At 64.5% G+C, this 111,953-nt stretch carries 107 protein-coding genes, 1 other RNA gene and 1 pseudogene (1 of these 109 running past the window's edge); 67 read left to right on the forward strand and 42 right to left on the reverse strand.

Features of this window, described 5'->3' with window-relative positions:
* Window positions 1–176 carry the 5' portion of an NAD(P)/FAD-dependent oxidoreductase gene (locus ACZ2IA_RS02340; RefSeq protein WP_470290956.1) on the reverse strand. The gene continues 790 nt to the left of window position 1, outside the view, so only the first 176 of its 966 coding nucleotides appear in the window; it begins with the start codon at window positions 174–176; its stop codon lies off the left edge, out of view.
* Window positions 177–302: 126 nt separating this feature from the next.
* Between ACZ2IA_RS02340 and ACZ2IA_RS02345 the strand changes: the two genes are divergently transcribed.
* The 6 genes from ACZ2IA_RS02345 to msrB all read left to right on the forward strand — a co-directional run bounded on the left by ACZ2IA_RS02345 (window position 303) and on the right by msrB (window position 5,261).
* Window positions 303–1,412, forward strand: coding sequence for an AI-2E family transporter (locus ACZ2IA_RS02345; RefSeq protein WP_470290957.1), 1,110 nt, complete (start codon window positions 303–305; stop codon window positions 1,410–1,412).
* Window positions 1,413–1,518: 106 nt separating this feature from the next.
* Window positions 1,519–1,725 carry an osmotically-inducible lipoprotein OsmB gene (locus ACZ2IA_RS02350; RefSeq protein WP_470290958.1) on the forward strand — a complete coding sequence of 69 codons (207 nt, stop codon included), beginning with the start codon at window positions 1,519–1,521 and terminating at the stop codon, window positions 1,723–1,725.
* A gap of 132 nt (window positions 1,726–1,857) precedes the next feature.
* Window positions 1,858–3,207, forward strand: a complete 1,350-nt coding sequence (locus ACZ2IA_RS02355) for a deoxyguanosinetriphosphate triphosphohydrolase (RefSeq protein ID WP_470291164.1) — start codon at window positions 1,858–1,860, stop codon at window positions 3,205–3,207.
* Between the two features lie 50 nt (window positions 3,208–3,257).
* Window positions 3,258–4,148 (forward strand): AEC family transporter, encoded by an 891-nt coding sequence (locus ACZ2IA_RS02360; RefSeq protein ID WP_470290959.1) that lies wholly within the window; start codon window positions 3,258–3,260, stop codon window positions 4,146–4,148.
* 46 nt (window positions 4,149–4,194) lie between these two features.
* Entirely contained in the window at window positions 4,195–4,857 is a 663-nt protein-coding gene (locus ACZ2IA_RS02365) for a histidine phosphatase family protein (RefSeq protein ID WP_470290960.1), read from the forward strand.
* Window positions 4,858–4,862: 5 nt separating this feature from the next.
* Window positions 4,863–5,261: a peptide-methionine (R)-S-oxide reductase MsrB gene (gene msrB, locus ACZ2IA_RS02370; protein WP_470290961.1), complete on the forward strand. Its 399-nt coding sequence runs from the start codon at window positions 4,863–4,865 to the stop codon at window positions 5,259–5,261.
* A 174-nt stretch (window positions 5,262–5,435) separates the two neighbouring features.
* Here msrB and ACZ2IA_RS02375 read toward each other — a convergent pair whose 3' ends face one another.
* The 4 genes from ACZ2IA_RS02375 to ACZ2IA_RS02390 all read right to left on the reverse strand — a co-directional run bounded on the left by ACZ2IA_RS02375 (window position 5,436) and on the right by ACZ2IA_RS02390 (window position 9,806).
* On the reverse strand, window positions 5,436–5,759 hold the full coding sequence (locus ACZ2IA_RS02375) for a cupin domain-containing protein (RefSeq protein WP_470290962.1): 324 nt from the start codon (window positions 5,757–5,759) through the stop codon (window positions 5,436–5,438).
* Window positions 5,760–5,957: 198 nt separating this feature from the next.
* A complete protein-coding gene (locus tag ACZ2IA_RS02380) occupies window positions 5,958–7,283 on the reverse strand; it encodes a tetratricopeptide repeat protein (RefSeq protein ID WP_470290963.1) in 1,326 nt (441 codons plus the stop codon).
* Window positions 7,280–8,983: a FecR family protein gene (locus ACZ2IA_RS02385; protein ID WP_470290964.1), complete on the reverse strand. Its 1,704-nt coding sequence runs from the start codon at window positions 8,981–8,983 to the stop codon at window positions 7,280–7,282. Before ACZ2IA_RS02385 ends, ACZ2IA_RS02380 begins: the two co-directional genes overlap by 4 nt.
* Window positions 8,967–9,806 carry a DUF6502 family protein gene (locus ACZ2IA_RS02390; RefSeq protein WP_470290965.1) on the reverse strand — a complete coding sequence of 280 codons (840 nt, stop codon included), beginning with the start codon at window positions 9,804–9,806 and terminating at the stop codon, window positions 8,967–8,969. The genes ACZ2IA_RS02385 and ACZ2IA_RS02390 overlap by 17 nt, the downstream gene beginning before the upstream one ends.
* A 138-nt stretch (window positions 9,807–9,944) precedes the next feature.
* Here ACZ2IA_RS02390 and ACZ2IA_RS02395 point away from each other — a divergent pair, with 138 nt between their 5' ends.
* Both ACZ2IA_RS02395 and ACZ2IA_RS02400 read left to right on the forward strand, forming a co-directional pair.
* Window positions 9,945–10,850, forward strand: coding sequence for a VirK/YbjX family protein (locus tag ACZ2IA_RS02395; RefSeq protein WP_470290966.1), 906 nt, complete (start codon window positions 9,945–9,947; stop codon window positions 10,848–10,850).
* A 299-nt stretch (window positions 10,851–11,149) separates the two neighbouring features.
* On the forward strand, window positions 11,150–11,740 hold the full coding sequence (locus ACZ2IA_RS02400) for a hypothetical protein (protein WP_470290967.1): 591 nt from the start codon (window positions 11,150–11,152) through the stop codon (window positions 11,738–11,740).
* 195 nt (window positions 11,741–11,935) lie between these two features.
* Here the strand turns inward: ACZ2IA_RS02400 and ACZ2IA_RS02405 are convergent, their stop codons facing one another.
* From ACZ2IA_RS02405 to antA, 4 genes are all read right to left on the reverse strand, one after another.
* Window positions 11,936–12,946, reverse strand: a complete 1,011-nt coding sequence (locus tag ACZ2IA_RS02405; protein WP_470290968.1) for an AraC family transcriptional regulator — start codon at window positions 12,944–12,946, stop codon at window positions 11,936–11,938.
* Between the two features lie 156 nt (window positions 12,947–13,102).
* Window positions 13,103–14,128 (reverse strand): anthranilate 1,2-dioxygenase electron transfer component AntC, encoded by a 1,026-nt coding sequence (gene antC / locus ACZ2IA_RS02410; protein WP_470290969.1) that lies wholly within the window; start codon window positions 14,126–14,128, stop codon window positions 13,103–13,105.
* Between the two features lie 16 nt (window positions 14,129–14,144).
* On the reverse strand, window positions 14,145–14,633 hold the full coding sequence (antB, locus tag ACZ2IA_RS02415; protein WP_470290970.1) for an anthranilate 1,2-dioxygenase small subunit: 489 nt from the start codon (window positions 14,631–14,633) through the stop codon (window positions 14,145–14,147).
* A 3-nt stretch (window positions 14,634–14,636) separates the two neighbouring features.
* A complete protein-coding gene (antA, locus tag ACZ2IA_RS02420) occupies window positions 14,637–16,025 on the reverse strand; it encodes an anthranilate 1,2-dioxygenase large subunit (protein WP_470290971.1) in 1,389 nt (462 codons plus the stop codon).
* A gap of 476 nt (window positions 16,026–16,501) precedes the next feature.
* Between antA and ACZ2IA_RS02425 the strand changes: the two genes are divergently transcribed.
* From ACZ2IA_RS02425 to ACZ2IA_RS02440, 4 genes are all read left to right on the forward strand, one after another.
* Window positions 16,502–17,608, forward strand: a complete 1,107-nt coding sequence (locus ACZ2IA_RS02425; protein WP_470290972.1) for a muconate/chloromuconate family cycloisomerase — start codon at window positions 16,502–16,504, stop codon at window positions 17,606–17,608.
* 140 nt (window positions 17,609–17,748) lie between these two features.
* Window positions 17,749–18,039, forward strand: a complete 291-nt coding sequence (catC, locus tag ACZ2IA_RS02430) for a muconolactone Delta-isomerase (RefSeq protein ID WP_470290973.1) — start codon at window positions 17,749–17,751, stop codon at window positions 18,037–18,039.
* A 96-nt stretch (window positions 18,040–18,135) separates the two neighbouring features.
* The gene (gene catA / locus ACZ2IA_RS02435) at window positions 18,136–19,056 is read left to right on the forward strand and encodes a catechol 1,2-dioxygenase (RefSeq protein WP_470290974.1); all 921 of its coding nucleotides are present in this window, start codon (window positions 18,136–18,138) and stop codon (window positions 19,054–19,056) included.
* A gap of 255 nt (window positions 19,057–19,311) precedes the next feature.
* Window positions 19,312–20,421 carry a methyl-accepting chemotaxis protein gene (locus tag ACZ2IA_RS02440; protein WP_470290975.1) on the forward strand — a complete coding sequence of 370 codons (1,110 nt, stop codon included), beginning with the start codon at window positions 19,312–19,314 and terminating at the stop codon, window positions 20,419–20,421.
* A 145-nt stretch (window positions 20,422–20,566) separates the two neighbouring features.
* Here ACZ2IA_RS02440 and ACZ2IA_RS02445 read toward each other — a convergent pair whose 3' ends face one another.
* Window positions 20,567–21,040 (reverse strand): Lrp/AsnC family transcriptional regulator, encoded by a 474-nt coding sequence (locus ACZ2IA_RS02445; protein WP_470290976.1) that lies wholly within the window; start codon window positions 21,038–21,040, stop codon window positions 20,567–20,569.
* Window positions 21,041–21,179: 139 nt separating this feature from the next.
* On the opposite strand from ACZ2IA_RS02445, the gene kynB reads away from it, so the two are divergent.
* Genes kynB through ACZ2IA_RS02460 form a run of 3 tightly spaced genes read left to right on the forward strand, consistent with a single transcriptional unit; the run spans window position 21,180 to window position 24,528 of the window.
* Window positions 21,180–21,809 (forward strand): arylformamidase, encoded by a 630-nt coding sequence (kynB, locus tag ACZ2IA_RS02450; RefSeq protein ID WP_470290977.1) that lies wholly within the window; start codon window positions 21,180–21,182, stop codon window positions 21,807–21,809.
* 25 nt (window positions 21,810–21,834) lie between these two features.
* Window positions 21,835–23,085, forward strand: a complete 1,251-nt coding sequence (gene kynU, locus ACZ2IA_RS02455; protein WP_470290978.1) for a kynureninase — start codon at window positions 21,835–21,837, stop codon at window positions 23,083–23,085.
* A 48-nt stretch (window positions 23,086–23,133) separates the two neighbouring features.
* Window positions 23,134–24,528, forward strand: a complete 1,395-nt coding sequence (locus tag ACZ2IA_RS02460; RefSeq protein WP_470290979.1) for an amino acid permease — start codon at window positions 23,134–23,136, stop codon at window positions 24,526–24,528.
* Window positions 24,529–24,845: 317 nt separating this feature from the next.
* Here the strand turns inward: ACZ2IA_RS02460 and ACZ2IA_RS02465 are convergent, their stop codons facing one another.
* Window positions 24,846–25,754, reverse strand: a complete 909-nt coding sequence (locus tag ACZ2IA_RS02465; RefSeq protein WP_470290980.1) for a LysR family transcriptional regulator — start codon at window positions 25,752–25,754, stop codon at window positions 24,846–24,848.
* Between the two features lie 126 nt (window positions 25,755–25,880).
* Here ACZ2IA_RS02465 and ACZ2IA_RS02470 point away from each other — a divergent pair, with 126 nt between their 5' ends.
* The 9 genes from ACZ2IA_RS02470 (at window position 25,881) to ACZ2IA_RS02510 (ending at window position 35,040) form a co-directional block, all read left to right on the forward strand.
* On the forward strand, window positions 25,881–26,780 hold the full coding sequence (locus tag ACZ2IA_RS02470; protein WP_470290981.1) for a pirin family protein: 900 nt from the start codon (window positions 25,881–25,883) through the stop codon (window positions 26,778–26,780).
* Between the two features lie 96 nt (window positions 26,781–26,876).
* Complete coding sequence (locus ACZ2IA_RS02475; RefSeq protein ID WP_470290982.1) at window positions 26,877–27,566, forward strand: isochorismatase family protein; 690 nt, start codon at window positions 26,877–26,879, stop codon at window positions 27,564–27,566.
* A gap of 191 nt (window positions 27,567–27,757) precedes the next feature.
* Window positions 27,758–28,681, forward strand: coding sequence for a VTT domain-containing protein (locus ACZ2IA_RS02480; RefSeq protein ID WP_470290983.1), 924 nt, complete (start codon window positions 27,758–27,760; stop codon window positions 28,679–28,681).
* A gap of 412 nt (window positions 28,682–29,093) precedes the next feature.
* A complete protein-coding gene (locus tag ACZ2IA_RS02485) occupies window positions 29,094–29,990 on the forward strand; it encodes an alpha/beta hydrolase (protein WP_470290984.1) in 897 nt (298 codons plus the stop codon).
* Window positions 29,991–30,308: 318 nt separating this feature from the next.
* Window positions 30,309–31,037: a dienelactone hydrolase family protein gene (locus tag ACZ2IA_RS02490; protein ID WP_470290985.1), complete on the forward strand. Its 729-nt coding sequence runs from the start codon at window positions 30,309–30,311 to the stop codon at window positions 31,035–31,037.
* Window positions 31,038–31,114: 77 nt separating this feature from the next.
* Window positions 31,115–32,098 (forward strand): CapA family protein, encoded by a 984-nt coding sequence (locus ACZ2IA_RS02495; protein WP_470290986.1) that lies wholly within the window; start codon window positions 31,115–31,117, stop codon window positions 32,096–32,098.
* A gap of 142 nt (window positions 32,099–32,240) precedes the next feature.
* Complete coding sequence (locus ACZ2IA_RS02500; RefSeq protein WP_470290987.1) at window positions 32,241–33,269, forward strand: LLM class flavin-dependent oxidoreductase; 1,029 nt, start codon at window positions 32,241–32,243, stop codon at window positions 33,267–33,269.
* Between the two features lie 368 nt (window positions 33,270–33,637).
* Window positions 33,638–33,763 (forward strand): hypothetical protein, encoded by a 126-nt coding sequence (locus ACZ2IA_RS02505; protein ID WP_470290988.1) that lies wholly within the window; start codon window positions 33,638–33,640, stop codon window positions 33,761–33,763.
* 89 nt (window positions 33,764–33,852) lie between these two features.
* Window positions 33,853–35,040: an MFS transporter gene (locus ACZ2IA_RS02510; protein WP_470290989.1), complete on the forward strand. Its 1,188-nt coding sequence runs from the start codon at window positions 33,853–33,855 to the stop codon at window positions 35,038–35,040.
* 11 nt (window positions 35,041–35,051) lie between these two features.
* Here ACZ2IA_RS02510 and ACZ2IA_RS02515 read toward each other — a convergent pair whose 3' ends face one another.
* The 6 genes from ACZ2IA_RS02515 to ACZ2IA_RS02540 all read right to left on the reverse strand — a co-directional run bounded on the left by ACZ2IA_RS02515 (window position 35,052) and on the right by ACZ2IA_RS02540 (window position 40,215).
* A complete protein-coding gene (locus tag ACZ2IA_RS02515; RefSeq protein WP_470290990.1) occupies window positions 35,052–35,789 on the reverse strand; it encodes an alpha/beta fold hydrolase in 738 nt (245 codons plus the stop codon).
* A 110-nt stretch (window positions 35,790–35,899) separates the two neighbouring features.
* Window positions 35,900–36,283, reverse strand: a complete 384-nt coding sequence (locus ACZ2IA_RS02520) for an Imm50 family immunity protein (protein WP_470290991.1) — start codon at window positions 36,281–36,283, stop codon at window positions 35,900–35,902.
* A 506-nt stretch (window positions 36,284–36,789) separates the two neighbouring features.
* Window positions 36,790–37,590, reverse strand: coding sequence for a DinB family protein (locus ACZ2IA_RS02525; RefSeq protein ID WP_470290992.1), 801 nt, complete (start codon window positions 37,588–37,590; stop codon window positions 36,790–36,792).
* 123 nt (window positions 37,591–37,713) lie between these two features.
* A complete protein-coding gene (locus ACZ2IA_RS02530; protein WP_470290993.1) occupies window positions 37,714–38,733 on the reverse strand; it encodes an oxidoreductase in 1,020 nt (339 codons plus the stop codon).
* Window positions 38,734–38,930: 197 nt separating this feature from the next.
* Window positions 38,931–39,905 carry a glucokinase gene (locus tag ACZ2IA_RS02535; protein WP_470290994.1) on the reverse strand — a complete coding sequence of 325 codons (975 nt, stop codon included), beginning with the start codon at window positions 39,903–39,905 and terminating at the stop codon, window positions 38,931–38,933.
* Window positions 39,906–40,071: 166 nt separating this feature from the next.
* On the reverse strand, window positions 40,072–40,215 hold the full coding sequence (locus ACZ2IA_RS02540; RefSeq protein ID WP_470290995.1) for a hypothetical protein: 144 nt from the start codon (window positions 40,213–40,215) through the stop codon (window positions 40,072–40,074).
* Window positions 40,216–40,478: 263 nt separating this feature from the next.
* Here ACZ2IA_RS02540 and ACZ2IA_RS02545 point away from each other — a divergent pair, with 263 nt between their 5' ends.
* From ACZ2IA_RS02545 to ACZ2IA_RS02565, 5 genes are all read left to right on the forward strand, one after another.
* Window positions 40,479–42,107, forward strand: coding sequence for an NADP-dependent glyceraldehyde-3-phosphate dehydrogenase (locus tag ACZ2IA_RS02545; RefSeq protein WP_470290996.1), 1,629 nt, complete (start codon window positions 40,479–40,481; stop codon window positions 42,105–42,107).
* A gap of 203 nt (window positions 42,108–42,310) precedes the next feature.
* Window positions 42,311–43,057 carry a 2,3-diphosphoglycerate-dependent phosphoglycerate mutase gene (gene gpmA, locus ACZ2IA_RS02550; RefSeq protein WP_470290997.1) on the forward strand — a complete coding sequence of 249 codons (747 nt, stop codon included), beginning with the start codon at window positions 42,311–42,313 and terminating at the stop codon, window positions 43,055–43,057.
* An 83-nt stretch (window positions 43,058–43,140) separates the two neighbouring features.
* A complete protein-coding gene (gene fucP, locus ACZ2IA_RS02555) occupies window positions 43,141–44,451 on the forward strand; it encodes an L-fucose:H+ symporter permease (RefSeq protein WP_470290998.1) in 1,311 nt (436 codons plus the stop codon).
* 183 nt (window positions 44,452–44,634) lie between these two features.
* A complete protein-coding gene (locus tag ACZ2IA_RS02560; protein WP_470290999.1) occupies window positions 44,635–45,105 on the forward strand; it encodes a YbhB/YbcL family Raf kinase inhibitor-like protein in 471 nt (156 codons plus the stop codon).
* Window positions 45,106–45,283: 178 nt separating this feature from the next.
* Window positions 45,284–45,937, forward strand: a complete 654-nt coding sequence (locus tag ACZ2IA_RS02565; protein ID WP_470291000.1) for a peroxiredoxin — start codon at window positions 45,284–45,286, stop codon at window positions 45,935–45,937.
* Between the two features lie 64 nt (window positions 45,938–46,001).
* Here ACZ2IA_RS02565 and pobA read toward each other — a convergent pair whose 3' ends face one another.
* Window positions 46,002–47,171, reverse strand: a complete 1,170-nt coding sequence (gene pobA / locus ACZ2IA_RS02570; RefSeq protein ID WP_470291001.1) for a 4-hydroxybenzoate 3-monooxygenase — start codon at window positions 47,169–47,171, stop codon at window positions 46,002–46,004.
* A gap of 212 nt (window positions 47,172–47,383) precedes the next feature.
* Here pobA and ACZ2IA_RS02575 point away from each other — a divergent pair, with 212 nt between their 5' ends.
* Window positions 47,384–48,292 carry a helix-turn-helix domain-containing protein gene (locus tag ACZ2IA_RS02575; RefSeq protein ID WP_470291002.1) on the forward strand — a complete coding sequence of 303 codons (909 nt, stop codon included), beginning with the start codon at window positions 47,384–47,386 and terminating at the stop codon, window positions 48,290–48,292.
* Window positions 48,293–48,377: 85 nt separating this feature from the next.
* Here ACZ2IA_RS02575 and cysS read toward each other — a convergent pair whose 3' ends face one another.
* The 10 genes from cysS to ACZ2IA_RS02625 form a co-directional block, all read right to left on the reverse strand.
* Window positions 48,378–49,754, reverse strand: a complete 1,377-nt coding sequence (gene cysS, locus ACZ2IA_RS02580) for a cysteine--tRNA ligase (protein ID WP_470291003.1) — start codon at window positions 49,752–49,754, stop codon at window positions 48,378–48,380.
* Window positions 49,755–49,988: 234 nt separating this feature from the next.
* On the reverse strand, window positions 49,989–50,375 hold the full coding sequence (gene pcaC, locus ACZ2IA_RS02585; RefSeq protein ID WP_470291004.1) for a 4-carboxymuconolactone decarboxylase: 387 nt from the start codon (window positions 50,373–50,375) through the stop codon (window positions 49,989–49,991).
* Between the two features lie 69 nt (window positions 50,376–50,444).
* Window positions 50,445–51,785: an MFS transporter gene (locus ACZ2IA_RS02590; RefSeq protein WP_470291005.1), complete on the reverse strand. Its 1,341-nt coding sequence runs from the start codon at window positions 51,783–51,785 to the stop codon at window positions 50,445–50,447.
* Window positions 51,786–51,966: 181 nt separating this feature from the next.
* Window positions 51,967–52,749: a 3-oxoadipate enol-lactonase gene (gene pcaD / locus ACZ2IA_RS02595; protein WP_470291006.1), complete on the reverse strand. Its 783-nt coding sequence runs from the start codon at window positions 52,747–52,749 to the stop codon at window positions 51,967–51,969.
* Between the two features lie 3 nt (window positions 52,750–52,752).
* Window positions 52,753–54,090: a 3-carboxy-cis,cis-muconate cycloisomerase gene (locus ACZ2IA_RS02600; RefSeq protein WP_470291007.1), complete on the reverse strand. Its 1,338-nt coding sequence runs from the start codon at window positions 54,088–54,090 to the stop codon at window positions 52,753–52,755.
* A 77-nt stretch (window positions 54,091–54,167) separates the two neighbouring features.
* On the reverse strand, window positions 54,168–54,728 hold the full coding sequence (gene pcaG / locus ACZ2IA_RS02605; protein WP_470291008.1) for a protocatechuate 3,4-dioxygenase subunit alpha: 561 nt from the start codon (window positions 54,726–54,728) through the stop codon (window positions 54,168–54,170).
* Complete coding sequence (pcaH, locus tag ACZ2IA_RS02610) at window positions 54,725–55,438, reverse strand: protocatechuate 3,4-dioxygenase subunit beta (RefSeq protein WP_470291009.1); 714 nt, start codon at window positions 55,436–55,438, stop codon at window positions 54,725–54,727. The genes pcaG and pcaH overlap by 4 nt, the downstream gene beginning before the upstream one ends.
* A gap of 36 nt (window positions 55,439–55,474) precedes the next feature.
* Window positions 55,475–56,686: a 3-oxoadipyl-CoA thiolase gene (gene pcaF, locus ACZ2IA_RS02615; protein ID WP_470291010.1), complete on the reverse strand. Its 1,212-nt coding sequence runs from the start codon at window positions 56,684–56,686 to the stop codon at window positions 55,475–55,477.
* A 48-nt stretch (window positions 56,687–56,734) separates the two neighbouring features.
* The gene (locus tag ACZ2IA_RS02620; protein WP_470291011.1) at window positions 56,735–57,376 is read right to left on the reverse strand and encodes a 3-oxoacid CoA-transferase subunit B; all 642 of its coding nucleotides are present in this window, start codon (window positions 57,374–57,376) and stop codon (window positions 56,735–56,737) included.
* An 11-nt stretch (window positions 57,377–57,387) separates the two neighbouring features.
* Window positions 57,388–58,074 (reverse strand): 3-oxoacid CoA-transferase subunit A, encoded by a 687-nt coding sequence (locus tag ACZ2IA_RS02625; RefSeq protein ID WP_470291012.1) that lies wholly within the window; start codon window positions 58,072–58,074, stop codon window positions 57,388–57,390.
* A gap of 205 nt (window positions 58,075–58,279) precedes the next feature.
* On the opposite strand from ACZ2IA_RS02625, the gene ACZ2IA_RS02630 reads away from it, so the two are divergent.
* Entirely contained in the window at window positions 58,280–59,113 is an 834-nt protein-coding gene (locus tag ACZ2IA_RS02630) for an IclR family transcriptional regulator domain-containing protein (RefSeq protein ID WP_470291013.1), read from the forward strand.
* Window positions 59,114–59,287: 174 nt separating this feature from the next.
* Here ACZ2IA_RS02630 and ACZ2IA_RS02635 read toward each other — a convergent pair whose 3' ends face one another.
* Complete coding sequence (locus ACZ2IA_RS02635) at window positions 59,288–60,619, reverse strand: MATE family efflux transporter (RefSeq protein WP_470291014.1); 1,332 nt, start codon at window positions 60,617–60,619, stop codon at window positions 59,288–59,290.
* 209 nt (window positions 60,620–60,828) lie between these two features.
* Between ACZ2IA_RS02635 and gcvA the strand changes: the two genes are divergently transcribed.
* Complete coding sequence (gene gcvA / locus ACZ2IA_RS02640) at window positions 60,829–61,725, forward strand: transcriptional regulator GcvA (protein ID WP_470291015.1); 897 nt, start codon at window positions 60,829–60,831, stop codon at window positions 61,723–61,725.
* An 88-nt stretch (window positions 61,726–61,813) separates the two neighbouring features.
* Here gcvA and ACZ2IA_RS02645 read toward each other — a convergent pair.
* Window positions 61,814–61,890, reverse strand: a non-coding RNA gene (locus ACZ2IA_RS02645) — sX9 sRNA.
* Window positions 61,891–61,963: 73 nt separating this feature from the next.
* Between ACZ2IA_RS02645 and ACZ2IA_RS02650 the strand changes: the two genes are divergently transcribed.
* On the forward strand, window positions 61,964–63,058 hold the full coding sequence (locus ACZ2IA_RS02650) for an AAA family ATPase (RefSeq protein ID WP_470291016.1): 1,095 nt from the start codon (window positions 61,964–61,966) through the stop codon (window positions 63,056–63,058).
* A 73-nt stretch (window positions 63,059–63,131) separates the two neighbouring features.
* Here the strand turns inward: ACZ2IA_RS02650 and ACZ2IA_RS02655 are convergent, their stop codons facing one another.
* On the reverse strand, window positions 63,132–63,626 hold the full coding sequence (locus ACZ2IA_RS02655) for an Lrp/AsnC family transcriptional regulator (protein WP_470291017.1): 495 nt from the start codon (window positions 63,624–63,626) through the stop codon (window positions 63,132–63,134).
* Between the two features lie 122 nt (window positions 63,627–63,748).
* Between ACZ2IA_RS02655 and ACZ2IA_RS02660 the strand changes: the two genes are divergently transcribed.
* Window positions 63,749–64,366 carry a LysE family translocator gene (locus ACZ2IA_RS02660; RefSeq protein WP_470291018.1) on the forward strand — a complete coding sequence of 206 codons (618 nt, stop codon included), beginning with the start codon at window positions 63,749–63,751 and terminating at the stop codon, window positions 64,364–64,366.
* 99 nt (window positions 64,367–64,465) lie between these two features.
* On the opposite strand, the gene ACZ2IA_RS02665 is transcribed toward ACZ2IA_RS02660, so the two are convergent.
* Window positions 64,466–65,548 carry a CmpA/NrtA family ABC transporter substrate-binding protein gene (locus tag ACZ2IA_RS02665; protein WP_470291165.1) on the reverse strand — a complete coding sequence of 361 codons (1,083 nt, stop codon included), beginning with the start codon at window positions 65,546–65,548 and terminating at the stop codon, window positions 64,466–64,468.
* 227 nt (window positions 65,549–65,775) lie between these two features.
* Entirely contained in the window at window positions 65,776–66,672 is an 897-nt protein-coding gene (locus ACZ2IA_RS02670; protein ID WP_470291019.1) for a MurR/RpiR family transcriptional regulator, read from the reverse strand.
* A gap of 211 nt (window positions 66,673–66,883) precedes the next feature.
* On the opposite strand from ACZ2IA_RS02670, the gene ACZ2IA_RS02675 reads away from it, so the two are divergent.
* The 4 genes from ACZ2IA_RS02675 to ACZ2IA_RS02690 are packed head-to-tail and all read left to right on the forward strand — an operon-like array spanning window position 66,884 to window position 71,510.
* Window positions 66,884–68,251, forward strand: a complete 1,368-nt coding sequence (locus ACZ2IA_RS02675) for a glutamine synthetase family protein (protein WP_470291020.1) — start codon at window positions 66,884–66,886, stop codon at window positions 68,249–68,251.
* Window positions 68,252–68,254: 3 nt separating this feature from the next.
* Window positions 68,255–69,640 (forward strand): aldehyde dehydrogenase family protein, encoded by a 1,386-nt coding sequence (locus ACZ2IA_RS02680; RefSeq protein WP_470291021.1) that lies wholly within the window; start codon window positions 68,255–68,257, stop codon window positions 69,638–69,640.
* 3 nt (window positions 69,641–69,643) lie between these two features.
* Complete coding sequence (locus ACZ2IA_RS02685) at window positions 69,644–70,810, forward strand: iron-containing alcohol dehydrogenase (RefSeq protein WP_470291022.1); 1,167 nt, start codon at window positions 69,644–69,646, stop codon at window positions 70,808–70,810.
* A complete protein-coding gene (locus ACZ2IA_RS02690) occupies window positions 70,803–71,510 on the forward strand; it encodes a gamma-glutamyl-gamma-aminobutyrate hydrolase family protein (RefSeq protein WP_470291023.1) in 708 nt (235 codons plus the stop codon). The genes ACZ2IA_RS02685 and ACZ2IA_RS02690 overlap by 8 nt, the downstream gene beginning before the upstream one ends.
* A gap of 353 nt (window positions 71,511–71,863) precedes the next feature.
* Here ACZ2IA_RS02690 and ACZ2IA_RS02695 read toward each other — a convergent pair whose 3' ends face one another.
* On the reverse strand, window positions 71,864–73,828 hold the full coding sequence (locus ACZ2IA_RS02695) for an SUV3 domain-containing protein (RefSeq protein WP_470291024.1): 1,965 nt from the start codon (window positions 73,826–73,828) through the stop codon (window positions 71,864–71,866).
* 270 nt (window positions 73,829–74,098) lie between these two features.
* Here ACZ2IA_RS02695 and ACZ2IA_RS02700 point away from each other — a divergent pair, with 270 nt between their 5' ends.
* From ACZ2IA_RS02700 to ACZ2IA_RS02750, 11 genes and pseudogenes are all read left to right on the forward strand, one after another.
* Window positions 74,099–75,394: an MFS transporter gene (locus ACZ2IA_RS02700; RefSeq protein WP_470291025.1), complete on the forward strand. Its 1,296-nt coding sequence runs from the start codon at window positions 74,099–74,101 to the stop codon at window positions 75,392–75,394.
* A gap of 47 nt (window positions 75,395–75,441) precedes the next feature.
* A complete protein-coding gene (locus ACZ2IA_RS02705) occupies window positions 75,442–76,170 on the forward strand; it encodes a maleate cis-trans isomerase family protein (RefSeq protein WP_470291026.1) in 729 nt (242 codons plus the stop codon).
* Window positions 76,171–76,180: 10 nt separating this feature from the next.
* Window positions 76,181–77,596, forward strand: a complete 1,416-nt coding sequence (hydA, locus tag ACZ2IA_RS02710) for a dihydropyrimidinase (RefSeq protein WP_470291027.1) — start codon at window positions 76,181–76,183, stop codon at window positions 77,594–77,596.
* Between the two features lie 16 nt (window positions 77,597–77,612).
* Window positions 77,613–78,359 (forward strand): aspartate/glutamate racemase family protein, encoded by a 747-nt coding sequence (locus ACZ2IA_RS02715; RefSeq protein WP_470291028.1) that lies wholly within the window; start codon window positions 77,613–77,615, stop codon window positions 78,357–78,359.
* A 65-nt stretch (window positions 78,360–78,424) separates the two neighbouring features.
* Complete coding sequence (locus ACZ2IA_RS02720) at window positions 78,425–79,303, forward strand: fumarylacetoacetate hydrolase family protein (protein WP_470291029.1); 879 nt, start codon at window positions 78,425–78,427, stop codon at window positions 79,301–79,303.
* A gap of 27 nt (window positions 79,304–79,330) precedes the next feature.
* Window positions 79,331–80,005 (forward strand): GntR family transcriptional regulator, encoded by a 675-nt coding sequence (locus ACZ2IA_RS02725; protein ID WP_470291030.1) that lies wholly within the window; start codon window positions 79,331–79,333, stop codon window positions 80,003–80,005.
* Window positions 80,006–80,499: 494 nt separating this feature from the next.
* A pseudogene (locus ACZ2IA_RS02730) lies at window positions 80,500–81,283 on the forward strand (MetQ/NlpA family ABC transporter substrate-binding protein).
* A 50-nt stretch (window positions 81,284–81,333) separates the two neighbouring features.
* Window positions 81,334–82,359: an isopenicillin N synthase family dioxygenase gene (locus ACZ2IA_RS02735; RefSeq protein WP_470291031.1), complete on the forward strand. Its 1,026-nt coding sequence runs from the start codon at window positions 81,334–81,336 to the stop codon at window positions 82,357–82,359.
* A 45-nt stretch (window positions 82,360–82,404) separates the two neighbouring features.
* On the forward strand, window positions 82,405–83,190 hold the full coding sequence (locus ACZ2IA_RS02740) for a MetQ/NlpA family ABC transporter substrate-binding protein (RefSeq protein ID WP_470291032.1): 786 nt from the start codon (window positions 82,405–82,407) through the stop codon (window positions 83,188–83,190).
* A gap of 62 nt (window positions 83,191–83,252) precedes the next feature.
* A complete protein-coding gene (locus ACZ2IA_RS02745; protein WP_470291033.1) occupies window positions 83,253–84,632 on the forward strand; it encodes a pyridoxal-phosphate dependent enzyme in 1,380 nt (459 codons plus the stop codon).
* A gap of 157 nt (window positions 84,633–84,789) precedes the next feature.
* A complete protein-coding gene (locus tag ACZ2IA_RS02750) occupies window positions 84,790–85,944 on the forward strand; it encodes a trans-sulfuration enzyme family protein (RefSeq protein WP_470291034.1) in 1,155 nt (384 codons plus the stop codon).
* 129 nt (window positions 85,945–86,073) lie between these two features.
* On the opposite strand, the gene ACZ2IA_RS02755 is transcribed toward ACZ2IA_RS02750, so the two are convergent.
* Window positions 86,074–86,466, reverse strand: coding sequence for a hypothetical protein (locus ACZ2IA_RS02755; RefSeq protein ID WP_470291035.1), 393 nt, complete (start codon window positions 86,464–86,466; stop codon window positions 86,074–86,076).
* Window positions 86,467–86,579: 113 nt separating this feature from the next.
* On the opposite strand from ACZ2IA_RS02755, the gene ACZ2IA_RS02760 reads away from it, so the two are divergent.
* The 5 genes from ACZ2IA_RS02760 (at window position 86,580) to ACZ2IA_RS02780 (ending at window position 92,325) form a co-directional block, all read left to right on the forward strand.
* The gene (locus ACZ2IA_RS02760; RefSeq protein WP_470291036.1) at window positions 86,580–88,832 is read left to right on the forward strand and encodes an FdhF/YdeP family oxidoreductase; all 2,253 of its coding nucleotides are present in this window, start codon (window positions 86,580–86,582) and stop codon (window positions 88,830–88,832) included.
* A gap of 39 nt (window positions 88,833–88,871) precedes the next feature.
* A complete protein-coding gene (locus ACZ2IA_RS02765; RefSeq protein ID WP_470291037.1) occupies window positions 88,872–89,108 on the forward strand; it encodes a helix-turn-helix domain-containing protein in 237 nt (78 codons plus the stop codon).
* Between the two features lie 297 nt (window positions 89,109–89,405).
* The gene (locus tag ACZ2IA_RS02770; RefSeq protein ID WP_470291038.1) at window positions 89,406–89,975 is read left to right on the forward strand and encodes a GbsR/MarR family transcriptional regulator; all 570 of its coding nucleotides are present in this window, start codon (window positions 89,406–89,408) and stop codon (window positions 89,973–89,975) included.
* Window positions 89,975–91,318, forward strand: a complete 1,344-nt coding sequence (locus ACZ2IA_RS02775) for a cytochrome ubiquinol oxidase subunit I (protein ID WP_470291039.1) — start codon at window positions 89,975–89,977, stop codon at window positions 91,316–91,318. Before ACZ2IA_RS02770 ends, ACZ2IA_RS02775 begins: the two co-directional genes overlap by 1 nt.
* On the forward strand, window positions 91,315–92,325 hold the full coding sequence (locus tag ACZ2IA_RS02780) for a cytochrome d ubiquinol oxidase subunit II (RefSeq protein ID WP_470291040.1): 1,011 nt from the start codon (window positions 91,315–91,317) through the stop codon (window positions 92,323–92,325). Before ACZ2IA_RS02775 ends, ACZ2IA_RS02780 begins: the two co-directional genes overlap by 4 nt.
* A gap of 110 nt (window positions 92,326–92,435) precedes the next feature.
* On the opposite strand, the gene ACZ2IA_RS02785 is transcribed toward ACZ2IA_RS02780, so the two are convergent.
* From ACZ2IA_RS02785 to ACZ2IA_RS02810, 6 genes are all read right to left on the reverse strand, one after another.
* Window positions 92,436–92,699, reverse strand: a complete 264-nt coding sequence (locus ACZ2IA_RS02785; RefSeq protein WP_470291041.1) for a hypothetical protein — start codon at window positions 92,697–92,699, stop codon at window positions 92,436–92,438.
* Between the two features lie 253 nt (window positions 92,700–92,952).
* Entirely contained in the window at window positions 92,953–95,427 is a 2,475-nt protein-coding gene (locus ACZ2IA_RS02790) for a DUF3141 domain-containing protein (protein ID WP_470291042.1), read from the reverse strand.
* Between the two features lie 218 nt (window positions 95,428–95,645).
* The gene (locus ACZ2IA_RS02795; RefSeq protein WP_470291043.1) at window positions 95,646–96,182 is read right to left on the reverse strand and encodes a C40 family peptidase; all 537 of its coding nucleotides are present in this window, start codon (window positions 96,180–96,182) and stop codon (window positions 95,646–95,648) included.
* A 62-nt stretch (window positions 96,183–96,244) separates the two neighbouring features.
* Window positions 96,245–96,694 carry a DUF411 domain-containing protein gene (locus ACZ2IA_RS02800; protein ID WP_470291044.1) on the reverse strand — a complete coding sequence of 150 codons (450 nt, stop codon included), beginning with the start codon at window positions 96,692–96,694 and terminating at the stop codon, window positions 96,245–96,247.
* 40 nt (window positions 96,695–96,734) lie between these two features.
* Window positions 96,735–97,160: a hypothetical protein gene (locus ACZ2IA_RS02805; RefSeq protein WP_470291045.1), complete on the reverse strand. Its 426-nt coding sequence runs from the start codon at window positions 97,158–97,160 to the stop codon at window positions 96,735–96,737.
* A gap of 269 nt (window positions 97,161–97,429) precedes the next feature.
* Window positions 97,430–98,707 carry an MFS transporter gene (locus ACZ2IA_RS02810; RefSeq protein WP_470291046.1) on the reverse strand — a complete coding sequence of 426 codons (1,278 nt, stop codon included), beginning with the start codon at window positions 98,705–98,707 and terminating at the stop codon, window positions 97,430–97,432.
* A 101-nt stretch (window positions 98,708–98,808) separates the two neighbouring features.
* Here ACZ2IA_RS02810 and ACZ2IA_RS02815 point away from each other — a divergent pair, with 101 nt between their 5' ends.
* The 8 genes from ACZ2IA_RS02815 (at window position 98,809) to ACZ2IA_RS02850 (ending at window position 104,364) form a co-directional block, all read left to right on the forward strand.
* Window positions 98,809–99,690, forward strand: coding sequence for a LysR family transcriptional regulator (locus ACZ2IA_RS02815; protein ID WP_470291047.1), 882 nt, complete (start codon window positions 98,809–98,811; stop codon window positions 99,688–99,690).
* Between the two features lie 253 nt (window positions 99,691–99,943).
* Window positions 99,944–100,342, forward strand: coding sequence for a mercury resistance transcriptional regulator MerR (gene merR / locus ACZ2IA_RS02820; protein WP_470291048.1), 399 nt, complete (start codon window positions 99,944–99,946; stop codon window positions 100,340–100,342).
* Window positions 100,343–100,558: 216 nt separating this feature from the next.
* Window positions 100,559–101,122 (forward strand): sigma-70 family RNA polymerase sigma factor, encoded by a 564-nt coding sequence (locus tag ACZ2IA_RS02825; protein WP_470291049.1) that lies wholly within the window; start codon window positions 100,559–100,561, stop codon window positions 101,120–101,122.
* Window position 101,123: 1 nt separating this feature from the next.
* The gene (locus ACZ2IA_RS02830; RefSeq protein WP_470291050.1) at window positions 101,124–101,774 is read left to right on the forward strand and encodes an NrsF family protein; all 651 of its coding nucleotides are present in this window, start codon (window positions 101,124–101,126) and stop codon (window positions 101,772–101,774) included.
* Between the two features lie 119 nt (window positions 101,775–101,893).
* Window positions 101,894–102,205 (forward strand): BufA1 family periplasmic bufferin-type metallophore, encoded by a 312-nt coding sequence (bufA1, locus tag ACZ2IA_RS02835; protein WP_470291051.1) that lies wholly within the window; start codon window positions 101,894–101,896, stop codon window positions 102,203–102,205.
* A 17-nt stretch (window positions 102,206–102,222) separates the two neighbouring features.
* Window positions 102,223–103,113 (forward strand): MNIO family bufferin maturase, encoded by an 891-nt coding sequence (gene bufB / locus ACZ2IA_RS02840; RefSeq protein WP_470291052.1) that lies wholly within the window; start codon window positions 102,223–102,225, stop codon window positions 103,111–103,113.
* Window positions 103,097–103,885 (forward strand): HvfC/BufC family peptide modification chaperone, encoded by a 789-nt coding sequence (locus ACZ2IA_RS02845; protein WP_470291053.1) that lies wholly within the window; start codon window positions 103,097–103,099, stop codon window positions 103,883–103,885. The genes bufB and ACZ2IA_RS02845 overlap by 17 nt, the downstream gene beginning before the upstream one ends.
* Window positions 103,886–103,896: 11 nt before the next feature.
* Window positions 103,897–104,364: a DoxX family protein gene (locus ACZ2IA_RS02850; RefSeq protein ID WP_470291054.1), complete on the forward strand. Its 468-nt coding sequence runs from the start codon at window positions 103,897–103,899 to the stop codon at window positions 104,362–104,364.
* Between the two features lie 187 nt (window positions 104,365–104,551).
* Here ACZ2IA_RS02850 and ACZ2IA_RS02855 read toward each other — a convergent pair whose 3' ends face one another.
* Complete coding sequence (locus ACZ2IA_RS02855; protein WP_470291055.1) at window positions 104,552–105,502, reverse strand: cupin domain-containing protein; 951 nt, start codon at window positions 105,500–105,502, stop codon at window positions 104,552–104,554.
* Window positions 105,503–105,604: 102 nt separating this feature from the next.
* Here ACZ2IA_RS02855 and ACZ2IA_RS02860 point away from each other — a divergent pair, with 102 nt between their 5' ends.
* From ACZ2IA_RS02860 to ACZ2IA_RS02880, 5 genes are read left to right on the forward strand one after another with little or no spacing between them, the layout of a single operon-like run.
* A complete protein-coding gene (locus ACZ2IA_RS02860; RefSeq protein WP_470291056.1) occupies window positions 105,605–106,531 on the forward strand; it encodes an SDR family oxidoreductase in 927 nt (308 codons plus the stop codon).
* A 29-nt stretch (window positions 106,532–106,560) separates the two neighbouring features.
* Window positions 106,561–107,724 carry a monodechloroaminopyrrolnitrin synthase PrnB family protein gene (locus tag ACZ2IA_RS02865; RefSeq protein WP_470291057.1) on the forward strand — a complete coding sequence of 388 codons (1,164 nt, stop codon included), beginning with the start codon at window positions 106,561–106,563 and terminating at the stop codon, window positions 107,722–107,724.
* Window positions 107,721–109,040, forward strand: a complete 1,320-nt coding sequence (locus tag ACZ2IA_RS02870) for an FAD-dependent monooxygenase (RefSeq protein WP_470291058.1) — start codon at window positions 107,721–107,723, stop codon at window positions 109,038–109,040. Before ACZ2IA_RS02865 ends, ACZ2IA_RS02870 begins: the two co-directional genes overlap by 4 nt.
* Window positions 109,030–110,508, forward strand: a complete 1,479-nt coding sequence (locus tag ACZ2IA_RS02875; protein WP_470291059.1) for a 4-hydroxyphenylacetate 3-hydroxylase family protein — start codon at window positions 109,030–109,032, stop codon at window positions 110,506–110,508. The genes ACZ2IA_RS02870 and ACZ2IA_RS02875 overlap by 11 nt, the downstream gene beginning before the upstream one ends.
* Window positions 110,509–110,537: 29 nt before the next feature.
* On the forward strand, window positions 110,538–111,947 hold the full coding sequence (locus tag ACZ2IA_RS02880) for an MFS transporter (RefSeq protein ID WP_470291060.1): 1,410 nt from the start codon (window positions 110,538–110,540) through the stop codon (window positions 111,945–111,947).
* Window positions 111,948–111,953 lie beyond the last annotated feature (6 nt).

Consider the following 111,953-nt stretch of genomic DNA (forward strand, 5'->3'; position numbering starts at 1 on the left):
TCTACGGTGAAATATTGCGCACCGTGATCGAACGTCGCCGTGTCGGTACGACGCGTTGCCAGCCGGCCGCCGAAGCCGCGACTGCGCTCGAACACGCGCACCGCCTGCCCGGCCGCCGCCAGTTGTCGGGCCACCGTCAATCCGGCGAGGCCCGCACCGATCACTGCCGTTACCATGGACACACTCCTTTACCTAACTGCTGCTGTTGTAGACGAAAATGGCGCGCAATGGTGCCCGGATATCCGAAAATTATTCCGCTCGGGCTAGAATGCAGCATCTCTATGACGACTTCCGGAGCTGGGATGCAAGCACCCAAGTGGCCCCAACAACTGTTTTCGATGGAAAGCCTGGTACGCGCGGTACTGGTGCTGCTGCTGGCGTTCGCCTGCTTCAAGGTCCTGCAGCCCTTTCTCGGCGCGATGCTGTGGGCGGGCATCATCGCCATTTCGGCCTGGCCGGCCTATAGCTGGCTGCGCGGCAAGCTGGGCAACCGCCCCAAGCTGGCCGCCACGCTGGTGATCCTGTTATTGGCGGTAGCGTTTGTTGTGCCGCTGACCTTCATGGTGATGTCGATAGCAGATTTCGTGCCATCGAAAAGCGTGATCAGCGGCGGCCTCGCCAGTTTCAAGATCCCCAATCCGCCCAACTGGTTAAACGGCATCCCCTTGGTCGGCGATCAGGTGATCCAGTTGTGGCAAACCGCGCAGACCGACCTGCCGAGCCTACTGGAGCGCTTCAAGCCGATGCTCGACAGCGTCGGCAGCTGGCTGCTCGCCCAAGGGGCGCAGATGGGCAAGGGCCTGGTCGAAATCGTACTGGCGATGGTGATCGCCGGCTTGTTTCTGGTGGCTGGCGACACGCTGTGGGACGGCTTCGGCCGACTGGTGGTCAAGCTCGGCGGCCAAGTGCACGACGACCTGCCGGAACTGGTGGCGCGCACCGTCCGCGGCGTCACCACCGGCGTAGTCGGCACCGCGCTCGCGCAAGCGCTGTTGACGGTGATCGGCGTGGCGATCACCGGTGTGTCGGGAGTGATGCTGATCGGTTTCCTATGCTTTCTGGTGGCGATCGCCCAGCTGCCGACGCTGGTGGTGTGGGCGCCGGTGGTGGCCTGGCTGGCGTTCAAGGGCGAGACCGGCATGGCGATCTTCCTCGGTCTATGGGGCTTGTTGCTGGTCAACTCGATCGACAACTTCCTCAAACCCTATCTGATCAGCCACGGCGCCCGGATGCCGCTGTCGCTGATTTTCCTCGGCGTGATCGGCGGCCTACTCAGCATGGGGCTGATCGGCCTGTTCGTCGGCCCGACCCTGCTCGCAGTCGCCTACCGATTGATCGGCCGTTGGCTGAATGCCCCGGCTGCGGCCGCCTGCCCGCAGGAGGAAGAGGCCGTCGCACCGGAACAGAAATAAACGTGCATAACCTTTCTTAACACTTTATTCCGGGCCATTTAGCGGCTCTGACGGACCCCCTGCGGTAAGATTCTCGCTACCAGAACTCGAAACGCAGGAGCCCCCCATGAGGCAAGCACTGAAAACCGTCGCGCTGGCAGCCGTCATGACCGCGATGATCGCCGGCTGTTCCAATATGAACCGCCAGCAGCGCAACACCGCGATCGGTGCCGGTGCCGGTGCCATTCTCGGCTCGGTCCTGACCAACGGTGATGCACTCGGTACCATCGGCGGTGCAGCCGTCGGCGGCGTGGTAGGTCACCAGGTCCGCTAAGCGGCCCAAGCATCACTCCCACAGGGGGCTGACAGTGTGTCAGCCCCCTGTTCGTTTCAGGCTCAGTCAAGCTGGTATGATTGGGACATCTCCGACCCGACGACCCGCCCGATGAGCCCGACTCCTTCCGTGATGAACTGGCCCGCGCTGCTGTCCAGCAAGCGCTTCAAGACTGTCGCCGGCGAGGTTCGGCCGACCCGCACTCCCGCCACCAGCGAGGGCGCGCCCGGCCTGCGCAGCGACTTCCACATCGACCACGACCGCGTGGTTTTCTCCAGCGCGTTTCGTCGCCTCGGCCGCAAGACCCAGGTGCACCCGCTGGCCCAGCACGACCACACCCACAACCGCCTGACGCACAGCGTCGAGGTGGCCAGCGTCGGCCGCAGCCTGGGCAATCGGGTCGGGGTAATGCTGGAGCACAGCGGCTTCCTGCCGGCCGGCTACACCCCGTTCGACATCGGCGCGGTGGTGCAGGTGGCCTGCCTCGCCCACGACATCGGCAACCCGCCGTTCGGCCATACCGGCGAGGACGCGCTGCGCGACTGGTTCCGCGACCCGGCGCACGCGCCGCTGTTGACCGGCCTATCCGCGCACGAAGCGCGCGACGTCACCACCTATGAGGGCAACGCGCACGGCCTGCGCATGGTCGCCTCGCTGGAGATGTACGCCGGCGAAGGCGGCATGCGGCTGACCGCGGCGGCGATCGGCGCGCTGATCAAGTACCCGTGGACATCGGACGCACAGCCGGCGTACGAGCGCGACAAGTTCAACATCTACCAGACCGAACGCCCCTATTTCGAGGCGGTCGCCGCCGAGCTCGGGCTGCTGCGCCGCGCCGACAACCAGTGGTGCCGCCACCCGCTGTCCTACCTGATGGAAGCCGCCGACGATATCTGCTACGCTATTCTCGATCTGGAGGACGCGGTCGAGATCGGCATCCTCGACGTGCGCGAGTTCGAAAGCCTGTTCTCGTCGCTGGGCGAGGTTGAACGCGCCTGGTCCAGCCACAGCGTCAGCCAGAAGTGCGCCACGATCCGCGGCGTGGCGATCGGCCGCAGCGTCAGCGAAGTGGCCGAGAAGTTCATGCTGCACCAGCCGGCGCTGTTGGCCGGCGCATTCCAGGGCAAGGACCTGATCGACGTGTGCGAGCCGCGGCTGCGCGATACGCTGCTCGAGGCCAAACGGATGGCCAGCCAGCGCATCTACAACCACCGCAGCAAGCTGATCACCGAGATCGCCTCGTTCCCTTGTCTCGGCACCCTGCTCGACATCCTGGTGCCGGCGGTGCACATGCGCGTCACCGCGCCGGAAGAGCTGACCTCGCGGCAGAAGCTGGCGCTGGGCCTGTTGGCCAATACGCCGATAGTCGCCGGCGACACACTCTACAGCGCCTATATGAAGGTGCTGGACCTAGCCGGCAGCATGACCGACAACGCGGCGGCCAATCTGGCGCGCGAGCTGTCCGGCATCGGTATCCTGTAACCCTCTGACTCCTCGCCGGGCGTAGCTGCCGCTACGCCCGGCCATCCACCATGTTCGAACGCATCCTCTTTATCATCCTGCCGGTACTGCTGATCGTGCTGGCCGGCTGGCTGTACGGCCGCCGCCACCGCCCCGACATGAGCGCCGCCAACCGGCTCAATGTGGACGTGTGCGTGCCGCTCTTGCTGTTTTCGGTGCTGGCCGCCAAGGACTTTCATCTCATCGAGCACTGGAAGATGCTACCGGCCGCGCTCGGCATCGTGCTGCTGTCCGGCCTCTTGGCCTGGCCGGCGGCGCGGCTGCTCGGCTACTCGCCGCGCACCCTGTTGCCACCGTCGATGTTCAACAACTGCGGCAATATGGGCCTGCCCTTGGCGCTGCTGGCGTTCGGTCACGGCGGTTTCAACGGCTTCGTCGTGCTGTTCGTGGTGTCCAACCTGCTGCACTTCACCCTCGGCGCGGTGATCTTCGGCCAACGTGCCAGCCTGAGCGAGCTCGCCCGCAACCCGATCGTGCTGGCGACGCTGGCCGGCTTCGCCTGCGGCCTGCTCGGCCTGCACCTGCCCGAGTGGCTGTTGTTGCCGGTGAAGATGCTCGGCGACGTGTCGATCCCGCTGATGCTGTTTGCGCTGGGGGTGAGGATGGTCGATGTGCACTGGGGCGGCTGGGGGCGCAGCCTGCTTGCCGGCGCGGTCTGCCCGTTGACCGGCCTGATCGCCGCCGCGGTGCTGACGCCGCTATTGAGGCTCGACAGCGCGCAGATGGCCCTGGTGTTCCTGTTCGGCGCGCTGCCGCCGGCGGTGCTCAACTTCCTGATGGCCGAACGCTATGTACAGGAGCCGGACAAGATGGCGTCGATCGTGCTGGTCGGCAATCTGGCCAGCCTGCTGTTCGTGCCGCTCGGGCTGTGGTTGGGTCTGAGCCGCGCGCTCCTGAACTGACAGCAGACTGCCTATACTGGGATTCCTTGCTTGTGAAACGGACTCCATGACTACAGCCACCCGCCTTTGTCTGATTCGCCATGGCGAAACCGACTGGAACCGCGAACACCGCCTGCAAGGCCAGCTCGATATTCCACTCAACGCCTTTGGCCAACGCCAGGCAAGGCAGGCCGCGGTCCGGCTCGCCGAGTTGGCCGAACACGCGCCGTTTGCCGCGCTCTACAGCAGCGACCTGGCAAGGGCCCGCGACACGGCCAGCACCGCGGCCAGCCGGCTACACCTGGAGGTGGTGCCGACCGCCGCGCTGCGTGAACGGCACTTCGGTCAAATGCAAGGCCTGACGCCCGACGAGGCCAGCGTACGGGTGCCACACCTTCAATTGGCCGTACGCCATCGCGAGCTCGACAACGCGCTCGATGGCGGCGAAACCCTGCTCGCGCTCGCCAGCCGGTTGCGCCACTTTCTGGGCCACATGCTCGAACGCCATACCGGCCAGAGCGTACTCGCCGTCACCCACGGCGGCGCACTCGACGTGATCTACCGCCTGGCAGCCGGCCGCCCTCTCGATGGCGCCCGCGACTTTGCCCTCCCGAACGCCGCGCTCAACTGGATCGCCCACGATGGGCACGGCTGGAAACTGGAGAGTTGGGCCGACACAGGGCACCTCGCCCCCTCCCTCGACGAAGCATTCGACCAACACGCAGGATAAAGGCCATGAGCGACACCCTTCGCAAGACCGACGCCGACTGGCAGGAACAGCTGACCCCGGAACAATACCGGGTCACCCGCCTGGCCGGCACTGAGCGGCCGTTCAGCGGCGAACACTACTACCGCACCGAACAGGGCCAGTACCACTGCATCTGCTGCGACGCGCTGCTGTTCGAGTCCGGCACCAAATTCGACGCCGGCTGCGGCTGGCCGAGCTTCTGGGAAGAAGCGGTGCCCGGCAGCATCGTGCGAATTACCGACACCAGCCACGGCATGATCCGCACCGAGGTGCGCTGTGCCCACTGCGACGCCCACCTCGGCCACGTCTTTCCGGACGGGCCGGAGCCGACCGGTGAGCGCTACTGCATCAATTCGGTGGCGTTGAGCTTCACGCCAAAAAGCTGATGGTGCACGTCTACTAAGTTATTGAAAACATTGCTCATACAGATGAAGCGCACACCAAAATAGGGCGCGATCCTTCATGGATACACCCCATCCTTTTACCTTCATCTCCTGCGATAAAACGTGGCCTACCCTAGGTACCGTGGACAGGCACTGAGGCGGTATCGGCGGTAAAATTCATTCGTAATATACTGCCAACCAAACCGTCGCCACCTCCGGGTCGGTCCACTCGACCCGGTGCCGGCAATGCGGTGGAATGTCGACGAAATCGCCCGGCAGCAAATCGCGAGGGGAAGCCTCGTCTTCGAATACCAATTTGGCCTCTCCGGCCAGCAGCACCAACCATTCGCCTTGCTCCTGCTCGTACCAGAAGCCGGACGGGCTGGCTTGGCCGGTGGAGACAATGCGCTCGATCTTGAGACCGGGACGGTCCAGCAGCGTGTGCAACTGCTCGTATTCGGTGCGGGTGTCCAGATGGGTGAACAAGTTGTGAAGGTTCATGGCGCACTCCCTCGTGGTGCCATCCTCTGTTGTAGTTCAGAGTACAGAATCAGGCATGAAGCAAAAGAATCGGCATGGAGACCGAAGGGCGGCATGAAGCGGCGCAAAGCGCTGGACGGACGAAAAAAAGCTTTTCAATTAGCGAAGCCGGGCTGGCCCGCCCACAGAAACCGATACCGTAGCTGTTAAGAGACTGGATCAACCGCCAAATGCATAACTCAGCGTCAGGCTGGTATCGGCACGATGATAGTCATAGAGAGAAATGTTGGCCCGCTGATGCGAAAGCGAAACCTGCCCGCGCACACTTAGCCCTTTGCTGACCGCCCAGGACACGCCACCGTTCCAACTGTCGAGTGTGTCGTGGCGATCGACCAGAAAAGCAGGGTTGGTACGGGTGTAACGGCTGTCGAGATGATCCAGCCAGGTGAACCATTCGATGGTGTTGGTAATCGGCCCGGTGGCGTAGAGACGGGCACCGATAACATTGCAGTCACCGTCGGCCCGTCTCACCGTCGCGGCATCATGCCCGGCCTGCAACATCCAACCGAACGTTTTTTGCCCAAGCGACACCGAGTTGCTGACCGATAGCGCGCGCTCGATGAAGCCATCTGGTGCCTGAGCGCCGCCGCTATAACGGTAGCGGGTGACGTCCAGAGCGAGCGTGGGCCAAAGCGGGGCCCCAGGCAAGAGGCGCCAGCTCAAGTTGCCGCCAATGCCATGCCTGATGCTTTCCTTGTGCTGCCAGAGCCGGCTGTCATGCGCACCGAGTGACCAGGCTCCCCAGCCGTTGGAATGGTCGAGCCTGGCGGCCAGTGTTTGTTCTTCGGAGGAGACCAGATGCAGATGATCATATTGCCTTCTGGTATCGGTCCCCGCCACCTGCATCGTCAGCGTCGGGGAGAGGGCCACGGCCACCTCGGCGTTGACGACTTCGCCCCAGTAACTATCACCACTCTGGCGCGAGTTGGGGCTCAAGGTGACAATGGCGCCATCCAGAGCGGGTACGGCAATGCTGCTATCAGACGTTGCCAGAGTGGCATTGCTGTCATGGCCACGGCTGCCTTCCACGGTCATTCGCCAATGAAAACGCTGAGCAAACGATCCGTCAGAGGCTGAACTCAGGGCGCCACGCGCGGCCAGGCTGGCCGCCAGCGCCGCTTCGCGATCCCCTAGCGACAGCCAACTCTGCGCCAGCGCATGCCAGCTGGCCTTGTCGTCTGGCGCCAGGGTGACGGCCCTCTCGAGCGGCATCAAGGCATCGGCAGGTCGGCCCGAAGCGAGCAGTGACTCACCGAGAACGCGATCGAAGCGAACATCGGCAGCGCAGTTGACTTCCTCAGCCTGGAGCTTATCGGCCACCGCGGCCACATTGCCCGCACGCCAGTCGTCGGCAACCGACTCGACCAGTGCCTTGCAATCAAACGCCTGCGCCCACTCACAATGAAGCGCAGCGAGCGGGGCCAGCAGTAACGCTGCCCCGGCTCTCTTGCGCAGCCTGTGATCCCGGTACCGCCACCAACTCATGGACGAGCAACCACGGCAGCACCTGCGACTGTCTGTCCGCTCGTCGTATGCAGTCCGAAGCTGGTAATGATGCCCTTGCCGGACTTGCCAATGATCACCCCGGCAGCCTGACCTGCTCCTGCTCCTGAGCCGCAGCCATCTCCTGTGCATTGCGTGTTCAGCGGCAAATTGCCCGCGCGGAAGTCACGCAACGTGGCCTGGCCGCTGAATTGCGCATTCCAGGTGCGCGACTGGCTGTCGGTTGCATTGAGCTGGTATGAGGTGATCCGGATCTGCGGGCCGAACTGCACACCAATGCTCAGCGCATTCACTTGCCCACCTATGCCGCCGGACTCATCGGTCAACATGGTTCCACCGACCAGTCGGCCGAATGTGGCCGTGCCGCTCAAGCTTTGCAGCACGCTCCGTGGCGTCAGCCCACTCTGGGCAAAAGCGAAATGATGATAGTCGATCGGACGAATCGTCCCTGTAACCGGGTCGACATCGTTGGCGTTACCGTACAGGCCCCACACCACGTTCACTCCATCGACCGTTGCATACTCCACGTCGTAAAGAAAGGCATCGTCCCCCGCCAGGAAATTGAAGCCGTTACGGCTGTCTGCGGCGGCAAAAGGCACACCCCAATCGGGGTCCACCAAAATGACCGAGCCGTTGCGGCGATTGCTGGCCACCCCACCGATGCGGGTGGCGTTGTTGTCGAGGTCGTGGCTAGCCCCCACATATGCAGATCCCTCGGGAGCCTCCGGCGTCAAATCGAAATTCTGCGTAATGACCTGCAGTGGTTTGAGGTAGACCGGAGCCGCCGGCTCCGCCTCGTCGATCCTGCTTTTCGCACTCTGCGCCTGGTTGTACGAGTCGTACGCTGAGGACAGCGTGGCCGGCTGAGCCAGCTTGGCTGGCAGCCTCTCCAGCCTGCGCGGCGGGGCATCTTTTGTTGCGACAAAGCCGGCTTGGCTCGGCAAAAGCTCCAGCGAACTGCCGGCACTGCGCAGCACGGTCTTGCCGGCAAGCACGCGGTTATAGGTGCCGGCCGGCACGCCAGGCACCGCGTTCGGCACGTGGAACACCTCGTGCATAGTGCCGCGTACACCGATCTCGGCCAGCGGGGTATGCAGCGCATAGAGTTCCTTGTGCACATGGCCGATCTCGCCGGTCACGGCACGCACACTGCCCCAGGCGAGCGAGGCTGAGAACCTCTCACTGCCGTCCATCTGGGCCGGCATGGTGAACGTATCGAGGCTCAGTCGGCTTTGCGCCCTCACCTCGAGCTGTCCGCTATCGGCCATATTGAGTTGCACCAGGCTGGCGACCTGGGTATCGATGCTATCCCCTTCGCACACCGGGCTACCTTGTGCCAGTTCCCGCTTATGGCCATCGCTACGTTCGGCAACCGCATTACCGTGGACGAACAGCACATGTCCGGCCAAGGGCACTCTCAGCGGCATGCCGGTACCGCCGATCCCTCCGTTGCCGTTGGAGGCCAGCATCGTGGGCTTGGCGCTGCCGGCAGGAGCGCCAGTGCCACCGACCCCCCCCTGGCCAGGCTCCTGTGACACCTGGTGGCTAACCGGATCGATGACACACATCGGCGCCGCTTGCGTAACCGATCCTGCCATGGCCAGCAGCAACACGAACACGCCTCGAGGCAGGCCCCCGACAACACGCATGGCGAGGCCCTTTGCCTTATTGGTCGGGGTCATCGGATGCCGCCTCATGGTAGAAATACACGCCAAAATTGAAGCGTTCGGTGGAGGCTCCATCCTCACTGTTGGAGTCGATCATGGCGCGGGCCTGCCGGTTGACCTCCAACAATGCATCCATTGCGCGCCGTTCGGCCAAGGCACGCAGTTTGGCGACCTGTTCGGGTTTTAAGCCGTCGTAGAACACGCAGCGTTCCATGAAGGGCGAAGGGGACTCACGCAGGTTGGCCGAAATCGCCGCTACATGGTCATGCACGTTGCGGCCGAAGAATTCCAGCTTATCGGCCAGATTCTCGGCCGGCACCACCGCATGGGGCGCCAGATGCACACGGTCTTCCTCATCCAGCCTCACCACCCCGGAACGCAGCCACTCATCCAACAAAGAACGTGGGCGGATGTCTTTGCTCACCGACTCGACTAACGATTCGAACGAATGCTCGCCGCCCTCTCGCGAGAAACGGGGCAAGACCAGCGGCTCATTCTGCTCGTCCAGATAGCGCGCATCCCCAGTCCACAGCCCCAGCACCTGCGCCGCCAACGGCACTTCCAACGCCAGCCTTTCTTGATCGACACCGTCGCGCAGCCGCTTGACGTCTTTGCGGTGCACACAGGTGAGCAGGCTCAGGCGGCTGTCGGTCTGCTCCTTGCCCTGCAGCTTGAAATGCCGGTCGGCCACGCGGACATAGGTGGCCTTGAGCAATTCGATCAGGGATGGAAAGCCCACCCCATGGTCGAGCAGAAGTCGCACCAAGGGCTGGAGCACGTGTTCGACCGTGGCGATGAAGCGCCGGTCGGTCGTTTGAGGCGAAGAAGAATCGGGCATGCGAGTCAGTAAGGGCCTTGCGCTTCGGTAGTTTCGGCAGATTTTAGCATGAATGGTTGACGTGGGATATTTTCCCACATAAGAATGAATACTGTTAGTGGGATTTTTTTCCCACACATTTATTCGAAAGATGACGACATGCTGAGCACACTCTTGGAAGCAACCCACTGCTACGCCGAGCCGGACCGCGGCAAGAGCCTGCTGCACCGGGCCAAGTTTCTGCTGCGTGCATTGGCGCAATGGCCCTATTCCCATCGCTGGTTTCGCTATCTCAGCGAACAGTCGGAACTGGCAGCGGTCCTGCCGCGACAGCCGCAATGGCTGCACAAGCTGCAGCGTCCCTACCTGTGTCTGGGGCTGAGCACCGAGGCCAAACTGCAGCTATTGCGCCAGCACTACGAGCTGTTCCTGACCAGCCTGCCGGGCAATCTGCGTGCTCGCCTACTGGCTGAGCGTTCGCTAGTCGTGGCATTAGTCGAGGGCAAAAGCGGTGCCAACTACCGCATAGAACTGTCGTTGACGCACACGATGGACAAGGAGGGTGAGCTGATGCTCACGCTGGTGCCCGATGCCATGCAGGAACGTCTGGTCACGCTGGCCTTTTCCTTCGGCGTTGACGCCCATGGTTCCAGCCAGATTCTGCTGGGTTGTTTGCAAGGCCCGAGCACCGGCGGCGGGCTCGAACGCTTTCGTGAAGTCACCAAGGATCTGCACGGCCTCATGCCCAAGGTGCTCATGGTCAAGACCCTATGCATGCTGGCCAGGCTGATGGGGATTCAGCGTGTGCTGGCGGTCAGCAATAACGGTCATGTTCACAACAGCCGCCTACACCGCTACCAACGGATTAACTCCGATTACGATGCACTATGGCACTCACTCGGCGGCACACCATTCAGTCAACACTTTTATCTGGTAAACACTACACTGCCAGAGCGCCAATTATCTGAAGTAGCCTCCAACAAACGTGCTCAATATCAGCGACGCCAGGTCCTTGAATTGAACATTCAGAGACAGTTCGCTGCATATTGGCACGACAGCCAATAAATCACCTATTAAACGTTGAAGAATAACAAACGCCTTGGTCGATGGATCTCGGCATGTCGTTAGCATGTGTTAATCGTCGCTTGTTTGTACGTTGATTCATCTTACTAAAGACGTAACTTTCAGCCATTAGCTGCACTTGGCTCTTATTTCTTTCAGCATGCCGTCGTTATGGCTAGAGCGACCCCATATCAGCAGTTAACAGATAATCAATAAACACTCTTCTTACCATTAAACCCACAGGAAAACCGATCTTTGAGATGCCTGTGCCGCCTGCAGTGCGAGATCTCATTGATCAAGCCTTGAACGTCACCCTAGAGGAAGCATATGCGCATCGGAAAATCGGCCCGGTAGGCAAGTGCCACGACTACGCAATTGTTGGCGCACGGGTGTTGAGCCTGCTGCTGAACCACCCCTACACCGCCGTTGCAGGTGGCGAAATCATCGATTGCGGTGATGGCATGTTTGCCATGATTTGCCCCAGCAGGACATTACGCCGCAAGGCGCGGCACTTGTCGGAAATGTCCCAATTCCATTGCTGGATTCAAGCCACCTATACGACAGCTGACAAACAACGTATTGAAATCGTAGACTTTACAGTGAGACACGATGGGGAGTTTGCCAAAGCCCTGAATATTGGATTTACACGACATATTACTGAAAACTATCTGTGGGATTGGAGTGACGTAATCAACAGCCGGACCCCTGCCGCCCTTCGCGATCACCCCTCTATGCGCGGATTGAAAAAGGGGGTGATGTGGGTGGACCGTGCTTGCACGCGTCTGCTGCACGACCTCGAACGTGAAAGCGACGCGTACTTCAGTAATTTGACATCCCGCGTACTGAACCGGGTGGCGGACAATCTTGAGCTATTGCGCTCAACAGAGGGATGAAATAAATGACTTTTTGGTGTTCGCTGACTTTAGAGGAATACCAAGGGGGGTGCAATAGGCTTGCCGGATGAAAAGAAAATCAGGCATTCACTGGTGGAATTGAATACCAGATGAAAACCCTTGTCGCCTTGATTGATAGTTGACAGCAAAAATACTGAGCCTTTGAAAGCACGACTCCTGAGATTGAGAGCCGTGCTAACGTCGCGCCACGCGGCTCAAGGTCTGTGAGGGCATTTCGTCGAACAGCTTCTTGTAGTCCGAGGAGAAGCGCCCGAGATGGGTGAACCCCCAGCTCATGGCAATGGCGGAGATATTGCGCTCGGAATGATCGGCCAACAGGTCTCGCCGTACTGCCTCCAAGCGGTATTTCTTCAGATAGGCCATCGGTGACAGGCCGCAATAGCGCTTGAAGGCCTCGAACAGCTTGAAGCGGCTGACGCCGGCTTCCCTTTCGATGTCCTCCAGGCAGAGATCCTCCCGGGCGTTGTCATGGATGTACTGCTTGGCACGCAGCAGATAATGCGGATACACCGGGCTGAGCACGTTGGCGAGCTCTGCCGAGTAGTTGTGCGGCTGGGACAACAGCAAGCCCTTGAGCAGCACATGCTCCAGATCGCTCGCCATGAACGGGCTGCCGAACACCTGTCCGGTGCGCTCCAGTTCTCCCAGCAAGAACTTGACCATGCGCCACCAGGCCGCCCGATCGCCGGTGACCGCGTCAATCTCGGGCTGAAAGGACAGCGGGACATCCATCGGCCGTTGCAGCAAGCCCTCCAGTACCTGGCGCAGCGCCGGCCGGGGAATGGCGACGATGATCTTGCGGCAGTTTCCCGCGATGGTGAGTGCCTGGGTTTCGTGGGGAGAGACGATCACCCCCCGGTCCTGGTCGGACAGGAACAGCTGCCCGCGCGCCGACAGCTCTTGCTGCCCCACGACCGGCAGACTGATGCTGTAGCAGTTGAGCGGCGCATCGTCGTGAACGCTGACCGTCACGTCGGTGCCGTACTCGACGTAGCCGAGCGTGGTCGCCATCGAGCGCAGCACGCTGCCCGAGTGATGAAACTGCAGGCGCTGCGGCGAGCGTACTTCGAGCCAGTGCGGTCCGCAGATGGAGGCCATCCAGGCGCGCGCCCCGTCCAGGTCGTGAAGCAGCGCATGGATGTCACGCCCCTCGTTGTCCGCTTGTGTTTGCATCGTTCCACTCATGGCCATCTCCACCCTATGGTCAGCATAGGGAAACCCGGCGGGAAATCACAGACTGCCCGACTCCCGCACCGACATGGCCAATCGGGCCGTGGTGAAACCGCTCCATTGCCCCAACGAGCTGTCGGACCGTAGCCTCGGCGGGACCACGGCCAAAGCCTATCGGTTGCTGTCGCTGAATTTCTCGTAGAACAGGCGGGAGCCGTCGATATGCTGTTCGGCCAACCACTGCTTGACGGCCTCGACCATCGGCGGCGGCCCGCACAGATACATATCGAACGGGTTCGCTTCGAGAAAGCGGCGGTCCAGATGCTCGGGGATCAGCCCGGTCTTGCCCTGCCATTCCGGCGATGGATTCATCACCACGATATCGGCGCTGAAATCCGTGATGCGCTCGGTGTAGGCCGCCAGGCGTTCCAGTTCGCACAGGTCGCGCGCATTGCTCACCCCGTAGTACAGCCGCACCGGCTGACCGCAACCGCCCTGTTCGGCCAACTCGTCGAGCATGCCGAGGAAGGCCGACAGCCCGGTGCCGCCCGCGACCATTATCAATGGACGCTCGACCTGACGCAGGTAGAACGCGCCGAGCGGCGCTTCGAATGCGATGGTCTGCCCCGGCTGGCAACGCTCGCGAATGTAGTTGCTCATCATGCCGTCGGGCAGCAGCCGGATCAGAAACTGCAGCTGGTTTTGCTCGTTGGGGCGGTTGGCGAACGAGTACGACCGCCACGCCGGGGTGTCCGGCACCTGCAGCCGGGCGTATTGGCCGGGCAGGAAATCCAACCGGCGCGAGTGGGCGCTGGCATCCAGATGCAGGATCGCGGTGGTTTCGGACACCTGCTGCACCCCGGTGACGTTGGCCGAAACCAGGCTGGTGCCGCCGGCGTGGCACAGGCTGGAGTCGAAGTCGAAGTAGAACGAGGCATCCGACTGCACGCGCGTCTGACAGGACAGCATCTTGCGCTGCAACAGATCTTCGGCCGACAGGGTTTCCTCATCGACATAATCCTGGCTGTAGCTGCCCGATTCGCAGCGTCCCTGACAGGTGCCGCACACCCCCTCGCGGCAATCGAGCGGGATGTTCACCCCGCTGCGCAACGCCGCATCGAGCAGCAGCTCGTTCGGCCGGACATCGAAGAACAGCGTCTTGCCATCGGCAAAACTGAAGGCGACTTTGTGGCTCATGGAACGGGCCTCCCGCTTACAGATGGTAGAAATCCAGCACCGAATTGATGGTGTCGTTGAGCAACAGCACGTGCTTCCTGGTGATCTTCCAGCTGTCGCCGTCACAGCGCAGCCGATAGGTGACCCGGCCGAAGAAATGCTCGGATACGCCATGGCGGGTGTAGTGGGTCACCCAGTTGGCCTTGACCTCCAGCTGGCCGCCCGGCTGTTCGGCGATGCGCACATTGCTGATCTGGTGCAAGGTGCGCGGTAGCGGTGTCGAGGCGGCCGACTTGCCGGTGCGCAGGCGGAACACCCGGTCTTCCAGTCCTGAGCGGTTGGTGTAATAGATCAGCGACATGCCGCGCTTGGGGTCGGTGGTGTACTCGTGTTCGGACTCCCACTGCGGGACATGGAACTCGCTCTCTTCATCGAACAGGGCGAGGTAGGCGTCCCAATCCTGGGCATCGCACAGCTCGGCCTTGCGATAGAGAAACTGCTCGACGGAATGTTGTGTGTGGCTCATGGCTTAACCCTCTTTCGCGCTGTTGGCTTTGTGTAGCAGGCCCTTGAGCAGGAAGTCGCGCCAGGCGCCATGCTGGTTGACGTACAGGCCCTCGTGGGTCAGTTCGGTGCCGGTCAGCACCGGCTGGATGCCCAAGAGCTCGCTGTTCGGCGTCTCGCCCTCCACCCACTTGTGGTTACCGCGCGAGATGTCGTTCCAGCGCTCCAGCCGCGCCTGGAAGCCGCGCTGCGCTTCGCGGAATTCGACCAGGTCGTCCGGGGTGCCCATGCCGGACACGTTGAAGAAGTCCTCGAACTGGCGGATGCGGTTTTCGCGGTCCTGGTCCGACTCGCCCTTCACGCCGATGCACTGGCTGGTGATCTCGGTCTTGTTCCAGGCCACCGGACGCACGATGCGCAACTGCGAGCTGATCTGGTCCATGAAGAACAGGCTGGGGTAGATATTGAGGTTGCGCAGGCGGTGCATCATCCACTCGGCCTTCGCTTGGCCGTGAGCTTCGACCAGGCGCGGCATCACGCTGGCGTAGCCGGGACGCACGCCCGGGTTGGGCATGTCACTGAACAGCACGCTGTGGCCGTTCTGGAACGAGAACCAGCCGTCGTCGGTTTCCGCATCACCGGCGCCGAGCTTGCTGTAGTCGAGCGTGCCGCTGCCGGCCTCGCCCTTCTGCGCATTGGATTCCTGGCGGTGCTGCACGGTGGCGACATAGTTGTAGTGCACGGTGCTGACGTGGTAGCCGTCCAGACCGTTCTCGTTCTGCAGCTTCCAGTTGCCTTCGTAGCTGTAGGTCGACTTGCCGGGTAGCACTTCCAGCTCGCCGGTCGGCGACTGGGCCACCATCATGTCGAAGAAAATGCGCGCATCACCCAAATAATCTTCCAGCGAGTCGCGGCCATTGACATCTAGGCTGATGAACACGAAGCCCTTATAGCTGGCGATGCGCGCCTTTTCCAGGCCGCGGGTGGCCTTGTCGAAGTCTTCGCAGTACTCGCCCGGCGCCTTGACCTTCACCAGGCGGCCGTCGTTCTTGTAGCACCAGGCATGGAACGGACAGGTGAAGGTGGACTGGTTACCCTTGCTCATCCGCGTCAGCGTGGCGCCACGGTGCTGACAGGCATTGATCAGCGCGTTCAGTTCACCGTTGCCGTCGCGGGTGATGATCATCGGCTGACGGCCGGCGCGAAGCGTGATGAAGTCGTGCGGGTTGGCGATCTCGCTTTCGTGACAGGCGTAGATCCAGTTCTTCTCGAAGATGAACTCCATCTCCAGTTCGAACAGCTCCGGCTCGGTGAACATATCGCGGGCGATCCGGTAGACGCCTTCCGCCGGACGGAAGTCCAGGCAGCCGCTGACGAAGTCTTGCCATTCAGAAATAGTTTTTGTCGTGCTCACGATGGTTTCTCCTCCTGCCTTGTGACGGCTTCGCGATGGATCGAATGGTCCAAGGCGATTGAATACTGGAAGCGAAACGCGAGCTATCCGACTACTTGCCAATCGTTATCCGTTTTTTTGGCTTAACTTTCCTCGGTAGTTCTTCCGTTCGGCCAACCTTGCGCCTACCTCTTCCCAACTAGCTTCGCCGCGGTCGAACCGCTTGCCACGCCCGCGCTCTGCCGACGTGACGCCCGCCTCGTTCGTCCTGCCGCAGCGCAAGCTTTCTTAAAGGCTGGCCCGCCCGCTCGCTTCGCCCCCTCCACCGGAAAAAGCGGATAGCAAATCCCAAGTAGCCGGATAGCCCGCAGACGGCCACAGGTATTCAATCGGTTTCGTCAACCACGGCAATGTCGCCGGCGGGTCAGGTTCGAGCCTAGTGTTCGCCGATGCCCCGGTCGTCATTGCGACAACCCCAGCAAGGATGCTGCACCGTCATGATCAGATCCATCGAAACCATCCTGGCCGATGTCCCCACCATCCGCCCGCACAAACTGTCTGTCGCCACCATGAATACCCAGACCCTGGTGCTGGTACGGGTGCTGTGCGAAGACGGCATCGAGGGCTGGGGCGAAGCCACTACCATCGGCGGTCTCAACTACGGCGAAGAGAGCCCGGAGAGCATCAAGGTCAACATCGACACCCACATCGCGCCGCTGCTGATCGGCATGGATGCGCACAATGTGGCGGCGGCGATGGCCAAGCTGCGCAAGACCATCCAGGGCAACCGCTTCGCCAAGTGCGCACTGGAAACCGCTCTGCTCGACGCGCAGGCGCGCCGCCTGAACATTCCGCTATCCGAGCTGTTGGGCGGACGGCTGCGCGACGCGCTGCCGGTGGCGTGGACGCTGGCCAGCGGCGACACCGCCCGCGACATCGCCGAGGCCGAGAAGATGCTGGAGCTGCGCCGTCACCGCATCTTCAAGCTGAAAATTGGCCTGCGCCCGGTGGCCGAGGACGTGGCGCACGTACTGGCGATCAAGAAGGCGCTCGGCGACGCGGTGAGCGTACGGGTGGATGTGAACCAGGCCTGGAGCGAGCTCGAAGCAGTCAACGGCATCGCGGCGCTCGAGGCCGGCGGCATCGACCTGATCGAGCAGCCGGTGCGCACCGAGAACAAGGCCGGCCTCGCCCGCCTGGCCGCCCGCTTTGCCGTGCCGATGATGGCCGACGAGGTGCTGCACGGTCCGCTCGACGCCTTCGAACTGGCCCGCGACGCCGGCGCCGACGTGTTCGCGGTGAAGATCGCCCAGTCCGGCGGACTGGTGCCGGCCATGCAGGTCGCCGCCATCGCCCAGCTGGCCGGCATCGGCCTCTACGGCGGCACGATGCTGGAAGGCGCGGTCGGCACGGCCGCGTCCGCCCATGCGTTCTCCACCTTCGGCGACTTGAGCTTCGGCACCGAGCTGTTCGGCCCGCTGCTGTTGACCGAGGAAATCCTGGCCGAACCGCTCGTCTACCACGACTTCATGCTGCAAGTGCCTACCGACCCCGGCCTGGGTGTCCAGATCGACCGCGACAAGCTGGCCGCCCTGCGCCGCTAAGCGCCGTTAACAAACCCCTCCCGGCGTTGTTGCGCTGCCTTGCCGTACTCCTCGTACTGTCTGCGGCAGCGCGCCTAGCCGGGACCGCTTCGCTGGGTTTTGTTAGCGGCTCTACCCCCAACCCGTAAAGGAGTCCCACCATGTTGTTCCACGTCAGAATGGATGTGCAGCTGCCGCCATCGATGCCGGCCGACCAGGCCGCCGAACTGAAAGCCACCGAGAAAGCCCAGTCCCAAGCGCTGCAAGCGCAGGGCAAGTGGCGACACCTGTGGCGCATCGGCGGCCAGTATTCGAACGTCAGCATCTTCGACGTCGACAGCGTGGACGAGCTGCACATGCTCGTCTCCACCCTGCCCTTGTTCCCGTACATGAAAATCGAGGTGCTGCCCCTGTGCCGCCACCCGTCTTCGATCCGGGACGACGACCGCTGATTTTCTGCTTCACCCACCCCGCAGTAATCGCGCAAACCGCTGCCACAAGACAGCGCGGCGCATCCATAGCGACAAGCACAGAGAAGGAATAGAGACATGACCCACGCTGAAATCGACGCCCTGGTAAAGAGCTTCCTCGTCGACACCGCCACCGGCGAAGCGAACCCGCGCGTGCAACAGGTGGTGGTGCGCCTGGTCGGCGACCTGTTCAAGGCCATCGAAGACCTGGACTTGCAGCCGAGCGAAATCTGGAAGGGCCTGGAGTATCTCGCCGAAGCCGGCGCCAGCCACGAGTTGGGCCTGCTCGCCCCGGGCATTGGTCTGGAACGCTTCATCGACATCCGTGCCGACGAGGCGGAAGCCAAGGCAGGACTCAGCGGCGGCACCCCGCGCACCATCGAGGGCCCGCTCTATGTGGCCGGTGCGCCGGAGAGCGCAGGCTTCGCCCGCCTCGACGACGGTAGCGAGAGCGACGAGGCCGAGGTGCTGTTCATGCAGGGCACCGTCTACGACGTCGACGGCCAGCCGCTGCCGGGAGCCCGCGTCGAGGTGTGGCACGCCAACCTCTTGGGCAACTACTCATTCTTCGACAAGAGCCAGCCGGCGTTCAACCTGCGTCGCACCATCGTCACCGATAGCCACGGCCGCTACCAATTCCGCAGCATCGTGCCGATGGGCTACGGCTGTCCGCCGGAGGGCACCACCCAGCGCCTGCTGACCCTGCTCGGCCGTCACGGCCGCCGCCCGGCGCACATCCACTTCTTCGTGTCGGCCGCAGGCCACCGCAAGCTGACCACCCAGATCAACATCGACGGCGACGAATACCTGTGGGACGACTTCGCCTTCGCCAGCCGCGAAGGACTGGTACCGGCGGTCAAGCGCATCAGCGCACCGGCCGAACTGACCAAGCAGGGCGTGGACCAGCCGTTCGCCTCGATCGACTTCGATTTCCGCCTGTATGGAGACAACGTAGAGGCGCCCGCCGCTGAAGTCGAGCGTGCCCGCGCCAGCGCGTAATTCGTGAAACTAGGGTTGGCCGAAGGCGACGAGTGCTTTCGGCCAACCTTTTGTCCGCCCGGCGGGCCCCTACGGTCATCTGTCAGCCGGGCGCCAAAAAACGTTGCGCTGCATTAGGCAGCGCTTTGCCGTATCGAAAGCTTGAGCACTCGCTTGCATCACTTGCGAGCGGTTCCACTCTCATTCCAAGACCCCCATCCCCCTTTTCGAGGGCACTTTCCCGGCCCTGTTCACACCCACAATCAAGAAAAGAACATGAAACAACGACTCTTATGGTTCGGTGTTGTCTTCAATGTGTGCCTGCTGGCCCTGACCTTGCTGACGGGCATTGTGCTGACCGGTGATGCGATGCTGCGTTGGCTGCTGATTGCTGCAGCATTGATGACCGTGTGTCTCACCTCGCTCTGTTTAACTCGCGAGCGCGCCGTGCTCGGCCTGTCGCGACACGACTATCGACTGTGTCGGCAACGGCTTCGCGACGGCAACGCGGCAGGCGCCGCGGCGATGCTGAAATCGGCGGCCTTGGGCAGCGCGCTAGCGTTCGCCGACCAGTTGCAGACGGCGCAGCAAGCCGAATGGCAGGCGGCGCAGCTTATACCGTCCGCCAAGCCGGTCTCCGATCCGGAAACGTCACTACCCGCCATCAGGCAAGGGCTTGATCGGCAGCAAGCGGCGGCCCAAGCCATCGGCGACAAGTTTGTGCAATTTCATGCTCTGATCGAACAGACCAACCACGATATGGCGCGGTCGCGCCTGGTGGCCCAAGCCGCGATGGCGCTGGTCAATGCCAGCTCGGCGGCGGTGTCGGAGGTCATCCAGCTGATCGATGCGCTCGCCACCTATACCCAAGACAGCGCGGCGGTATTTGACGAGCTCTCCGCACAAACCCAGCGGATCGGCAAGATCGTGGTGTCCATCCAGGACATCGCCAGCCAGACCAATCTGCTGGCGCTCAATGCCGCGATCGAAGCGGCCCGGGCCGGCGAGATGGGACGCGGCTTTGCGGTGGTCGCCGACGAGGTGCGCCAGCTGGCCGAACGTGCCAGTGTCTCCAGCAAGGAGATCGGCCTGATTGCCGAGGGGCCGAATGACACCGCGCACCACGCCGGCGCGGGCGTGGAGAAGGCCCGCGTCAACACCGAGGCAGGGCTGGCGCGCTCTCAGGAAGCGCAGACGGCAATGCAACAGATGCAGGAGACGGCCAGGCTGAGGGTGCAACTGGTGACCGGCATCGCCGAGGCGCTGCAGCAGCTGACCCATATCGGCGAGTCGCTGCGCACCGACGTGGCCGGTTTCAATCGTTATCTGCTCGACACGGCCCAGTTACTGGAGTCGGCGAAAGAATCGGAGCGTCAGACGTCCTGACCGTTAGCAGGCTTCCCTAAGCCCTGTCATCAACAGGCCAACGCCGTGCACCGACCGGCTTGGCCTGTTGCTCTTTCCGCAGCCCAGGCGCGAAGCCACCATCAAGGTTGGCCGAACGGGCGCCCTTCGGGGCGCCAACCCCGCTTCAGCGATCCTTCTCGATCGGCAACAGCCCGATCCGGTCCTTGATCTTCTTCATCACGATGTACGAGCAGATATCGCGCATGCCCTGGATCTTGTTCAGCTTCTCCACGATGAAGGCAGAGAACGTCGTCAGATTGTGGGTGCGCACGTGGAGGATGTAGTTGGTGGGGCCGCTGACCACATACGCAGCCGTCACCTCGTCGAACTGATCGATCTGCGCCTGAAAGCGCTCGTGCCAGTCCTCGCGCGAGCGATCCAGCGTGACATGCACCACCGCCTCCAGCTCGAACCCTAATTGCAAGGCGTCCAGCTCGGCCCGATAGCCCCTGATCAGCCCGTTCTCCTCCAGCGTGCGCACCCGCCGCAGGCAGGCGGAAGGCGACAGGGCCACCTTGTCGGCCAGGTCCTGATTGCTCAGGCGGCCGTTGTGTTGCAGCGCGGCAAGAATGCGCCAATCGATCGCGTCGACCTGCATCGCAGAATCCAATCAAAACCAAAGAGAAAAGTAAATATTCTGCGAAAAGTCAGCCATCGACAAGCCGAACTTGCAATTTTGGCGAGTGGGCCCGGTGCTAGGATAGTTTCAGTTTCCCGAGCGACCAGGAGCCTCGCCGATGCTGTACGACATCACCCCTCCACTGTGTCCCGACATGCCGGTCTGGCCCGGCGACACGCCCTTCGGCGCTGTCCGTACCTGGAGCCTGTCCGATGCCTGCCCGGTCAATGTGTCGCGCCTGAGCCTGTCGACCCACACCGGCGCACATGCCGATGCGCCGCTGCACTACCGGCCCGACGGCCTGGCCATCGGCGAGGTCGATCTCGCACCCTATCTCGGCCCCTGCCGCGTGGTGCATTGCCTGGACGCCGGTCCGGTGGTGACCCGCCAGTTACTGCAAGCGCACCTCCACGGGGCTCTGCTGCCGCCGCGCCTCCTGATCCGCACCTATCTGCGATTCCCGGTCCAGCGCTGGGACGACGACTTCACCGCGATTGCGCCCGAAGCGATCGACTGGCTCGGCGAACAGGGCGTGCGGCTGATCGGCGTCGACACGGCCTCGCTCGATCCGGTGAAGAGCAAGACCCTGGATGCCCACCATGCGGTGGCGCGGTATGGGATCGCCATTCTGGAAAACCTGCTGCTCGACGACGTGCCGGAAGGCGATTACGAGCTGATCGCCCTGCCGCTGAAGCTGATGGGGCTCGACGCCAGCCCGGTCCGGGCTGTGTTGCGAACCCTGTCCTAACCCTCTCACCCGAAGGAGAAATACCGTGCTCACAAGAGAAGACTGTCTACAAGCCGACTTGCGGGACCCGCTCGCCCCGCTAAAGCAGCAGTTCGAGCTGCCGGAGGGCGTCATCTACCTGGATGGCAACTCGCTGGGCGTCCTGCCCAAGACCGCCCGTGCCCGCAGCGCCGAAGTGATCGAACAGGAATGGGGAATCGGCCTGATCCGCAGCTGGAACACCGCCAACTGGTTCGAGTTGCCCGCGCGCCTGGGCAACAAGCTGGGCCGGCTGCTGGGCGCCCACGAGGACGAAGTGGTCATCACCGACACCACTTCGCTCAACCTGTTCAAGGCGCTGGCGGCGGCATTGCGGATCCAGCAGCAAGCCCGCCCGCAGCGCCGCGTGATCGTGTCCGAGCGCGACAACTTCCCGACCGATCTCTACATGATCCAGGGCATGATCGATTTCCTGCAGCAAGGCTACGAGCTGCGGCTGATCGACGAAGAGACCCCGCTCGAGCAGGCCCTCGACGAGGACGTCGCCGTGCTGCTGCTCTCACACGTCAATTACCGCACCGGCGCCATGTACGACATGGCCGCGACCACGGCTCTGGCCCACCAGTATGGCGTGCTGACGATCTGGGACCTGGCGCATGCCGCCGGCGCCGTGCCGGTCGACCTCAACGGTGCCGACGCCGACTTCGCCGTGGGTTGCACCTACAAGTACCTGAACGGTGGTCCGGGCTCACCGGCGTTCATCTGGGTATCGCGGCGTCATCAGGACCGGTTCTGGCAACCGCTGTCGGGCTGGTGGGGGCATCAGCGCCCGTTCGACATGGCCACCGACTACCAGCCGGCCACCGGCATCCGCCGCTATCTGTGCGGCACCCAGCCGATCCTGTCGATGTCACTGATCGAATGCGGCCTGGACGTGGCGCTCGAGGCCGATATGGCGGCGGTGCGCGCCAAATCGCTGGCGCTGACCGACCTGTTCATCGCGCTGGTCGAGCAGCGCTGCAAGGAGCACCCGTTAACGCTGGTGACGCCGCGCGACCATGCCCAGCGCGGCAGCCACGCCAGCTTCCGCCACCCGGAGGGCTTTGCGGTGATGCAGGCGCTGATCGCGCGCGGCGTGATCGGCGATTACCGCGAGCCTGAAGTGCTGCGCTTCGGCATCACGCCGCTCTACCTCGGCTACGCCGATGTCTGGGACGCGGTGGAGATCCTCAAAGACATTCTGGACAGCCGCAGCTGGGATCGCCCCGAGTTCAAGCAACGCACCTCGGTGACCTGAACGGACCACCCAGAACCATAAAAAAATACCTAGACAAAGGAGAAATAGATGAGCCATTCGAGAGGATTCGAAGAAATCGCCCAGCGCGAGCAGGGTCTGCACCGCCGCCTTACCTCCGGCCAGATGAGCATGATCGCCATCGGCGGTGCGATCGGCACCGGCCTGTTCCTGGGCAGCAGCTTCGCCATCGGTTTTGCCGGGCCGAGCGTGCTGATCAGTTATGCGATCGGCGGGCTGATCACCCTGCTGCTGATGGGCTGTCTCGCCGAAATGACGGTGGCGCACTCCACCTCGGGGTCGTTCGGCGCCTATGCCGAGTATTACCTCAGCCCGCTGGCGGGCTTCCTGGTCCGCTACGCCTACTGGTCGTGCATCGTGCTGGCCGTCGGCACCGAGGTGACGGCGGTGGCGGTCTACATGAAGTTCTGGTTCCCCACTGTGCCGTCCTGGCTGTGGATCGCCTCGTTCTCGGCCGTGCTGGTCGCGGTCAACGCCGCGAGCGTGAAGGCGTTCGGCACCGTCGAGTACTGGTTCTCGACGATCAAGGTGTTGGCCATCGTGGCGTTCATCATGCTGGGCGCCTACGTGGTCTTCGGTTCAGGCTCGCCGCAGTACGGTGTCCAGCACTACTGGGCGCACCAGGGCTTCTTCCCGCACGGGATCACGGGCATGTGGATGGCGGTGATTGTCTCCATCTTCAGCTACCTGAGCGTCGAGATGATCGCGGTGGCGGCCGGCGAGGCGGACGATCCTGAAAAAGCAGTGAAGCAGGCGTTTCGCGCCACGATGCTGCGGCTGGCGATTTTCTACCTGGTGACGCTGGCACTGATCCTGGCGATCGTGCCGTGGAGCCAGGCCGGGCAAAGCGGCAGCCCGTTCGTGAAGGTGATGGAGGTGCTGGGCATTCCGGGTGCGGCGGGGGTGATCAACTTCATCGTGCTGGTCGCGGCGCTGTCGGCGATGAACAGCCAGCTCTACATCACGACCCGCATGCTGTTCAGCCTGTCTCGCGCGGGCCATGCCCCGGCTAGCATGGGGCGCCTGACCCGCAGCGGCATTCCGCTGAACGCGCTGTTGATGTCGACGGGCGGCATCGCACTGGCCACCGTGCTGAATATCCTCTACCCGGAGCAGTCGTTCACCCTGATGATGGCTATCTCGATGTTCGGCGCCATCTTCACCTGGATGATGATCTTCGTCACCCACTACTTCTTCCGCCGCTTCCATGATCGGCAGGGGGGAGCGACGCTGTCGTTCCGCATGAAATACTTCCCGGTGACGACGCTGGCCGGTGCCCTGCTGATGCTGGCGATCCTCGTGACTACCGCGTTCACGGACGCGTTCAGAATGACGCTGGTGTTCGGCCTGCCGTTCCTCGTGGTGTTGACCGTGGTATACGGTCTGTTCTTCCGGAAGAGCCTGAGCGTCCAGCGCGCGGTGTAGTAGTACTAAGACCGGGCAAGGCACGGAGCGACGGGGCGACCCGTCGCTTTTTCTTTCCCGGTCTTATCGGGCTTATTGAGCAAATCAGACGAGGAACCGTTTGGCCTGTCTCCAGCCCCCTCCTCTGAACCTCTACACGGCCCAGTGATTCACTAACTGCGAGCAACATGAAGATTTTTTCACCTACTTTGGCTCAGCATCGGTTCACGGCTTAAAAACAAGTATGAAAAACCCTTGTTTTATATTGCTTAACCCACCGCACACCGAACTTGGGATAGACCAACAGGGGAATCTGTTCACTTAACAACTCTCCCGATCTAGTCCTCGTTAAGCTGCCCAAAGCGCTGCGCCAAAAAGTCGATTAACCGTCGGACCGAAGGCAGAAGTCCCCTTCTGGACGGAAACACCGCATGAATGACGCCGCCTTTCGGTGCCCATCCCGGAACCAGCTTGACCAAAGCTCCTCGATCGACCTCTTCCTTGATCATCATGGTCGGTAGTTGCACGATACCGGCCCCCGCTAGGGCGGCCTGTCGCAACGTAATCATGTCGTCCGTGACCAAGCGCGGGGAGTGATGAATGGCGGCTTTGGCCCCCTCAGGGCCATCCAGGTACCAAACATGCTCTTGCTGTACCGGCCCCAGATCCAGGCTCGGCAAGCCGTTCAGGTCCGCGGGGACGGTGACAGGCCCATACTTGCTCAGCAAGGAAGGGCTGGCCACGACACACCACGTGCGATCGGCCAGGACTTTCATGACCAGGTCGCTGTCCTTTAATGGCGGAACACGCACCCGGATCGCCACATCGACCCCCTCCCCGATCACGTCCACGCGCCGGTTCGTCGCTTCCAGATGCACGGTGACCAATGGGTTTTCCGCCATGAACTCGGCGACCATTTCCCCCACCCGGGCGTGCAGCAGCGCGACGGGGCAGGTCATCCGAACAATCCCTCGTGGCTCAGAGCGTGTCAGCTCGATGGCTTGCTGGGCCGCTTCGGCCTCGACGAGCATCGCCTTGCAATGCGCGTAGTAACTCTGCCCCACCTCGGTCACTGAAAAGCGGCGGGTAGAGCGCTGGATCAGTCGGACCCCGAGTCGTTCCTCCAACAATGCCACTCGACGGCTCAGCTTGGACTTGGGGATGCCCAAGGCGCGTCCGGCGGGGGCAAAGCCCTGGTGATCGACGACCTGGGCGAAGAAGTAGAGATCATTGAAGTCGGTCAGCATGTCGTCCTCATCGTTCCATCAGTGCAACGCTGAGAGTGAATTTTACCGTCTACTGCAGAAATTTGCCCTGAACTAAGCTTCTGCCATCCCAACCAGGCCAGATCGGCCTCGAACCAGGAGCAGGTGATGAAGAAAATTCTCGGCATCTATAGCAGCCCCAAAGGGCATTGGGTCGGCGACGGCTTCCCGGCGCGGACGCTGTTCTCGTACGACTCGCTCGGCCGCCACCTGAGCCCGTTCCTGATGCTGGATTACGCCGGCCCGGCTTCGTTCAAACCGGCGACGCGCCGTCGTGGCGTTGGCCAGCATCCACACCGCGGCTTCGAGACGGTGACCATCGTGTACCAAGGCGAGCTGGAGCACCGCGACTCGACCGGCAGTGGCGGGCGCATCGGCCCCGGCGACGTGCAGTGGATGACCGCCGCCTCCGGCATCCTGCACGAGGAGTTTCACTCCGAAGCGTTCACCCGTACAGGCGGAACCTTGGAAATGGTGCAGCTGTGGGTCAACCTGCCGGCCAAGGACAAGATGGCTGCACCGGGCTACCAGACCCTGCTGGACGGCGACATTCCGTCCGTTCCGTTGCCGGACGAGGCCGGGCGTGTCCGCGTCATCGCCGGCAATTACCAAGGTCACTCCGGTCCGGCGCGCACCTTCACGCCGATGGACGTGTGGGATCTGCATCTGCAGCAAGGTCGAAGCACCGAGCTGACCGTTCCGGCCGGCCGAACGCTGGCGCTGATCGTGCTGCGCGGCGCCGTGCTGGTCAATGGCGATCAGATTGCCCGCGAAGCGCAGCTGGTGATGCTGGAGCGTGCCGGGACGGACGTTTCGCTGGAGGCGAACAGTGACGCCACCTTGCTGGTGCTGAGCGGCGAGCCGATCGAGGAGCCGGTGGTGGGGTACGGCCCCTTCGTGATGACCTCCGAGGCCGAGATCCGCCAGGCGATTGAGGACTTCAACAGCGGTCGGTTTGGCCAGATGCCGGGATTGTCCCCGCAACCGGCTACAGACATGACCTCTTGAATGTTGGGCCCCCACGAACCGTGTGGGCCGGATTGGGCAATTCGCCCTCCCCGTCGGCCAGCTGCCGATATCACTCCAACTAAGAGGAGATCCGAAATGAGCACGTTGAATAATGTAGCGAACTTCAATGGCCAAAAGCCGACGATCGATCCGAACGACGCCGCGATGCTGTTGATCGACCATCAGAGTGGCTTGTTTCAGGTCGTCAAAGACATCGACTTGCCGCAGTTGCGGGCGAATGTGATTGCCTTGGCCAAGGCCGCCAACCTGCTGAAGATGCCGGTGATCACCACCGCCTCGGTGCCGCAGGGGCCGAACGGCCCGCTGATTCCGGAAATCCATCAATCGGCCCCGCACGCCCACTACGTGGCGCGCAAGGGCGAGATCAATGCCTGGGATAGCCCGGACTTCGTCGCCGCGGTCGAGGCGACCGGCAAGAAGACGCTGGTCATCGCCGGCACCATCACCAGCGTCTGCCTGGCGTTCCCGTCGATCAGCGCGGCTTTCGCCGGCTATAAGGTATTCGCGGTCGTCGATGCTTCCGGCACCGTCTCGAAGATGGCCTCGGATCTGACAATTGCCCGACTGACCCAAGCCGGGGTGGTGCCCATCGACACGATGGGCACACTCTCTGAGCTGCAAGGTTCATGGAACCGGCCGGATGCGCAGCAATGGGCCGAGGTCTACGCCGAGGCGATGCCACACTATCGGCTGTTGATCGAGAGTTATATCAAGGCTCAGGAAGTGGTGACGAACCACGAAGAACTGGATTCGCTGCGCAAGTGAGGCGGTAGTGTAGTAAGGGACTGGGGGTTGGCCGAATCCGATCGTGGGCGAATCCCCGGCCACTTAACTATCGTGAGTTTTACTGGTGTCTGTACGGTTCTAGGGCCCACTCTTCGTGCCGCTACGTTTGCCATGCCAGCCACCAGCCGGATAGCGCAGAGACATAAGGTCAAGGGATAAGGCACACGCCCATGGAAATAACCTGGTTCAGCGAGGCGATCCAGCGAGACGCCATCTGGGCAGTATTCTTGAATGTGCTACTGCAACAGCTGGGCCTCCCGCTGCCCGCCGTTCCAACCCTGATGATCGCGGGCAGCCTTGCCTTGTCCTTCGGGCATGCCGGCAAAGTTCTCGCCGTGGCGGTACTGGCCTCCGTGATCGCCGACTGGCTCTGGTACATGGCAGGCAGGATGTTCGGCTACCGAGTGCTCGGAGGCCTATGCCGGCTGTCGATCAATCCGGGCTCATGCGTATCCCAAACTGAAGTCCGCTTCACGCGATGGGGCGTTTGGTCGCTGGTCATCGCCAAATTTGTCCCAGGGTTTTCCATCGTGGCACCCCCTATTGCTGGCTCGCTTCGCATGCCGTTGCGAAGCTTCCTCGTCGCAGTCAGCTTCGGTGCCACGTTCTGGGCGGGGGCCGCCATCCTGACTGGCTGGCTGCTGCGTGCAGAGTTGCAAACCGTCATTGCCGCGTTAGGTCGTAACGGGGCTGCCGTGGGCATCGTTGCCTTGCTCGCCCTTGCTGTTTGGCTGGGTTGGAAGCTGTGGCAAAAACATCGGTTTGAGCAGCAGGCCGCCATCCCGCACATCTCTCCTGCCGAATTGATCCTCGCTCTGCGTTCGGATCATCCTCCGCTGCTGCTCGATCTTCGCAGTACCAGCATGATTGCCGAAACTGGCGCGGTCGAAGGCGCAACGGTGACTCAGCTTGAGGGGCTGTTGAACGCGGTGGATCAATGGCCGAAGAACGGGCAAATCGTGACGCTGTGTGCGTGCCCTGGGGATGCCACGGCCGTGCGTGCCGCCCATAACCTCACCCAATTAGGCTACACGTCAGTTCGTCCACTTAAGGGGGGATATGAAGCGTGGGGCAAGGCACATAAGCCAATGTGAGTATTCACTAACTCGGCCATTTCCAGCACTTCTACTGCGGCCAATTTACGGCCCAACTCCAAACGCCGATTTTGACCGTTATCAGCCATTTTCTTTGCTAGGGTAAAGCCAAGGTGATTGATGCGGCGTGCTTGGTAGGGTTGCGAACTTCGCGACCCGTGTTGAAAGCACAAGCTGACCATGACCTATGTTTAGGCACCATGAATCGATCCGACTTCGGTAGGCATTTCTGACCGGCAGCCTCTGGTCGATTTCAGCCGCTTACGACTGTCTGAAATCGATGACCAGGGTCTCACGTAGTTCCGCAAGCCTGGGGCCGGAACCACGTTCGCACACCCGGTATTCCGCCCTGCTCTGTCGTGATGCCGCGTTCCCACTTCATGGGAAGTGGTGGCCCATTTCGAAGATCTCCATGAAGTGCATCCGACTGTTGTTCGCGACCCTCTTTGGCCTGACATTGCTGGCAATCGTCGGCCGTCACGGCCTTTTCCTTCTCATTGAGCGGCACGCGTTCACTACCACACCAGCAGGAACGCTCACACCGGAGATGCTCGGGGTGCCGTCACAACAGATCGCCTTTCCCAGCGGCGATCGGATACTCCGTGGGTCCTACGTACAGGCGTCGGGCCGTGTTGCCGCGGCCGTTCTGATTTTTCATGGCGACGAGGAGAACCTCGCAGATTGGGCAACCGTCCAGAAGCACCTCTACGAGAACGGCGTTTCCTCCTTCGTGTTTGACTATAGCGGCTACGGGTCGAGTACCGGTGCACCCACCGTGCAAAACCTTCGTCAGGATGGGCTCAGCGCCCACCAGCGTTTCATGGCGCTGACGCCACAAGCAGCCCGTCACTACCTATTGGGCTTTTCTCTTGGCTCCGCCGTGCTTCTGGATGTTCTTCCCGACTTGCACCCTGCTGCGGACGGCATTGTCATCGCCTCTGGGTTCGCCTCCGCCCGGGAGGCTGCCGTTGCGGTGGGGTTGGTACCGAAATGGCTTGCTTGGCTGCTACCCGACGTCTGGGACAACGAGGCTCGTATGAGCCGTGTCAAATCACCGCTTCTGATTGTCCACAGTCGTGCCGATGAGGTGGTGGATTGGCGGCAGGCCATGCGGCTGAACGCGGTGGCCACAAGCCCGCATCGTCTGGTATTGCTGGATGCGTTGACGCATGATGCCGCCATCAATCCTCAAGAACAGAACCGTTTCTGGTCACCGATCTTCGCTTTTTTCCGCTCTGGAAATATTGTCGATACCGGAGCGGCCGAGCCGATACCCCCTCGCGAGACGCTGCCCGATAAGCGCCCGTGACGGCGGGAAACGCGGACCAACCAAGATCAAGGCCATCGCCGTGCAAGTGTCCGATAAGGAAGACCCCCCCTCAGGCCGGCTGCCGAGGTGTTGAGCTCTCAGAGCGGGCAACGCCTTCGCGAACAGGACAAATCCGTTAGCTTTTCACTCCCCGGCTCTTGGGGGCCCATCAAGATGGGCATGGCGCCGAGAAGGCCTTATAAATCAATAAACTAACCTTTCGCCACCACTGACCCTTACAGGACCAGTAGTGACGCTGCTAGGAGCCGTCCTAATGGGCCGCTCTACGTGAAGTTTCCCCAAGTGGAGGACGAGTAAGTGGTCGCCACACTGCACAAGGCTGAGTCTCAACGTCAACACCATGCCGATCCCGCCGGGCAGGCCCAGGCGAGTTCCACCGCAACACGCCGGCCGGAATCGCTCGTCCGCATCCCCATCGACGCCATCGATCTGGAAGCCGAGCTTCACCTCAGCGACACCGACCGCCTCGTCGTGTTCGCCCACGGCAGCGGCAGCAGTCGTCACAGTCCGCGTAACCAATACGTCGCACGCGTGCTCAATGAAGCGGGCATCGGCACCCTGCTGTTCGACATGCTGACGCTCAAGGAAGATCAGGATTACGCCCGACGCTTCGACATCGACCTGCTGACCGAGCGCCTGCTGGCCGTCACCTCCTGGCTGCGCCAACAGGCGGACACCGTCGACGCCGCGATCGGCTATTTTGGCGCCAGCACCGGTGCCGCGGCCGCGTTGCGGACCGCCGCGCTGCTGGGCGATGCGGCGGCGGCCGTGGTGTCCCGCGGTGGCCGGCCGGATCTGGCCGGCGCGGACGTGCTCGCCAGCATCACCACCCCAACGCTGCTGATCGTCGGCGGCCTGGATTTTCACGTGCTGAACCTCAATCGCCAGGCCCTGGCGCGCTTGCTCGGCCCGAAACAGCTCGAGATCATCCCCGGCGCCACCCATCTGTTCGAAGAACCGGGCACGCTGGAGAGTGCGGCCGACGCCGCTTGCCGATGGTTCGAAACCTATCTGCCGAAGCGATGAAACCGACCGCGGAAACGCACATCGCCTGCGCGATCCACAGCCGGTGGTTCATCCTGCCGACGGCGTGAGGGGGCTCCATGATCACGCTCGCCCTGGTCGGCGATTTGATGCTCGGCCGGCTAGTCAACCAAGAACTGAAAACGATGCAGCCGCACGAAGTGTGGGGGGACGTGCTGCCACTCTTGGCAGCGGCGGACCTGCGCATCGGCAATCTTGAATGCGCCCTCACCGCGCACCGACGCCCCTGGAGTCGTACCTCCAAGGTTTTCCACTTTCGTGCGGACCCCTCGGCCGTCCGGGTGCTAAGCGCTGCACGCATCGACGCGGTTTCGCTGGCCAACAACCACACGCTCGACTTCGAGGAACAGGGTCTGCTCGACACCGTGGCGCATCTCGACGCGGCCGGCATTCGGCACGCCGGCGCCGGGCGCGACCTCGGCGCCGCGACGGCGCCCGCCTTCATCCCGGTGAACGGCCGCCAGATCGCGCTGATCGCCGTCACCGACAACGAGCCCGCCTTCGCCGCCGGCGAGACGACACCGGGCACCCATTACCTTGAGGTCTCGACCTCCGATGCAACGCTGCGTTACGTCGAGCAATTGATCCTCGGCGCGCGAGCCACAGGCGCCGAGCTCGTGGTGTTCTCCAACCACTGGGGGCCGAACATGGTCAACCGCCCGGCGGCGCGGTTCCGGGAATTCGCGCGCGCGGTCATCGAACTCGGCGCGGACGTCTACTACGGCCACAGCGCGCACCTGTTCCAAGGGGTCGAGGTCCATCACGGCAAGCCCATCCTGTACAGCACCGGCGATTTCGTCGACGACTACGCCGTCGACCCCTGGCTGCGCAACGACTGGTCCTTCCTATTTCTGGTGGGCATGGAAGGCGGACAGCTGCGTCGCCTGGAACTCTTCCCCGTGACGCTCGACGTCGCGCATGTGCGCCGGGCCGCGATGCCGGAGCGGCAGCGCATCTGCCAGCGCATGCGCGAGCTGTCCGCCGAAATGGGAACGGCGCTGCAGGAAGAGCACGGAACGTTATCGTGGCAGGCCGCCGTCTAGGCATATAGGAGCCGCCAAGGGTATTGGCGACACTTACTAGACGACCGGTCTAATCTTGACTAGGATAGGCTAATCCGTCCTGTCCCAACACAAAGCGCCAGCATCACCAGCCGGGACGCGCCCTTCCCTTCAGGAGCCCACCATGATCCCGTTCTCGCTGCTCGACCTCTCCCCGATTCTCAAGGGAAGCAATGCCACCAAAGCCTTTCAGAACACCCGCGACCTCGCGCAGCACGCCGAACGCTGGGGCTACCGGCGCTACTGGTTGGCCGAACACCACAATATGACCGGCATCGCCAGTGCGGCCACCTCGGTGGTGATGGCCGACGTCGCGGCGGCGACGTCGACGATTCGGATCGGCGCGGGTGGCATCATGCTGCCTAACCATGCGCCGCTGATGGTCGCCGAACAATTCGGCACGCTGGAATCGCTGCACCCCGGGCGAATAGACCTGGGGCTGGGACGCGCCCCAGGTACCGATCAGCGCACCGCCCGGGCCTTGCGCCGCAACCTTGCCGACAGCGCCGACACCTTTCCCGACGACGTGCTGGAACTGCAGTCGTATTTCCGGCCGGCCGTACCGGGCCAGGCCGTCCAGGCGGTGCCAGGTGCCGGCCTGAATGTACCGATATGGCTGCTGGGCTCGAGCCTGTTCAGCGCGCAGCTGGCCGCAAAACTGGGCCTGCCGTTCGCCTTCGCCTCGCACTTCGCGCCGACCTATCTGCTGCAGGCGCTCAACATCTATCGCAGCCAGTTCACCCCGTCGCCGGCGCTCGATCGACCCTACGCGATGGTCGCGGTCAATGTGTTCGCGGCCGACGAGGATCGGGAGGCACGCCGGCTGTTCACCTCGCTGCAGCAGCAATTCCTCAACCTGATCCGCGGCACGCCCGGCCAGCTCAACCCGCCGGTCGACGATATGGCGCCGCTCTGGTCGTCGTCGGAGCAAGCGCGGGTCGAGCACTCGCTCGCCTGCTCGGTGGTGGGCTCGCCCCAGATGGTCGGACAGGGGCTGAGCCGGTTTATCGAGGAAACGGCGGCGGATGAGCTGATGATTACCGGCCAGATTTACGACCACGCGGCGCGCTTGCGTTCGTTTGAAATCGTCGCGTCGCTGCGGCAGTCGCTGAGTGGGACTACGCCGACAACGCAGCTGGAGAGTGTCGAGTAATCCAGAGGCAAGGCGCGACAATGGCGGAGGGAAAATCACGCCCCGAGGCGCACCGTATCGTTTCGTGCAGCTGGGGCAACGCAGATCAATTGCTCTTCGTCCTGAGGCGCCCCAAAACCGGCCGTTGGAAACCCTTACTGCCTGACAGAAAAACGCCACTTCAAGCTGGGGGACAGGCGGGTCTTGCGCCGAATCCCGGCTGCTCGCCCACCAACGAAAATCCTGGCAATAGCACGCAAAAGACCTATGATCGGAACACGCCGTGGCCGCTGCATTCCCGCGCCGCTGCCAACCGCAGGGTTCCACCTGCATCAGTACCACGTGGTGACGGGTCTTGCCCGGATACCCGCGCTACAAGGAGTTCGATCATGGCTAAAGGCCAACTGCACGGTAACCGTGAACCGAAGAAACCCAAGAAGCCAAAACAGCCGGTTGTCCCCCCTTCTCAGTTCATCGTTCAGCCGAAACCCGGCGAACCGCCGAAGAAACACTAGCGTCCGATGAAGTCATAACATCAAGCCGGCGACTGCCGGCTTTTGTCATGCTATGGGCTGGTGTGAACTTGAACGAGGGCTAGTATCAGGTGGCTATCGCCGATCGCGTCATCACGATTCCACGCACGGTCTGGGTGCTCGGCTTCGTCAGCCTGTGCATGGACCTGTCTTCCGAGCTGATCCACAGCCTGCTGCCGATCTTCATGGTGAGCACGCTCGGTATCAGCGCCTTGACGCTGGGGGTGATCGAAGGCATCGCCGAGGCGACCGCGCTGATCGTCAAGGTGTTCTCCGGCCTGGTCAGCGACATCATCCGCCGCCGCAAGGCCCTGTTGCTGTTGGGCTATGGGCTGGCCGCGCTGACCAAGCCGCTGTTCCCTCTCGCGCATTCGGCCGACACGGTGTTTGCCGCCCGTTTCCTGGATCGTATCGGCAAGGGCATTCGCGGAGCGCCGCGCGATGCCCTGGTCGCCGACGTGGCGCCACCGGCCATCCGCGGCGCCTGCTTCGGGCTGCGGCAGTCGATGGACACCGTCGGCGCCGTGCTCGGCCCGCTGCTGGCGATCCTGCTGCTGTTTTGGCTAAACAGCGACATCCAGCGGGTGCTCTGGTTTGCCGTATTGCCCGCCCTGCTGGCGGTGCTGCTGCTGTGGGTCGGCGTCCGGGAAACGGCCCCGCCGTCGCCGCCCACCACCCACCGCTTCCCGATCCGCTGGGCGCTGCTGCGCCGCCTCGCGCCGGCCTACTGGTACGTCGTCCTGCTCGGCGCGGTCTTCACACTGGCGAGGTTCAGCGAGGCCTTTCTGGTGCTGCGCGCGCAGCAACTGGGGCTGGCTACGCTGTGGATCCCGCTGGTGATGGTGGTGATGTCGCTCTTCTACACCGTGTCGGCGTACCCGGCCGGCTGGCTGTCCGACCGGCTCAGCCGCATTGCGCTGCTGGGCGTCAGCCTGATACTGCTGATCGGCGCCGACCTGCTGCTTGCGCGGGCCGACACCACCCTGGCGTTGATGGAGGGCGTGGCGCTATGGGGCTTGCACATGGGCTTCAGCCAGGGCCTGCTCGCCACACTGGTCGCCGACACCTCGCCGTCTGACCTCAAGGGCACCGCGTTCGGCCTGTTCAATCTGGTCAGCGGGCTGGCGATGCTGTTCGCCAGCGTGATCGCCGGCTGGCTCTGGCAGTACCACGGCTCGGCGACGACGTTCTATGTGGGCGCGGTATTCGCTGGGCTCGCCTTGCTGGCGCTGTTGTTCCGGGCTGTACTGACTCGTTAACGTTCACACCGCTACCGGTCGAGCAGGCCGGCGACCACCCTGCCGAATTCGTCCGGATCTTCCAGCATCATCATGTGTCCGACGCCCGGCATCACTGTCATGCTCGCCGCGGTGTTCAGCGCCCAGTCCGGTACGTCCCATCCTGCGCGCGAGCGCTCGCCGGCTACGAGATGCACCGGGATGCACTCGAACACCCGGCGTAACGCCTCAAGGTAGTCCGCCACCGAAGTCGCCTCGACCACCGCACGCCCCATCGCTTTCACCGTCGCCCCGCCCTGGCAGGCCAGCCAGCGCCGCGCTTCGGCCAACCTTTCAGTGCTCGGCTCGACCCCGGCCCGCGCAAGCCACGCCGCCGGGTCGGCGCGGAAGCCGTCGATCAACGCCTCGACCTCTTCGACGGGTTTCTGCGCCACCGACGCCGACCAGAACGCGTCGTTCAGCGTGAAATTGCCCTCGACGTTGATCACCGCCGCCACCCTGTCCGGATGGCGGTCGGCGAGCAGCATCGCGATCGCCCCGCCGACCGAGTGGCCGAGCAGCATCACCGGGCCGCCGACTTCGTTTGCGATCAGCTCGGCGAGATGGTCGACCTGATCGGACAGGCTGGCCGGAATACGGTGGGCTTGCTGGCCATAGCCCAATAGGTCGGGGGCGAGCACGCGGTGTGGTGCAAGTTCGGCTGCCAGTTGTGGATTGTTCAGCGCGCCCATTAGGCCGTGGATCAGGACGAGCGGTAGGGGTTGTGTCATGGAAGGGCTTTCCTGATTGAATAATCGAGGTCGAGTAGAAAAACGGCGGAACGCTCCTTCGGAGCTTCCGCCCTACTGTTTACGTCTCCGCAAACATCCGGGGTACGCGGTTAATCAAAGTACGCATTAATTTTTGATATTGATATAGCTCCCGCATGGATCACCATTGACACCTTGCCAGTTATTTCACAAACCAAACCCCCATTTGATTTCCCAACAACCCTTAAGGAAACTAAAGGCGGTTCATTGTTACTTTTAGCACCAAAATCCATAGCACTGACCCTTGATATCAGATACTCAATTTGCACATTTTTGCGATCATGCCATTTTGGGGGCAACCACGATGGCTCAGATGGCATTTCAAAAACAACAATTACTCTTTCAGCATCAGGGTAATATGCAAGATTAACGATTCTCAAATCATTAAGCGGATAGCATTCCCCATATAGTTTCTTTACAAGAAAATCATTCCCTATTAGATCTCTCATCTTCATTTCACTTTCTTAGTGCGCAAGGCGAATTTCCATCGTCTTAAATGCTCACACAGACCACTAAAACTCCTTGAAGCTGTCATGCTGGTTATGCATTTGAATGCATCTAAAGGCATATAAGCTATTTCTTTTGACCGAATGGTTTTATATGAAAAACATCTGCTTTTGTAGCGAGCCCCCAATAGAGCCAATAACAAAGCCGATCCAAAGAATGGTAACCGACAAAGTGGTACGATCAAGTAGCAAAACGGAGAAGGCAACCATTCCGTAGCCTACAACGACCAAAATTACTCTAAACAAAAACGTAAAATTTCCATTTTTAACTATCTTCACTTTTTATGAGCCTTATCACCATTTCTAGCGCGTAGGGCGGAAGCCCTGAAGTGATGCCCATCTCCAACCAAAAGCATTTTGAAAAACAGCCGAATATCCCTCCCCTCACCTCTGCAAATATTCGAGAGACGCTGAGCTCGCTCAGGCCAAGGTTGGCCGAAAGACCATTAGCCAATTTATCGGATCACATAATCCGCGCCGAACAGCTCCTCCCCCAACTCCTCCACCTCCAACAAATGCTCCCCATCGTGGTGATGCAGGTCGTAGGCGAGCTCTTCCAGCGTGATGCGGGTAATGCCGTCGAACAGGCCGACGCGGCGGCGCGCCTCATCGCCGAGCCCGCGCAGCAGCTCGACCAGCGCCTGGCGGCCGGCGGCGAATGCGGCCAGCGCGTCGGCGAGCGACTCGCGGTGGTAGTCGCGCTCGGCGGCCCAGACCCGGCCGTTGACGCGCTGCAGCGTCGGGGCGGTTTCGGCCAACATGGCTTGGAAGCGGATCGAATAGGCGTCGCGATCGAGGTCGCGCAGGTGGCAGGCGTGTTCAAGCAGCGAAAAGCCCGGCACCGCCGGACGCAGGCGTATCGCGTCACCGGGGAAAGCGGCGGCCCGTTCTGCCAATGCTTGCGGCATCGCGGCCAGCGCGGCTAGCAGCTCGGGCCAGGACAGGCGCAGCGGCAGCGGTGTCCACACCACCCCGTAGGTGAAGTAACCGCCCGGCACCCGGCCGCGCGGGCGCAGCACGTCGTGTCGGTGACGGCGCATCACCTCGGCGACCATCGCGCCGCAGAACTGCCGGGCGGTGTCGTCGTCGGCGACTTCGGGGAAGCGCGTCTTGAGATCGTGAATGATGGCGGCCACCGCCGGTACTTCGGCGCGGGACAGGGCGGCGTATTCGAGATAGCGCTCGGGGCTGTCGATCAGCTGTTCGAGCTGGGCCCCGAGCGGCGTTTGGCGGAAGGTGTTGAATCGTGAGTGCATGCGCTCACTATAACCGCGCTTTTTATAACGTCACAAATTGAACGGTTATTTTGGCATATTTTGACAGGCGGCGCTGTAGCGAAGGCGCCACCGGCGCCCTGCCCGGCTTCATACGCACCAGCACTACAACACCACCACCCGCTCCTGTTCGGCCGACTGCTGCGCCGCCTCCAGCACCCGCATCACCGCCAGCGCCTGCTCCGGCGGCACCGGGTTGGCGCTCTTGCCGCGCAGCGCATCGCGCAACTGCTCGTAATACGCTTGCTGGCAGCCGCGCGGCACCGTGATGTCGCGCACGCTGCCGTCGGCGCCGTCGTAGAACTGCGCCGGCTCCGCGTCGGAGCCCCACTCTGCATTGGCCGGAGTCAACCCCTCGAGCAATTGACGCTCCTGGCCGTCGGCCGAACGCTTGACCAGGCTGCCGCGGCTGCCGTGTACGGTGAAGCGCGGCGAGCCGCCGGCGACCAGCATCGACGCGTGCAGCACGACGCGGCGCGGGCCGTAATCGAGCAGCACATGCGCCCAGTCGACCGCCTGAGCGCCGTCCCGCTGCCGGGCGAGCTGCGCCGACACCGCGCAAGGTTGGCCGAACAGCAGTAAGGCCTGGTCGATCAGGTGCGGGCCGAGGTCGAACCATACCCCGCCGCCGGGCACCGCGCTCTCGCGCCAGCGCTCGCGCACCTGCGGGCGGTAGCGGTCGATGTGCGACTCGAAGTGCACTACCTCGCCGAGCAGGCCGTCGTCGATGGCGGCGCGCACCGCCAAAAAGTCGCTGTCCCAGCGGCGGTTGTGGAATACCGACAATAGGCGGTTCTGCTGTGCGGCGAGTTCGGCCAGGCTCTGCGCCTCGGCACAATCCAGCGCGAACGGCTTGTCGATCACTACATGCTTGCCGGCCAGCAAGGCTTGCCTGGCAAGCGGCGCGTGGGTGTCGTTGGGCGTGGCGATCACCACCAGGTCGATGTCGGGATGCGCCAAGGGCTGCTCAGGCGGCAGCACCGCCATACCGGGCAGCACGGCGCGAACTTCGTCCGGCCGGCTGGAGCCGACCAAGGTCAGCTGCAGGCCGGGCACGGCCTGCAGCAAGGGGGCATGAAAAACGCGGCCGGCGTAGCCGAAGCCGATCAGGGCGACACGGATCATCGTTTGCTCGCTCATGCGGAAAAGAAAAGACGGCAAGGCAGCCGCTTCGGCCAACCTTGCCGTTGGAGAGAACCTGTTGGAACGGCGCTTTTAGAGTCGCCAACAAACCCCAGCGCAGCGGTCTTGCTCGTCGCGCTGCCGCAGACAGTACGAGTAGTACGGCAAGGCAGCGCAACAACGCCAGGAGTTAGCGACTCTCAGGACAGCGCCACGTTCAGCGCCGCCGACACGCCATACATCGCCGGGTAGGCGGTGTTGATGATGAACACCGGGATGCCGGCGAGGTAGCCGGAGAAGCGCCCCTTGTCCTCGAAGCGGGTGCGGAACGGCGAGCCGGCGAAATAGTCACCGAGGCGCGGCACCACGCCGCCGCCGATATAGACACCGCCGCGCGCGCCGAGCGTCAGCGCCAGGTTGGACGCCGCAGTGCCGAGGATGGCGCAGAACACGTCAAGCGTTTCGCGGCAGCGCGGGCAGTCGCCGGACAAGCCACGGCTGGTGACGTCGGCGGCCGACAACGGCTCGCCGGTTTCGCCGGCCTGGTGCTGCAGCGCTTCGTAGATCAGCGACAGACCCGGGCCGGACAGCAGCCGCTCGGTCGAGACATGGCTGTACTTGGTGCAGGCGTAGCGCCAGATCGCCATCTCGCGTTCGTCGAATGGGGTGAAGCTGGCATGACCACCCTCGCCCGCCAGCGGCACGTAGCCGTTGCCGGTCGGCACCAGGCCCGACATGCCGAGGCCGGTGCCCGGGCCGATCAGCGCCAGCGGCGCGCCGACCCAAGGCTCGGCACCGCCGATCTTGGCGAGCTCACGCTCCGGCAGGTGCGGCAAGGCCAGCGCCAGCGCAGTGAAGTCGTTGATCACGATCAACGTCGTGAGCTCCAGCGCCAGCCGGGTCGCCTCGATCGAGAACGCCCAGTGGTGATTGGTCATCTGCACCCAGTCGCCAACCACCGGGTTGGCGATGCCGATCGCGGTATGTTCGACATAGCCGATGCCGGTCTTGGCGTAGTAGGCGCGCACCGCCAGCTCCAGCGACGGGTAGTCGCGACAGGACACGGTAGTGACGTGCTCCCAGTTGCCCGGCGAGGTTTCGAGGGCGAAACGGGCGTTGGTGCCGCCGATGTCGGCCAAGAGCCGAGGATAGCGAGTGGTGAGCTCAGTAGGCATCGCAGGAATCCTTGTCGGATGAATTCAGCGGCACGACGGGCGGCGGGCGCCCCTCGGCAACGCGACGGTGACGCGCCCAGGTGGCGCTTCGAAGGAAACGGCCACGCGAACTTGGCCGAAAGTCGGGCAGCGGACGCCGGCGGTAAACCGCGTCGGGTGGTTCATCTCAGCGCTGGCCGCGCCGAGCCGGCCGCCGGATCACGGCTGGCCGAAGAGAACCGCTCGTGGTCGCCATCCAGGCGGCGAGGATGGCCGCGAGCCCGAACAGAGCATCGCGGTAGCTGAACATCATCATGTCGAACGTGGACATCCTGTCTCTCTCCTGGGTGGCGGCCGCTGAGTGCCGCTCGAAGTTTGTAGTAATATTACCATCAAATCCGGGATTGACCAGCGCCATAAAAACGGCCAATCCCTTTGTTTATCGATATATCTTCAGGTTAATCGATTTTTCTTGGTTGCCATTCGGCTTTTCTGTGTAGTAAAAATACATGAACGTTCGGCCAACGCAGCGCGCCGACGACGACCGGCCCACGGGCGCCTTGCCCGCACGCAACACGACACTCGAGAGACGCGATGAACACGACCCAGGCACTGCACGAGCTGTTTCCCCGCCACGACGCCATCCCGGCCGACTGCCAGATCCTCGCCCCCATCCATCAGCGCACGCTGCTGGTGAACGGAGAGCTGAAGATGTGGCGCGGCGAGGTGCGCCAGGTGCGCTCGCCGGTGCACGTGCGCGGCGACGACGGGGTCCATGCGCCGGTGGAGATCGGCAGCTACCCGGTGACCGGCCTGGCCGAAGCGGACGAGGCGCTCGCCGCCGCGGTGGCCGCCTACGACAACGGCCGCGGCCAATGGCCCACCATGTCGGTGGCGCAGCGGATCGGCTGCGTCGAGGAGTTCACGCGCCAGATCCTCGCCAAGCGGCGCGAGATCGTGAACCTGATCATGTGGGAGATCGGCAAGAGCCTGGCCGATTCCGAGAAGGAATTCGACCGCACCATCGTCTACATCCGCGACACCATCGACGCGCTCAAGAAGCTCGACAACGACAACTCGCGCTTCCAGATCGTCGAGGGCACCATCGGCCAGATCCGCAGATCGCCCTTGGGCATCACGCTGTGCATGGGGCCGTACAACTACCCGCTGAACGAAACCTTCACCACGCTGATCCCGGCCCTGATCATGGGCAATGTGGTGCTGTTCAAGCCGCCGCGCTTCGGCACCCTGCTGTTCTACCCGATGCTGGAGGCGTTCCGCAGCGCCTTCCCCGCCGGCGTGATCAATACCCTGTACGGCAAGGGTTCGGAGCTGGTGCCATACCTGATGGCCAGCGGCAAGATCAACGTGCTGGCGCTGATCGGCTCGAGCCGCGTCGCCGACCAGCTCAAGAAGGCGCACCCGAAATCGAACCGACTGCGCGCGGTGCTCGGGCTCGACGCCAAGAACGCCGCGATCATCCTGCCGGACGCCGATCTGGAACTGGCGGTGAAGGAATGCGTGATGGGCGCGCTGTCGTTCAACGGCCAGCGCTGTACCGCGATCAAGATGATCCTGGTGCACCAGTCTGTGGCCGAGCAGTTCCTGCGCCGCTTTGCCGAGGCGGTGAACGCGCTGAAGATCGGCATGCCGTGGGAAAAAGGCGTGATGGTGACCCCGCTGCCTGACCCGGACAAATGCGCGTATCTGACCGAATGCATCGAGGACGCCAAGGCGCAGGGCGCGCGGGTGATCAACGAGGGTGGCGGCACGGTAGCCCAGACGTTGTTCCAGCCGGCGGTGGTGTTCCCAGTGAAGGAAGGCATGAAGCTGTACCGCGAGGAGCAGTTCGGCCCGGTGGTGCCGGTGGCGCCGTTCGAGGACATCGAGGACGCGATCGACTACATCATCACCTCCGATTACGGCCAGCAGGTCAGTCTGTTCGGCACCGACCCGCACCAGATCGCCGCGCTGGTCGACCCGCTCGTCAACCAGGTGTGCCGCGTCAACCTGAACTGCCAGTGCCAGCGCGGCCCGGACGTGTTCCCGTTCGCCGGCCGCAAGGATTCGGCCGAGGGCACGCTGTCGGTGCACGATGCGCTGCGCGCGTTCTCGATCCGTTCGATGGTGGCCGCCAAGCAGACCGAGGCGAGCAAGAAGCTGCTCGACGCGCTGGTGCTGTCGAACGAATCCAATTTCATCAACACCCGGTTCATCCTGTAAGCGACTGTTTGGGCCGCCCGTTGCGGGCGGCTGCTTTTTTTACGTTCAGCCACGTAGCCCGGGGGAGTCCCGCAGGGCGAGTCCGGGGTGCGGCGCGCTGCGCCGCTTCTTCGGCCATGGTTATACATTAGCGCGTCCAAGACGCGCCCCCGGACTCGGGCCTGAAGGCCACTCCCCCGGGCAACAGACTAGGAGTGCAACCCATGTACCAGCTCGTTCTTCTGCGCCACGGCGAATCGGTGTGGAACCTGGAAAACCGCTTCACCGGCTGGACCAACGTCGAACTGACCGAGCTCGGCCGCGCCGAGGCGCGTCGTGCCGGACGCCAGCTGAAGGAAGCCGGTTTTCGTTTCGACATCGCCTACACCTCGGTGCTCAAGCGCGCTATCCATACCCTGTGGCTGGCGCTCGACGAGCTCGACAGCGAATGGATCCCGGTCGAGCACAGCTGGCGCCTGAACGAGCGCCATTACGGCGCGCTGCAAGGGCTCAACAAGGCCGAGACGGCGGCCGAATACGGCGAGGCGCAGGTGATCGCGTGGCGTCGCTCCTACGACGTGCCGCCGCCGGCGCTCGATGCCGGCGACGAACGGCTCGCGACCAGCGACCCGCGCTACGCCGACCTGGCGAGAGGCGAGTTCCCGCGCGCCGAATGCCTGAAGGACACCGTCGCGCGCTTCCTGCCGTACTGGCACGACACCATCGTGCCAACGATCCACGCGGGCAAGAGCACGCTGATCGTCGCGCACGGCAACAGCCTGCGCGCGCTGATCAAGTACCTGGACGACCTCAGCGACGAGGCGGTCGTCGATCTCAACATCCCGACCGGCGTGCCGCTCGTGTACGAACTCGACGCGGACCTGAAACCCACCGCGCACTATTACCTCGGTGACGAGGCGGCCATCGCCCAAGCGATCGAAGGCGTGGCCAAGCAGGGGCGAGCCGCCTGAGCGGCAATCGCCTATACCCATGTAGGAAACAGCGGCCGAAATACACAAATAAACGGCCGCACAGCATGCAACGGAGAGAGACCATGTCCAATGGGACTGTCGCACAACACAACTACACCAGGCCGCTGACGGTGCTGACCTCGCTGTTCTTCATGTGGGGCCTGATCACCTCGCTGAACGACATCCTGATCCCGCACCTGAAGGCGGTGTTCACGCTCAGCTACGTGCAGGCCGCGCTGATCCAGTTCAGCTTCTTCACCGCCTATTTCGTGATGTCGTTCCCGTCCGGCTATCTGGTCGAGAAGGTCGGCTACAAGAGGGGCATCATCATCGGCCTAATGATTGCCGGCATCGGCTGCCTGCTGTTCTACCCGGCCGCCGGCGCGCGCTCCTACCCGTTCTTCCTCGGCGCGCTGTTTATCCTCGCCTCGGGCATCACGCTGTTGCAGGTGGCGGCCAACCCCTACGTGACGATCCTCGGCAAGCCGGAAACCGCGTCGAGCCGCCTCAACCTGACGCAGGCGTTCAACTCGCTCGGCACCGCGATCGGCCCCTTGCTCGGCTCGCTCTTGATCCTCGGCGTGGCGGTCAAGCCGGCCACCGAGATCGCCGCACTGTCGTCGGCCGAGCAGATCACCTACGCCGCCAGCGAGGCCGCGTCGGTGCAGCACCCTTACCTGATCCTGGCCGGCCTGCTGTTTATGCTCGCCGTCGCGATCGGCCTGTTCAAGCTGCCCCAGGTGCGCGAGACCCACGAGGCTGAAACGGTCGAAGCCCTGCCGACCAAGCACAGCGTCTGGGCGTACAAGCACCTGGTACTCGGCGCGATCGGCATCTTCGTCTACGTCGGCGCCGAGGTGTCGATCGGCAGCTTCATGATCAGCCTGATGGCGCAGCCGCAGATCGCGGGGCTCGCCGCAAACGTCGCCGGCAAGTACCTGGCGCTGTACTGGACCGGCGCGATGGTCGGCCGCTTCATCGGCGGCGTGCTGATGCGCAAGATCGCCCCGGGCAAGATGCTGGCGTTCAACGCGCTGGTCAACGTGCTGCTGATCACCGTGGCGATCGTGTCGGGCGGCCATGTCGCGATGTGGTCGCTGCTGCTGATCGGCTTCTTCAACTCGATCATGTTCCCGACCATCTTCTCGCTGGCGCTGCACGGCCTCGGCAAGTACACCTCGGAAGGCTCGGGCGTGCTGTGCATGGCCATCGTCGGCGGCGCGCTGGTGCCGGTGGTGCACGCGTTCTTCGCCGATCACATCGGCCTGCTGCCGTCGTTCGTGATCCCGCTGCTCTGCTATCTGTACATCGCCTTCTACGGCGCCAAGGGCCACCAGATCGATTTCGAGGCGCAGCCGGCATCCAAGGACAAGCGTCTCGGCGAAACCGTCTGATCGCCGTTGCCGCGATGAAAAAGCCCGACTTCGGTCGGGCTTTTTTTATGGCTCGCCACGGATTCCCCGGGGGAAGGCGGCCTTGCTCCCCGGCTCGGCTTGGCTATAGTGCCTGCTATCAGGGACGGACGCGTTCCCGCGTCGAGCCCTCTGCCCAACGCACCTCAGGAAGGAGCAACGGCCATGTCACTCATGCTCACCTCTCCCGCTTTTGACGCCCAAGGTCCGATTCCGGCGCGCTACAGCTGCGAAGGCAGGGATGTTTCCCCGCCGCTGGCCTGGACCGGCGTGCCGCCGGGCACCCAGAGCCTGGCGCTGATCGTGGACGACCCGGACGCACCGGACCCCGCCGCGCCCAGGATGACCTGGGTCCATTGGGTGCTCTATAACTTGCCCGCGAGCACGCTGGAACTGCCCGAAAACCTGCACACGCTGCCGCCCGGCACCCTGCAGGGGCTCAACGACTGGCATAAAACCGGCTACGGCGGGCCCTGTCCGCCGATCGGCACGCATCGGTATTTCCACAAGCTCTATGCACTGGACACCGTGCTGCCGGACCTGGGGCGGCCCACCAAGGCCCGGCTCGAAAGCGCAATGAACGGCCACATCCTGGCACAGGCCGAGTTGATCGGCACCTACCGTAAAGAGCGGTAAGCGAGGCACGGCCGTGACGGCGTTACCGGAGCCCAAGCGGTAGAGGAAGGCGACCGGGCGTGCCGCGCCATGGGGCCTATACTGCTTCACGCCACTAGGCTCGACGCAGCGCACCTAGTTCGTAACCGCTGTCGAAACGCGGCAGCACCCCACCCCATCACCCGCAAGGAGGTCGAACATGGCAATCCGCATTGGCGACGAAGCGCCCGATTTCACCGCTGAAAGCACCGAAGGAACGATCCGCTTTCACGAGTGGATCGGCGACAAATGGGCCATTCTGTTCTCGCACCCGAAGGATTTCACCCCAGTCTGCACCACCGAGCTCGGCTATATGGCCGGACTCAAGCCGGAATTCGACAAGCGCAACACCAAGATCGTCGGGCTCAGCGTGGACCCGGTCAGCGACCACCGGGCCTGGGTCGGCGACATTGAGGAAACCCAGGGCCACGCGATCAACTATCCGCTGATCGGCGACGCCGACCTGACGGTGGCGAAGCTCTACGACATGATCCACCCGAATGCCAGCCCCGGCCCGCGCACCGCCGTGGACAACGCCACCGTGCGCTCGGTGTTCATCATCGGCCCGGACAAGAAGGTCAAGGCGATGCTGGTCTATCCGATGAGCGCCGGGCGCAACTTCGACGAGGTGTTGCGCCTGCTCGATTCGCTGCAGTTGAACGCGAAACACACAGTCGCGACGCCGGTGAACTGGAAACCGGGCGAGGATGTCATCATCCCGACGTCGGTTTCCGACGAAGAGGCGAAGAAGAAATACCCGCAGGGCTTCAAGACGCTGAAACCGTATCTGCGCGTCGTGGCGCAGCCTAAGTAAGCACCGCGTCAATCATGTCGAAGGGGCGCCGCGAGCGCCCCCTTTTCTTTGGTTGGAGAAAAGCTTAGAAAGGCAGGCCGACGTAGTTCTCGGCCAGCGCCGTCATCGCCGCGCGCGAGCCGACCAGGTATTCCAGCTCGGAGCGCTGCAGCTCGCGCTGGAACGGCGAAGCGTCGTCGAAGGTATGCAGCATGCTGGTCATCCACCAGGAGAAATGCTCGGCGCGCCAGACGCGCTTGAGCGCCGTGCCGCTGTAGCGGTCGAGCCGCTCGGTCGCGCCGCTACGGTAGAAGCTCTCCAGCGCTTCGGCCAACACCTTCACGTCGGCCACCGCCAGGTTCAGGCCCTTCGCGCCGGTCGGCGGCACGATGTGCGCGGCGTCGCCGGCGAGGAACAAGCGGCCGTGGCGCATCGGCGTCGACACGAAGCTGCGCATCGCGACGATGTTCTTCTGGAAGATCCTGCCCTCGGTCAGCCGCCAGCCGTCGCGGTTTTCCAGCCGCGCGTGCAGCTCGGCCCAGATGCGGTCGTCCGACCAGTTGGCGACACTGTCCTTCGGGTCGCACTGGAAGTACATGCGCTGCACCCCCGGCGAGCGGGTACTGATCAGCGCGAAGCCGCGCTCGTGCTGCGCGTAGATCAGCTCCTCGGACGACGGCGGCGCCTCGACCAGGATGCCGAACCAGCCGAACGGGTAGACCCGGCTGAAGTCGCGGCGCACCGTCCCCGGGATCATCGGCCGCGACACGCCGTGAAAGCCGTCGCAGCCGATCACGAAGTCGCACTCCAGCGTCTGCACTTCGCCCTGGTGGCGGTAGCGCACCGACGGCCGCTCGGATTCCAGGTCGTGCAGACTCACGTCGCTGACCTCGAAGCGCAGCTGGCCGTCCGCCGCCAAGCGCGCCGCGACCAGGTCCTTGATCACCTCGTGCTGGGCGTAGACGGTGATCGCCCGGCCGGTCAGCTCGGTCAGGTCGATGCGGTGGCGCCGTCCGCCGAACGCCAGCTCGACCCCGTGATGCAAGGCGCCTTCGCGGCGCATCCGCTCGCCGACGCCCGCGTCGCTGAGCACGTCCATCGTGCCCTGTTCCAAGACGCCTGCGCGGATCGTCGCCTCGATGTCGGCGCGGCTGCGCAGCTCGAGCACCACCGACTCGATGCCCTGCAGATGTAACAAATGGGATAGCAACAGCCCGGCCGGGCCGGCGCCGATGATGCCGACTTGGGTACGCATGATTCTGTCTCCTCGGGTTTCGCCTTGTAGAGGGCGATTGCACTTATTGCCGACCGATCCGTTTCGATGCCGAGCCGAAGCCTGGCCGAATCGGCGGCAAAAGCCTTATTGGTTTCAGGCTCATGCTATAGAGCCAGCGCTCTACAAAGAGTGGATAATCCGCAAGTTGACTTGTACTATTTGAACGTTTTCAATGCAGACGCCCGCACCCGATGAAACCGCCCCGCTCCGCCCCGGCCGTGCCGGTATTCGCGCTCTACGGCGAATCCGGCCGGATCGCCGACGCCGAATTCGTCCATATCGAACTGATCCAGAGCCGCAGCCGCTTGTACGATTGGGAAATCGACCGGCATACCCACCAAGGTCTGTTCCAGGTGCTGTTCCTGCTCGAAGGCGGGGTGGAGGCGCAGGTGGGCAACGAGCGATGGTCGTGCAGTGGGCCGGTGGCGCTGGCGATCCCGCCGGCGACCCCGCACGGCTTTCACTTCACCGCCGAGAGCCACGGCTACGTGCTGACGGTGGCCGACGCGCTGCTGTTCCGTGACGACACGACGGCGACGCTGCCGCTGCTCGACGCGCTGTTCATGGAGGCGCAGACGATCGACCTATCCGTCTCGCCCGGCTACAGCGAGCGGATCGAGTCGCTCCTGGCGCAGATCATGGCCGAGTCGGGCTGGCCCTTGCCCGGCCACCACCTGATGCTGGAATGGCTGGTGCGCGCGACGCTGCTTCTGCTCGCCCGGCTGCACGCCGAGGGCGGCGAGCTGGAGCGCGGCCGGCGCCGCGAGACCGAGCTGTTCAGCCGCTTTCGCACCCTGGTCGAAGGTCACTATCGCGAGCACCGCGGCGTGCCCCACTACGCCGAACTCCTGCACCTGAGCGAGAGCCAGCTCAACCGCGTGTGCCGGGCGATGGCCGGCCAGTCGGCGTTCGAGCTGGTCCAGGAGCGGCTGCTGACCGAGGCGCGCCGACGACTGCGCTATATCGCCGCGCCGGTGGCGCAGCTCGCGTACGAGCTGGGCTTCGACGACCCGGCGTACTTCTGCCGCTTCTTCAAGAAGCACACCGGGCTGACGCCGAGCGAATTCCGCGACCGTGCACCGGGCGAGGCCGGCGACTGAGCGGCAACAGATGATGGGTTAAAGCCCGGCAAGGCAAAAGGCCAACCGAGAAGGGTTGGCCCTTTTCTTTTGCTCAGCAGGTGCTTCAGCTAACAGGGCTCAGCCTGGCCCCTTCCGCCGTGTCTTCGATCTCGAAGCCGCGGGCGGCGATCTCGGCCCGCAAGGCATCCGCTTCGGCCCACTGCCTGGCCTGGCGCGCCAGCTGGCGCTGTTCGGCCAAGCTTTGCACCTCGGCTGGGATAGCCTCGACTACCGGCTGCCAGCCGGCCAGGTTCAGGCCCAGCACCGGTTCGAAGCGATCGAGCGTCGCCCGCTTCACCGCGTCGGACAGATCGCTTTTCACCAGCGCCCACGCCACCGCCAGCGCGCGCGGCAGGTTCAGGTCCTGATTGATCTCGGCGGTGAAGCGCTCGACATGCGCCGAGTCGGCCTCGCCGCCGGCGGGCCAGCGCCAGTACGCCTCGCGCAGCCGCGCCAGCGCGGTCTGGGCCGCGTCCAGCGCCTCCCAGCTGAAGCTCAGCTGCTTGCGGTAGTGCGCAGTCAGGCACAGGTAGCGATAGGCGAGCGGATCGATGCCGCGGTCGATCAGCGTCTGCAGGCGCAGGAAGTCTCCGTTCGATTTCGACATCTTGGCGGCATCGAGCTGCAGGAAGTAGCCGTGCATCCAGAAATTGGCGAGCCGAGTGCCGTGGCACGCTTCGGTCTGGGCGATCTCATTGCTGTGGTGGACGGCGATGTGATCTTCGCCGCCGCAATGGATGTCGAACCACGGCCCCAGGTACTTGGCCGACATCGCCGAGCACTCGATGTGCCAGCCGGGGAAACCGCGTCCCCACGGGCTGTCCCACTCCATCTGCCGCTGCGCGTCCGGTGCGCTGAATTTCCACAGTGCAAAGTCGGTAGGACTCTTCTTGTCGCCCAGCCCGACGCGCTTGCCCGCCTGAAGGCCGTCTCGGTCGAGCCGCGCCAAATAGCCGTAGTCGTCCTGACGGCTGGTATCGAAATACACCCCGTCCGCGGTCCGATACGTATAGCCGTTCTGCTCCAGCTCGGCGATGAAGGAGATCTGCTCGGGCAGGTGCTCGGTGGCGCGGCACCAGACGCTCGGCTCGAGCAGATTGAGCGCGGCGATGTCTGCCTGGAACGCCCGGGTATAGCGCTCGGCGATAGACCAGGCCGACTCGCCGGCGCGGCGGCTGCCCTTCTCCATCTTGTCCTCGCCCTCGTCGGCGTCCGACACCAGATGGCCGACGTCGGTGATGTTGACCACATGCCGGACCGCGTAGCCGTTGAACTCGAGCACCCGGCGCAGCACGTCCTCGAACACATAGGTGCGCAGATTGCCTATGTGCGCGTAGTCGTACACGGTCGGCCCGCAGCAATAGAGCCCGACATGATCGGGATGGATCGGCGCAAACGGGCGCAGCGCGCGCTGGTAGGTGTCGTACAGGGTCAGGCTCATGGCGTCTCCGGAAATGACAAAGGCCGCCGGTTTTTCAACACGGCGGCCAGTGGGACTCGAACAAACAGCGCGAACGCTAGGCGTCATGCCCCCTCGGCCGAGTGGAACAACACAGCGGCGCGACAAGACGGGAGGCAAACGAACGAGTAGTCATATTGATATATCCTAGGGAGCGCTTCGCGCCGGGTCAAGCCGGCATCCGGCCGATCCAGCGACTAACGTTGGCCGAAACGCTCAGCCCTGCCCGTCCAGCTCGGCGAACACCTGCTCGGCCAGGTGGATCGCCGCGTTCGCCGCCGGCAGGCCGCAGTAGAGCGCGCACTGCATCAGCAGCTCCTTAAGTTCGTCGCGGGTAACGCCGTTGTTGAACGACGCGCGCAGGTGCATCTTCAGCTCGTCCTCGCGATTGAGGGCCACCAGCATCGCGATCGTCACCAGGCTGCGGGTATGGCGCGGCAGCCCCGGCCGGCTCCAGACCTCGCCCCAGGCGTAGCGGGTGATGAAGTCCTGGAATTCGCCGTTGAAGTCGTTGCGGTGCGTCAGCGTGCGGTCGACGTGCGCGTCGCCCAGCACCGCGCGGCGCACCCCCATGCCCTGATCGTAACGGTCGCGTTCGTCCATACCTTCCCTTTCAAACACTCTATTGACTAGCTTGGCCGACCTCCGTCCAGAGGCCGACCCAGTCGCGATTCAAACCGGCTGCGCCGCCAAGCCCGCCTGATGACGGCGCTTGACCAGCAGCGCCACGGTGGCGATCAGCGCCGGAATGGTCAGGATGCTGAAGATGGTGCTGAAGCCCCAGCCGAAACGCATCATCTCGGCGCCGATCAGCGCGCCGGAAATGCCGCCGAAACGGCCAATGCCGAGCATCCACGCCACGCCGGTCGCCCGCCCCTGCGTCGGGTAGAAGCCGGCGGCCAGCGTCGGCATCGACGACTGCGCGCCGTTCATCGCGGTGCCGGCGAGGAAGATCAGCACGCCGAGCAGCAACAGATTGTCGGTACCCATGCCGACCGCGAAGATCAGCACGCCGGTCAGCGCGTAGGTGCTGGCGATCACCCAGTGCGGGTTCAGCCTGTCCATCAGCCAGCCGACGGAGATCGTCCCGATGCCGCCGCCGAGCGGGAATAGCGCGGTGATCAGCGCGGCTTTCTCGATCGAGAAGCCGACCCCCTTGAACAGCGTCGGCAGCCAGCTGGTCAGCAAGTAGAAGATCACCAGGCCCATGAAGTAAGTCAGCCACAGCATCAGCGTGCCGAGCCGGTAGCGCCCCGACAGCACCAGCGACAGCGCCGAACGGCCGTCCGCGACGCGCTGCTCGGCCGCGGTGAAGCGGCTGACGCCGGCGAGCTGGCCCGGCGCGATGCGTTCGAGCACCCGCGCGATACGCTCGCTTGGCCGTTGGCGGATCGCCATGAAGCGCGCCGACTCGGGCAGCACCAGCATCAACAGCACCGCCAGCAGCAACGGCACGACGCCGCCGACCAGCAGCACGCTATGCCAGCCGTGGTGTGGAATCAGCCAGGCGGCGGCGAAGCCGCCGATCGCCTGACCGAGCGGGAAGCCGCAGAACATCGAATTGACGACGATGGCGCGGATACGCTGCGGCGCGTATTCGGACATCATCGTTACCGCGTTGGGCATCGCCGCCCCCAGGCCCAGGCCGGTCAGGAAACGCAGCACGGTCAGCTGTTCGATCGAGCCGGCAAACGCCGAGGCAAGGCTCCACGCGCCGAAGAACAGCACCGACAGCGTGAGCACCACCTTGCGGCCGAGCCGGTCGGCGAGCGGGCCGGCGGTCAGCGCGCCGACCGCGAGGCCGAACAGTGCCGCGCTCATCACCGGGCCGAGCGACGACTTGGCCACGCCCCAGTCCAGTACCAACGCCGGCGCGATGAAGCCGATCGCGGCGGTGTCGAAGCCGTCTGCCGCGACGATCAGAAAGCAAAGCACCAGGATCAGCCACTGATACGGCGAGAAGCGCTGGCGGTCGATGAAGTCCTGTACGTCGAGAGTCTGCGTTGTGCTCATGCCAGCCTCCCTGCGTTGGCTTGGCGCGGGCACGGCCCGGTCTGCAGCGTGCGGCTGCGCGGGGTCTTTCTCATCATGTTCTCCTTTGTGCCGGGCGGGCCGCTCTTTGTCGGCGGCCTCGCTGTCGGCGATGTTGTGCGATGAACGGCTTGTGCTGCCGCTTTGGGTGAACCGGCCGGCGTCAGCCAGCCAGGAACTGCAATACGGTGTCGGTAAACGCGCCGGCCGCTTCGACGTTCGACAGATGCGACGCCGGCAGCTCGACAATGCGTGCGCCGGCCACGCGCTCGGCGATGAAGCGCGCGTCGGCCACGGTGGTGACCGGGTCGGCGCTGCCTGCCGCCAGTAGGGTTGGCCGAACGATGGCCGCGACGGCGTCGCGCAGGTCGGCGTCGGCCAGCGCTTCGCAACAGGCGGCGTAACCATCGGCCGGCGACGCAGCAAGCCCGGCGATCAGCGCGGCGACCTGCCCGGGTGCGCGCTCGGCGAACGCCGGCGTGAACCAGCGCCCGGCCGCCCCGGCGGCGACACCGGCCATGCCGTCTCGGCGTACCTGCGCGGTGCGCTCGAGCCAGGCGTCGGCGCTGCCGATCCTGGCGGCACTATTGCTGACGACCAGCTTGTCGAGCCGGTTGCCGGCGTTGACGCCGAGCCACAGCCCGGTCAGACCGCCCATCGAGATGCCGCAGAAGTGCGCGCGTTCGACGTCGAGCGCGTCGAGCAGCGCCAGCACGTCACCGCCGAGCTCTTCGAGCCGGTACGGGCCGGCCGGCGCACCGCTCTCGCCGTGGCCGCGGGTGTCGTAGCGCAGCACGCGGTAACGTTGGCCGAACGCCGCCAGCTGCGGCACCCACATGTCGAGCGTGGTGCCGAGCGAATTGGACAGCACCAGTACCGGCGCAGCGGCCGGGCCGTCGATACGGTAATGCAGGCGGATGCCGTCGGGGGTAGTAATGAAAGCCACGTGCTACTCCTGGGCCAGCGCCCGGTCGATAAAGGTTTGCGTTGCGCCGAGGTAGCCGGCGGGGTCGAACAGCTCGGTCAGGCGCTTGGCCGACAGCTGGTCGCGGATTTCGGGCACATCGGCCAGCACCTCGCGCAGGTGGCGCTGTTCGGCCAGCGCACGGCGGCAGGCGGCCTCGACCAGCTGGTGCGCCGCCAGCCGGCCGAGCGCTTCGCCGAGCGCCATCGTCACCGCCTCGGCCATGATCAGGCCGTGGGTGACGTCGAGGTTGGCGCGCATCCGCGCCTTGTCGATGTCGAGGCCGGCGAGCATCGTGTTCAGCTGCGTCAGCGCGCCGCCGGTCAGCGACACCACCTCGGGCAGCGCCTGCCACTCGGCGTGCCAGCCGCCGAGGCCGCGCTCGTGTTCCTGCACCATGCCGGCGAGCAAGCCCGCCACCAGCGTCGGCACGCGGTTGGCCGCGGCCAGCACCGCCGCCGCGCCGACCGGGTTGCGCTTGTGCGGCATCGTCGACGAGCCGCCCTTGCCGGCCGCGGCCGGCTCGAACGCCTCGCCGATCTCGGTCTGCATCATCAGCGACACGTCGCGGGCGATCTTGCCGAGCGTGCCGGTGACGAGGCCGCACAAGGTCGCGAGCTCGACCACCCGGTCGCGCTGGCCGTGCCAGGGCAGCTCGGGCAGTGTCAGACCCAGCTCCTCGGCCAACGCCTCGGCCACTTCGACGCCCTGCCCGCCCAGCGCCGCGAGCGTGCCGGCCGCGCCGCCGAACTGCAGCGCCGACAGCCGCGGCCGCAGCTCGGCCAGCCTTTGCCGATGACGGACGACGGCGCTGTACCAGCCGGCGGCCTTCAGGCCGAAGGTGATCGGCAACGCCTGTTGCAGCCAGGTGCGGCCGATCATCACCGTGTGCCGGTGCTGTTCGGCCAAGCTTCGGCAGGTGGCGGCAAGCGTGGCGAGGTCGGCGTCGAGCACGGCCAACACCGCGCGCAACTGCAACACCAGCGCGGTGTCCATCGCGTCCTGGCTGGTGGCGCCCCAGTGCACGAAGCGCGCCGCGTCGGCGTCGGCCGCCTTGATCCGCGCGGTCAGCGCCTTCACCAGCGGGATCGCCGGGTTACCGGCGAGCGCGGTGGCGTCGGCCAACGCGGCGATGTCGTAGAGATCGGCGCGGCAGGCGGCGGCGATCGGCGCCACCGCAGACTCCGGGATCACGCCGACGCGCGCCTCGGCACGGGCCAGCGCCGCCTCGAAGTCGAGCATGCGCTGCACCAGCGGTGCATCGCCGAGTACCGCGGCTAGCGCCGGGCTGCCGAAGTAGGCGGCGAACAGGCGGTCAGTCATCAAACAACTCCTTGCCGCGGCGCGTAGAGGCCGCGCTCGGCGAGTGAAGGCTAGGCCGAACAGCGGCCCGAGCCGGATCAGCAGTCGAAGAACACCGTTTCGTTCTCGCCCTGCGCCACCACGTCCCACTGGTAGTGGCCGGGGGAGCCTGCGCGGGCGATCAGCGTGGCGCGGCGCTCGGCCGGCACCAGGCTCAGCACCAGGTCGTCCTGTTTGGCCGAATCGTCCGGGAAGTACAGCCGGGTGACCAGGTGGCGCAGGATGCCGCGCATGAACACGGTGACGTTCAGATGCGGCGCCTGCAGCTTGCCATCTGGCCCAGGCACCGGCCCCGGTTTGATCGTAGTGAAGCGGAACACGCCCTGCTCGTCGGTCGGAATCCGCCCGAAGCCGCGGAACGCCGGTTCGGCCAACGTTCTGCCGTCATCCGGGTGCGCGTAGCGGCCCTGGCTGTCGGCCTGCCAGATCTCGACCAGCGCGTCCGACACCGGCACACCGTCGCCGTCGAGCACCCGGCCTTCGACAGTGATGCGCTCGCCGGCTACGCCTTCAGGCGCCAGCTGATCGGTGTCGAGCCAGTCGAGGCCGATGCGGAAGTACGGCCCGACGGTCTGGGAAGAAGTCGCTTGCAGGCTCATTTCAGGTTCTCCATCGGGGTGGCATTGCGACCGCGCAGCACGATGTCGAAGCGGAAGCCCAGCGCCTGCTCGGGGATCGTCGTTTCCCAGTCGAACGTCGAGATCAGCCGCTGCTTGGCCTTGTCGTCGGCGACGCAGTTGAAGATCGGGTCGTAGGGCAACAGCGGGTCGCCCGGGAAGTACATCTGCGTGACCAGTCGGGTGGTGAACGCCGGGCCGAACAGCGAGAAATGGATATGCGCCGGACGCCAGGCGTTGTGATGGTTGCGCCACGGGTAGGCGCCGGGGCGGATGGTGACGAAGCGGTAGCGGCCGTGCTCGTCGGTGAGCGCTCGGCCGCAGCCGCTGAAGTTCGGGTCGAGCGGCGCGTCGTGCGTGTCGCGCTTGTGCAGGTAGCGGCCGGCGGCGTTGGCCTGCCAGATCTCCACCAGCGTGTGCGGCACCGGCCTGCCGTTGTCGTCGATCACCCGGCCGCTGACGATGATGCGCTCGCCGAGCGGCTCACCGGCGTGCTGGCGGGTCAGGTCGACGTCACTCTCCTTGATGTCGTCATAGCCGAACACCGGGCCGGTCATCTCCGACAGCGTGTGCGGCATCAGGATCAGCGGCTGGCGCGGCGAGCGCTTCAGCGACGAGCCATACGGCGGGTGCAGGTAGTCCGGCTGGGTACCGGCCAGCGGGCGGTGATAGCCCTCGGGTAGCACGATCATGATCTCTCCTCGTTATTGTGTGGCGGCGACGGCTATTCAGACCCGCTCGATGATCATCGCAATCCCCTGCCCCACGCCGATGCACATCGTGCACAGCGCGTAGCGGCCGCCGCGGCGTTCCAGCTCGTAGAGCGCGGTGGTCACCAGCCGCGCGCCGGACGCGCCGAGCGGATGACCGAGCGCGATCGCGCCGCCGTTCGGGTTGACCTGTGCCGCGTCGTCCGGCAGGCCGTGGTCGCGCAGCACCGCCAGCGCCTGCGCGGCGAACGCCTCGTTCAACTCGATCACGTCGATCTGGTCCAAGGTCAGGCTGGCCTTGGCCAGCACCTTGCGCATCGCCGGCGCCGGGCCGAAACCCATGATGCGCGGCGCGACGCCGGCGACAGCGGTGGCGACGACGCGGGCGCGCGGGGTCAGGCCGTGACGGTGCGCCGCGTCGGCCGACGCGAGTAGCAAGGCGCAGGCGCCGTCGTTGACGCCCGACGCGTTGCCGGCGGTAACCGAGCCGTCCGGGCGCACCACGCCCTTGAGCTTGGTCAGCGCCTCGAGCGTGGTGCCGGGGCGCAGGTGCTCGTCCTGCGAGATCACGATCGGATCGCCCTTCTTCTGCGCGATCGATACCGGCACGATCTCGTCGGCGAAACGGCCCGCCTCCTGCGCCGCGGCGGCGCGCTGCTGGCTGCGCAGCGCGAACGCGTCCTGGTCGGCGCGCGAGATAGCGAAGTCGGTCGCGACGTTCTCGGCGGTCTCCGGCATGGTGTCGACGCCGTAGCGCGCCTTCATCAGCGGATTGACGAAGCGCCAGCCTATCGTGGTGTCCTCGATCTTCATGCCGCGCGAAAACGCCTGCTCGGCCTTGCCCATCACGTACGGCGCGCGCGACATGCTCTCGACGCCGCCGGCGATCATCAGCCCGGTCTCGCCGCTCTTGATCGCCCGCGCGGCGATGCCGATCGCGTCGAGACTCGACCCACACAGCCGGTTGACCGTATTGCCCGGCACCTCTTGCGGCAGACCGGCGAGCAGCAGCGACATGCGGCCGACGTTGCGGTTGTCTTCGCCGGCCTGGTTGGCGCAGCCGTAGACCAGGTCGTCGAGCACCGCCCAGTCGACCGTCGGGTTGCGCGCCATCAGCGCGGCCAGCGGCACGGCGCCGAGGTCGTCGGCGCGCACCGCGGCCAGTCCCCCGCCGTAACGGCCGAACGGGGTGCGGATCGCGTCGCAGATATAGGCGTTTTCCATCATCATCTTCTCTCTATTTCGCGGGGACTAGCACGGCCCCGTGCTTGTTCTCGTTCAGCAGCCCAGCGACAGCGGCACCGGTACCAGGCCCTGCAGGTCGGCGAAACTGACGCCATCGACCAGTTCGGTCACCACCAGCCCGTCGGTGGTGATGTCGATCACCGCGAGGTCGGTGTACAGGCGGTCGACGCAACCGACGCCGGTCAGCGGATAGCTGCAGGCATCGACCAGCTTGCTCTCGCCGTTCTTGGTCAACAGTTCCATCATCACGAACACCTGCTTCGCGCCGACCGCGAGGTCCATCGCGCCGCCCACGGCCGGGATCGCGCCCGGTGCGCCGGTGTGCCAGTTAGCCAGGTCACCGCGCTGCGACACCTGGAACGCGCCGAGCACGCAGATGTCGAGGTGGCCGCCGCGCATCATCGCGAACGAGTCGCCGTGGTGGAAGAAGCTGCCGCCCTCGAGCAAGGTCACCGGCTCCTTGCCGGCGTTGATCAGCTCCGGGTCTTCCTCGCCCGGTTCGGGCGCTTCGCCCATGCCCAACAGGCCGTTTTCGCTGTGCAGGAAGATTTCGCGTTCCTTGGGCAGGTAGTTGGCGACCTTGGTCGGCAGGCCGATGCCGAGGTTCACGTAGGCGCCTTCGGGAATGTCGCGGGCGACGCGTTCGGCCATCTGGTCGCGGTTCAGTCGGTTCATGTCTCTCTCCTTTACGCCGCCTGTGCCGCAACGGCGCCGCCGACGGCGACCACGCGCTGCACGAAGATGCCCGGGGTCACGATCACTTCGGGGTCGAGCTCGCCCAAGGGCACCACCTCGGACACCTGCGCGATGGTCACGGCCGCCGCGGTCGCCATGATCGGGCCGAAGTTGCGCGCCGCCTTGCGGTACACCAGGTTGCCCCAGCGGTCGCCCTTCAAGGCCTTGATCAGCGCGAAGTCGGCCTTGATCGGCATTTCCAGCACGTAGTGCTTGCCGTCGATCTCGCGCGTCTCCTTGCCGTCGGCGAGCAGCGTGCCGTAACCGGTCGGCGTGAAGATCGCGCCGAGGCCGGCGCCGGCCGCCTGGATGCGCGCGGCGAGGTTGCCCTGCGGCACCAGCTCGAGCTCGATCTCGCCGGCACGATACAGCGCGTCGAACACCTGCGAATCGGCCTGGCGCGGGAACGAGCAGATGATCTTCTTCACGCGGCGCGCCTTCAGCAGCGCGGCCAGGCCGATCTCGCCGTTGCCGGCGTTGTTGTTGATGATGGTGAGGTCACGGGCGCCGTGCTCGATCAGCGCGTCGATCAGCTCGGCCGGCTGCCCGGCCGTGCCGAAGCCGCCGATCATCACGGTCGCTCCGTCGAAGATGCCGGCCACTGCGTCGGCCGTGCTGGCTACTGTCTTGTCGATCATGGCGCTTGCCGTTCTCCCTGGTTGACCGGCTGGTTTCACTTGGCCGGTTGTGCGATAAACGCACAGTAGTGCGATATGTGAACCAGTATAGAGAGCGGCGTTTGCACCGAACAAGTGCGAAAATGACATTTCTGCGCGATAATCGCACCAAACCGATACTGCGATGCAGCATCACGGTGCACGTCGCTTCCTGATGGAGAGAGCAATGCCGACTACCCCCACCGATAGCGCCCGCCCGCCCAGCCTGAGCGCCCCCAGCCTGGAGCTCGACGCGTTCGCCGGCGACCCCAACTTCATGACCTCGCTGGCGCGCGGCCTCTTGGTGATCACCGCCTTCGGCCAACAGCAGCGCGCGATGACCGTCGCGCAGCTGAGCAACCGCACCGGCCTGTCGCGCGCCGCGGTAAGGCGCTGCATCTACACCTTGGCCGGGCTCGGCTTCGCCAGCAGCGAGGACGGCCGCCACTACGCGCTGACGCCGAAGGTGCTGTCGCTCGGCCACGCCTACCTGAGCTCCTCGCCGCTCGCGACGCTGGCGCAACCGGTGCTCAACCAGATCAGCGCGCGGGTGCACGAATCGAGCTCGGCGGCAACGCTGGAGGGCGAGGAGATCTTCTATATCGCCCGTTCCAAGGCGACCAGCCACATCATGTCGGTGGACCTGGGCGTGGGCAGCCGGCTGCCGGCCTACTGCACCTCGATGGGGCGGGTGCTCTTGGCGGCGCTGTCGCCGGCGCAGCTCGACGCCTGGTTGGTCCACGCCAAGCTGGTGAAGCGCACCGCGCACACGGTCAGCGACCCGGAGGCGCTGCGCGAGGTACTGGCCGGGGTGCGCGGCAGCGGCTACGCTATCGTCGATCAGGAGCTGGAGGTGGGCCTGCGCAGCATCGCGGTGCCGGTCTACAACCGCGAGGGCCGTGCGGTGACCGCGCTCAATATCAGCAGCCACAGCTCGCGCATGCCGCTGGCGGACATGCAGAACAAGCTGTTGCCGGTGCTGCGCGAGGCGGCATTGGAGTTGGGCAGCCTGCTGCCTTGAGCCCTGCCACGAAACGTGGTGTGAGTGTTTACCGACTGGATCGGTCGCTCTGATGGCCAATAACCCGCTGTGGCAGCGCAGCCCGGCCCGAGCGCTCGAGCAAGCCTGACGCCCAACCATGAAAAAGGCGAAACCGCTACGGTTTCGCCTTTGTTATTACCACCACGATCCATATCAGAATTTGGGCCGCAGTCGGATCAGCTTGCGGGTCGTACTCTCGAAGCGCCAGTACAGCAGCAGGCACACCACCAGCAAGCCCGCGCACATCCCCCACCACACCCCGGCCGGCCCCAGGCCGTGGCGCGACAGCAGCCAGGCGAGCGGCAGGCCGGCGCCCCAGCAGCCGACCGCGTAGATCACCATCGTGATCCGCGCGTCCTTCAGCGCGCGCAGCACCGCACCGGTCAGCGACTGCCAGCCGTCGAGCAGGCACAAGAGCGCCGCCAGCGGCACCAAGGTCATCGCCACCGCGCGCGCCTCGGTCACGTTGGCGCGGCCGTCCGGCAGGAACAGCGCGATCAGCGTGTCCGGCACCAGCAGCAGCAGCGCCGCGGTCAGCAGCGTCCAGACCAGCGCCATGCCCTGGCCGACCAGCGCCGAGCGGCGCACCCGTTCCCAGTCGCCGGCGCCGGCCGCCTGGCCGACCCGCATCGACACCGCGTACATCAGCCCGAGCGGCACCATGAAGCTGGCGATCACCAGCTGCATCATGCTCTGGTGCGCCGCCAGCTGCACCGCGCCGAGCGCGCCCATCAGCCAGGCACAGGCGTTGAACAGGCTGCTCTCCAAGCCCAGCGTGCCGGCGGTCGGCACGCCGATCTTGAGCAGCGGGCGCATGATCGCCAGGTCAGGTCGGCCGAAGCCGGCGAAGATCGGATAACGGGTAAATGCACGGTGGCGCGTAACCACCCAGCTGAACGCCAGCCCCATATACAGATAGGTGAGGGCCGACGCCAGCGCGATGCCGTACACGCCGATCCAGTGCGACAGCCCCCAGCCTAGCGCCGCCGACAGCGCCAGCGCGCTGAACGTGATGAACGGCACCGGGCCCGGCTTGCCGATGCCCGACGCGAAGCCGCGCAGCGCCATGAACAGCAGGCTGAACGGCATGCCCCACACCAACAGCCGCAGGAAGCCCTGCGCGACCTCGGCGGTGGCCGGCTCCTGGCCGAGCGCCAGCATCACCGGCTTGGCGTGCCACAGGCCGACGCCGATCGCGAGCGACAGCAGCGCCGACAGCAGGATGCCGGCACGCACCGCCGCCACCACCTCGCGGCGCCGCCCGGCGCCGTGCGCCAGCGCCACCAGATTGCTCGACGCCGAGATCGCGCCGAACGCCAGGATGTAGCAGAAGTAGTACGCCGACAGCGCCAGCGCGCCGCCCGACAGCGCCTGTGGGCCGAGCCGGCCCATCAGCAGCGTGTCGATGAACAGGATGCCGGTCTGGGCGAACTGCGACAGCACCAGCGGGATCGCCAGCACCATGATCGCGCGGCCGTCTTCCATGACCGTGCCGCATCGCGTGAAAATGAACAGGGATTGCAGGAACAAGAGCCTGCTTTTGAGGAGGGCTAGCATAAAGATCGATACCAGTTTGTTTTTGGTAGGTTTTGTTGGATATTACGGATAGTCATAAGCAATGACAAAGCAGTAATATGCATGCCGGTCATGCAAAAAACTCATGGCTAGCCGATTGACCCAACCACGTCACCACCATGCGCCTGCCCCCGCTCAACGCCCTGCGCGTGTTCATCGCCGCCGCCGAACACCTGTCGTTCACCCGCGCCGCCGCCGCGCTGCACCTGACCCAGGGCGCGGTCAGCCGGCAGGTCCAGGCGCTGGAGGAGTTCTACGGCACGCCCTTGTTCGTGCGCCAGGCGCGTGGGCTCAGCCTGACCGCCGAGGGCGAGGCGCTGCTCGGCCCGGTGCGCGACGCGTTCCGGCGCCTGCACGAGGCGAGCGAAACGCTCAAGGTGCGCCAGAGCGACCTCAGGGTGCGCTGCCCGCCTACCCCGGCGATGCGCTGGCTGCTCCCCAACCTGCCGGGCTTCCAGGCGCAGCACCCGGCGTTCACCGTGCACCTGATCACCCAGATGCAGCACGACACGCCGTTCAACCGCGCCGAGTGCGACCTCGCGCTGATCGGCATGGACAGCGATGAGCCGCCACCCGGCCTGTTGGCCGAACGGGTCAGCCGCGAGCTGTTGGTGCCGGTGTGCGCGCCGGCCTTGGTCGACGGCCCGCTGCCGCTACGCGAGCCGAACGATCTGGCCTACCGCACGCTGCTGCACCCGTGGCGCGAACAGGACAGCTGGCGGCGCTGGTTGCGCCTGGCCGGTGCCGACCGCGTTGACCCGGCCAGCGGCATCACCTTCGACACGCTGGAGTACGCGCTGCACGCCGCCGCCAACGGCATGGGCGTGACGCTCGGCCAGCTGTCGATGGTTCGTGACGACGTGACGCGCGGCCGGCTGGTGATCCCGTTCGACACGGTGCTGGAAACCGAGTGGAGCTATTACCTGGTCTATCCGGAAGAAAGCGCGGAGCAGCCGAAGATCCGCGCGTTTCGCGACTGGCTGAAGAACCTGCTGGCGCAGGAAGACGAACGCTGAAGCGAGTCGGCCAGCCCGGCATCAACGTTGGCCGAACGGCCATGACGGAACCGACCGGCGTCAAGCCGGTCTGTCGATTTTCACCAGGGGCCACGAAAAACCGTTGCGAGCGGCACGCAGGCAAGGCGGACGGAGCGCAGGAACCGGAATGGACTCCATGTCCATGAGGATTCCGAGCACCGCCCAACGCCGCATCCGTGCCGCGAAGCAGGTTTGTCGTGTGCCCCGAAGGATTCCCATGCCGATCCAGACCCTTACCCTGCAGGGCTACCGCTCGATCCGCAAGCTGACCCTGGAGCTCGGCGCGCTCAACGTCATCGTCGGCCCGAACTGCTGCGGAAAATCGAATCTGTATAAGGGCGTACGGCTGCTCGCCGAGGCGGCGCAGGGCCGGTTGTCGTCGGCGCTCGCCGCCGAGGGCGGCATCCAGAAGGCGATGTGGGCCGGCGGTTCACGCGGCGGCAACGCCGGTGCGCCGCGGCGACTGATCCTGGCGGCGCAGATGGACGACTACGCCTACGAGCTGCAGGTCGGTTACCCGGAGCCGACCCGCAGCCTGTTCGCGCTCGACCCGCTGGTGAAGGAGGAAACGCTGTGGCTGACCGCGTCGGGGCGGCGGCCGTCGGTGCTGATTCTGGAGCGGCGCAACCAGAGCGCCACGCTCGTCAACGTCGAAGGCGTGCGCAGCGGCTACGCGGCGCGCTTGCAGCCCGAGGAGTCGGTGTTCGGCCAACTGGCCGAGCCGCACCTCTACCCCGAGGTGTCGATCGTGCGCGAGACGCTGCGCCAGTGGCGCTTCTATCACGAATTCGCGGTGTGGCCCGGCTCGCCGCTGCGTGCGCCGCAGGTCGGCATTCGCACCCCGGTGCTGGCGCACGACGGCCGCGACCTGGCCGCCGCCTGGCAGACCATCGTCGAGATCGGCGATGTCGAGCGGCTGACCCGCATCGTCGGCGAGGCGTTTCCCGACTGCCGCTTCGAGGTGATCGCCCCGCAGGGCCGCTTCGAATTGCAGATGGACCGCGACGGCATCCTGCGCCCGCTCGACACGGCCGAGTTTTCCGACGGTACGCTGCGCTTCCTGTGCTTCGCGGTGGCGCTGCTCAACCCGCGACCGCCGGCGTTCATGGCACTGAACGAGCCGGAAAACAGCCTGCACCCGGACCTCTTGCCGGCGCTGGCACACTTGATCGCTGAGGCGAGCCGCTACAGCCAGCTGTGGGTGACCACCCACTCGCAGCGGCTGGCGGCGCTGATCGCCCGCCATGCCGACGCCACCCGCTACGCGCTGGCGCTAGATAACGGCGAGACGGTGCTGGCCGACGAGGGCTAGCCGGCGCTGTTGCGCCCCACCACGACAAAACAGGCGCCCGCGTGCGCCTGTTCTCTTGCCGTCTCAAGTCGGTTCAACGCCCCGCCGACCCCTGTCCCACCGGCAGCCGGCTCGACGACTTCACCTCGCGCAGCGACAGGCTGGAGCGGATCGACGACACTCCGGGCAGCTGGCGCAACACGTCGCGGACGAAGATGCCGTACGCCTCCAGATCGTCGGCGACCACCTGCAACAGGTAGTCACATTCGCCGGTCAGGTTGTGGCAGGACAGCACCTCCGGAATCGCCTGCACCGCCGCCTCGAAGCGCAGCGGTGCGTCGCCGGTGTGGCTGCCGAAGCCGACCTGCACGAAGGCGAGCACGCCGTAGCCGAGCTTCTTGCGATCCAGATTGGCCTGGTAGCCCTCGATATAGCCGTCGGCCTCCAGCCGTTTCAGCCGGCGCCAGCACGGCGTCTCGCTCAGCGCCACCTGTTCGGCCAACTTGGCGTTGGACAGCCGGCCGTCCTGCTGCAATAAGGTCAGGATGGTACGGTCGACGTCGTCGAGGTCGGATTTGGGCAGAGCCATTTCTTTATGACACCAATAGGGAAAGAATCTTTCCCAATCTAGCGCGAGCACGCAAGAGAAAGCAAAGCAATTTCACCCCACCGGCAGCAAACTACAGCATTGCCAACGCGAGGAGCGTCACCATGCTGTCCCTGCCCGTCCTGTCGCTGTATCTTGCCGCGCTGGTCGCGGTCTACGTGCTGCCGGGGCCGGACATGGCGCTGGTGATGGCCACTTCGGCCAACCGCGGCGTCAAGACCGGCCTAATGACCGCGCTCGGCATCGGCGCCGCGCGCTTCCTGCACGTGATGATGTCCGGGCTGGGACTCGCCGCCTTGCTGGCGACGCACCCGGCGCTGTTCGACGCGGTGCGCTGGGGCGGCGCGGCGTACCTGTTGTGGCTCGCCTGGAAGGTGGTGCACGCCAAGCCGGCGCCGGCGGACGCGCCCGAAGCCGCCGGTTCGGGCCGCGCGGCGATCGCGCGTGGCTTCCTGACCAATCTGCTCAACCCCAAGGCGCTGATGTTCTGCGCGCTGTTCCTGCCGCAGTTCGTCTCGCCGGCGCACGGCGCGGTGCTGCCGCAGTTCGTGCTGCTCGGCGCGATCCTGGTCGCGGTCGGGCTGTGTTTCGACACCGCCTACGCGCTTGCCGCCGGCGGCCTCGCCCGCCGGCTGAAGGGCCGCAAACCGATGATGAAGCTGCAGAAGGGCTTGCTCGGCGGCGTATTCGTGGTGATGGCCGGGCGCTTGATCCTCAGCTAACAGCCGCCCGATATGTTCTGACCCGCGGCGTCCGATCGGCCGCCGCGGGCACCACCCCGGTGCAAGCGCCCTCCTCGCTGCACCGCCAAAACGCGCCGTTCAACGGTGCCGCGCCAGCGCCTCCGCTTGCCGCGCGTCCTCGCTCCCTCCCCACTTCCGCCCATCGATCAGCACGCTGCACCGCCGCTCGTCACGAGGCAGCGGCACGCCGAGTTGGCCGGCCGCATCGCGGTACAAGCGGGTCTGGTTGACTTGCGAGACCAGCTGCGGAGCTACCGGCCTGCTGAGCATTCCCCAGCGGCGAAACTCGGCAAGAAACCATTCCGCGTCGGACAGGTACGGGTAGTTCACCTCGCCGTCGGCATAGAAGCGCAGCGGCCGGGCACCCGGCGACAGCTCGGTGCCGACCAGGCGTGGGGCGATTAGCTCGGCCGGCAGGCCGATCAGGCCCGGTTCGGCCAACCAGTCGGCCGCCTGGCGGCGGTGCACCGGGTCGTCCAGCCAGCGGCACGCGTCGAGCAAGGTCATCACCAGCGCCCGCGCGCTATTGGGATGCTGGCCGACGAAATCGCGCCGGCAGGCCAGCACTTTTTCCGGATGATCGGGCCAGATCTGGCTGCTGCTGATCACGCTGCGGCCGCTGCCGTCGGCCTCGGCCATGCTGTGCCACGGCTCGCCGCAGCAGAAGCCGTCCAGCCCGCCACGCGCCAAGGCGGCGGCCATCGCCGCCGGCGGCAGCGTCACGCTGTCGAGCTCCTTGGGCGGGTCGACCTCGTGCGCCGCCAGCCAGTAGTTGAGCCAGAGCGCGTGCGTGCCGGTCGGCAGCGTGTGGGCAACGGTCGGCCGGCGCCCATGGCCGAGCAGCGCGGCGCGCAGCGCCCGGCCGGACTGCAACGCTTCGGCGAGCGGTCGCGCCAGCGTGATCGCCTGGCCGTTCTGGTTCAGCGTCATCAGCACCGCCATGTCGACCTGCGGCCCACCGAGACCGAGCGTCATCGCGTACGCCATGCCGTACAGCGACTGCGCGGCGTCGATCTCACCGCCATGCAAGCGATCGCGCAGCGCCGACCACGACGGCTGACGCCGCAACTCCAGCGTCAGACCGTAGCGCCGGCCGAGGCCGAGCCGGCTCGCCACCAACAGCGGCGCGCAGTCGCTCAGCGGCAGAAAGCCCAGCCGCAGGTGGCGCTGCTACGGTGCGTCGGAACCGGTGACGGGCGTGCGTGACGATGGGGGCATGGCGGAACTCCGGTCGGTGGCCGAGGGCCGGGGTGAGGGTCTGGTGGCGCCGCGGTTCGAAGCCGCACCACACCCTGCTCCAACGCAAGATCTATGCCGGGAACCACCGCAAAAAGCAGAACGCCGACCGGTCTGCCCGGTCGGCGTTCTCTGTCTCGCTCCGAAACCGCTCAGCCCTGCCGGACCGCCCACATTGGCGTAGCCTCGGCCGCCTCCTGCTCGCCCAGCCGCCCGCGCATCGTCTCCAGTTCCTGCAGCCGCGCGCTGATGCCCAACCAGTTGCGCGCGTTCAGCGCGGCGATCACCGCGTCGACCAGCATCATCAGCGGCGTGTTGCTGTCCCAACCGGCCGGGCCGGCGGTGTGCGCGACCAGCGTGTGGCGCGCCACCCGCGAGATCGGCGACAGCCACTGGTCGGTGAACAGCACCACCGTCACCTTGCGCTCGGCCGCCATCGCGGCAAAGGTGGCGGCCTCGTCCCAGTAGCGACGGATGTCGAACACCACCAGCACGTCGTGCTTGTCCATGTCGACCAGCGTGTCGGCCCAGCTGGCCGGCAGGCCGCGCAGGTGGGTGACGCTCGGCCGAACGACCTTCAAGTGATGCCCCAGATACGCCGCCAGCGACTCGGTGAGCCGGCCCCCGAGCAGCCAGACGCGCAAGCGGCTGTCGGCGAGCAGGCTGACCACGTCGTCGAACTCGACCCGCGGCAGGTTGACCACGGTTTCGCGGATCAGCTCGGTCAACCGCCGCGCGTGGCTCGCGAGGAAGTCGTCGTCATCGTCCAGCTCGCTCTGGTTGTGGCGCACCAAAGGCGACTGCAGCCGCTCCTCCAACTCTTCGCGCAGCGCGCTCTGGAACGTGGCGTAGCTGTCGAAACCCAGCTTGCCGACAAAGCGCAGCACGGTCGGCCCGCTGACGTCGGCACGCGCCGCCAGCATCGCGATCGTCTCCAGCCCCGCCACCGGGTAGTTGGCCAGCAGCGAGCGGCCAATCTTGCGCTCGGTCGGAGTCAGCGTGTCGAACAGCTGGCGCAGCTCTTCGGCGATGGAACGGCGTCCTTCCATGGGCTTCCTTCCCTATTGTCGGGCTGGTGGTGCGGCGGTCGATGGGACCTGTTCTCGATTGTAGGCGATCACTCACGCCGGTCTCATAGAAAAATTAAGTTTTATTACAAACTAACCTTGATTCGATGAAATCTAATTTCTATTACCTAATGACGGAGGGGCGTCCACGCCTCCATCCCAACCGGCATGGCGAGAAGAGAACGAGGTGATCATGGACCCACTGCAAGTGAAAACCGTCGAGGATCTGCGCGCGCTGGTCGAGCAGCGCAACCTGCGCCAGATCAAGGTCGGCCTGTACGACATCGACGGCGTGATGGCCGGCAAGTATTTGTCGCGCGACAAGTTCCTGTCGGCGCTCGACAACGGCTTCGGTTTCTGCGACGTGATATTCGGCTGGGACGTGAGCGACAAGCTCTACGACAACACCAAGCTCACCGGCTGGGGCAAGGGCTACGGCGACGCGCAGGTCCGGCTGATCCCCGAGTCTTGTCGCCAGCTGCCGCTCGAGGACAATATGATCCTGGTGCAGGGCGAGGTGGTCGGCCGGCTCGAGGGGCTGTGTCCGCGCGGCGTGCTGCGCCGGGTGCTCGATCGCGCCCGGGTGATGGGCTTCGAGGCGCTGGCCGGCTTCGAGTACGAGTTCCTGGTCACCGACGAGAGCAACGAGGCGCTGCAGGCGCGCAGCTATCGCCAGCCCAAGCCGTTGGGCACCGGCGCCTTCGGCTATTCGGTGCTGCGCAACTCGGTAAACACCGAGTTCTACCGCAGCCTGCTCGATCTGTGCGACACGATGCGCATGCCGATCGAGGGCTTCCACGAGGAGACCGGCCCGGGCGCGCTCGAAGCGGCGCTGTGTTATGACAAGGCGCTGCCGGCCGCCGACAACGCCGCGCTGTTCAAGACCTTCTCCAAGGTGTTGGCCGAAAAACAGGGTCGGATGGTCTGTTACATGGCCAAGTGGAGCGAAGACCACTCCGGCCAGGGCGGCCATATCCATATCTCGCTGAAACACTCGGACGGCAGCGCGGCGTTCCACGACCCGGCCGAACCGCACGGCATCAGCCGCACGATGCGCCACTTCATCGGCGGGCTGCAGAAGCTGATGCCCGAGTTCATGTGCCTGGCCGCGCCGACCGTCAACAGCTTCCGCCGCCTGGTGCCGGGCTTCTGGGCGCCGACCAGCGCGCTGTGGGGCATCGACAACCGCACCGTGGCGATCCGCGCGATCCCCGGCAGCGCCAAGGCGCAGCGGATCGAGTTCCGCCTGCCCGGCGCCGACGCCAACCCCTACCTCGCGCTCGCCTGCGGTCTCGCCGCCGGCCTATACGGCATCGAGCACCAGATCGAGCCGGAAGAGCCGGTCGAAGCCAACGGCTATCTGCTCGACGCGCCGGCGCACCTGAAGCTGCACCGCACGCTGTGGGATGCCGCGCAGGCGCTGAAGGCGTCCGAAGCCGCGCGCGACTGGTTCGGCGACGACTTCGTCGAGCACTTCGCCGCCACCCGCGAGTGGGAAGAACGCGAATTCCAGCGCCACGTCACCGACTGGGAACTGCAACGCTACTTCGAGATTATCTAAACGATGAGCCAGACCTTTTCCGTTATCACCCCGATCGACGGCAGCGTGCTGCTGGAACGCCCCTACGCGAGCGACCGCCAGGTCGCCGCGACGCTAGCCGCCGCCCGCGCGGCGCGACGCGCTTGGCGCAACACCACGTTGGCCGAACGCAGCCGCCTGGTCGGGCTGGCGGTCGACTGGCTGGTGCAGCACAAGGACCGCGCCGCCGACGCGATCACCCGCCAGATCGGCCGGCCGATTTCGCAGTCGCCCGGTGAAGTGCGCGGGCTGGAAGAGCGCGCCCGCTATATGATCCGCATCGCCGAGGAAGGCCTCGCCGACATCTGGCCGACGCCGAAGACCGGCTTCGAGCGCTTTCTGCGCCGCGAACCGCTCGGCACCGTGCTGGTGCTGGCGCCGTGGAACTACCCCTTCCTCACCGCGATCAACACCATCGCGCCGGCGCTGCTCGCCGGCAATACGGTGATCCTGAAGCACTCGTCGCAGACGCCGCTGGTCGCCGAGCTGTTCGACGAGGCGTTTCGCGCCGCCGGCCTGCCCGCCGGCGTGTTCCAGATCCTGCACCTCGACCACGCCGCGACCTTGCAGCTGGTCGGCGCGCCGGAGATCGACTTCGTCGCGTTCACCGGCTCGGTGGACGGCGGCCGCGCGGTGCAGCAGGCCGCGGCCGGGCGCTTCATCGGCGTCGGCCTGGAGCTGGGCGGCAAGGACCCGGCCTATGTGCGCGACGACGCCGACCTGCCGGCCGCGATCGAAAACCTGGTCGACGGTGCGTTCTTCAACTCCGGCCAATCCTGCTGCGGCATCGAGCGCATCTATGTGCAGCGCCGCCGCTACGCGGCCTTCGTCGAGGGCTTCGTCGAGCTGACCCGCGCCTACCGCTTCGGCAACCCGCTCGACCCCCACACCAACCTCGGCCCGATGGTGCGCGCCTCAGCCGCCGAGTTCGTGCGCCGCCAAACGGCAGACGCGCTCACCGCTGGTGCCCGTACGCTGATCCCGGCCGGCCACTTCGCCGCCGACGCGCCGGGCAGCGCGTATCTGGCGCCGCAAGTGCTGGTCGACGTAAACCACACGATGAGCGTGATGCGCGACGAGAGCTTCGGCCCGGTGATCGGCATCCAGCCGGTCGACGGCGATGACGAGGCGGTGCGGCTGATGAACGACAGCCGCTACGGCCTGACCGCGTCGATCTGGACCCGCGACCGCGACGCGGCGATCCGGCTCGGCGAAGAGATCGAGACCGGCACCGTATTCATGAACCGCTGCGACTATCTCGACCCGGCGCTCGCGTGGACCGGCGTCAAGGACACCGGCCGCGGCGTGTCGCTGTCGGTGCTCGGCTACGCGCAGCTGACCCGCGTCAAATCCTTTCATCTCAAGGGGTAAGTCATGCAGCTATCGGGCAATTGGAACTATCCGACCGCGATCCGCTTCGGCGCCGGTCGCGCCAACGAGCTGCCGGCACTGTGCCGCGAGCTCGGCATCAAGCGCCCGCTAATCGTCACCGACGCGGGCCTCGCGCGGCTGCCGATGATCGGCCAGCTCGCCGACTACCTGCTTTCGGCCAACCTAGTCGCCGACTTGTTCTGTGACCTGCGCCCCAACCCGGTCGGCCGCGATGTCGAGGCCGGCGTCGACGCGTATCGCGCCGGCGCGCACGACGGCATCGTCGCCGTGGGCGGCGGCAGCGCGCTCGACGTCGGCAAGGCGATCGCGCTGATGGTCGGCCAGAAGCACCCGCTGTGGGAATTCGAAGACGTCGGCGACAACTGGACACGCGTTCACGTGGCCGGCATCGCGCCGGTGATCGCGGTGCCGACCACCGCCGGCACCGGCTCGGAAGTGGGCCGCGCCGCGCTGATCATCGACGAGAGCGAGCACCGCAAGGTGATCATCTTCCACCCGGCGATGCTGCCGAAGATCGTGCTGGCCGACCCGGAACTGACCGCCGGCCTGCCGCCGCACCTGACCGCCGCCACCGGCGTCGACGCCTTCGTCCACAACCTCGAGGCGTTCTGTTCACCGTTCTACCACCCGATCGCACAGGGCGTGGCGCTGCAGGGCATGAAGCTGGTGCACGACTGGCTGCGGCGAGCCTATATCGATGGCAGCGATATCGAAGCGCGTTCGCACATGCTGGCGGCGTCGATCATGGGCGCCACCGCGTTCCAGAAGGGCCTGGGCGGCGTGCACGCGCTCTCCCACCCGGTCGGTGCACTGTTCAACACCCACCATGGCCTCGCCAACGCGATCATCCTGCCTTACGTGCTGCACCGTAACCGTGCGGCGGTGCAGGACAGCCTGGTCGACGCGTCGCATTACATCGGCCTGGCCGACACTAGTTTCGACGGTTTTTTCGACTGGGTGCTGCAGTTGCGCGCGCAGCTGGGCATCCCGCACTCCCTGGCCGAAATCGGCATCGACGCCAGCCGCGCCGACGAGATCGGCCGTATGGCCAAGCTCGACCCGAGCGATGGCGGCAACCCGGTGGAGCTGTCACCGGACGATTACAGCGCGATATTCCGCGCTGCCGTGGAAGGAAAGATCGATGGATAAGCGCAAACCGATCATCGGCCTGACCACCTACCCCCCGGGGCCGGGCCATGGTCATCACACTCCCGATGGATATGTGCAAGGCGTGGTGCGGGCCGGCGGCGTGCCGGTGCAACTGCCGCACATCGGCCCGGAACTGGTCGACGACTGGCTCGACGCAGTCGACGGCGTGGTGCTGATCGGCGGCGGCGATATCAACCCGTCGCACTACAACGGCGGCAGCCACCCGGAGATCTACAATCTCAACCCCGAGCGCGATAGCACCGAACTGGCGCTGACGCGGGCGGTGATCGAGCGACGGGTCCCGACGCTGGCGATCTGCCGCGGCCTGCAGCTGGTCAACACCGCGCTCGGCGGCTCGCTGCACCTGCACCTGCCCGATGCGGTCGGTGTCAGCGTGATGCACCGTGCGGTGCCGCGCGAACCGGTGCCGCACGCGATCACGATCGCGCCCGATTCGTTTCTCGCCTCGCTGCTCGGCGTCACCGAGACCGAAACCGCCTCCTGGCACCACCAGGCGATCGACCGCTTGGCTCCGTCGCTGGTGCCGGTGGCGTGGGCACCCGACGGCGTGGTCGAGGCGGTGGAACTGCCGGGCCGGCCGGAGCTGATCGCGGTGCAATGGCACCCCGAACTGACCGCCGAGCGCGACAAGCAGCAGCAGGCGCTGTTCGATGCACTGATCGAGATGGCCAGCGTCTAGGCGCCCTCCTCACCCCATCCCCCCTGAAAACCCTGTCTGGGCACGCGGCCCCCACCGCGCGCCTGGGCTCACTGTCGGCCGAAACCGGCCGCAGAGGCCCCACCCATGCCCCGGCCGACCGAAGCCTGGGCAAGTATCCATGGCAGTTCAATCGAGCGTTCACTCAGGGGAGCATCATGGAAGTGAAACAGCCGGCTGTTTTTTGGCCGCTTCGGCCAACCCCGGCCACGAGCCGCCCTGCCGTCACCGCTGGGCCGAACCCCCGCTGGCGGGGCGTTTTCTATGGGGAAACGGGCGAGATAAAGACCCCGCCCCTTGCCCGGTGGCGCGCCGGACAGGGAACCATCACTCGGCTAGCGATTCCGGCTCGGCTTGGACCGACCGCCACCGCGCTTGGCCTGCTCCGGCCGCCGGCCGTGCCGCTGACGGGTGTTCTGTACTTGCAGCAACTCATCGATCTGCTCGGAAGTCGACTGCATCAGCGATTGCGCCATCTCGCCATCGGGGAAGGTCTCGGGCATGCGGTAGCTCAGCCAGGCGTAGGCCGAGTAGAGCTTGCAGGTGTCTTCCAGATACTGCAGCTCGTTGCGCCCGCCCCGGCCCTCCATCCGCAGTAGCGGCGCGGCGCGCTTCTTGGCGCGGCACTGCGCCCAGTCCTGCAGGGCACGCTCCAGCATCGGAATCTTGGTCGACACCGGGCAGAGGCTGAGCGTGAAACGGTCGACCAGTGTCAGCGTCAAGGCGTCCAGCCAGCGGGCTTTTTCCATCTGATCGGCCAGGTTGGCCGGCAGGAAAAACTCGTCGTGGACGTTGATGTGCTTGGTGAACAATTCCAGCAGCGGTTGCAACTTGGTCTGCCCGGTGGCGGCGGAAATCTGCTGCAGGTAATCGAGGTTGGGCGCGACGAAGAAGCCGCTGGTGGGCAAGGGCTCGGGCTTCTGCAGCAGCAGCGCCGCGATGGTCTGGTGCGTCTTCGCATCGAGCCCGGCCACGAAGCCCGACTCGTGCGCACCGTAACGGCCGGCCCGCCCGGCGATCTGCTTGGCCAGCGCGGCCGCGATCACCCCTTCGGCGTAGCCGTCCCACTTGTTGGCCGTGGTGAAGATCACCCGCCGCGCCGGCGTGTTCAGGCCCATGCCTATCGCGTCGGTGCCCACCACGATCTTGGTTTCGCCGTCGATAAAGCGCTCTGCCTGCGCCTGGCGCACCTCGGGCGACAGGTTGCCGTAGATGGCCGACACGGCAAAACCCTGCTCGATCGCCTGATCGCGCCAGCTCAATACCTCGCGGCGCGAGAAGGCGATCAGCACATCGCCGGGCTGCAGGTTCTTGAGCGAGCCCAGCGGCTTCTTTTCCATTTCCAGCGGTGACTTGCGCTGCAGCTGGCGCACTTCCAGCGTTCCGCCGACGCGCTTGACCAGCGATTCGATCGCCTCCCGTGCCTCGAGCGCGCCCAGCAGGTACACCGTGCTGGCGGGCACGCCGCAGACCGCCGCCGTCCACGCCGCACCGCGGTCCGGGTCGTCGAGCAGCTGAATCTCGTCGATGACCGCCACGTCGATCGTCCGGTTGGGATTGAGCATTTCCACGGTGCTCGCCACGTGCGTCGCCTCCGGGTGCAGCTTGCGCTGCTCGCCGGTAATCAGGCTGACCGCCACGCCCGCGTCCAGCAGGCGCTGGTAGTTCTCCAGCGCCAAGAGGCGCAGCGGCGCGAGATAAGCCCCCGACTTGGCCTGCGCCAGGTGCTCCATCGCCGCGTGCGTCTTGCCCGAGTTGGTCGGGCCCAGCACCGCGATGAAATGGCGCGGCATCCGCTGTGCGACCGTGAACGACTCGGGGTAAAGCGAGAGATTGACCGCATCGCGGGTCTTCTCGGCCTGGCGCGCTTCGGCATGGCTGCCCTGCAGCGCGGCGATCCGGTCCAGCGCCAGGGTGCAGCGCGCCTGCGCACGCTCGTACTTGGCCTGGAAGGCGCTGAGCGCGCTACCGGGGTCCAGCTCGCCGTCAAGCGCGATGGCCATGACCCGCTCGGCACATTGCCGCAGCTGCGCCTCCAGTCGTGCGCGTGCCGTCAAGTTCCAGCGTACCCGCAGCAACTCAAAACGCGCGGCCATGTCGAGCCGCCGCCACTTGCTGGTCTTACCCAGGAATCCCTCATCGGGCACCAGGTGATACGGCACAACGCGCCCCCCCACGCTGATCTCGCCATGCACCGACACGGCATAACTGCCATCGGTGGTCACCAGTGTGGCCTGGTGCGCCTGCAGGTAGTCGTTGAGGGCGGATGTTTCGGGTGTCTCTCTAAGGGTGTCGGTCATGAAAGCGGCAGGGGGTGGTGTTAAGGCAAGAAGCCGAGATGATATTGCAAGATGAGCTCGGGAGCGATTCGCGCGGCCCCTGCCGAGGTGGCCACCTAATGCCCCACGGCCACCCCATCGAGCATCTTTCTCATTAAATTTTTAAATTTCATTATTTTTCATATAGTTATCTTATTTGTAATTATTCATTACAAAGAATATACTGCACAGGTGCATCGGGCATCGACCCACACAAAAGAAACCGCACGAGTCTTACAAAGGAGAAACCACATGCAGCAAGTCGGAGCCGCGGCGCTTAGCGCCGGCAAGACAGGTGTCAGATGGAAGATCTTCCTGATGATGCTGTTCCTCATCGCGCTGAACTATATCGACCGCGCTTCGCTGTCGGTCGCAATGCCGCTGATCGCCAAGGAGTTCAACATCGGCCCCGCCATGCAGGGCCTGTTGCTCAGTTCCTTCTTCTGGACCTACGCGATGATGCAGATCCCCGGCGGCATGCTGGCGGACAAGTACAAGCCGCGCATCGTGATCGCTTGCGCGACCGTGTTCTGGGGCCTGTCCCAGATGCTGGCCGCGTTCTGCGGCAGTGCCACCACGCTCTTGCTGACCCGTCTCGGTCTGGGCTTGACTGAAGCGCCGATCATGCCGGCCGGCGGCAAGCTCAACGCCAACTGGATGACCAAGAACGAGCGCGGCCGCGGTGCCACCCTGCTCGACGGCGGCGCGCCGCTCGGTGCGGCGCTGGGCGCGATCATCATCACCTGGCTGATTACCTCGCTGAACTCGTGGCGTCTCGCCTTCATCATTGCCGGCGTCGCCACCATCATCGCGGGCTTCTTCGCCTACCGCTTCATCCGCAATACGCCGCGCGAGCACCCGTCGGTCAACGAGGCCGAAGCCAGCTACGTCGAGGCCGCTCACGCCGCCGAGCACAGCAACGAGCCGGCCAATCTGTCCGGCCGCACCATGGACTTCATCAAGTACCGCTCGGTATGGTGCATGGCGCTGGGCTGGATGTGCTTCAACACGGTGTTCTACGGCCTGTTGACCTGGATGCCCAACTATCTGCACAAGGTGCACGGCTTCGACATCAAGCAGATGGGCGGCGCCACCTTCTTCATCTTCTTCTCCGGCTTCGTCGGCGAGCTGGTCGGCGGCTGGATTTCCGACAAGTGGAAGGACGCCGGCGCTTCGGCCAACCGCGTGATGCGTACGCTGTTCTCCATCGCCGCGCTCATCGCGACCGCGTCGATCTTCTCGGTCGCCTACGTCAAGGACCCGCTCACCGTCGTCATCCTGTTGTCGTCGACGCTGTTCTTCCTGCGCTGGTGCGGCCTGTTCTGGTGCGTGCCGTCTATCCTCGGCACCCGCAATAAGGTCGGCGTGCTAGGCGGCATCATGAACCTGGGTGGCAATATCGGTGGCATCAGCGTGCCGCTCATCGTCGGCCTGATCGTGCAGACCACCGGCTCCTACTTCCTGGCGCTGATGTTCTTCGCTGCCGCCGGCGTCGGCCTGCTGCTGTGCGCCAACGGCATCGACTACGAAAAGAAACTCCCCGTTTAAACGACAAAGCCGCCTCCCTCGCGGAGGCGGCACTAAGAGATAACACCATGAAAAAACGCGTCCTTCTCGGCATGCTGACCCCGTCCTCCAACACCGCGCTCGAACCGATCACCAGCGCGATGGTCGCCCAGCTGCCCGGCGTCAGCGCCCACTTCTCGCGTTTCACCGTCACCGAGATCTCGCTGTCCGACCGGGCGCTCGGCCAGTTCGACACCGGCAACATCATCCAGGCCGCCAAGCTCTTGGCCGACGCCAAGGTCGACGTGATCGCGTGGAACGGCACCTCGTCCGGCTGGCTCGGCTTCGACAAGGACCAGGAACTGTGCCGCCAGATCACCGAGGCGACCGGCATCCCGGCGACCACCTCGGTGCTGGCGTTGAACGAGATCCTGGAAAAGACCGGCGTGAAGCAGTTCGGTCTGGTCAGCCCCTACCTCGAAGACGTACAGGACAAGATCGTCGCCAACTACCGTGACAGCGGCATCGACTGCTCGGCCGAAAACCACCTGGGCCTGAAGGTGAACTTCGAGTTCTCCGAGGTCAGCGAGGACACGCTGCGCGCGCAGATCCGCGAGGTCGCGAAGCAAGGCCCCGAGGCGATCACCACCTTCTGCACCAACCTGCACGCCGCCCACCTGGCCGACGAGGTGGAGAAGGAGCACGGCATTCCGCTCTACGACACCATCTCGACCGTGGTGTGGAAGTCGCTGAAGCTCGCCGGCTACGACACCAGCCTGCTCAAGGGCTGGGGCCGCCTGTTCTCCGAAGTTCAATGAGAGGCCTGCGATGACTACCCTCTACGACCTGGTGATCCGCAACGCCGACGTCGTCACCGCGTCCGAGCGCTTCGCCTGCGACATCGGCGTGAAAGACGGCACCGTCGTCGTGCTCGGCCGCGACCTCGCCGCCGGCACCCGCGAGATCGACGCGACCGGCCTGTTGGCGCTGCCCGGCGGCGTCGACGCGCACTGCCACCTCGACCAGCCGCTGCCCGACGGACTGAAGATGGCCGACGACTTCTTCACCGGCACCCGCGCCGCCGTCTGCGGCGGTACGACCACGGTGATCCCGTTTGCCGCACAGGAAAAGGGCCAGTCGCTCAAGGCAGCGGTCGACGACTACCACCGCCGCGCCGACGGCCGCGCGGTCGCCGACTACGCCTTCCACCTGATCGTCTCCGACCCGACACCCGAGGTCTTGAAGCACGAGCTGCCCGCGCTGATCGAGGCCGGCTACACCTCGTTCAAGATCTACATGACCTACGACGACCTCAAGCTCAGCGACCGCGAGATCCTCGAGGTGATGGACGTGGCGCGCCGCCACCAGGCGCTGGTGATGGTGCACGCCGAGAACTCAGACTGCATCGCCTGGCTGACCGACAAGCTCACCGACGCCGACAAACACGCGCCGAAGTACCACGCGGTGTCGCGCCCGGCGGTGGTCGAACGCGAGGCGACGCACCGCGCGATCGCGTTCTCCGAGCTCGTCGACGTGCCGATCCTGATCGTGCACGTCTCGGGCAAGGACGCGATCGAGCAGATCGAATGGGCGCAGCGGCGCGGGCTCAACATCTACGCCGAAACCTGCCCGCAGTACCTGTACCTGACCGCCGAGGACCTCGGCGGCGAGGACGGCTACCACGGCGCGAAGTGCGTGTGCAGCCCGCCGCCGCGCGACAGCGACAGCCAGAAGGCCGTCTGGAGCGCGCTCAAGCGCGGCGTGTTCAGCGTGTTCTCGTCCGACCACGCACCGTTCTCGTACGACGACCCGCAGGGCAAGAAGCCCGGCGGCGAGGAAGTGTCGTTCGAGCACATCCCGAACGGCATCCCCGGCCTCGAGACGCGGCTGCCGCTGCTGTTCGACGGTGCGATGCGCGGCAAGCTGTCGCTAAACAAGTTCGTCGAGCTGACCTCGCTCAACCCGGCGAGGCTGTACGGCCTCTACCCGCGTAAGGGCACGATCGCGGTCGGCGCCGACGCCGACATCGTGCTGTGGGATCCAAAGCAAGAAGTCACGATCTGCAACGACGCGCTGCATCACAACGTCGACTACACGCCGTATGAGAATCGCACCGTCCAAGGTTGGCCGAAGCACTGCCTGTCGCGCGGCGAACTCCTGGTCGATGACGGCCGCTACCTCGAGCCCGAGCTCGGCCGTGGACGCTTCCTCGCGGCCGGCAAGCCGCAATTGCTCGACCTCTGATACCGAAAGGCCCGAGATGAAAATCCTGGTAATCAACCCCAATATTTCCGACAGCGTGTCGTCGCTAATCGAGAGCGAGGCACACCGCAGCGCGTCGCCCGGTACCGAGATCGAGGTCGCGACCGCCCCGCTCGGCGTCGCCTATATCGAGACGCGCCTCGAGGCGCTGGTCGGCGGCTACGCGACCGCCTGCGTCGCGGCCGAGCGCTACGGCAGCTACGATGGCGTGGTGGTCGCCGCCTTCGGCGACCCCGGCCTGCAGGGCATCAAGGAGCTGCTCGACGTGCCGGTGGTCGGCCTGACCGAGTCGGCGCTGATGACCGCCGCGACGCTCGGCCAACGTTTCGCCATCATCGCGATCTCGCCGCGGATCAAGGCGTGGTACCGCGAGACGGTGGAGCGCAGCCACCTGGCGACGCGGCTGGCCAGCATCCGCTCGCTCGAGGAACCGTTAAAGGACATCGGCAGCGTGCAGCAGGACTATGCCGGCCGGCTGAAGGAGCTGTGCAACCAGGTGGTGGTGGAAGACGGCGCCGACGTCATCATCATCGCCGGTGCGCCGCTCGCCGGCCTGGCGCGCGAGATCCGCGACCAGTTGCCGGTGCCGGTGGTCGACGGCGTGTCCAGCGCGATCACCCAGCTCGAAGGACTGATCCGGCTGCAGCCTAAGAAGGCGGTCAAGGGCAGCTTCACCCAACCGCCGGCCAAGCCGAACCAAGGCCTGCCCGAGCCGCTCGAACGGCTGTTGAACACCCGGCGCTAACCCGTCAGACTTTTCTAATCACCGTCCGGGCCACCCCATGGCCCGCTTTTCTTTGGGAGCCCGTCATGAAAGTCGTCCATATCGAACAGGAGGGACGGCACCTCGTCGGCCTGGTTGACCCGCAAGGCTGTATCCGCGACGCGAGCGCGCTGCTGGCCGCGTTTTCAGGCATGCCCTACTCCGACGCCTGGTTTGTCCATCTCGCCGCAGAGCCCATCGAATCGCTGCCACTGGTCGAAGGGCCGGCCCGCGTCCTGCCCTGCGTGCAGGGCGTCGGCAAATTCATCGGCATCGGCCTCAACTACCGCGACCACGCGGCCGAAGCTGGCCTGCCACTACCCAAGCAGCCGATCGTGTTCGGCAAGTGGACCAGCAGCCTCGCCGGCGCCAACGACCCCATCGTGCTGCCGCCGGGCTCGACCCACACCGACTGGGAGGTGGAGCTGGGCGTGGTGATCGGCAAGGCAGGTCGCGACATCCCGACGGACACGGCACTGGAGCACGTCGCCGGCTACTGCGTCGTCAACGACGTCACCGAGCGGCGCTGGCAGGGGCTGGACGGCGGCCAGTGGGCGCTCGCCAAGGGCGCGGACAGCTTCGGCCCGATCGGCCCGTGGCTGGTCAGTCGCGACGAGATCGCCGACCCGAACGTGCTCGCCTTGTGGCTGGAGGTGGACGGCGTGCGCTACCAGAACGGCCACACCTCGGAAATGATCTTCCCGGTGCCCGAGCTGATCGCCTATCTGAGCCGCTTCATGACGCTGGAGCCGGGCGACGTGATCGCCACCGGCACGCCGGCGGGCGTCGGCATGGGGCTGAAGCCGAAGCCGGTCTATCTGAAACCCGGGCAGAAGGTAAGGCTCGGTGTCGAGGGGCTCGGCGTTCAGGAACACCGTGTCGACCAGGGGGAAGACCCATGCGATCCGGCTCGCCTGTTAAGATGACAGTATTGCTTTAAATAGTCTTGCGCTATGGAAACCCAGCTGAAACGGCAGAGCCTGCGTACCTCCGGCATGTCGAGCCTCGTCACCAGCGAGCTGCGCGAAATGATCGAGAGCGGCGAGCTGCCGCCGGGCGAAAAGATCAACGAGCGCGAGTTCTGCGAGAAGTTCGACATCTCGAAGACCCCGCTGCGCGAGGCGCTGAAGGTGCTGGTCGCCGAGGGACTGGTGTCGCACCGACAGTACGTCGGCTACCGCGTCACCTCGGTCGACCTCGACGAGTTGCGCTCGGTGTTCGAGATGCTGCACGCACTCGAGGAATTCGCCGGCACACTCATCGCCTCGAGGATCACCCCTGCCGACCTGGCCGAGATCGAGGCCTTGCATCAGCGCATGCTCGCTTTCTACCAAAAGAGCGACAAGAAGAATTACTTCCGTACCAACCAGGCCATTCATGCCAAGCTGGTCGACACGGCCGGCAACCCGGTGCTGACCTCGGTCTACAACAACCTGATGTCCAAGGTGTACCGCGCTCGTGGCACGGCCAACATCGGCCAGTCGCGCTGGGGTCAGTCGCTGGATGAGCACGAAGAAATCATCGCGTCGCTGCGCGGCGAATCCGGCACCCCTCTGCCCCAGATCCTGCGACAGCATTCCGAGAACACCGCCAAGGAAGTGATCGAGTTCCTGCGTAAGCAGAAGTAGCACACCCGCTGGTCAGCGTTCGGTAAAGAGGCACCTTAGGTGCCTCTTTGTTCGTCTGTGAGCCGATGAAAGTGCTCTCGCCAGGGGCGCAGGCCTATTCCTCCTGATCGCTGCCTCGGCACCGCCTGGCAGACCTCCTTTATATACCTTTTTGAAATTTAAAAATCGATTTATATCGCTTTTTGTTTTATTGAAGACTGGATACACTGCGACTCAGACAGGCTCCCCACTCGGACGCCCAGCCCCATCACCCCGGCTCACCCGGCCGGGTCCCCGGGATTACAGTGATGAACGCACCCAGGATTCACGCCTCACCCATTCTTCCAGCACGCTGGCCTGCTTCGGCCAACGTGGCTTGCCTCGGCGCCGCCCCCGGCCGCCGATGTTGTTGCCGCTAGACCTTCCCCCAATCCGACCTTCGTCCGCCCGCTCCCGTGAGCGGCCCTGGATTGCCATTGCTCGCTGGCACAGACCACACAATAAGGATACCGACCATGAAACGCACCCTCGCCAGCACCCTGCTCGCCGCCCTCGTCCTCAGCACCACCGCCCTCGCCGACCCGGTCAAGCTGGTGGTCGCCGCCTCGCCGGTGCCGCACGCCGAGATCCTCGAGGCGATCAAGCCGCAGCTCGCCAAGGAAGGCGTCGACCTCGAGATCAAGGTGTTCAACGACTATCCAGCCGAACCTGCAGGTCGAGGACAAGCATCTGGACGCCAACTACTTCCAGCACATTCCGTATCTGGACCAGTTCAACAAGAACCGCGGCACCCACCTGGTGGTGGCCAGCAAGCCGGTGCATATCGAGCCGTTCGGCGCCTACTCGCTGAAGGTGAAGAAGGTCGCCGAGCTGGCCGAAGGCGGCACGGTGGCGATCCCGAACGATCCGACCAACACCGGCCGCGCGCTGTTGCTGTTGCAACAGAACGGCCTGATCCAGCTGAAGGATGCGACCAATATCACCGCTACGGTGAAGGACATCACCGCCAACCCGAAGAAGCTGAAGTTCAAGGAGCTGGAAGCCGCCACGCTGCCGCGCGTGCTCAACCAGGTCGACCTGGCGCTGATCAACGCCAACTATGCGCTGGAAGCCAAGCTGAATCCGAAGCGTGACGCGCTGTTCGTCGAGACCAAGTCGCCGTACGCCAACCTGCTGGTGACCCGCGCCGATAACAAGAACAGCGACGCGGTGCGCAAGCTGGCTGCCGCGCTGGCCAGCCCGGAAACGAAGAAATTTATCGAGACCAAGTACAAGGGCGCAGTGATCCCGGCTTTCTAACCCCCCCTGTCAGCGGCGGCATCGGCCGCCGCTTATCCGGAAGAGTCACCATGAGCCAGCCCCCAACCTTGGCGCTGCCGCTGCTCGACCTGTCCCGCTTCGACGCCGGGCCGGCCGAACGGGCCGCCTTCCTCGACGAACTGCGCCGCGCCGCACGCGACACCGGCTTCTTCTACCTGAGCGGGCACGGCATCGCCGACCAGCAGATCCACGACGTGCTCACCGCGTCGCGCCAGTTCTTCGCGCTGCCCGACGCCGACAAGCGCGCGATCGAGATGGTCCACTCGCCGCACTTTCGCGGCTACACACCGGCCGGCCGCGAGCTGACCCGCGGCCGGCCCGACTGGCGCGAACAGCTCGACCTCGGCGCCGAACGGCCGGCGCTGAACCCGCCGCCCGAAGCGCCGGCCTGGCGCCGGCTTCAGGGCCCCAACCAGTGGCCGCTGGCGCTGCCGGCGCTGCGCCCGGCGCTGATCGGCTGGCAGGACGCCGCGACCCGCGTGGCTATCCGGCTGCTGCGCGCGTTCGCCGCCGCGCTGGACCAGCCGGAGGACATCTTCGACGACGCGTTCGCCAAGGCGCCGATCCAGCACCTGAAGATCATCCGCTATCCGGGCCTCGCCGAGCCTGCTGCCGACGAGCAAGGCGTAGGCGCGCACAAGGACAGCGGCTTTTTGACCTTGCTATTGCAGGACGAGCAGTCCGGCCTGCAGGTAGAGACCGCCGACGGCTGGATCACCGCACCGCCGCTGCCCGGCACCTTCGTCGTCAACATCGGCGAATCGCTGGAACTGGCGTCGAACGGCTACCTGCGCGCGACCGTGCACAGGGTGGTCAGCCCGCCGCCGGGTCGCGACCGGCTGTCGGTCGCGTTCTTCCTCGGCCCGCGGCTCGACGCCACCGTGCCGCTCTTGCCGCTGCCCGAACATCTGGCCGCCGAGGCGCCGGGGCCGGCCACCGACCCGGCCAATCCACTGTTCTACGAGGTGGGCTGGAACATGCTGAAGGGCCGGCTGCGCTCGCACCCCGACGTCGCCGAACGCCATTACGCCGAGCTGCTGCAGGCGCAAGCCTGAGCCTTTCGGCCAACCTTTATCTGCCTATACAGAGGGAATAACCAGATGAAGACCCTACTGCTCTCGACACTCGTCGGCCTGGCTTTCAGCCTGGCCGCCCACGCCGAAACGCTGATAGTCGGCGCAGAGGCGGTGCCGCACGCCGAGATCCTCGAGTACATCAAGCCGGCACTCGCCAAGGAAGGCATCGAGCTGAAGGTGAAGGTGTTCACCAACGGCCAGCAGGAAAACTTCGCCGTCGCGCAGAAGGAGCTCGACGCCAACTACTTCCAACACAAGCCCTTCCTCGACGGCTTCAACAAGGCCAAGGGCACGCAACTGGTATCGGTGGCGGCGATCCACGTCGAACCGTTCGACGCCTATTCGCGCAAGATCGCCAAGCTCTCCGAACTGCGCGACGGCGCGGTGGTGGCGGTACCGAACGACCCATCGAACGCGGCGCGCGCGCTGCTGCTGTTGCAGAAACAGGGTCTGATCAAGCTGCGCGACCCGGACAACATCCTCGCCACCGCGCGCGACATCGTCGTCAACCCGAAGAAGCTGCAGATCCGCGAACTGGAAGGCGCGACGCTGCCGCGCGTGCTCGACCAGGTGGACCTGGCGCTGATCAATACCAACTACGCGCTGCAGGTCGGGCTCAAGCCGCGCCGCGACGCGCTGTTCATCGAGGACAGCCGCTCGCCCTACGCCAACATCCTGGTGGCGCGGCCTGACAACCGGAACAGCCCGGCGCTGAAGAAGCTGCTCGCCGCGCTGACGTCGAACGACGCGCGCCGCTTCATCGACAGCCGCTACCAGCGGTGCGGTGGTACCGGTGTTCTAAGCTGGTAGAACCTAGCGCAACTCAATCTCGGGATCCACAAGACCCCTTTCACAAGCAGCAGGACGACACCATGTCTTACTCCTCCCTACTGGCCCTGATCGGCAACACCCCGGTCGTCAGGGTCACCCAGCTCGACACCGGACCGTGCGAGCTCTACCTGAAGCTGGAAAGCCAGAACCCCGGCGGCTCGATCAAGGACCGCATCGCGCTGTCGATGGTCGAGGCGGCCGAACGCGACGGCCTGCTCAAGCCGGGCGACACCATCATCGAGGCCACCGCCGGCAACACCGGCCTCGGACTCGCGCTGGTCGCCGCGCGCAAGGGCTACAAGCTGACGCTGGTGGTGCCCGACAAGATGAGCCGCGAGAAGATCCTGCACCTGCAGGCGCTCGGCGCCCATGTGGTGCTGACCCGCTCCGACGTGGGCAAGGGCCACCCCGAGTACTACCAGGACCTGGCCGCGCGCCTCGCGAGCGAAACGCCCGACGCGTTCTACATAGACCAGTTCAACAACCCGGCCAACCCGCTCGCGCACGAGACCGGCACCGCGCCGGAGCTGTGGGAACAGCTCGACCACGAGGTCGACGCCATCGTCGTCGGCGTCGGCACAAGCGGCACCCTCACCGGCCTGTCGCGCTTCTTCGCCAAGCACTCGCCCGCCACCGAGTTCGTGCTCGCCGACCCTGCGGGCTCGATCCTCGCCGACGTGGTCAACACCGGGGAGCACGGCGAGCCCGGCAGCTGGCTGGTCGAGGGCATAGGCGAGGACTTCGTGCCACCGCAGGCGGACCTCAGCCGCGTGCGCACCGCGTACAGCATCAGCGACAAGGACAGCTTCGACGCCGCCCGCGACCTGTTGCACCACGAGGGCATCCTGGCCGGCTCCTCGTCGGGCACGCTGCTCGCCGCCGCGCTGCGTTACTGCCGCGCGCAGACCGAACGCAAGCGCGTCGTCACCTTCGTCTGCGACAGCGGCAACAAGTATCTGTCGAAGTTCTACAACGACTACTGGCTATTCGACCAGGGTCTGTTGGCGCTGCCGAAGGTCGGCGACATCACCGATCTGATCCCGCGCAAGTACGCGCGCGGCGAGGCGATCGTGTGTACGCCGGACGAGCCCTTGACCGCGGTCTACCAGCGCATGCGCCTCTACGACGTGTCGCAGGTGCCTGTGCTCGACAACGGCCACGTGGTCGGCATCCTCGACGAGTGGGACCTGCTCGTGTTCGTGCACGGCGAGCCGGAGCACTTCCTCGAGCCGGTTTCGAAGGCGATGACGAGCCAGGTGCACATACTGCCGCCCGACGCCTCGCTGCAGGACCTACTGCAGGTGTTCAGCGAGGACCTGACCGCGCTGGTGATCGACGGCGACCGCTATATCGGGCTGATCACGCAGACCGATCTCTTGAACTACTGGCGCCAGCGGGTGACCCGCCACGAGAACCACTGACAAACCCCTCCCGGCGTTGTTCCCCGGCCTTGCCGTACTACTTGTACTGTCTGCGGCAGGGTGTCGAGCAGGACCGCTACGCTGGAGTTTCTCAGCGCCTCTTAACACGAAAACGGCCGCGCCCGACCCGGGCGCGGCCGCCAGACAAGGAATCCCCATGAGCGACTTCCACACCCTGTCGGTCACCGCCGGCCAGCATCAGGACCCGTTCGGCGCGGTGATCCCGCCGATCTACGCCACCTCGACCTACCGCCAGCACGCGCCGGGCGAGCACACCGGCTACGAGTATTCGCGCTCGCAGAACCCCACCCGCGAGGCGCTGGAACGCGCGGTCGCCGAGCTGGAAGGCGGCCGCCAGGGCTACGCGTTCGCCTCCGGCCTCGCGGCGATCGCCACCGTGCTCGACCTGTTGCCGGCCGGCAGCCACGTCGTCGCGATCGACGACCTATACGGCGGCACGGTGCGGCTGTTCGACCGAGTGCGCCAGCCTTCGGCCAACCTCGAGGTCAGCTATGTCGACTCGGCCGATCTGGCCGCGCTCGAGGCGGCGATCCGGCCGAACACCCGGCTGCTCTGGGTCGAGACGCCGTCCAACCCGCTCAACAAGCTGGCCGACCTCGCCGCGCTGGCCGCCATCGCCAAGCGCCACAACCTGATCTCGGTCGCCGACAACACCTTCGCGTCGCCGGTGCTGCAGCAGCCGCTCGCGTACGGCTTCGACATCGCGCTGCACTCGGCCACCAAGTATTTGAACGGCCACTCCGACGTGATCGCCGGCGTCGCCGTGGTGTCGCAAGACCGCCCGGACCTCGCCGAACAACTGGCGTTCCTGCACAACGCCACCGGCGCCATCCTCGACGCGTTCCCGAGCTTCCTGGTGCTGCGCGGCATCCGAACGCTGGCGCTGCGCGTCGAGCAGCACAGCCGCAACGCACTCGCCATCGCGCATTGGCTGGAAGCGCAGCCGGGCGTCGAGCGGGTGTTCTACCCGGGACTGGAAAGCCACCCGCAGCACGAGCTGGCACGCCGCCAGATGCAGAACGGCTACGGCGGCATCGTGTCGTTCCGCCTGCGTGGAGACGCGGCCGCGGTGCAACGAGTGCTGGCCAAGAGCAAGCTGTTTACGCTGGCCGAAAGCCTGGGCGGGGTGGAGAGCCTGGTGTGCGTGCCGGCGAAGATGACGCACGCCGGCCTACCCGCAGAACGCCGCGCCGCACTCGGCATCGACGACAGCCTGATCCGGCTATCGGTCGGCATCGAGGGCGAGGCGGCGCTGATCGCGGATCTAGAGCAGGCGCTGGCGGCGCTGTAATTAATATTGACCGAATGATCAATTAAAAAGGGCAGCCGAAAGGCTGCCCTTTGGAGTCATAACGGTGCGTCAACTTAAAGCATCAATAGCCCGAGGAATCTGGAAGATCATTGGCCTATGTATCGCAGCCTAGATTTCAGCGAGATTGTTGGCTAACTCGTACAACTCAACCGCATCAATCTCTCGATCAGGAATGTTTGGTCGCCCAGACTTCAAGAAATCCTGTCGGTCGAACCCAGCGTAAATCCGTCCATGGATGACCTCGTTTCGCTGCTCAAATAACTCCCTCGAGGCATCAAGATCTGCACGCAGGCTGTCGCGATATTCAAACATTAGACTAGCTATCACTCGTTTAGCTTTCTCGATCTTCCTGCTAACCGACCAACGCTGTTCTGCTTCTGGAAAAGCCTCGACTGGCCCAAGCAAGAAGAGAAGATCATCAATCTGCTCTTCGAGATACGCAGCATATAAAGCCACAAAACCCAGGCCGCGAACTGGATCGCCGTCATTCTCAATAGGCATACTAATGCTCCGCTGATGCACTTGGTCTTGGCACTCTTCATAGCACCCTTTCGGCCAACCTTCCCATCGATCTGCGATAATCGGACCATCTACCGATCATCCACGTCGACACCGTGACTCAGCGCATCAAACTCTATAAGCAGCCGGCCGGCGGCTGGGGCGCCCTGAAGAGCTCGTTCAAGCACATCAGCGAACAGGGCATCCTGGCCAAGGGAGTAGCCACCCTGCTGCATTCGAACCAGCCGGACGGCTTCGACTGCCCGGGCTGCGCCTGGCCCGACCGCAACCACCATTCCACCTTCGAGTTCTACGAGAACGGCGTAAAGGCCGTCGCCGCCGAGGCGACTAAGCGCACCGTCGACGCCGCATTCTTCGCCGAGCATTCGGTCAGCTGGCTGGCCGAACAGGACGATTACTTCCTCGAGGCACAGGGCCGGCTCACCGAACCGATGGTCTACGACGCCGTCAGCGACCACTACCTGCCGATCGGCTGGGGCGACGCGTTCGCGCTGATCGCTCGCGAGCTGAACGCGCTCGACCACCCGAACGAGGCGCTGTTCTACACGTCCGGGCGCACCTCGAACGAGGCGGCGTTTCTGTACCAGCTGTTCGCCCGCGAATTCGGTACCAACAACCTGCCCGACTGCTCGAACATGTGCCACGAGCCGTCCGGCGTCGGGATGAGCGAGGCGATCGGCGTCGGCAAGGGCACCGTCACGCTCGACGATTTCGCGGCCGCCGAGGCGATCTTCATCTTCGGCCAGAACCCCGGCACCAACCACCCGCGCATGCTCGGCGAGCTGCGCGACGCGGCGCGGCGCGGTTGCCGCATCGTGGTGTTCAACCCCCTGAAGGAACGGGGGCTGGAGCGCTTCACCGATCCGCAAAGCCCGGTGGAGATGCTCACCGGCGGTGCCACCGAACTCGCATCGCTGTACTTCCAGCCGCGCATCGGCGGCGACCTGGCCGTGGTCAAGGGCACCATCAAGGCGCTGTTGGAGGCCGACGACGTCGACCACGCCTTCATCGACGAGCACACCGACGGCTTTGCCGAGCTGCGCGCCGAAGTGCTGGCCGAGGGCTGGCCGGCATTGGAAGAATCGTCCGGCCTCTCCGAGGCGCAGATCCGCCAGGCAGCGGCAGTGTACCGAAACAGCAGCGCCACCATCTGCACCTGGGGCATGGGCATCACCCAGCACCGCCATTCGGTGGCGACGATCCAGATGATCGTCAACCTGCTGTTGGTCAAGGGCAATATCGGCAAGCCCGGCGCCGGCGCCTGCCCGGTGCGGGGTCACTCGAATGTGCAGGGCGACCGCACGATGGGCATCAACGAGAAGCCGGCGGCGGCCTTCCTCGACAAGCTCGGCGCGGCGTTCGACTTCGCCCCGCCGCGCGAGCACGGCCACGACGTGGTCGGTGCGATCGAGGCGATGCTCGCCGGCGAAGCCCGGGTGTTCTTCGGCATGGGCGGCAACTTCGCCGCCGCCACGCCGGACACCGAGCGCACCCACCAGGCGCTGCGCCTCTGCCGTCTCACCGTGCACGTCACCACCAAGCTCAATCGCTCGCACCTGGTGCACGGCGAACAGGCGCTGATCCTTCCCTGCCTCGGCCGCACCGAGATCGACCGCCAGGCGGGCGGCGTGCAGGGCGTGAAGGTGGAAGACTCGATGAGCATGGTGCACATCTCCACCGGCATGAATGCGCCGGCTTCGGCCAACCTTTTATCGGAGCCGGCCATCGTCGCGCGCCTGGCCTCCGCCACGCTGCCGGCGAGCAAGACGCCGTGGCTGTGGCTGGTGGAGGACTACGACCGCATTCGTGACAAGATCGCCGAGGTGGTCGACGGTTTCGCCGACTTCAACGCGCGGGTACACGTACCGGGCGGCTTTTACCTCGGCAACGCGGCGCGCGAACAGCGCTGGCGCACCGCCGGCGCCCGCGCGCGGCTGATCGCCCACCCGCTGCCGGATCGCCAGCGCTTCGCGGCGCCGAAGGATGGCGCCCCACTGTTCAATCTGATGACGGTGCGCAGCCACGACCAGTACAACACCACCGTCTATGGCCTGGACGACCGCTACCGCGGCGTGTTCGGCCATCGCCGCGTCTGCTTCATCAACAAGCAGGACCTGGCGCGGCTCGGCATGGTGGCCGGCCAGTGGGTGGACATGACCTCGTTGTGGGACGACGGCGAGCGGGTGGCGCGGCGCTTCCTGCTGGTCGAATACGACATCCCCGAGGGCTGCCTCGCCAGCTACTTCCCCGAGACCAATGGCTTAGTGCCGCTGTCCAACTTCGCCGACAGGGCCCGCACCCCGGCGTCGAAGTCGATCCCGGTGCGCCTGAGCCCGGCCTCGGCCTGAGTCGCATGAATCGACCAGCCCGATGAACCACGCAGCCTCATGAATCAGGACCACGCCCTTGCCCTGCTCGCGCTGTTGGCCGAACACGACGGCGTGTCGCTGCCGCGCGCCTGCAAGACGCTCGGCCTAGGTCAGAGCGAGCTGTTCCGGCTCTTGGCGGCGCTTGGCGACAGTCCGACGCTGCCGGGGCCGGGCTTGATCGAGCTGCGCGAGGACGGCGCGCGGCGCCGGCTGTGGCTGACCGACAAGGGCCGGCAGCTGCTCGACAGTGCCTAGCCGTTCGGCCAACCTTCACCGGTCGTCCTTCGTAGTCACGGACGGCGTTTCTTCTTACGAAGACGCGTCAGCCACCCTTCTATTTCACCCGTTAATCCTCCCTGCGCTTCATCAGCGACCGCGTGCATCCTTGCCCAGCCGATTGCTGTCTTCATGCCCATCCCAACGGCATCAGGCCCCGACACGCCTCGCTTCCCCCCTCCCGCCAGTCTTTTTCACCCATCCCATTGACCCCGCAAAACCGACAACTTATGATATTTATCAAACTTTCAGAAATTACTGAAAATTGCGAAAATCATGAACACACCTCCGCTCGTCCAATCCTTCGTGCTGCATTTCGGTGAAATGGGCAGCCGCTGGGGCATCAACCGCACGGTCGGGCAGATCTACGCCCTGCTCTATGTGTCCGAAAAGCCGATCAACGCCGACGAAATCGCCGAAAGCCTGGGCTTCTCGCGCTCCAACGTCAGCATGGGGCTGAAAGAACTCGAATCCTGGCGGCTGGTGAAGCTGCAGCATTTCCCGGGCGATCGTCGCGAGTACTTCTCGACGCCGGACGACGTCTGGGAAATCTTCCGAACGTTGGCCGAAGAGCGCAAGAAGCGCGAGGTCGAGCCGACGCTGACCATGCTGCGCGGCGCGATGATGGAGCGGCCGGCCAGCGACGCCGAACTGCACGCGCAGGCGCGCATGAAAGAGATGTACCTGCTGATCGAACTGGTGACCAGCTGGTTCTCCGATATCCAAAACCTGGACGTGGAAACGCTGCAGCGGCTGATGAAACTCGGCTCGAAGGTGACCAAGGTGCTGCAGTTCACCCAGTCGCTCACCAAGAAGACAAGCCGCAACGGCGGCGAGGAGGCCTGATGGAACTCGATCCCCTGGTACTGGCGCGCATTCAGTTCGGCGCCAATATCACCTTTCACATCCTGTTCCCGACCATCAGCATCGCGATGGGCTGGATGCTGCTGTTCTTCAAGCTGCGCTACAACAAGACCCGCGATGCAGCCTGGATGGACGCCTACGGATTCTGGGTGAAGGTGTTCGCGCTGACCTTCGCGCTGGGCGTGGTGTCCGGCATCACCATGAGCTTCCAGTTCGGCACCAACTGGCCGGGCTATATGCAGACCGTCGGCAATATCGCCGGCCCCCTGCTCGCCTACGAAGTGCTGACCGCCTTCTTTCTGGAGGCCACCTTCCTCGGCATCATGCTGTTCGGCCAACAGCGCGTCAGCAACCGGGTGCACACGCTCGCCACCGTGCTGGTGGCCGGCGGCACCACCGTGTCGGCGTTCTGGATCATCGCGCTCAACTCGTGGATGCAGACCCCGGCCGGCTTCGAAATGATCAACGGCCAGGCACACGTCACCAACTGGCTGGAGGTGATTTTCAACCCGTCGATGCCGTACCGGCTGACCCACATGCTGCTCGCCTCGGGCCTGACCGTGTCGTTCCTGATTGCCGGCGTGTCGGCCTACCGCTGGCTGCGCGGCGACCGCGTACCGGCGGTGGCCAAGGCGCTGAAGAGCGGCGTATTCCTCGCCGCCATGCTGATCCCACTGCAGATTGTCGTCGGCGACCAGCATGGCCTCAATACCCTGCATCACCAGCCGGAAAAGATCGCCGCGGTAGAGGGCGTGTGGCACACCGAGCAAGGCGCGCCGCTGACGCTGTTCGCGCTGCCGAACGAAGAAACCCGCAGCAACGACTACGCGATCACCGTGCCGAAGCTGGCCAGCCTGGTGCTGACCCACTCGCTCGACGGCGAGCTGAAAGGCCTGAACGAATTCAAGGACGGCCACCCGCCGGTCGCCAAGGTGTTCTGGAGTTTCCGCGTGATGGTCGGCGTGGGCATGCTGATGCTGCTGGCTTCCTGGCTCTGCGCCTGGCAGCTGAAGAAACGCGGTGAGCTGGCGATCTGGATGCAGCGGCTGTTGATCGCCATGACCTTCTCCGGCTGGTTCGCCACCGTGGCCGGCTGGTACGTCACCGAGATGGGCCGCCAGCCGTGGCTGGTGTACGGCGTGCTGACCACCGCGCAGGCCGCATCCAAAGTGCCGGCACCGATGATCCTGGCCACCCTGATCATGTACCTGGCGCTCTACGTGGTACTGCTGCTCTCCTACGTATCCGTGCTGTTCTACCTTGCCCGCAAGGCCGGCAAACCCGCCGCCCAGCCTTCGGCCAACCTGAAGGAGGTGACGGCATGACTGCTGCTTACTGGCTGCCGGTGATCTTCGCCGGCCTGATGGCTCTCGCCATGCTGATCTACGTAATCCTCGACGGCTACGACCTGGGCGTGGGCGTGCTGCTGCCCTTCGCCGACGAAGACGACAAGGACATGATGATCGCCTCGATCGGCCCGTTCTGGGACGCCAACGAGACCTGGCTGGTGCTTGGTGTGGGCCTGTTGCTGACCGCCTTCCCGATGGCGCACGGGGTGATCCTCGGCGCGCTCTACCTGCCGGTGGCCTTGATGCTGTTGGGGCTGATCCTGCGCGGCGTGGCGTTCGACTTCCGCGTCAAGGCGCACGCCGACCACAAGCCGTGGTGGAACGCCGCCTTCGCCGCCGGCTCGCTGCTCGCCTCGCTGTCGCAGGGCGTGATGCTCGGCCGCTACCTGACCGGCTTTGCGCCGGGGCTGGAAGCGTGGAGCTTCTCGCTGTTGACCGGCGTGGGCTTGACCGCCGCCTATGCGCTGCTCGGCGCCGGCTGGCTGATCATGAAGGCCGAAGGCAAGCTGCAAGCCCGCGCCATCGACTGGGCGCGCCACAGCGTGGCCGGCGCGGCGCTGGCGGTGCTGGCGGTGTCGATGATCACCCCGCTGGTCAGCCAGCGCATCGCCGACAAGTGGTTCGTGCTGCCGGACTTCCTGTTGCTGCTGCCGCTGCCGCTGATCTCGCTCGCGCTGTTCGTGATCTTGGCGCTGTCGCTGCCGCGGCTGGCGCGTCGCCAGGCCGCCGGCAACGACAGCCTGTGCTGGCTGCCGTTCGGCTGCACCGTCGGCATCGTGGTGCTGGCGTTCTGGGGCCTGGCGTACAGCGTGTTCCCGCAGCTGGTGATCGACCAGCTCGACATCTGGCAGGCCGCCAGCAGCCCCGAGGCGCTGAAGGTGATCCTGGCCGGTGCGGCGGTGGTGCTGCCGACCATCCTCGGCTACACCGTGTTCGCCTACCGGGTGTTCTGGGGCAAGGCGCACGAGCTCACCTATCAGTAACATCCACGTTGGCCGAACGCCGCATGACAAACGCCCCGCATCTGCGGGGCGTTTTCACTGCCTGGCCACCCATAAGGCGGCAATAACCCGTCACGACGGGGAAGGGTCTGTCAGTGCAAGGACGGTGGACTATAGGATCGCTGCACCGACAATTCGGACATACTGTTCGTCAGCTCAAGGGCTAGCCCCGGCTCGCTGTGGCGGCACATCAGCGCCCCCACCGCAATCATGCGAGACAACTCAGACTGTGTCAGTTTTGGCGAAATCGCTGCCAGATTTTCCGCCAGCAGCGCCACGACATGCAGATTCGACAACGGGGCCGGTACGGCGCCCTCTTCACGCAACATCAACTCAAACAACTTCAGTGCATCCATCGCCACCCCACTTTCAGTAGTTCAGCGAGTTCCAACTATAGGCAGCGATGCGCCCTCTGCAGGACGGGATGACGAACGGTTTAAACCTGCCGGAGCCAGTTCTCCGATGGCTCAAAAGCCCGTTGGTACTGGCTTTTGGCCTTAAAAGCATGGCGGCTCTAGCGCCGCGCGTTATCAAGGAAACGGAATACCCCTCGCAAAGAAAAACGGCGCCTCAGGCGCCGTTTGCGGTCGATGGTCGATGGCTTGCGGGTCAACTTGACTCGGGGGTCGGCTTGGTCGGTGCGGGGTCGGTCTCGCCGGCAACCGCAGGCGCGGCGTCTTTGGCTACCGCCGGCTTTGCGGGAGCCTGACGCTTCGTGGCCGGCTTGCTTTTGGCTGGCGCCGCTTCGGGCTTGGCCTTGGTGGACGCCTTAGGCGTGGAAACCGGCTTGGCCGCGGATTTGGCAACCGCCGGCTGCGCCGCGCTCTTGCTCGTGGTTCGCTTGGCGACTGGCTTGCTTGCCAAGGTCTGCTCGGCGACCGCCGCGCTGGTTTCGCTGGCGACGGTGGTCGGCTTGACCGCTACCGGCTCAGCCCGGGGGAGTAGTCTCGCAACGGCCGATTCGACCTGGGTGTCCAGCTCCAACACCTGCGCCACACGCGCCAGCCTCTCTACCTTGCCGGCGCTGATCGGGCCGCACAGCTCCAACAGATCGCGCGTCAGCGTGAACGCCTGATGTCGCTGGTGCGGCTCGGTCAGCAGCAGCGGCAGCCCCTTCAGCGCCCGTTCTTCATCCGCGCGCACCAGATAGGTCTGCTGCTTGATCGTCTCCTTCAGTTGTTCCAGCGAGACGGTCTTGTCTAGGCCCGTGTCGCGCATCACCCGGCGGATGCCGTTGAACGGCCTCTCGTCCACGACACCGGTGCCGATCGCCACGTAGATCATCAGACGCAAGTAGCCATCGCGCAGCGAGCCGTTCTCGAAGCCGCTGTCGAGCGCGGCCCGTTTGAGCCGCAGCATTTCATCGTGCGCCCAGCTGTGCCGGCGCGCTACGGCCAGGCGCTCGTGCGACGGTTGCAGCCCGATCATGGCGGCCAGCCAAGGCGATTCGTAGATCGTCTTGAACAGATGCTCCTGGGCAGCGTCGCGAATGTCGCGATAGTCGTCGAGCGCTCCGGCGATGGCGTCGGACGCCTGCTCCTGCGCCTGGTGCAGCGGGTTGTCCGGCGCGACCGGTTGGCGATGCGTCCGCACCGCCTCGGCGATTGGCCGCAACGCCCATAGCGCCGGGTTCAGGTCGGAAACCAGGAAACGCTCGAGCCGGGCCGGGTTGAGGTGGCGCCACAGGCCGGCGGTGTAGTCATTCGAGAACGCCTGCACCCACGGTGAAATGAAGTTGTCGTAAATGCTCTGGTTGATCTCGGACACGCGCCGCACCACCTCGAACGCCCGTTCGTCCTGGCGGCCGTCGTCGAGCGCACGAACGTCCGACACGTCGCGCGGCTCGAAGCGGATGACGTAGCGCCCGTCGGCGTACTCCAATCCCGGCGTATCTGGATGGGTGTCCTGGATCACCGCCTCGTAGAGGCCGGGCGGCAGCACGTCGATCAGGTCGAGCGCGCTGGCAAATTCACTGTGTTCCTTGTTGGCCACGCCGGCCGACACGAAGATGCCCAGGTGGCCGACCTGTTCGTGCAGGCAGTAGACGATGGTCTGCTCGTTGACGCGGATGTCTTCCACGCTGTCGTAGATGTCGGGAATCCAGTTGAGCGCCTGCGGCGGCGGGGTGATGTTGTCGCCCCAGGACGCGAAAACGATGATCGGCGAGCGGATATTGTGCAGGTCGATGCGGCGTGTGCCGTCTGCGGTGTACAGCTCGCCGGCGGTCAGCCGGTTGCCGACGAACAGGTTCTGCGTAATCCACTCCATCTCGGCCTTGTTGAGGATGTAGTGGCCGCCCCACCAGCGTTCGAACTCGAGAAAACGCTCGCGCTCGGTGTCGACCTTGTCGTACAGGCGGTAGAGCTTGTTCCAGTAGGTATTGGCCGGGTCGAGCTTCTCGAAGTTGTTGACCAAGTACGCGCCGTCGAATTGGCCATTGCCGATGTCGCCGGCGAACGAGGCCGACCAGGTACCGCCGAGCAAGCCGCCGGAGTAGCGCATCGGGTTCTTGCCCACGACGCCGGACCAGTAGGCCAACGGCGAGCCGGCCAAGAGGATGGGGCCGACCAGGTGCGGGTGCAGCGAGGCTAGCATCGCCAGCGCCCAGCCGCCCTGGCAGTTGCCGATCACGAACGGCTTGCCGGGAGAGCCCGGGTGCAGCTCGTTCACCTTCTCGAGGAACACCTTCTCGGCCAGCGCCACGCTCCTCATGGTCTGGTCCGGCATCGGCTGCGGGTAGAACATCACGAAATAGCACGGATGGCCCTCCCGCAGCGCGATGCCGATCTCGCTGTCCATCTTGAAGCCGCCAATGCCGGGGCCATGGCCGGCGCGCGGGTCGATCACCACGAACGGGCGTTTGTGCGGGTCGGTGGGCGGGCATTCGGCCGGCGGCTTGATCGCCGCCAGCGCGTAGTTGGCCGGATGCTCCAGCTCGCGCCCATCCACGATCACTTCGAAGTCGAACACCAGCACCGGCGGTTTGCCCGAGTAGGCATGCTTGAGAAACACGTTGCCGCGCTCGCGCAGCGCATCCCAGAACAGGATCGAGCGCTGCCAGGCGTCGATCCAATAATCGGCCACGGCACCGGCCCCCGGGGGCAGAACGGAAAAAGCAGAGGTTTGCGACAACATACAGCTCTCCCGATTGGACGGATCAGAACCGTCACTCTACACCGATCATGTTGCATTGCAACGATGACCGGTCAACGCCCGGCAGCAGCGTGGCGATCCGCAACTTCAGCGCAGATCGTCCGGTTAGCCGGTCAGGATCGTGAGGCTCTGCGGTAGAGAAAACCGCGTTAAGGTTGGCGCAGCACCCGGCGTGCGCCGTTGAAGTGCGTCGTCCAGTACGACTCGTTCATGTCGCTGATGCTGATGCTCTTGCCGCTGCTCGGCGCATGGATGAACTTGCCCTTGCCCAGATAGATGCCGCTGTGCGAATTGGCGAAGCCGCGGGTGTTGAAGAACACGATGTCTCCGGTCTGCAGCTCGTCACGCCTGACGGCCTTGCCGGCACGCGCCTGCTCGGCGGCGGTGCGCGGCAGGTCCATGCCGATTGAGCGTTGGAACACGTAGCGGATCATGCCGCTGCAGTCGAAACCTGTCGCCGGCGAATTGCCGCCGAAGCGGTAGGCGATGCCGACCAGGCCCATCGCCTGCATCAGGATGTCGCCGGCCAGCGCATTGGCGACGCTTTTGGCGCTTTGGCCGTCCGATTCGGCCGGAGGGTCGACGGCGTCACCATCCTGGCGCGCGCCGAAACTCGGCACGCTGAACATCAGGGTGGTCAGCAACAACAGCGCCAGACCGAGGGAGGAAGCGAGGGAACGTTCCACGCAGTAGTCCTGTGGTGGGGTGGCGCAGGTTAACCCGCCGCCACGATCAGCTCAACCCGAAATCAACGCTGGGCGTAGATAGTCGGCACAGCATCTCGACTGAATGCCATTACCCGATACGGCTGCTTCTGGCCGGACGGCACCTCCATGCCCGGCGAGCCCAGCGGCATGCCCGGCACGGCGAGCCCCGCGATCTTCGGTTTGTCCTTCAGCACCTTGGCGACCAGGTCGGCCGGCACATGGCCCTCGAAGGCGTAGCCGTCGATCAGCGCGGTGTGGCAGGAACCGAGCTCCTGCGGCACCCCGGCCTGGCGCTTGATCGGCGTCAGGTCGTCGCGGAACTCGGTCTTCACCGTGAAGCCGCGGGCTTCGAGATGCTTCGCCCACTTATCGCAGCACTCGCAGCCCTTGTACTTGTACATCGTCACCAGCTTGGCGGCGGCGAAGGCTGGCTGCAGGGTCAGCGGCAAAAAAACGGCCAGGGCGGCAATGGCAAATTGACGGGATTTCATGGGACTGATTCCTGGTTTTGGCCGGCAGCATGGCTGCCTGTCAGGCACGCGACAACGCGGTCGGCTCAATGGCAATGACGGCAGGCAAGGCAAGCCTGCCGAAAGACAGCGCAAAACAGCGGGAATCAGCTTCGGGGGGACGTTCGGGCGGGGAGAGACAACGTTCGGTCAGGCGGGCGTCGCAGGTGATGAGGTGCGGCACGGTAGCGACGGCGACCCAGCTGGGCAGTGAGACCGGTAGCGCCACCAGTTGCGGCGAACAGCAATCGACGTCCACCGCAGCGCTCTTGGCCTTGTCGGCATGCGTCATGCCGGCGCATTCGGCCGACTTGGCCTGGGAGCTAGCCGGCTTGACCGGCATCACCATCCGAAGGCGTTCTGGATTGGCAGCCGCCATCGCCGGAGCGTGCATCGGTAGCAGCGCAACGGCGGCGATCAGCGTAAAAACCCGGAGCAGTCGGTACATAGCCGACCGATTATAAGCAGGCCCGCCAAGCGCCGACAACGCCCTATCGGGCTCGAACAATTGGCGACGCGATTCCTTCTAGCCACAGAATCCATAGAAGAACACAGAAAGAAACCCGGCTGACGACCTTGTTCTGATGGTGAGTGGTTGGGGTTCGTCTGTGTTTTTTGCTGCGCAGAAACTTCGCCAACGGCTCGTTTTCTGTGGATTCTGTGGCCAAAAAAAGGGGGCCGGAGGAATTCGGCCAACCCTGGCCCGCCAGCACGGCGCTAGACCGGCTTGATCGACGACGCGGTCAACGGGCGCGGAAAGATCGGCCGCGCGAGCAAGGCGCACAGGCCGACGGCCAGCCATACCGCGGGCCAAGCCCACTGCGCCAGCAGCAAGGGGATGACCAGCGGCGTGAAGAACAGCGACAGGAAGGTGCAGGTGTTGCCCATGCCTAGCGCGGTGCCGGCACGATGGGTGCCGACGAGCGTGGCGAGCTCCGTGTAGGCCACGCCATGCCAGGCCGACGCGCAGATGCCGCCCAGCACCAGCACGGCGATGATCGCCGCCGTCGTGGCCCCATGCCATTGCGGCACGCCGCCCGAGAGCAGCACCAGCGCCGTCAGCACCGCGAACACGCCGGCGGTCAGCAGGCTGCAGGCGCGCAGATACACGCGCCGGTTGCCCCGTCGATCAGTCCACCGGCCGCTCCAGACGCGCATCACCGCCGCACCGAGCTGCACCGCCGCGAGGGTGGCACTGATCGTCGCGACACCGACGTGGCCGAAATCGTGCAGAAATACGGTGGCGAAGGTCAGCACCGCCACCTGTGGCGTGCAGAGCACGCCGATGGCGACCGCAAGACGCCACACCTGGGCGTCCCGCAACGGTCCGCGCTGACTGCCCGTGATGCGCGACGGACGAGTGGCAGGCACATCGCCCTCCGGCGCTTCGTGCAGCCAGCGCCAGGTGAACAGTGTCGTCACCGCGCACAGCAGCGCCAGCACCGAGTACACCGCCGCAAAGCCGAAGCGGGATGCGAGCGCCGGCAGGATCACGGCGCCGATCCCGCCCCCGACCGGCACGGCGGTCTGGCGGATGCTCATCGCCAGCCCACGCTCTCCCTCGCTGAACCAGGCCATCACCGCACGGCCGCTCGAACCGTTCACGCTGCCGCCCAGGAGGCCGACCCACACCATCCCTATCGCCAGCACCCACAGGGCAGGCACCGACGACGGTGACGGCGCGGCGTACAGCGCCATCAGGGCCAACGCCGCCGCCGTCGCCCCCAGGCCAGTCAACAGTACCCGCCGGTCGCCCCAGCGATCGGTGAGCAGCCCCCACGGCAGTTCGCTGAGCGCGACGCCCAGCCCCAAGAGCCCGAGCACCATGCCGAGCTCGGCATTGCTCAGATGGTAGTCGGCGCGCATCAGCACCGCCGTGGCGGGGATGCCCCAGAAGGCAGCAGAAAAGCTGGCATTGGCGGCGACACCGACCCCCAGCACCTTCCAGCGATGGCGGCGCTCATCGGGGACGGCGGACAGACTCGTGGCGGACATGGTTTCCTCGATATGAATCGTTGTGGTCCCCCCATGCTACGCACGGCCTTTACATCGGAAAAACGGGAAAATATGATGAAAACTATCGACAAAACCGAAACATGATGATGCGCGACTTCGACCTGACCCAGCTGCGTACCTTTGTCGCGATCGCCGAGGCCGGCAGCGTCTCGGCCGCCGCCAAACGCGTGTTCCTGTCGCAGTCCACGGTGAGCGAGCAGCTCAAGAAGCTGGAGGAGCGCGCCGGCCAGCCCCTGCTGCTGCGCGGCAAGAAAGGCACCACGCCGACCCCGGCCGGGGAGAAGCTGCTGGGCTACGCGCAGCGCATCCTGGCGCTGAGCGCCGCCGCCTACGAAGACCTGCAGGGCCAGGCGCTGGACGGCGAGCTGTGCCTCGCTATCACCGACTACTACCGCCCGAGCGAGATCGCCCGAGTACTGAAGCGCTTCGCCGAGGAGCACCCGCGGCTGCGGCTGCACGTGACCATCCTGCAAAGCGCCGTAATCGAGCGCAATGCCCGCGACTTCGACATCGGCCTAGCGATGCGGCTGGTCGACATGGACGGCCGGCACATCGCTGGGGCCGAGCCCCAGCAGCAAGGCACGGTGGTGCGGCGCGAGCCGCTAGTCTGGGTGGCGGCGGAGCTGGGCGAGGTACAGCAGCGCCAGCCCCTGCCGCTGGTGGTACTGCCGGCCAGTTGCGCACTGCAGCAATACATCGCCGCGCTGCTGGCGCGCCACAAGGTCCCCTATCTGGTGTCCCACACCGCCTCCGGCGTCGCCGGCCTGCAGCTGGCGCTGTCCGCCGGTCTCGGCGTTTCCTGCCTGAACGCCTCGGCCGTCGGGCCGGGCCTGGCCGAATGCCCCGCCGAGCTGGGCCTGCCGCCGCTGCCGCTAGCCGAGTTCCGCCTGCTGCCGCCGACGCGCGGCGAGTCGCCCCTGGTCAGCGATGCGCACGCGGCGCTGACAAAACTGTTCAAGTGACGCTTGGTCGACATCATCAACCAGCGAGGTTTCAAGACAGAGGCTTTCCGTTGCCCTCGGGATGTGCTGGGCCGTGCCCTTGGTGAGCCTTTCGAACTCGGCCATCAGGCACGAGGTGCGAGCCACAGCACGGCAAACAGGCCCGCCACCAACGACCTCTTGCCATTCCATGCAGTCATGTCCCTTCCCCCGAACTCGCCAGTCAATGACAGTCTAAACTCTGTACACGGGTACGGAATCAAGGGGATTGTGCATGGCCGAGCAGTTGACGATAGGCCGAGTGGCGCAGCTGGCCGGGGTAAACGTCGAGACGGTCCGCTACTACCAGCGCCGGGGCTTGCTGGCCGAGCCGGACAAGCCGATGGGCGGCTATCGCCGCTATCCGGCCGAGATGGTGAAGCGGCTGCGCTTCATCAAGCGCGCGCAGGCGCTGGGGTTCACGCTCGACGAAGTCACCGGGCTGTTGCGGCTCAGTGAGGCAGGCGCGTGCGTCGAGACGCGGGATCTGGCGGCTCGAAAACTGGCGCTAATTGAGCGGAAACTGACGGACCTTGCCGCCATGCGTGAAGCCTTAAGCAGCTTGGTCTACGAATGCGATAGCGGCACCGGCGCTGGCACTTGCCCGATCATTCAGGTGCTAGAGCGCGACTGACATCCGGTTGCGCGATAGCCTGAATGGACAGTTTTGAAAACGATCGCTGCCGGTTCTTGTAACAGGGGCGAAGCGCAAGATGAGCCACTGGCTAGCCCGCCAAACCGGGAAGAACTCGTTTCACGCGCTTCCTAATGAGAGCCTGCGCAAACGTGGCTAGCGGTTTTAGCGCACAAGAATCCCCGTTTCATGAGGCGTCCCTTGAGGAGAGCCGATGTGATACATCAAGACGATTCACATTGGGCGTCGCTGATGGCCGCGGCGCAGCATGGCGATCAGGACAGCTACGCGCGCTTGCTGCGCGAGATCACGCCGCTATTGCGTCGGCTTGCACGACAAGGGTGGCCGTCAGGAAGTCCGGCCGACCTCGAGGATGTGGTGCAAGAAACGCTGCTGACGATCCACACGATTCGGCACACCTACGACCCGAACCGGCCATTCCTGCCGTGGCTGCTGACCCTGTTGCACCGTCGGGTCGCCGACGGGGTGAGGCGGTGTTCGCGCACGAACAAGAGGGAAATTGCCGTCGATGCGCTCGATGTAACCTTGAGCGACGCACCGGCGAATAGTGAACAGGAGTCTTCGATAGACAGCGAAGACCTCAGAAAGGCGATCGCGACGCTGCCCCCCGGCCAGAGACAGGCGATCGAACTTCTCAAGCAAAAAGAGTTGTCGCTCAAGCAGGCTTCGGCTGCGACGGGCATGAGCGTCGCGGCGCTCAAAGTGGCGACGCACCGGGCGCTGAAGGCCCTGCGCGCACTTCTGGCAGTGACCAAGTGATATGGATACCAACGAACTCATCGACATGCTCGTCGCGGATCTCAAGCCGGTCCGGCGTCTGCGCCCACCTGTTGTGCGCCTGCTCGGGTGGCTTGCGGTGTCGATTCCGGCCACGGCCGCCGTGGTCGTCGCGATGCGGATACGCCCCGATCTAGCCCTGAAAGTAGCCGATCCGGTGTTTCTGGCTGAACAGTTGGCCTCGCTTGCCACCGCCTTGCTTGCCGGTTGGGCGGCATTTGTGGCGTGCGTTCCGGGAGAGGCGCGCTGGAAGCTGTGGGCGCCCGTCGTTCCGCTAGGGCTCTGGATGGCGACGCTGGGGCGTCAATGCTGGGACGAATGGCTGCGCTTCGGATTGAGCGGGATGGCGTTTCACGCCGATTTCATGTGCGTACCGGCCATCGCGCTGACCGGCACGGTTCCGGCGCTGGCCATCGTGTGGGCGATCCGGCGCGGCGCCCGTTTGCGCTCCCCATATGCCGTGTTGTGGGGCAGCCTGTCGGCGGCGGCGCTCGCCAACGCCGGGCTACGACTCTTCCATACCGAAGACGCGGCGTTGATGGTCATCGTCTGGCAATTCGGCAGCGTCCTGCTGTTCACGGCGCTCCTCATGCTGTCCCGAAACGTTCTGGTACCTGTGCGCCGTCATCGCTGATCCGGACTGCATCGTCGCGGGCGATCCGCCGGCGCCCATCTTGTAACCTTTTGCGTCCGTCCAGCGAAGTATTTGTTATCGGTTCCGTACCGGGGCCGTTCTTTCGAAGGAGGTATGCAATGGACAATCGACTCCTCGCCGCCAGCGCGCTGTCCGCCGCCATGGGGCTCGCACTCGCGCTGCAGGGCGCGCCGGCCAGCGCTCAAGACATGTCGAATGCGCCGCCGGCCGTGAAGGAAAACATGGCGAAGATGAAGAAGCAACATCTCGAAAAGTGCTACGGGATCAACGCCGTTTCGAAGAACGACTGTGCCGAGGGCGCCCACTCTTGCGCCGGCCATGCGACCCAGGCGCGCGACACGAAATCGTTCGTGCTGGTGCCGGCCGGGGTGTGCAGCAAGATCGAGGGCGGGAGCGAGAAGCCGGCCTGAGCACGAGGAACGCGGACATGAGCCTGCCTCGCACTCACTTTCGCGGAACACACGGCCCGATCCCGGCTACGGCAGGGGTCGGGTTGCGCTTTCCGCACCATCAGGCGTTCGTCGAAACGCGCCCGCCGATCGGCTGGCTGGAGGTCCACACCGAGAACTATATGGGCGGCGGCACGCCATTACGCTATCTGGAAACCCTGCGCCGTGACTATCCGGTCTCGTTGCACGGCGTCGGGCTGTCGCTCGGTAGTGCGGACGGACTCGACCCGGCGCATCTGGACCGGCTCGCGCGCGTCATCGAACGCATCGAGCCGGCGCTGATTTCCGAGCATCTGTCGTGGAGCGTGGTCGGGCAAACCTATCTCGCCGACCTGCTTCCGCTACCGATGACCGAGGAGGCGCTCGACATCGTCTGTGCTCACGTCGATCAGACGCAGACCCAGCTGGGCCGGCAGATTCTGGTCGAGAACCCCTCTACCTACTTGCAGTTCCGTCATTCGACGATTCCGGAATGGGAGTTCCTGGCGAGCGTCGCGGCGCGTACCGGCTGCGGGATCCTGTGCGACGTCAACAACATCTACGTCAGTGCGCAAAACCACGGTTGGGATGCCTCGGCCTATCTGCATGCGCTGCCGCCGGTCGCCATCGGCGAGATCCATCTGGCGGGCCACTCGGTCACGACGCTCGATTCCGGCGTCACGCTGCGGATCGACGACCACGGGTCACGCGTCGACCCCGCCGTCTGGGCTTTATACGAACAAGCGCTAGCCCGCTTCGGCCCGGTTCCGACCTTGATCGAGTGGGATACCAACATCCCGCCGCTGGAAGTGCTGCTCGCCGAGGCCGCTGAGGCCGATCGCTACCTGGCTCAGTCGGCACAAAGGGATGTTCATGCCGTCCTTACATGAGGTGCAAGACGCCATGCGGCGCAGCATCGTCGAGCATGATGACGTCGACGCCAGCGCGCACATCGCCGCCGACGGGATCGCTGCTAGCGACCGTCTGGCCGTCTATCGCAACACCTTCAGGCTTACCCTGATTCGAGCGCTGCGCCTGTCCTACCCCGCGGTCGACCGGCTGGTCGGCGCCGAATTCTTCGATACCGCCGCCTTGGACTTCATTGGGACGCAACCACCCCGCAGCAGCTATCTCAATGAGTTCGGCGCCGATTTTGCCGCCTTTCTCGAACGGTTTGCGCCTGCCGCTTCGCTGCCGTACCTGGCCGATGTGGCGCGCCTCGAATGGGCGGTCAACCGCACCCTGCACGCACCCGATGCGCCAGCGCTGGCGATCGCGTCGCTGAGTTCGGTCGATGCCGCCGATTACGCCCGGCTCCGGTTCGAGCGGCACCCGTCGGTCGGCTTCATTCACACCGGATTTCCCGCCGACTCGATCTGGCGCGCCGTGCTGGATGACGACGACGCAGCGCTGGCGACGATCGACCTGTCGAGCGGGCCGGCCTGGCTGATCGTGCAGCGGAGCGAGTCGGGCGTCGATATTGACCGGGTAGACGAGGCGGTCTGGCGCTTCGTCCACGCGCTGTGTGCGCACCAACCGCTGGGACTCGCACTGGATGATCATCCCGGCATCGACGCCCAGGTCGTGCTGGCCGATCTGTTGGCGCACGGGCGCTTCGCCGGGTTCGGCCTGACGCCCTCCGCCGAGCCGGCGCAACCGTGAATGGAGTGACCATGAACGAACATCCTGCCTCATCGACGCAGGGACCGCTCATTACCCTGTTGGCGCGCGGCTTGCAATACCTCGACCGCATCCCCTACGCCTTGCTGGCGATTCCGCTGCGGCTGGCGGTCGCGACGGTGTTCTGGAACTCTGGGATGACCAAGATCGCCAGCTGGGAGACGACGGTGGCGCTGTTCACCGACGAGTACCATCTGCCGCTGCTGCCACCGGAACTCGCCGCCTATATCGGCACCACCATCGAACTCACATCGCCGGTGCTGCTGGTGCTCGGTCTGCTGACACGGCCGACGGCCGCCGTGCTGCTGGGCATGACCGCGATGATCGAGATCTTCGTCTACCCGCTAGCCTGGCCGACCCATATCCAGTGGGCGGCCATGCTGCTGGTGCTACTGGCACGCGGGCCGGGCAAGTTCTCGCTGGATTGGCTGATTCGCCGCCGCGTGCTCGGCAGCATCTGAACAACCGGAGCGCCGGCATGACATCCCGCTTTGTCGCTCTAATAAGTCGCAGTAGCGGATAGCGGCCTTTTGAGATGAAACTGCCCGGAACTCGATCGTTACTCAGATGTTGGCCGGAAAAGGTGATTTGGAGCCCCCTATCACCCCCGCTCCGCAGAGGGGCCCCGTCCATTCTCACAGCAGTAGCTCAGCTAGCGTTTCGCATCTCGGCTTGATGCTTCTTGCGAAAGGCGCCCGGCGTGGTGCCGTAAAGATTCCGAAACGCCAGATGCAGCCCCACCGCACTCTCATAGCCGACCTTCCTAGCAATCGACTCTTGCGACAGTGTCGTTACGCTGAGCAAGCGCCTCGCCTCGCCGAGGCGCCGTCGCATCAGGTGCCGCGCGGGGGCTTCGCCGATCAGCTGCTTGAAGGTTTGCGCAAAGGCGGAGCGCGACATCCCCGCCTCTTGGGCAAGCAACTCGAGCGTCCATGGATGATCATAGTTCTCGTAGATCGCGATCAGCGCGTTCCCGATCCCGGGATGCCGCAGCGCACCCGCGACTCTTCCGAGAGAGTCGGTATCACGCAGGGCAACCCTCAGCCCCAGCAAGTACACCAGCTCGAAACCGCGCAGAAGAACGAGGTTCCGGCCCTCGTGGTGTTCCATGATTTCCCGCTTCAAACCGTCGAGCGTATGCGCTAACAGCGGTTCCTTGCCGATTTGCTCGGCATCCACCACCAGCAGCGACGGCAACAGATGATAGAGCGGAAGCACACCATCGGCCTCGTAGTGAAGACCCGCGCATAGCATCCTTCCTGACTCACCTCCTCCCTCTAGATGGATGAGACTGAACTTCCCTGCAATGCGTGTGGGCAGAATCGTCTCCAGGGGCTGAGGCAAGGTATTGGGCGAGTCGCCAACGATATGGGTGTCGCCGCGGGGGAACATGGCAAGGTCGCCTGGACCAAGAGTCACCGGCCTCTGCCCCTCAATACAGATAGCGGCACTGCCTGACACCATGTAGTGAATCAGCGCACAAGGCTCCTGCGCCCCCTGGATCGCCCAAGGGCTGCTCACCTCCCACTGGCTGAGAAACATTCCGTTGAGGCGTAGCGGGTCGAGCACATGGGTCAAGACATCAGACGCGTCGATCATTCTGTACGTTTCTTAAAAAATCCAGGCGGAATCATAATTGATAATACAATATCATAACAAATAAAATCCTGAGCAAAGTTGACTACACTCAGGAGTTATCAAATGTCGAATCGCATAGAAAAACAGCACCTCGTCCTCGGCGTCGCCGGTACACAAGGAGGGGCAATCGCCAGGGAATTGCTGAGCCGGGGCGAAAAAGTCAGGGGAATTGTTCGTTCCGAAAGCAGCGCGGTACCCGCTGGCGTTGAAAAAGCGGTGGCCGACCTAGCGGATCCGGAATCATTATCCGCGGCGTTTGCCGGCGTGACTCACGCCACCATCACCATCCCGTTGGTCTACGACCCAGCAGTCGTCAACCGTTACGCGCAAAACATAGCAAATGCGGCCACCGCCGCCGGCGTCAAACGTCTCGTATTCAATGCCAACACCAGAACGCCAGCCGAGGCAACCGGCGTCGCTGGCATCGATACCCGGATAAGTGCCGAGAAAATACTCCGCTCGAGTGGCATTCCTACCGTTTGCCTGCAACCCGCGGTCTATCTGGAAAACCTCTTGGCACCGGCGTCAATCGCCGCCATGAAGAATCGGGGTGAATTGCATTACCCATTTCCTTCAGAGATAAGCGTTTCATGGATCAGCCTCGCCGACCTGGCCAACGCCGTCTATGTGGCGCACAAAATTGCGGTCGTCCCTGAGCAATCAATCGCAATTGGTTCCACGCCGTTGACGGGCAAGGAGCTGGCAATAGAACTTTCCGGCTCCTTGGGTCGGCCCTTGTCCTATATGCCACTCGACCCCGCTCTCTTCGAGCGCTCGATTTCAGGATTTCTTGGCGCAGATGCGGCAGCAGGCGTAGCCGGGCTATATCACTGGGCGTTCAGAAACCCCGCGTCGACTCTGCTCAGAGACGGCGCAATCGAACTTCGAAAGAAACTCGATATTACGGCGACGACACCAAGAGAGTGGGCTCAGCGTCAAGCTTGGCACGCGCCAACGGAAGACCATGCGTCGAAAACTGCCGCTCGGTAATAAGCCGTTTCGACCTCCGGAGATATCGCATGATTTTGCCAAATTCAAATCGATTCGACGAACACTGCTACTTCAACATCAAGGCCATACAAAGTCAGGACCCGCTGCACGCCGATGAAAAGCTGGCCACGCTACCCGCATTGAATCGCAATGCCGATATTGCAGGGCTTGTACAGATTCTCCTGTCTCTTGTCGACAAGATCACGACGACCAGGATCGCGACGGCCGAGGCCGCCCTGGCGGCGATGCGGGATATCGGTATCGTAGCCGGCTCTTTGAAACGCCATGGCGTTGAGCCGGTTGTCGCCGTGCCCGGCATCGAGCCGCCGCTCCTCGCTCTTGGCCGCTACACCAATATGATTCCCCGGGATACGGTCCATCACTACACCTCATGGAACCCGCCTGGTGAACGCAGACGAACCTATACCGATGACGAGCAGGAGCTATGGCTGCAGGACGCGGTAGTCCGCGTCTTCCCGAACCTAAGCGCTTCGCTGTCCATTAGCGAAGTGCTTAGCGAGATGAACCCGAGAGACGCCCGATTTGGACCGATGGTCGGGATGCTTGGGGATGCGAGCCGATCCATGGTCGAAGCGATCGATTCAGTTACTTCGAGAGTTTCGCCAGTCTTTTTTGCTCAAGTCATGCGCCCCTATTTCGAAGAGATAACTGTCAACGGAGTCAGTTATCTCGGCCCGGCCGCGGCACAGGCGCCATTATGGCTCGTCGACCTCTGCGTATGGGCGTCCGATCGAAACCAGCCCGACTACAACCGCTTCTTATTGGAATCGGTTCAATACAGCCTGCCGCCTTGGCGTGACTTCCACGCCCGTCATGCCACCAAGACCTCACTGGTCACTAAAGTGGCGGCCTTTCTCGAAGCGCAAGCCGGCGAACCGGACGAGGAAATTATCCAGAGCGCCAGCAGCCTGGCGGATCTGCTTTACCTGCTGAAGGTGTTTAGAGGCCGCCACATCGGCATTGCCCGGCGCGCCTACGCCCCGGAAGTTCGCCTCTACGAGCAGGGTAGCGGCGGCGCCCCGGTGGAGCTGCTGAAATTGATCCTGGACCTTACCCGCGAAAACGAGAAATTGATGCAAGTTCGGCCGCGCTCACACCAGCACCAAAATTCGCTGCGCCCGACTTCGGCGGTCGCGGCTCCCCAGCTACAGCTTCAGGGAGAGTATGCGTGACGACACGAATCCTCATAGCCGGTGCGGGCATCGCGGGGCTGGCGGCAGCGCTCGCGCTCCATGCACGGGGGTTTACCCAGATACGTATCGTAGAGCGCTCCCTGGACATTCAGCCCATGGGGTCCGGCATCAACCTTCTTCCGCAGGCCGTTCGCGAGCTTGACGCCCTCGGTGTGCTCGAAGACCTCATTCCCATCTGCATCCAGACGAGTGAGCTGTTTTATATGAACCACCATGGGGATCGCATCTGGCGCGAGGACCGCGGCAAGGCCGCCGGCTTCCGCTGGCCGCAGCTCTCGATTCACCGTGGCTGGCTGCAGATGCAACTGCTGAGAAAGGTCGTGCAGGCTCTCGGGCCGGAAGCCGTTTACGCGGGCAAGGAAGTCGTCGACGTGAGGCAGGGTCACGATGGCCAAGTCGCCATCTGTCGCGACCGGGTCAGCGGGGCGGAAGTGCGCTACGAAGCCGACCTGATCATCGGTGCGGATGGCATTCGATCCGCGGTGCGCCGGCTTATCGCTCCCGAAGAAGGGCCGCCGTCGGGAAATGGCCTGGTGATCTTTCGTGGCACCGTCTGGGGGAAGGCGTTCCTTACCGGCAGCTCGATGATTATCGCCGGGGACAGGGTTAGAAAGTTTGTGGTCTACCCGATGGCACGGCGGGAAGGCACCGATGAAGTCCTGCTGAATTGGGCGGCAGCGGCACCGGAAAACCCCGAGGCAGGCTATGCCCGCGGTGACTGGAACCTGCCAGTGGGACCGAGCAGCTTTGCCTTCGAATTCAAGGACTGGAAGATTGCCGGTATCGAGCCGGCGGCCATCATGCTCGGTAGCACGGACACCTTCGTCTATCCGATGGTCGATCGCGAACCGCTTCCGACGTGGACAAAAGACGCCGCCATCGTGCTGATCGGCGATGCGGCCCATGCCATGTACCCGATCGGGTCGAATGGCGCCACGCAGTCGATCATTGATGCGTGCGCCCTGGCCCATTACCTCGGCGTCCACCCTCGCCTCGATACGGCCCTAGCCGCCTATGAGGCGGATAGGCGCACCAAAATGACCGAGTTGCAAATTGCCAATCGTCAAAAGGGTCCGGAAGTCGTCATTGATATCGCCAACTCCCGCGCTCCGGAAGGCTTCAAGGACCCCAAGGACGTGTTTGGCCCAGGCGAACTGGAAGACATCGCGGCTCGATACGCAAAGATATCGGCGATGGAACGCTTGATGGTCAACGAGCCCTCACCCTACTGGGGTCCTGAAGCGAAGACCCGAGATACCGAATTTAATAAACAAGAGGTGTTGCATGGTGCGTAGTGGAGCCGCCTACCTGGCCGGACTGGACGATGGACGGACCGTGTGGCTGGGCAACGAAAAGATAAAGAATATTGCGTCATCGCCGGCATTCAGGAATGCGGCGCAATCCTTCGCACGTCTGTATGACCTGAGCCGGGAGCCGGAATGGAGGAATGCCCTCACCTACCAGGATCCGCGCACCGACGCTCGCCACTCGCGGTCCTTCCTGGTTTCCCGCAGTTATGAGGACCTCATTTCGAAACGGATCGCCCATAAGAAATGGGCGGAGGAGAGTTTTGGATTCCTGGGGCGCTCGCCAGACTATATGGCGTCTGGCTTCGCCGGCTTTGCTGCCCGCACTGACGTTTTCGCCGGAGGCGACTTTGATGGCTCTAGCAATGTGCTCTCGCTCTACCAGAGAATTGCCGACCAGGATCTCTTTCCGGCCTTCACCATCACCAACCCGAAAATTGACAAGACAAAGAGCTTGGCACAACAGGGACCGGATAATGATATCGGCGTTCGCGCCGTGCGTGAAACCGATGGCGGAATTTTTGTCAGCGGCGCAAAAGCGATAGGAACCGCCGCCGTCTTTGCCGACGAAATCATCGTCGGAACGATCGAGCCGCTATCTCCGGACGATATCGACTACGCACTGAGCTTTGTCGTCGCACCAGGAACGCCTGGGGTCAGCCTTGTTTCACGCGGCTCGTATGAGACCGCCGCACGCAGCGCGCAGGACAACCCCCTTTCTTCCCGATTTGATGAAAGCGACGCGCTATTAGTCTTGGACAATGTTTTCATCCCTTGGGAAAGGGTGTTGACCTATCGCGACGTTCACCGAACCTTTGCCATGTGGTGGGAGACACCCGCCTACACCAATATGGCGCATCAGGCGTCGGTGCGGTTCTGGACAAAGCTGGAATTCCTTGCCGGGCTCGCCTCTCTCGTCTGCGATAGCAATGGCATGGCGGGCAATCCGCTGGTTCGAACCCAACTCGGGCGTTTGTTAGGCTACGTCCAGCTCGCCAAGTCGACGGTGCTCGCCGCCGAGGCCGGCTACGAAACCAAGGCAGACGATAAAGGTGCGGTTCGTCTAAACCGGGAAATCACCTATGCCCAACGGATATTGGCCGGCGAGATTTACCCTAAATTTATCCACGAGTTGAGGATGCTTTCCGGCGGGGCGCTAATACAGCTGCCGGATTCCATCCACGACCTCGATCACCCCGACATCGGTCCGATGCTTCGGCGGTTCATCCGTTCATCGGGGCAGTCGTCCGATGAACGGATACGCCTGATGAAGCTGGTCTGGGACGCGACCGGGTCTGATTTTGCCAGCCGCCACGCCCATTACGAGCAGTTCTATCAAGGGGCTCCGCACGTGTATCTGACTCAGATGACGTTTACCGGTCAAGCTGAAGAATACGCACGCTTTGCGAGGCAGGCGCTCGACGTGAGTCGCGCTGCGGGTAAGCCGGTTCAGTGACAATAGAAGTTGAAAAGGGAAGCAACACGATGAATCTTTCGCGGATTCGATGGTTATTGGCCGGCACGCAGTTTCTTCTATTGGTGGACACCTCCATCATCAATGTCGTGGTGCCCTCAATAGCGCAAGACCTGGGCTTTACGGCTACGAGCCAGTCCTGGATTGCCAATGCGTATCTGATCGCGTTTGGTGGCGTACTGCTGCTCGGTGGACGGCTGGCCGACATCACGGGGAAGACGCGTGTCTTTCGCCTAGGACTTGTCACCTTAGCGCTTGGCTCTGCCTTGGCGGCGCTAGCTCCGAGCCCGGAATTGCTGGTGGCAGGTCGAGCCATACAGGGCATCGGGGCGGCGATGTCGGCGGCGGCCAGCTTTGCGCTGGTCCTGTCCGTGTTCGATGGCGAGGCCCGCGAGCGCGCCCTAGGCCTGCTCGCGGCCATGGCGGGCGCGGGCGGGGCCGCCGGCACGGTGCTGGGCGGCTTGCTGACCGAGTCATGGGGATGGCGTTCTACGTTCTGGATCAGCGTGATCGCCGCCGCCCTGCTACTGGCGCTCTCGAACAGGGTATTATCGCAGGTTCCCGACAAGCGTAGCCCGTCGCCGATCGACCTCCTGGGCGCACTGCTCCTGATGAGCGGGCAGGCTCTCCTGGCATTTGGCCTGATTTCCTTGAGCGACGAAGGTGGCAAGCCCGCTTTAAACTACGCCACCCTGGCTTTAGCTGGCGTATTGCTGATCGCCTTCAGCATTCGACAGCAGCGTAGCGCGTCTCCGCTGGTGCCTCCGGATGTATGGCGCAACACGGGTCTGGTGAAGGCCAACCTGCTCGCAGGCCTGGGTCAGATCGTGCTGTTCCCCATGTTCTTCATCGTGAATCTCTATTTGCAGGAAGTGCTGGGTTTCGGGCCGATGGAAGCCGGCCTGGGACTGCTGCCACTTTGCGGGGTGGTTATCGCCACCGCCTCGCAGGTGCCGCGCCTCATCGCCTTTCTTGGCCTGCGCTGCACGATGACGTTCGGCTTCATAATGGTCGCACTCGGCCTGGGCTGGCTTTCGGCCCTCAGCTGGCAGGGAAGCTTCATTGCCGATGTGCTGGGGCCGACGCTCATCGTTGGTATTGGGCTGCCTATCGTTTCCATCACCACCAGCATCTTGGCCGGCACGCACTCGATGGAAGGTCGGGAAGGCCTGACATCCGGCCTGCTGAACACCGCGCAGCAATTCGGCGCCGTGATCGGGATTGCGACGCTGATTGGCATCGCTTCCTATCATTCCGCGTCTCTGCCCATCCTGGATTCCGACTCTCGTGCGATTCTTACCAGCGGCTATTCGCTGGCGCTGATGTTCTCTTCGGTGATTGCCATGGCGGCGGCGATCTTCGCGATAGCTCCGCATTGGGATGGGAACCCCGCTGTTTCCTGGCGCACTCCGGATAGATGAAGCCTG

It is taken from the genome of Crenobacter sp. CS_VA4, from assembly GCF_055597485.1.

What these genes read in the sequence shown, in the direction of transcription:
- ACZ2IA_RS02345 (WP_470290957.1), top strand. Translation starts at nt 303, where the DNA reads ATGCAAGCACCCAAGTGGCCCCAACAACTGTTTTCGATGGAAAGCCTG.
- ACZ2IA_RS02350 (WP_470290958.1), top strand. Translation starts at nt 1,519, where the DNA reads ATGAGGCAAGCACTGAAAACCGTCGCGCTGGCAGCCGTCATGACCGCG.
- ACZ2IA_RS02355 (WP_470291164.1), top strand. Translation starts at nt 1,858, where the DNA reads ATGAACTGGCCCGCGCTGCTGTCCAGCAAGCGCTTCAAGACTGTCGCC.
- ACZ2IA_RS02360 (WP_470290959.1), top strand. Translation starts at nt 3,258, where the DNA reads ATGTTCGAACGCATCCTCTTTATCATCCTGCCGGTACTGCTGATCGTG.
- ACZ2IA_RS02365 (WP_470290960.1), top strand. Translation starts at nt 4,195, where the DNA reads ATGACTACAGCCACCCGCCTTTGTCTGATTCGCCATGGCGAAACCGAC.
- msrB (WP_470290961.1), top strand. Translation starts at nt 4,863, where the DNA reads ATGAGCGACACCCTTCGCAAGACCGACGCCGACTGGCAGGAACAGCTG.
- ACZ2IA_RS02375 (WP_470290962.1), bottom strand. Translation starts at nt 5,759, where the DNA reads ATGAACCTTCACAACTTGTTCACCCATCTGGACACCCGCACCGAATAC.
- ACZ2IA_RS02380 (WP_470290963.1), bottom strand. Translation starts at nt 7,283, where the DNA reads ATGAGTTGGTGGCGGTACCGGGATCACAGGCTGCGCAAGAGAGCCGGG.
- ACZ2IA_RS02385 (WP_470290964.1), bottom strand. Translation starts at nt 8,983, where the DNA reads ATGACCCCGACCAATAAGGCAAAGGGCCTCGCCATGCGTGTTGTCGGG.
- ACZ2IA_RS02390 (WP_470290965.1), bottom strand. Translation starts at nt 9,806, where the DNA reads ATGCCCGATTCTTCTTCGCCTCAAACGACCGACCGGCGCTTCATCGCC.
- ACZ2IA_RS02395 (WP_470290966.1), top strand. Translation starts at nt 9,945, where the DNA reads ATGCTGAGCACACTCTTGGAAGCAACCCACTGCTACGCCGAGCCGGAC.
- ACZ2IA_RS02405 (WP_470290968.1), bottom strand. Translation starts at nt 12,946, where the DNA reads ATGAGTGGAACGATGCAAACACAAGCGGACAACGAGGGGCGTGACATC.
- antC (WP_470290969.1), bottom strand. Translation starts at nt 14,128, where the DNA reads ATGAGCCACAAAGTCGCCTTCAGTTTTGCCGATGGCAAGACGCTGTTC.
- antB (WP_470290970.1), bottom strand. Translation starts at nt 14,633, where the DNA reads ATGAGCCACACACAACATTCCGTCGAGCAGTTTCTCTATCGCAAGGCC.
- ACZ2IA_RS02425 (WP_470290972.1), top strand. Translation starts at nt 16,502, where the DNA reads ATGATCAGATCCATCGAAACCATCCTGGCCGATGTCCCCACCATCCGC.
- catC (WP_470290973.1), top strand. Translation starts at nt 17,749, where the DNA reads ATGTTGTTCCACGTCAGAATGGATGTGCAGCTGCCGCCATCGATGCCG.
- catA (WP_470290974.1), top strand. Translation starts at nt 18,136, where the DNA reads ATGACCCACGCTGAAATCGACGCCCTGGTAAAGAGCTTCCTCGTCGAC.
- ACZ2IA_RS02440 (WP_470290975.1), top strand. Translation starts at nt 19,312, where the DNA reads ATGAAACAACGACTCTTATGGTTCGGTGTTGTCTTCAATGTGTGCCTG.
- ACZ2IA_RS02445 (WP_470290976.1), bottom strand. Translation starts at nt 21,040, where the DNA reads ATGCAGGTCGACGCGATCGATTGGCGCATTCTTGCCGCGCTGCAACAC.
- kynB (WP_470290977.1), top strand. Translation starts at nt 21,180, where the DNA reads ATGCTGTACGACATCACCCCTCCACTGTGTCCCGACATGCCGGTCTGG.
- ACZ2IA_RS02460 (WP_470290979.1), top strand. Translation starts at nt 23,134, where the DNA reads ATGAGCCATTCGAGAGGATTCGAAGAAATCGCCCAGCGCGAGCAGGGT.
- ACZ2IA_RS02465 (WP_470290980.1), bottom strand. Translation starts at nt 25,754, where the DNA reads ATGCTGACCGACTTCAATGATCTCTACTTCTTCGCCCAGGTCGTCGAT.
- ACZ2IA_RS02470 (WP_470290981.1), top strand. Translation starts at nt 25,881, where the DNA reads ATGAAGAAAATTCTCGGCATCTATAGCAGCCCCAAAGGGCATTGGGTC.
- ACZ2IA_RS02475 (WP_470290982.1), top strand. Translation starts at nt 26,877, where the DNA reads ATGAGCACGTTGAATAATGTAGCGAACTTCAATGGCCAAAAGCCGACG.
- ACZ2IA_RS02480 (WP_470290983.1), top strand. Translation starts at nt 27,758, where the DNA reads ATGGAAATAACCTGGTTCAGCGAGGCGATCCAGCGAGACGCCATCTGG.
- ACZ2IA_RS02485 (WP_470290984.1), top strand. Translation starts at nt 29,094, where the DNA reads ATGAAGTGCATCCGACTGTTGTTCGCGACCCTCTTTGGCCTGACATTG.
- ACZ2IA_RS02495 (WP_470290986.1), top strand. Translation starts at nt 31,115, where the DNA reads ATGATCACGCTCGCCCTGGTCGGCGATTTGATGCTCGGCCGGCTAGTC.
- ACZ2IA_RS02500 (WP_470290987.1), top strand. Translation starts at nt 32,241, where the DNA reads ATGATCCCGTTCTCGCTGCTCGACCTCTCCCCGATTCTCAAGGGAAGC.
- ACZ2IA_RS02505 (WP_470290988.1), top strand. Translation starts at nt 33,638, where the DNA reads ATGGCTAAAGGCCAACTGCACGGTAACCGTGAACCGAAGAAACCCAAG.
- ACZ2IA_RS02515 (WP_470290990.1), bottom strand. Translation starts at nt 35,789, where the DNA reads ATGACACAACCCCTACCGCTCGTCCTGATCCACGGCCTAATGGGCGCG.
- ACZ2IA_RS02520 (WP_470290991.1), bottom strand. Translation starts at nt 36,283, where the DNA reads ATGAAGATGAGAGATCTAATAGGGAATGATTTTCTTGTAAAGAAACTA.
- ACZ2IA_RS02525 (WP_470290992.1), bottom strand. Translation starts at nt 37,590, where the DNA reads ATGCACTCACGATTCAACACCTTCCGCCAAACGCCGCTCGGGGCCCAG.
- ACZ2IA_RS02530 (WP_470290993.1), bottom strand. Translation starts at nt 38,733, where the DNA reads ATGATCCGTGTCGCCCTGATCGGCTTCGGCTACGCCGGCCGCGTTTTT.
- ACZ2IA_RS02535 (WP_470290994.1), bottom strand. Translation starts at nt 39,905, where the DNA reads ATGCCTACTGAGCTCACCACTCGCTATCCTCGGCTCTTGGCCGACATC.
- ACZ2IA_RS02540 (WP_470290995.1), bottom strand. Translation starts at nt 40,215, where the DNA reads ATGTCCACGTTCGACATGATGATGTTCAGCTACCGCGATGCTCTGTTC.
- ACZ2IA_RS02545 (WP_470290996.1), top strand. Translation starts at nt 40,479, where the DNA reads ATGAACACGACCCAGGCACTGCACGAGCTGTTTCCCCGCCACGACGCC.
- gpmA (WP_470290997.1), top strand. Translation starts at nt 42,311, where the DNA reads ATGTACCAGCTCGTTCTTCTGCGCCACGGCGAATCGGTGTGGAACCTG.
- fucP (WP_470290998.1), top strand. Translation starts at nt 43,141, where the DNA reads ATGTCCAATGGGACTGTCGCACAACACAACTACACCAGGCCGCTGACG.
- ACZ2IA_RS02560 (WP_470290999.1), top strand. Translation starts at nt 44,635, where the DNA reads ATGTCACTCATGCTCACCTCTCCCGCTTTTGACGCCCAAGGTCCGATT.
- ACZ2IA_RS02565 (WP_470291000.1), top strand. Translation starts at nt 45,284, where the DNA reads ATGGCAATCCGCATTGGCGACGAAGCGCCCGATTTCACCGCTGAAAGC.
- pobA (WP_470291001.1), bottom strand. Translation starts at nt 47,171, where the DNA reads ATGCGTACCCAAGTCGGCATCATCGGCGCCGGCCCGGCCGGGCTGTTG.
- ACZ2IA_RS02575 (WP_470291002.1), top strand. Translation starts at nt 47,384, where the DNA reads ATGAAACCGCCCCGCTCCGCCCCGGCCGTGCCGGTATTCGCGCTCTAC.
- cysS (WP_470291003.1), bottom strand. Translation starts at nt 49,754, where the DNA reads ATGAGCCTGACCCTGTACGACACCTACCAGCGCGCGCTGCGCCCGTTT.
- pcaC (WP_470291004.1), bottom strand. Translation starts at nt 50,375, where the DNA reads ATGGACGAACGCGACCGTTACGATCAGGGCATGGGGGTGCGCCGCGCG.
- ACZ2IA_RS02590 (WP_470291005.1), bottom strand. Translation starts at nt 51,785, where the DNA reads ATGAGCACAACGCAGACTCTCGACGTACAGGACTTCATCGACCGCCAG.
- ACZ2IA_RS02600 (WP_470291007.1), bottom strand. Translation starts at nt 54,090, where the DNA reads ATGACTGACCGCCTGTTCGCCGCCTACTTCGGCAGCCCGGCGCTAGCC.
- pcaG (WP_470291008.1), bottom strand. Translation starts at nt 54,728, where the DNA reads ATGAGCCTGCAAGCGACTTCTTCCCAGACCGTCGGGCCGTACTTCCGC.
- pcaH (WP_470291009.1), bottom strand. Translation starts at nt 55,438, where the DNA reads ATGATCGTGCTACCCGAGGGCTATCACCGCCCGCTGGCCGGTACCCAG.
- pcaF (WP_470291010.1), bottom strand. Translation starts at nt 56,686, where the DNA reads ATGATGATGGAAAACGCCTATATCTGCGACGCGATCCGCACCCCGTTC.
- ACZ2IA_RS02620 (WP_470291011.1), bottom strand. Translation starts at nt 57,376, where the DNA reads ATGAACCGACTGAACCGCGACCAGATGGCCGAACGCGTCGCCCGCGAC.
- ACZ2IA_RS02625 (WP_470291012.1), bottom strand. Translation starts at nt 58,074, where the DNA reads ATGATCGACAAGACAGTAGCCAGCACGGCCGACGCAGTGGCCGGCATC.
- ACZ2IA_RS02630 (WP_470291013.1), top strand. Translation starts at nt 58,280, where the DNA reads ATGCCGACTACCCCCACCGATAGCGCCCGCCCGCCCAGCCTGAGCGCC.
- ACZ2IA_RS02635 (WP_470291014.1), bottom strand. Translation starts at nt 60,619, where the DNA reads ATGGAAGACGGCCGCGCGATCATGGTGCTGGCGATCCCGCTGGTGCTG.
- gcvA (WP_470291015.1), top strand. Translation starts at nt 60,829, where the DNA reads ATGCGCCTGCCCCCGCTCAACGCCCTGCGCGTGTTCATCGCCGCCGCC.
- ACZ2IA_RS02650 (WP_470291016.1), top strand. Translation starts at nt 61,964, where the DNA reads ATGCCGATCCAGACCCTTACCCTGCAGGGCTACCGCTCGATCCGCAAG.
- ACZ2IA_RS02655 (WP_470291017.1), bottom strand. Translation starts at nt 63,626, where the DNA reads ATGGCTCTGCCCAAATCCGACCTCGACGACGTCGACCGTACCATCCTG.
- ACZ2IA_RS02660 (WP_470291018.1), top strand. Translation starts at nt 63,749, where the DNA reads ATGCTGTCCCTGCCCGTCCTGTCGCTGTATCTTGCCGCGCTGGTCGCG.
- ACZ2IA_RS02670 (WP_470291019.1), bottom strand. Translation starts at nt 66,672, where the DNA reads ATGGAAGGACGCCGTTCCATCGCCGAAGAGCTGCGCCAGCTGTTCGAC.
- ACZ2IA_RS02675 (WP_470291020.1), top strand. Translation starts at nt 66,884, where the DNA reads ATGGACCCACTGCAAGTGAAAACCGTCGAGGATCTGCGCGCGCTGGTC.
- ACZ2IA_RS02680 (WP_470291021.1), top strand. Translation starts at nt 68,255, where the DNA reads ATGAGCCAGACCTTTTCCGTTATCACCCCGATCGACGGCAGCGTGCTG.
- ACZ2IA_RS02685 (WP_470291022.1), top strand. Translation starts at nt 69,644, where the DNA reads ATGCAGCTATCGGGCAATTGGAACTATCCGACCGCGATCCGCTTCGGC.
- ACZ2IA_RS02690 (WP_470291023.1), top strand. Translation starts at nt 70,803, where the DNA reads ATGGATAAGCGCAAACCGATCATCGGCCTGACCACCTACCCCCCGGGG.
- ACZ2IA_RS02695 (WP_470291024.1), bottom strand. Translation starts at nt 73,828, where the DNA reads ATGACCGACACCCTTAGAGAGACACCCGAAACATCCGCCCTCAACGAC.
- ACZ2IA_RS02700 (WP_470291025.1), top strand. Translation starts at nt 74,099, where the DNA reads ATGCAGCAAGTCGGAGCCGCGGCGCTTAGCGCCGGCAAGACAGGTGTC.
- ACZ2IA_RS02705 (WP_470291026.1), top strand. Translation starts at nt 75,442, where the DNA reads ATGAAAAAACGCGTCCTTCTCGGCATGCTGACCCCGTCCTCCAACACC.
- hydA (WP_470291027.1), top strand. Translation starts at nt 76,181, where the DNA reads ATGACTACCCTCTACGACCTGGTGATCCGCAACGCCGACGTCGTCACC.
- ACZ2IA_RS02715 (WP_470291028.1), top strand. Translation starts at nt 77,613, where the DNA reads ATGAAAATCCTGGTAATCAACCCCAATATTTCCGACAGCGTGTCGTCG.
- ACZ2IA_RS02720 (WP_470291029.1), top strand. Translation starts at nt 78,425, where the DNA reads ATGAAAGTCGTCCATATCGAACAGGAGGGACGGCACCTCGTCGGCCTG.
- ACZ2IA_RS02725 (WP_470291030.1), top strand. Translation starts at nt 79,331, where the DNA reads ATGGAAACCCAGCTGAAACGGCAGAGCCTGCGTACCTCCGGCATGTCG.
- ACZ2IA_RS02735 (WP_470291031.1), top strand. Translation starts at nt 81,334, where the DNA reads ATGAGCCAGCCCCCAACCTTGGCGCTGCCGCTGCTCGACCTGTCCCGC.
- ACZ2IA_RS02740 (WP_470291032.1), top strand. Translation starts at nt 82,405, where the DNA reads ATGAAGACCCTACTGCTCTCGACACTCGTCGGCCTGGCTTTCAGCCTG.
- ACZ2IA_RS02745 (WP_470291033.1), top strand. Translation starts at nt 83,253, where the DNA reads ATGTCTTACTCCTCCCTACTGGCCCTGATCGGCAACACCCCGGTCGTC.
- ACZ2IA_RS02750 (WP_470291034.1), top strand. Translation starts at nt 84,790, where the DNA reads ATGAGCGACTTCCACACCCTGTCGGTCACCGCCGGCCAGCATCAGGAC.
- ACZ2IA_RS02755 (WP_470291035.1), bottom strand. Translation starts at nt 86,466, where the DNA reads ATGCCTATTGAGAATGACGGCGATCCAGTTCGCGGCCTGGGTTTTGTG.
- ACZ2IA_RS02765 (WP_470291037.1), top strand. Translation starts at nt 88,872, where the DNA reads ATGAATCAGGACCACGCCCTTGCCCTGCTCGCGCTGTTGGCCGAACAC.
- ACZ2IA_RS02770 (WP_470291038.1), top strand. Translation starts at nt 89,406, where the DNA reads ATGAACACACCTCCGCTCGTCCAATCCTTCGTGCTGCATTTCGGTGAA.
- ACZ2IA_RS02775 (WP_470291039.1), top strand. Translation starts at nt 89,975, where the DNA reads ATGGAACTCGATCCCCTGGTACTGGCGCGCATTCAGTTCGGCGCCAAT.
- ACZ2IA_RS02780 (WP_470291040.1), top strand. Translation starts at nt 91,315, where the DNA reads ATGACTGCTGCTTACTGGCTGCCGGTGATCTTCGCCGGCCTGATGGCT.
- ACZ2IA_RS02785 (WP_470291041.1), bottom strand. Translation starts at nt 92,699, where the DNA reads ATGGATGCACTGAAGTTGTTTGAGTTGATGTTGCGTGAAGAGGGCGCC.
- ACZ2IA_RS02800 (WP_470291044.1), bottom strand. Translation starts at nt 96,694, where the DNA reads ATGAAATCCCGTCAATTTGCCATTGCCGCCCTGGCCGTTTTTTTGCCG.
- ACZ2IA_RS02805 (WP_470291045.1), bottom strand. Translation starts at nt 97,160, where the DNA reads ATGTACCGACTGCTCCGGGTTTTTACGCTGATCGCCGCCGTTGCGCTG.
- ACZ2IA_RS02810 (WP_470291046.1), bottom strand. Translation starts at nt 98,707, where the DNA reads ATGTCCGCCACGAGTCTGTCCGCCGTCCCCGATGAGCGCCGCCATCGC.
- ACZ2IA_RS02815 (WP_470291047.1), top strand. Translation starts at nt 98,809, where the DNA reads ATGATGATGCGCGACTTCGACCTGACCCAGCTGCGTACCTTTGTCGCG.
- merR (WP_470291048.1), top strand. Translation starts at nt 99,944, where the DNA reads ATGGCCGAGCAGTTGACGATAGGCCGAGTGGCGCAGCTGGCCGGGGTA.
- ACZ2IA_RS02830 (WP_470291050.1), top strand. Translation starts at nt 101,124, where the DNA reads ATGGATACCAACGAACTCATCGACATGCTCGTCGCGGATCTCAAGCCG.
- bufA1 (WP_470291051.1), top strand. Translation starts at nt 101,894, where the DNA reads ATGGACAATCGACTCCTCGCCGCCAGCGCGCTGTCCGCCGCCATGGGG.
- bufB (WP_470291052.1), top strand. Translation starts at nt 102,223, where the DNA reads ATGAGCCTGCCTCGCACTCACTTTCGCGGAACACACGGCCCGATCCCG.
- ACZ2IA_RS02845 (WP_470291053.1), top strand. Translation starts at nt 103,097, where the DNA reads ATGCCGTCCTTACATGAGGTGCAAGACGCCATGCGGCGCAGCATCGTC.
- ACZ2IA_RS02850 (WP_470291054.1), top strand. Translation starts at nt 103,897, where the DNA reads ATGAACGAACATCCTGCCTCATCGACGCAGGGACCGCTCATTACCCTG.
- ACZ2IA_RS02855 (WP_470291055.1), bottom strand. Translation starts at nt 105,502, where the DNA reads ATGATCGACGCGTCTGATGTCTTGACCCATGTGCTCGACCCGCTACGC.
- ACZ2IA_RS02860 (WP_470291056.1), top strand. Translation starts at nt 105,605, where the DNA reads ATGTCGAATCGCATAGAAAAACAGCACCTCGTCCTCGGCGTCGCCGGT.
- ACZ2IA_RS02865 (WP_470291057.1), top strand. Translation starts at nt 106,561, where the DNA reads ATGATTTTGCCAAATTCAAATCGATTCGACGAACACTGCTACTTCAAC.
- ACZ2IA_RS02875 (WP_470291059.1), top strand. Translation starts at nt 109,030, where the DNA reads ATGGTGCGTAGTGGAGCCGCCTACCTGGCCGGACTGGACGATGGACGG.
- ACZ2IA_RS02880 (WP_470291060.1), top strand. Translation starts at nt 110,538, where the DNA reads ATGAATCTTTCGCGGATTCGATGGTTATTGGCCGGCACGCAGTTTCTT.